Source organism: Sphingomonas sp. GW821-FHT09B04, assembly GCF_059418285.1.
Window position 1 is genome coordinate 1 of record NZ_JBWKPO010000001.1, and the last position, 115,343, is coordinate 115,343.

84 protein-coding genes, 1 tRNA gene and 1 pseudogene (1 of these 86 running past the window's edge) are annotated in these 115,343 nt (G+C 64.7%); 40 read left to right on the forward strand and 46 right to left on the reverse strand.

Features of this window, described 5'->3' with window-relative positions; translation table 11 throughout:
* From AC07NK_RS00005 to AC07NK_RS00015, 3 genes are all read right to left on the reverse strand, one after another.
* The coding region (locus tag AC07NK_RS00005; RefSeq protein ID WP_495168519.1) for a cation:dicarboxylate symporter family transporter at nt 1-347 on the reverse strand (347 nt) is incomplete at its 3' end.
* 69 nt (nt 348-416) lie between these two features.
* On the reverse strand, nt 417-1,415 hold the full coding sequence (locus AC07NK_RS00010) for a cupin-like domain-containing protein (protein ID WP_495168520.1): 999 nt from the start codon (nt 1,413-1,415) through the stop codon (nt 417-419).
* A gap of 15 nt (nt 1,416-1,430) precedes the next feature.
* A complete protein-coding gene (locus AC07NK_RS00015; RefSeq protein ID WP_495168521.1) occupies nt 1,431-3,989 on the reverse strand; it encodes a beta-N-acetylhexosaminidase in 2,559 nt (852 codons plus the stop codon).
* A 178-nt stretch (nt 3,990-4,167) separates the two neighbouring features.
* Here AC07NK_RS00015 and AC07NK_RS00020 point away from each other — a divergent pair, with 178 nt between their 5' ends.
* Together AC07NK_RS00020 and AC07NK_RS00025 are read left to right on the forward strand one after the other, a co-directional pair.
* Nucleotides 4,168-5,148 (forward strand): glycosyl hydrolase family 18 protein, encoded by a 981-nt coding sequence (locus tag AC07NK_RS00020; RefSeq protein ID WP_495168522.1) that lies wholly within the window; start codon nt 4,168-4,170, stop codon nt 5,146-5,148.
* Nucleotides 5,149-5,229: 81 nt separating this feature from the next.
* The gene (locus AC07NK_RS00025) at nt 5,230-5,967 is read left to right on the forward strand and encodes a GntR family transcriptional regulator (RefSeq protein ID WP_495168523.1); all 738 of its coding nucleotides are present in this window, start codon (nt 5,230-5,232) and stop codon (nt 5,965-5,967) included.
* 32 nt (nt 5,968-5,999) lie between these two features.
* Here AC07NK_RS00025 and AC07NK_RS00030 read toward each other — a convergent pair whose 3' ends face one another.
* The 4 genes from AC07NK_RS00030 to AC07NK_RS00045 all read right to left on the reverse strand — a co-directional run bounded on the left by AC07NK_RS00030 (nt 6,000) and on the right by AC07NK_RS00045 (nt 13,822).
* Nucleotides 6,000-7,505: a tryptophan halogenase family protein gene (locus AC07NK_RS00030; RefSeq protein WP_495168524.1), complete on the reverse strand. Its 1,506-nt coding sequence runs from the start codon at nt 7,503-7,505 to the stop codon at nt 6,000-6,002.
* The gene (locus AC07NK_RS00035) at nt 7,502-8,977 is read right to left on the reverse strand and encodes a tryptophan 7-halogenase (protein ID WP_495168525.1); all 1,476 of its coding nucleotides are present in this window, start codon (nt 8,975-8,977) and stop codon (nt 7,502-7,504) included. Before AC07NK_RS00035 ends, AC07NK_RS00030 begins: the two co-directional genes overlap by 4 nt.
* Nucleotides 8,974-10,479 (reverse strand): tryptophan halogenase family protein, encoded by a 1,506-nt coding sequence (locus tag AC07NK_RS00040; protein ID WP_495168526.1) that lies wholly within the window; start codon nt 10,477-10,479, stop codon nt 8,974-8,976. Before AC07NK_RS00040 ends, AC07NK_RS00035 begins: the two co-directional genes overlap by 4 nt.
* A gap of 64 nt (nt 10,480-10,543) precedes the next feature.
* Nucleotides 10,544-13,822: a TonB-dependent receptor gene (locus AC07NK_RS00045; RefSeq protein WP_495168527.1), complete on the reverse strand. Its 3,279-nt coding sequence runs from the start codon at nt 13,820-13,822 to the stop codon at nt 10,544-10,546.
* A 174-nt stretch (nt 13,823-13,996) separates the two neighbouring features.
* Between AC07NK_RS00045 and AC07NK_RS00050 the strand changes: the two genes are divergently transcribed.
* From AC07NK_RS00050 to AC07NK_RS00075, 6 genes are all read left to right on the forward strand, one after another.
* Nucleotides 13,997-15,079 (forward strand): acyltransferase family protein, encoded by a 1,083-nt coding sequence (locus AC07NK_RS00050; protein WP_495168528.1) that lies wholly within the window; start codon nt 13,997-13,999, stop codon nt 15,077-15,079.
* A gap of 97 nt (nt 15,080-15,176) precedes the next feature.
* Nucleotides 15,177-16,220, forward strand: coding sequence for an SIS domain-containing protein (locus tag AC07NK_RS00055; protein WP_495168529.1), 1,044 nt, complete (start codon nt 15,177-15,179; stop codon nt 16,218-16,220).
* Nucleotides 16,217-17,377, forward strand: a complete 1,161-nt coding sequence (nagA, locus tag AC07NK_RS00060) for an N-acetylglucosamine-6-phosphate deacetylase (RefSeq protein ID WP_495168530.1) — start codon at nt 16,217-16,219, stop codon at nt 17,375-17,377. The genes AC07NK_RS00055 and nagA overlap by 4 nt, the downstream gene beginning before the upstream one ends.
* Nucleotides 17,378-17,396: 19 nt before the next feature.
* Nucleotides 17,397-19,892: a phosphoenolpyruvate--protein phosphotransferase gene (ptsP, locus tag AC07NK_RS00065; RefSeq protein ID WP_495168531.1), complete on the forward strand. Its 2,496-nt coding sequence runs from the start codon at nt 17,397-17,399 to the stop codon at nt 19,890-19,892.
* Nucleotides 19,889-21,577, forward strand: a complete 1,689-nt coding sequence (nagE, locus tag AC07NK_RS00070; RefSeq protein WP_495168532.1) for an N-acetylglucosamine-specific PTS transporter subunit IIBC — start codon at nt 19,889-19,891, stop codon at nt 21,575-21,577. Before ptsP ends, nagE begins: the two co-directional genes overlap by 4 nt.
* A 1-nt stretch (nt 21,578) precedes the next feature.
* The gene (locus tag AC07NK_RS00075; RefSeq protein ID WP_495169607.1) at nt 21,579-22,604 is read left to right on the forward strand and encodes an SGNH/GDSL hydrolase family protein; all 1,026 of its coding nucleotides are present in this window, start codon (nt 21,579-21,581) and stop codon (nt 22,602-22,604) included.
* A gap of 6 nt (nt 22,605-22,610) precedes the next feature.
* Here AC07NK_RS00075 and AC07NK_RS00080 read toward each other — a convergent pair whose 3' ends face one another.
* The 5 genes from AC07NK_RS00080 to dgcN all read right to left on the reverse strand — a co-directional run bounded on the left by AC07NK_RS00080 (nt 22,611) and on the right by dgcN (nt 30,634).
* On the reverse strand, nt 22,611-24,200 hold the full coding sequence (locus tag AC07NK_RS00080) for an N-acyl-D-amino-acid deacylase family protein (RefSeq protein WP_495168533.1): 1,590 nt from the start codon (nt 24,198-24,200) through the stop codon (nt 22,611-22,613).
* A 2-nt stretch (nt 24,201-24,202) separates the two neighbouring features.
* Complete coding sequence (locus tag AC07NK_RS00085; protein ID WP_495168534.1) at nt 24,203-25,558, reverse strand: serine hydrolase domain-containing protein; 1,356 nt, start codon at nt 25,556-25,558, stop codon at nt 24,203-24,205.
* 26 nt (nt 25,559-25,584) lie between these two features.
* Nucleotides 25,585-28,407, reverse strand: coding sequence for a TonB-dependent receptor domain-containing protein (locus tag AC07NK_RS00090; protein ID WP_495168535.1), 2,823 nt, complete (start codon nt 28,405-28,407; stop codon nt 25,585-25,587).
* A gap of 257 nt (nt 28,408-28,664) precedes the next feature.
* On the reverse strand, nt 28,665-29,639 hold the full coding sequence (gene dgcA, locus AC07NK_RS00095) for an N-acetyl-D-Glu racemase DgcA (RefSeq protein ID WP_495168536.1): 975 nt from the start codon (nt 29,637-29,639) through the stop codon (nt 28,665-28,667).
* A complete protein-coding gene (dgcN, locus tag AC07NK_RS00100; protein WP_495168537.1) occupies nt 29,624-30,634 on the reverse strand; it encodes an N-acetyltransferase DgcN in 1,011 nt (336 codons plus the stop codon). The genes dgcA and dgcN overlap by 16 nt, the downstream gene beginning before the upstream one ends.
* A 285-nt stretch (nt 30,635-30,919) precedes the next feature.
* Between dgcN and AC07NK_RS00105 the strand changes: the two genes are divergently transcribed.
* The gene (locus tag AC07NK_RS00105) at nt 30,920-32,182 is read left to right on the forward strand and encodes a dicarboxylate/amino acid:cation symporter (RefSeq protein ID WP_495168538.1); all 1,263 of its coding nucleotides are present in this window, start codon (nt 30,920-30,922) and stop codon (nt 32,180-32,182) included.
* A 278-nt stretch (nt 32,183-32,460) separates the two neighbouring features.
* Here the strand turns inward: AC07NK_RS00105 and AC07NK_RS00110 are convergent, their stop codons facing one another.
* The 4 genes from AC07NK_RS00110 to AC07NK_RS00125 all read right to left on the reverse strand — a co-directional run bounded on the left by AC07NK_RS00110 (nt 32,461) and on the right by AC07NK_RS00125 (nt 39,798).
* Complete coding sequence (locus tag AC07NK_RS00110; RefSeq protein ID WP_495168539.1) at nt 32,461-33,564, reverse strand: YkvI family membrane protein; 1,104 nt, start codon at nt 33,562-33,564, stop codon at nt 32,461-32,463.
* Complete coding sequence (locus AC07NK_RS00115) at nt 33,561-35,861, reverse strand: serine hydrolase (protein WP_495168540.1); 2,301 nt, start codon at nt 35,859-35,861, stop codon at nt 33,561-33,563. Before AC07NK_RS00115 ends, AC07NK_RS00110 begins: the two co-directional genes overlap by 4 nt.
* Nucleotides 35,858-36,823, reverse strand: a complete 966-nt coding sequence (gene bla, locus AC07NK_RS00120) for a class A beta-lactamase (protein ID WP_495168541.1) — start codon at nt 36,821-36,823, stop codon at nt 35,858-35,860. Before bla ends, AC07NK_RS00115 begins: the two co-directional genes overlap by 4 nt.
* A gap of 128 nt (nt 36,824-36,951) precedes the next feature.
* Nucleotides 36,952-39,798 carry a TonB-dependent receptor domain-containing protein gene (locus tag AC07NK_RS00125; protein WP_495168542.1) on the reverse strand — a complete coding sequence of 949 codons (2,847 nt, stop codon included), beginning with the start codon at nt 39,796-39,798 and terminating at the stop codon, nt 36,952-36,954.
* A 229-nt stretch (nt 39,799-40,027) separates the two neighbouring features.
* Here AC07NK_RS00125 and AC07NK_RS00130 point away from each other — a divergent pair, with 229 nt between their 5' ends.
* From AC07NK_RS00130 to AC07NK_RS00150, 5 genes are all read left to right on the forward strand, one after another.
* Nucleotides 40,028-40,699 carry a helix-turn-helix domain-containing protein gene (locus AC07NK_RS00130; RefSeq protein WP_495168543.1) on the forward strand — a complete coding sequence of 224 codons (672 nt, stop codon included), beginning with the start codon at nt 40,028-40,030 and terminating at the stop codon, nt 40,697-40,699.
* 109 nt (nt 40,700-40,808) lie between these two features.
* Nucleotides 40,809-42,458 carry an N-acyl-D-amino-acid deacylase family protein gene (locus AC07NK_RS00135; protein WP_495168544.1) on the forward strand — a complete coding sequence of 550 codons (1,650 nt, stop codon included), beginning with the start codon at nt 40,809-40,811 and terminating at the stop codon, nt 42,456-42,458.
* Complete coding sequence (locus AC07NK_RS00140) at nt 42,455-43,465, forward strand: dipeptide epimerase (RefSeq protein ID WP_495168545.1); 1,011 nt, start codon at nt 42,455-42,457, stop codon at nt 43,463-43,465. The genes AC07NK_RS00135 and AC07NK_RS00140 overlap by 4 nt, the downstream gene beginning before the upstream one ends.
* On the forward strand, nt 43,446-44,468 hold the full coding sequence (locus AC07NK_RS00145) for an N-acetyltransferase DgcN family protein (protein WP_495168546.1): 1,023 nt from the start codon (nt 43,446-43,448) through the stop codon (nt 44,466-44,468). Before AC07NK_RS00140 ends, AC07NK_RS00145 begins: the two co-directional genes overlap by 20 nt.
* Before the next feature lie 31 nt (nt 44,469-44,499).
* On the forward strand, nt 44,500-46,257 hold the full coding sequence (locus AC07NK_RS00150; RefSeq protein WP_495168547.1) for an N-acyl-D-amino-acid deacylase family protein: 1,758 nt from the start codon (nt 44,500-44,502) through the stop codon (nt 46,255-46,257).
* 6 nt (nt 46,258-46,263) lie between these two features.
* Here AC07NK_RS00150 and AC07NK_RS00155 read toward each other — a convergent pair whose 3' ends face one another.
* The 3 genes from AC07NK_RS00155 to AC07NK_RS00165 form a co-directional block, all read right to left on the reverse strand.
* The gene (locus AC07NK_RS00155; protein ID WP_495168548.1) at nt 46,264-48,000 is read right to left on the reverse strand and encodes an amidohydrolase; all 1,737 of its coding nucleotides are present in this window, start codon (nt 47,998-48,000) and stop codon (nt 46,264-46,266) included.
* A 13-nt stretch (nt 48,001-48,013) separates the two neighbouring features.
* Nucleotides 48,014-49,456, reverse strand: coding sequence for an alginate export family protein (locus tag AC07NK_RS00160; protein WP_495168549.1), 1,443 nt, complete (start codon nt 49,454-49,456; stop codon nt 48,014-48,016).
* Between the two features lie 189 nt (nt 49,457-49,645).
* Nucleotides 49,646-49,939: a putative quinol monooxygenase gene (locus tag AC07NK_RS00165; protein WP_495168550.1), complete on the reverse strand. Its 294-nt coding sequence runs from the start codon at nt 49,937-49,939 to the stop codon at nt 49,646-49,648.
* Between the two features lie 193 nt (nt 49,940-50,132).
* On the opposite strand from AC07NK_RS00165, the gene AC07NK_RS00170 reads away from it, so the two are divergent.
* Nucleotides 50,133-51,593, forward strand: a complete 1,461-nt coding sequence (locus AC07NK_RS00170) for a phospholipase D-like domain-containing protein (RefSeq protein ID WP_495168551.1) — start codon at nt 50,133-50,135, stop codon at nt 51,591-51,593.
* A 315-nt stretch (nt 51,594-51,908) separates the two neighbouring features.
* On the forward strand, nt 51,909-54,608 hold the full coding sequence (locus tag AC07NK_RS00175) for a TonB-dependent receptor plug domain-containing protein (protein WP_495168552.1): 2,700 nt from the start codon (nt 51,909-51,911) through the stop codon (nt 54,606-54,608).
* A gap of 446 nt (nt 54,609-55,054) precedes the next feature.
* Here the strand turns inward: AC07NK_RS00175 and AC07NK_RS00180 are convergent, their stop codons facing one another.
* From AC07NK_RS00180 to AC07NK_RS00215, 8 genes are all read right to left on the reverse strand, one after another.
* Nucleotides 55,055-57,037 carry a serine hydrolase domain-containing protein gene (locus AC07NK_RS00180; protein ID WP_495168553.1) on the reverse strand — a complete coding sequence of 661 codons (1,983 nt, stop codon included), beginning with the start codon at nt 57,035-57,037 and terminating at the stop codon, nt 55,055-55,057.
* A 67-nt stretch (nt 57,038-57,104) separates the two neighbouring features.
* Nucleotides 57,105-58,394 (reverse strand): metal-dependent hydrolase family protein, encoded by a 1,290-nt coding sequence (locus AC07NK_RS00185; protein WP_495168554.1) that lies wholly within the window; start codon nt 58,392-58,394, stop codon nt 57,105-57,107.
* 34 nt (nt 58,395-58,428) lie between these two features.
* Nucleotides 58,429-59,430, reverse strand: a complete 1,002-nt coding sequence (locus AC07NK_RS00190) for a dipeptide epimerase (protein WP_495168555.1) — start codon at nt 59,428-59,430, stop codon at nt 58,429-58,431.
* 22 nt (nt 59,431-59,452) lie between these two features.
* Entirely contained in the window at nt 59,453-60,865 is a 1,413-nt protein-coding gene (locus tag AC07NK_RS00195) for a serine hydrolase domain-containing protein (RefSeq protein WP_495168556.1), read from the reverse strand.
* A 31-nt stretch (nt 60,866-60,896) separates the two neighbouring features.
* Nucleotides 60,897-62,513, reverse strand: a complete 1,617-nt coding sequence (locus tag AC07NK_RS00200) for an N-acyl-D-amino-acid deacylase family protein (protein ID WP_495168557.1) — start codon at nt 62,511-62,513, stop codon at nt 60,897-60,899.
* A gap of 46 nt (nt 62,514-62,559) precedes the next feature.
* Nucleotides 62,560-63,654 (reverse strand): alpha/beta hydrolase, encoded by a 1,095-nt coding sequence (locus AC07NK_RS00205; RefSeq protein ID WP_495168558.1) that lies wholly within the window; start codon nt 63,652-63,654, stop codon nt 62,560-62,562.
* 31 nt (nt 63,655-63,685) lie between these two features.
* Nucleotides 63,686-64,732 carry an N-acetyltransferase DgcN family protein gene (locus tag AC07NK_RS00210; protein ID WP_495168559.1) on the reverse strand — a complete coding sequence of 349 codons (1,047 nt, stop codon included), beginning with the start codon at nt 64,730-64,732 and terminating at the stop codon, nt 63,686-63,688.
* 118 nt (nt 64,733-64,850) lie between these two features.
* A complete protein-coding gene (locus tag AC07NK_RS00215; RefSeq protein ID WP_495168560.1) occupies nt 64,851-66,710 on the reverse strand; it encodes a serine hydrolase domain-containing protein in 1,860 nt (619 codons plus the stop codon).
* A 393-nt stretch (nt 66,711-67,103) separates the two neighbouring features.
* Between AC07NK_RS00215 and AC07NK_RS00220 the strand changes: the two genes are divergently transcribed.
* Together AC07NK_RS00220 and AC07NK_RS00225 are read left to right on the forward strand one after the other, a co-directional pair.
* The gene (locus AC07NK_RS00220) at nt 67,104-67,748 is read left to right on the forward strand and encodes a helix-turn-helix domain-containing protein (protein WP_495168561.1); all 645 of its coding nucleotides are present in this window, start codon (nt 67,104-67,106) and stop codon (nt 67,746-67,748) included.
* 87 nt (nt 67,749-67,835) lie between these two features.
* Nucleotides 67,836-69,038 (forward strand): alkaline phosphatase, encoded by a 1,203-nt coding sequence (locus tag AC07NK_RS00225; protein WP_495168562.1) that lies wholly within the window; start codon nt 67,836-67,838, stop codon nt 69,036-69,038.
* Nucleotides 69,039-69,068: 30 nt separating this feature from the next.
* On the opposite strand, the gene AC07NK_RS00230 is transcribed toward AC07NK_RS00225, so the two are convergent.
* Nucleotides 69,069-69,689 (reverse strand): TetR/AcrR family transcriptional regulator, encoded by a 621-nt coding sequence (locus tag AC07NK_RS00230; protein ID WP_495168563.1) that lies wholly within the window; start codon nt 69,687-69,689, stop codon nt 69,069-69,071.
* Nucleotides 69,690-69,743: 54 nt separating this feature from the next.
* On the opposite strand from AC07NK_RS00230, the gene AC07NK_RS00235 reads away from it, so the two are divergent.
* The 3 genes from AC07NK_RS00235 to AC07NK_RS00245 are packed head-to-tail and all read left to right on the forward strand — an operon-like array spanning nt 69,744 to nt 71,294.
* On the forward strand, nt 69,744-70,124 hold the full coding sequence (locus AC07NK_RS00235) for a hypothetical protein (protein WP_495168564.1): 381 nt from the start codon (nt 69,744-69,746) through the stop codon (nt 70,122-70,124).
* Nucleotides 70,125-70,135: 11 nt separating this feature from the next.
* Nucleotides 70,136-70,909: an SDR family NAD(P)-dependent oxidoreductase gene (locus AC07NK_RS00240; RefSeq protein ID WP_495168565.1), complete on the forward strand. Its 774-nt coding sequence runs from the start codon at nt 70,136-70,138 to the stop codon at nt 70,907-70,909.
* Nucleotides 70,910-70,922: 13 nt separating this feature from the next.
* A complete protein-coding gene (locus tag AC07NK_RS00245) occupies nt 70,923-71,294 on the forward strand; it encodes a VOC family protein (protein WP_495168566.1) in 372 nt (123 codons plus the stop codon).
* 9 nt (nt 71,295-71,303) lie between these two features.
* On the opposite strand, the gene AC07NK_RS00250 is transcribed toward AC07NK_RS00245, so the two are convergent.
* The 3 genes and pseudogenes from AC07NK_RS00250 to AC07NK_RS00260 form a co-directional block, all read right to left on the reverse strand.
* Entirely contained in the window at nt 71,304-72,347 is a 1,044-nt protein-coding gene (locus tag AC07NK_RS00250) for a rod shape-determining protein (RefSeq protein ID WP_495168567.1), read from the reverse strand.
* 162 nt (nt 72,348-72,509) lie between these two features.
* Entirely contained in the window at nt 72,510-74,156 is a 1,647-nt protein-coding gene (locus AC07NK_RS00255; protein WP_495168568.1) for an MFS transporter, read from the reverse strand.
* Between the two features lie 96 nt (nt 74,157-74,252).
* Nucleotides 74,253-74,378: pseudogene (locus AC07NK_RS00260) on the reverse strand (DUF1989 domain-containing protein); the annotation flags it as partial.
* Between the two features lie 636 nt (nt 74,379-75,014).
* Here AC07NK_RS00260 and AC07NK_RS00265 point away from each other — a divergent pair.
* The 6 genes from AC07NK_RS00265 (at nt 75,015) to AC07NK_RS00290 (ending at nt 82,195) form a co-directional block, all read left to right on the forward strand.
* Nucleotides 75,015-75,965 carry a DNA-methyltransferase gene (locus tag AC07NK_RS00265; protein WP_495168569.1) on the forward strand — a complete coding sequence of 317 codons (951 nt, stop codon included), beginning with the start codon at nt 75,015-75,017 and terminating at the stop codon, nt 75,963-75,965.
* A complete protein-coding gene (locus tag AC07NK_RS00270; protein WP_495168570.1) occupies nt 75,965-77,755 on the forward strand; it encodes a DGQHR domain-containing protein in 1,791 nt (596 codons plus the stop codon). The genes AC07NK_RS00265 and AC07NK_RS00270 overlap by 1 nt, the downstream gene beginning before the upstream one ends.
* 386 nt (nt 77,756-78,141) lie before the next feature.
* Complete coding sequence (locus AC07NK_RS00275) at nt 78,142-79,014, forward strand: DUF4238 domain-containing protein (protein WP_495168571.1); 873 nt, start codon at nt 78,142-78,144, stop codon at nt 79,012-79,014.
* Between the two features lie 242 nt (nt 79,015-79,256).
* Nucleotides 79,257-80,498 (forward strand): DNA (cytosine-5-)-methyltransferase, encoded by a 1,242-nt coding sequence (gene dcm, locus AC07NK_RS00280; RefSeq protein ID WP_495168572.1) that lies wholly within the window; start codon nt 79,257-79,259, stop codon nt 80,496-80,498.
* The gene (locus AC07NK_RS00285; RefSeq protein ID WP_495168573.1) at nt 80,488-80,958 is read left to right on the forward strand and encodes a very short patch repair endonuclease; all 471 of its coding nucleotides are present in this window, start codon (nt 80,488-80,490) and stop codon (nt 80,956-80,958) included. The genes dcm and AC07NK_RS00285 overlap by 11 nt, the downstream gene beginning before the upstream one ends.
* A complete protein-coding gene (locus AC07NK_RS00290; RefSeq protein ID WP_495168574.1) occupies nt 80,945-82,195 on the forward strand; it encodes a type II restriction endonuclease in 1,251 nt (416 codons plus the stop codon). Before AC07NK_RS00285 ends, AC07NK_RS00290 begins: the two co-directional genes overlap by 14 nt.
* A 13-nt stretch (nt 82,196-82,208) precedes the next feature.
* Here the strand turns inward: AC07NK_RS00290 and AC07NK_RS00295 are convergent, their stop codons facing one another.
* From AC07NK_RS00295 to traA, 5 genes are all read right to left on the reverse strand, one after another.
* Nucleotides 82,209-82,967, reverse strand: coding sequence for an HNH endonuclease (locus tag AC07NK_RS00295; RefSeq protein ID WP_495168575.1), 759 nt, complete (start codon nt 82,965-82,967; stop codon nt 82,209-82,211).
* 9 nt (nt 82,968-82,976) lie between these two features.
* Nucleotides 82,977-84,155 carry a hypothetical protein gene (locus AC07NK_RS00300; protein ID WP_495168576.1) on the reverse strand — a complete coding sequence of 393 codons (1,179 nt, stop codon included), beginning with the start codon at nt 84,153-84,155 and terminating at the stop codon, nt 82,977-82,979.
* Entirely contained in the window at nt 84,152-86,242 is a 2,091-nt protein-coding gene (locus tag AC07NK_RS00305; RefSeq protein ID WP_495168577.1) for an ATP-binding protein, read from the reverse strand. Before AC07NK_RS00305 ends, AC07NK_RS00300 begins: the two co-directional genes overlap by 4 nt.
* Nucleotides 86,243-86,419: 177 nt before the next feature.
* Nucleotides 86,420-87,004: a DUF6118 family protein gene (locus tag AC07NK_RS00310; protein WP_495168578.1), complete on the reverse strand. Its 585-nt coding sequence runs from the start codon at nt 87,002-87,004 to the stop codon at nt 86,420-86,422.
* Between the two features lie 9 nt (nt 87,005-87,013).
* Nucleotides 87,014-89,830 (reverse strand): Ti-type conjugative transfer relaxase TraA, encoded by a 2,817-nt coding sequence (traA, locus tag AC07NK_RS00315; protein WP_495168579.1) that lies wholly within the window; start codon nt 89,828-89,830, stop codon nt 87,014-87,016.
* A gap of 172 nt (nt 89,831-90,002) precedes the next feature.
* On the opposite strand from traA, the gene AC07NK_RS00320 reads away from it, so the two are divergent.
* Together AC07NK_RS00320 and AC07NK_RS00325 are read left to right on the forward strand one after the other, a co-directional pair.
* A complete protein-coding gene (locus tag AC07NK_RS00320) occupies nt 90,003-90,326 on the forward strand; it encodes a conjugal transfer protein TraD (protein ID WP_495168580.1) in 324 nt (107 codons plus the stop codon).
* The gene (locus AC07NK_RS00325; protein WP_495168581.1) at nt 90,301-90,564 is read left to right on the forward strand and encodes a conjugal transfer protein TraD; all 264 of its coding nucleotides are present in this window, start codon (nt 90,301-90,303) and stop codon (nt 90,562-90,564) included. The genes AC07NK_RS00320 and AC07NK_RS00325 overlap by 26 nt, the downstream gene beginning before the upstream one ends.
* Nucleotides 90,565-90,759: 195 nt before the next feature.
* Here AC07NK_RS00325 and AC07NK_RS00330 read toward each other — a convergent pair whose 3' ends face one another.
* Both AC07NK_RS00330 and AC07NK_RS00335 read right to left on the reverse strand, forming a co-directional pair.
* A complete protein-coding gene (locus tag AC07NK_RS00330; RefSeq protein ID WP_495168582.1) occupies nt 90,760-92,982 on the reverse strand; it encodes a KAP family P-loop NTPase fold protein in 2,223 nt (740 codons plus the stop codon).
* A gap of 67 nt (nt 92,983-93,049) precedes the next feature.
* Nucleotides 93,050-93,838, reverse strand: a complete 789-nt coding sequence (locus AC07NK_RS00335; protein ID WP_495168583.1) for a hypothetical protein — start codon at nt 93,836-93,838, stop codon at nt 93,050-93,052.
* A gap of 773 nt (nt 93,839-94,611) precedes the next feature.
* Between AC07NK_RS00335 and AC07NK_RS00340 the strand changes: the two genes are divergently transcribed.
* On the forward strand, nt 94,612-95,136 hold the full coding sequence (locus tag AC07NK_RS00340) for a PD-(D/E)XK nuclease domain-containing protein (RefSeq protein WP_495168584.1): 525 nt from the start codon (nt 94,612-94,614) through the stop codon (nt 95,134-95,136).
* A 521-nt stretch (nt 95,137-95,657) separates the two neighbouring features.
* On the opposite strand, the gene AC07NK_RS00345 is transcribed toward AC07NK_RS00340, so the two are convergent.
* The 3 genes from AC07NK_RS00345 to AC07NK_RS00355 form a co-directional block, all read right to left on the reverse strand.
* The gene (locus AC07NK_RS00345; RefSeq protein WP_495168585.1) at nt 95,658-96,581 is read right to left on the reverse strand and encodes a HEPN domain-containing protein; all 924 of its coding nucleotides are present in this window, start codon (nt 96,579-96,581) and stop codon (nt 95,658-95,660) included.
* Nucleotides 96,582-96,657: 76 nt separating this feature from the next.
* Nucleotides 96,658-96,891 carry a sigma factor-like helix-turn-helix DNA-binding protein gene (locus AC07NK_RS00350; RefSeq protein WP_495168586.1) on the reverse strand — a complete coding sequence of 78 codons (234 nt, stop codon included), beginning with the start codon at nt 96,889-96,891 and terminating at the stop codon, nt 96,658-96,660.
* 52 nt (nt 96,892-96,943) lie between these two features.
* Entirely contained in the window at nt 96,944-97,597 is a 654-nt protein-coding gene (locus tag AC07NK_RS00355; RefSeq protein ID WP_495168587.1) for a ParB/RepB/Spo0J family partition protein, read from the reverse strand.
* Between the two features lie 744 nt (nt 97,598-98,341).
* Here AC07NK_RS00355 and AC07NK_RS00360 point away from each other — a divergent pair.
* The gene (locus AC07NK_RS00360) at nt 98,342-98,557 is read left to right on the forward strand and encodes a helix-turn-helix transcriptional regulator (RefSeq protein WP_495168588.1); all 216 of its coding nucleotides are present in this window, start codon (nt 98,342-98,344) and stop codon (nt 98,555-98,557) included.
* Nucleotides 98,558-98,568: 11 nt separating this feature from the next.
* Here the strand turns inward: AC07NK_RS00360 and AC07NK_RS00365 are convergent, their stop codons facing one another.
* The 3 genes from AC07NK_RS00365 to AC07NK_RS00375 all read right to left on the reverse strand — a co-directional run bounded on the left by AC07NK_RS00365 (nt 98,569) and on the right by AC07NK_RS00375 (nt 102,194).
* Complete coding sequence (locus AC07NK_RS00365) at nt 98,569-100,527, reverse strand: hypothetical protein (protein WP_495169608.1); 1,959 nt, start codon at nt 100,525-100,527, stop codon at nt 98,569-98,571.
* Nucleotides 100,528-100,639: 112 nt separating this feature from the next.
* Nucleotides 100,640-101,881: a tyrosine-type recombinase/integrase gene (locus tag AC07NK_RS00370; protein WP_495168589.1), complete on the reverse strand. Its 1,242-nt coding sequence runs from the start codon at nt 101,879-101,881 to the stop codon at nt 100,640-100,642.
* Between the two features lie 226 nt (nt 101,882-102,107).
* Nucleotides 102,108-102,194: transfer RNA gene (locus AC07NK_RS00375), tRNA-Leu, on the reverse strand.
* A gap of 136 nt (nt 102,195-102,330) precedes the next feature.
* Here AC07NK_RS00375 and AC07NK_RS00380 point away from each other — a divergent pair.
* The 8 genes from AC07NK_RS00380 (at nt 102,331) to AC07NK_RS00415 (ending at nt 112,920) form a co-directional block, all read left to right on the forward strand.
* Nucleotides 102,331-103,263, forward strand: a complete 933-nt coding sequence (locus tag AC07NK_RS00380) for a complex I NDUFA9 subunit family protein (RefSeq protein ID WP_495168590.1) — start codon at nt 102,331-102,333, stop codon at nt 103,261-103,263.
* 58 nt (nt 103,264-103,321) lie between these two features.
* The gene (locus AC07NK_RS00385; RefSeq protein ID WP_495168591.1) at nt 103,322-104,122 is read left to right on the forward strand and encodes an undecaprenyl-diphosphate phosphatase; all 801 of its coding nucleotides are present in this window, start codon (nt 103,322-103,324) and stop codon (nt 104,120-104,122) included.
* A 141-nt stretch (nt 104,123-104,263) separates the two neighbouring features.
* Nucleotides 104,264-105,721: an NAD(P)-dependent oxidoreductase gene (locus AC07NK_RS00390; protein WP_495168592.1), complete on the forward strand. Its 1,458-nt coding sequence runs from the start codon at nt 104,264-104,266 to the stop codon at nt 105,719-105,721.
* Nucleotides 105,718-106,452 carry a DUF2059 domain-containing protein gene (locus tag AC07NK_RS00395; RefSeq protein ID WP_495168593.1) on the forward strand — a complete coding sequence of 245 codons (735 nt, stop codon included), beginning with the start codon at nt 105,718-105,720 and terminating at the stop codon, nt 106,450-106,452. Before AC07NK_RS00390 ends, AC07NK_RS00395 begins: the two co-directional genes overlap by 4 nt.
* Nucleotides 106,449-110,987: a glutamate synthase large subunit gene (gltB, locus tag AC07NK_RS00400; protein ID WP_495168594.1), complete on the forward strand. Its 4,539-nt coding sequence runs from the start codon at nt 106,449-106,451 to the stop codon at nt 110,985-110,987. Before AC07NK_RS00395 ends, gltB begins: the two co-directional genes overlap by 4 nt.
* 59 nt (nt 110,988-111,046) lie before the next feature.
* Nucleotides 111,047-111,349, forward strand: a complete 303-nt coding sequence (locus AC07NK_RS00405) for a hypothetical protein (protein ID WP_495168595.1) — start codon at nt 111,047-111,049, stop codon at nt 111,347-111,349.
* Nucleotides 111,350-111,402: 53 nt separating this feature from the next.
* A complete protein-coding gene (locus tag AC07NK_RS00410; protein ID WP_495168596.1) occupies nt 111,403-112,197 on the forward strand; it encodes a protein phosphatase 2C domain-containing protein in 795 nt (264 codons plus the stop codon).
* Nucleotides 112,198-112,251: 54 nt separating this feature from the next.
* The gene (locus AC07NK_RS00415) at nt 112,252-112,920 is read left to right on the forward strand and encodes a glutathione S-transferase family protein (RefSeq protein WP_495168597.1); all 669 of its coding nucleotides are present in this window, start codon (nt 112,252-112,254) and stop codon (nt 112,918-112,920) included.
* A gap of 50 nt (nt 112,921-112,970) precedes the next feature.
* Here the strand turns inward: AC07NK_RS00415 and AC07NK_RS00420 are convergent, their stop codons facing one another.
* The gene (locus tag AC07NK_RS00420; protein ID WP_495168598.1) at nt 112,971-113,522 is read right to left on the reverse strand and encodes a DUF4136 domain-containing protein; all 552 of its coding nucleotides are present in this window, start codon (nt 113,520-113,522) and stop codon (nt 112,971-112,973) included.
* 123 nt (nt 113,523-113,645) lie between these two features.
* On the opposite strand from AC07NK_RS00420, the gene AC07NK_RS00425 reads away from it, so the two are divergent.
* The gene (locus AC07NK_RS00425; RefSeq protein WP_495168599.1) at nt 113,646-114,539 is read left to right on the forward strand and encodes a bifunctional helix-turn-helix transcriptional regulator/GNAT family N-acetyltransferase; all 894 of its coding nucleotides are present in this window, start codon (nt 113,646-113,648) and stop codon (nt 114,537-114,539) included.
* Here AC07NK_RS00425 and AC07NK_RS00430 read toward each other — a convergent pair.
* Nucleotides 114,536-115,343, reverse strand: partial view of a transglycosylase domain-containing protein gene (locus AC07NK_RS00430; RefSeq protein ID WP_495169609.1) — the end only. The gene runs 1,271 nt beyond the window's last position; only the last 808 of its 2,079 coding nucleotides appear in the window; its start codon lies beyond the right edge, outside the window; it ends in the stop codon at nt 114,536-114,538. The genes AC07NK_RS00425 and AC07NK_RS00430 overlap by 4 nt on opposite strands.

The window sequence follows — 115,343 nt, forward strand, 5'->3', positions numbered from 1 at the left end:
CCGGCGCCCGGCTGGATCGTGTTGGCGACGATCAGCCCGACGATCAGCGCCAGCGTCGAGAAGAACAGGAAATAGGCGAACGCCTTGCCCGCCACCCGGCCGACCGAACGCAGCTCGGTCATGCCGGCAATGCCCGTCACCAGCGTCAGGAAGATCACCGGCGCGATGATCATCTTCACCAGCTTGATGAATGCATCGCCCAACGGCTTGAGCGACGCGCCAACATCCGGCCAGAAATACCCGATCCCCACACCCGCCGCGATCGCGATCAGCACCTGAATATAGAGCTGCCCGTACCAGCGCGTGCGCTGCCGCGGCTCCGCTGCATATTCCAGTGCAATCGCCATTCAGTCCCCCGCTGGTTTCCGCGCTTATGCGGCGCGTTCAGCGCAAGGGCCAGCGCTTCGTGCGCTCCGTCAGCGCGCGCTGCCGCGGATCATACCCGCGACATAGCTGGTCATCATCGCATCGCGCGCGGGCGATGGCGGACCGAGCACGCCGCGAGCGTGCGATGGCAGATGCGCCGCCGCGTCATGCGCCGCGTCACCGAACACATAATGGTCGAACCATGCGCGCCATGCCCGCCGCTCCGGTTCGGGCAAGTCACGGATCGAATGGATCGCGAGCATCAGTGCGGCAAAGGGGAAACGATCCGCCGGCTGAGCGAACCAATAATTGACCAGCACGTTGAGCGCGCCCTCAGCGCGGACATGGTGCCACCACATCGGCGGGATGTAGATCGCATCCCCCAGACCGAGTTCAGCGACCTGCGCATGGCGCTGCGCTTCAGCGAAGCGCGGGAAACGATCGAGATCGGGGTTGTCCGGATCGACCATGCTGGTCGGCTGCCCCGCGACGGTCCGCTCGACCGGGCCGACATAGAGGTTGGCGATCTGCCCGGGCGGGAACAGGGTGAAGCGTCGCTTGCCTGCCACCACGACGGCGACGTTCGCCGCGACATCGTAATGGGGTGCGATCCGGCTGGCATTGCCGACCCAGATGCGCGGATCGACACCCTGCGTATCCACGGGCAGCGGATTCTCCGTCGCGAAGCTGGCGATACTTTCGGGAGTCGGCGTCGATCCGGCATAGAGGCCGGGCGCTTCCGCCTGCTCCCGCATGCCAAGCAGCCGCTCGAGCAGCGCGCGCATCGGCATCTTCTGCGTAGCGAAATTGAAGCCGCGCACCGCGTCGTCGTAGAAATAACGCCCCCCGACCTCGGGGGGTGCAACCAGCACGTTGAGCGCGCGGCCATTGTCGCGCGCCGAGAGATAGGCCGCGATGGCCTCATCTCCCTCCCACGCAGCCGCGACCGCGGGCCAGGCGGCGGCAAGCCCGCGGATCGCCACCGGCCGCTCCGCCGCGGCGATGGCGGCGGCGATGCCCTCGCGATCGCCGCCGTCCAGTTCCTTCATGCGTAGTCCCGTCCTCTAGTGCGCCGGCCCGACCCGAACCGTCCGGCTGGCGCGCTTGCCGTCGGCCGAGCGGCTGCGGACTTCGACCGCACCCGTCACTGCCACCGGCCCGTTATAGCGCGTCCAGGCGCCGCCGTTCGCACGATATTCGATCGCGGCGCCCGGGAAGACGTTGTTCGCCTCGAGCTTGCCGCCCGCAATGCGCGCGCCCGGAGGCGACACGCGATAGGCGATCCCCGCACGCTCCAGCAGCGGGAACTGCGCCGAGACACGACCGGCGAAGTTCTTCCATTCGACGCCCAGCTTCGCCTGATCGACGCGCTTATCCTGCCACTGATAGCTCACGCCCGGCTGATAGGCAGGCGCCCAGGTCGCCGGGGTCCAGGCGCGTTCGGCCAGCGCGAGCAGGCGCGGGAACAGCATATATTCGACATTGGCGTCGGTACGGATCGTCTCGCTCCACAGCTGCGCCTGAATACCGGCGATGCCGCGGCCCGGCTCGCGCACCGGCTTGTCGTCGATCGACTTTTCCTGCGCCTGAATGTTGCGCACCAGCGCCGCGTTGGCCGGCAGATTGTCGGTCATGAAGCCGAACACCTGATAGGGATCGACCCCGCGTGACGCCCAGTCATAGCCGCCCTCATCCGGGTGCGGGGCATAGGGCATGTCGAAATAGCCGAGGTCGGGGATCGACAGCACCACCTGCCAGCCGCGGTTGAGCTGATCGTGCGCCTCACGGATCGCGCCGCTGTGCAGCACGCCCCAGATGTTGGTCTGGACGTCCTTGGGCATCTTCGCCGGGTCGGTATGGCCCATGCCGTCGCTCCACCCGCCGGTGCGGATGCCCTTGGCGGCGACGTTCGCCGTCACCTTCTCGATGAAGCGCGAGGTGAGTTTGGTCGCGTCGCCGCCATTCTCCGCGATCATCGTCGCGCAGGCGGGCGACTTGACCCAGGCACCCGCGGTCTCGTCGGCGCCGAGATGGAAGGTCTTGAGCGGCACACCAGCCTGACGATGCATGTCCGCCAGCGCGTCCACCACCGTGTCCATGAAACGATAGGTCGACGGCAGACACACGTTCAACGTGTTGTCGTCATAATGCTGGACGCTGCGATACTTGGTCTGGTCCGCCGGATCGATCAGGCGATAGGCTTCCGCCTCGGCCTGCTTGCCCTCAGCCGCGAGGCGGCGGTAGCGCGCTTCCATCGCAGTCACCGCCGCGCGCGAATGCCCCGGTGTGTCGATCGACGGGATCACTTCGATCCCGCGCGCCGCTGCTTCCTTGACGATCGTCACATAGTCGGCGGTGGTAAGGTAGCCGTTGACGTCGCTGGTCCCGTCCGGCCCCGCGCCAAGCTGGGGCAGCAGGCAGGTATTCTCTTCGGGATCGTGGCAGCGCTTGCCGCCGATCTGCGCGAGCTCGGGCAGCGCCGGGATCTCGATCCGCCAGCCTTCATCCTCGGCAAGGTGGAGGTGCAGCTTGTTGAGCTTGAACGCCGCCATGGCGTCGACCAGCTTCAGGATTTCCGCGCGATCATGGAAGTTGCGACCGACATCGAGATGCAGCCCGCGATACCCGTAGCGCGGCGCATCCTCGACGCGCAGCGGCTTCATCGCACCCTTCTCGAACGCCGCCTGCTGGGCAAGCGAGCGCAGCGCGTGGCTGGCGCCCGCAGCGTCGGCGGCGGTGACGGTGATGCCAGCCGGCTTGACGTCGAGCACATAGGCTTCGGCCGTCAGCTTCGCCGCGGGATCGACGCGGACCGACAGCGGCAGCTTGCCGCCTTCCTTGACGCCCACCCGGGTGAGCGCAGCCAATGCCGGTGCCACCGATGCCTGATTGAGGCCCTCCAGCGTCACCGCGACGCCATTGCGCAGATCGACCGTTCCGCTGCCCTGAACCGCCAGCACCGGCTTGGGCAGGATCACCACGCCCGAGGCCACGGGAGCGGTCCGCCCGGCCTGAAGGTCGAAGGCACGCTCGGCGGTCAGCCAGCGCGTGCGATCGGTGCCACCCTTGTTGGCCAGCTTCGCCTCATTGGTCATCGGCGCGACAAACGGCAGGACTTCGAGCCCGGTCTCGGGATCGATCTTCGCGCGCGATGCCGCGATCGTGCGTGCCTTAAGCCCGTCCGCCGTGAGATAGGCGTTGGGCATCGGAAATGCCTTGGAGAAGAATTTGCCGGTGCCCCACAGTTTGACGACATGCGTCGAGCCGGGCTTCAGCACCACGCCGCGCTTGAGCTTCAGCCGCTGAAGGTCGCCATTGACGAATTCGAGATCGAAGACGTTGCTTTCGATCATCGGCAGCAGCGTCGGGAAGCTGAAGTAGAGCGACAGACCCTTATCCGACAGGCCGGCGGGCAGCGCCTCCGGGACCGTCAGCGTGATGGTCGACAGAAAACAGGCCGGCGACTGAGCCGGGCAAGTCGGCTGGTTGTCGACGACTTCGAACCGGTAGCCGAGCGAATCCGCGAGCGTGTCGAGCGCGGCCTGCCCCGGTGCTTCCGCGCGCGCCGCTGCAGGCGCCGCAACCATCAAAGCCGACATCAATGCCCAGCCCGCCTTACGCATCATTCTCTCCCACTCGACAATTTGTATTCAATTTGTCATGCTCGTTACGCAGGGTCAACGCTCTTTCGAAGAGCGGCATTTCAGGGGGGATGTCAGGGGCATGAGACAGATCACGCTGGCACAATGGCTGTGCGGATTGGTAATTGGTTTCATATTAGTCCTATCACCCTTTCCGGCCATGGCTTCCGCAAAGCCCGTGACCGTCGGCTATGTCGCGATCTTCAAGGGACTCGACCTGTCGATCGACCGGACACACCTCCCGAGCTTCACCCATTTCAACCTGTCCTTCGCCAATCCCGACGCGGACGGCGCGTTCGTCCGCGACGGCAATTTGACGTGCATGATCGGTGCGTTCGGGTCGCCGGTGACGGTCGATTCGCTGCGGCCCGGTATCGCCCGGCTCAAGGCGGGCGGCGCGAAGGTGCTGATCGCTGTCGGCGGCGGCATCATCCCGGACTGTTCGGGCGACTGGAAGGCGCTGCTCGCCCCCGACAAGCGCGACGCGACCGCGGCGGCATTGGTCGCGCTGGCGGATCGGCTCGGGCTCGACGGAGTCGACATCGATCTTGAGGGGAAGTTGCTCACCGAGATCGACCAGGCGGGCAATTATGTCCCCTTCATTGAAACGCTGTCCAGGGCACTCAAGGCGCGCGGCAAGCTGCTCACCTGTGCCACCGGATCCTATGAGGGCGGGATGATCCCGGTCGGATCGATCCCCTATTTCGATCTGGTCAACGTCATGTCCTATGACGCAATCGGGCCGTTCTGGGGATCGGCGGGCGCGGAACATTCGCCGCTGGCGATGGCGCAACGCGATCTCGACCTGTGGCTGGCCCGCGGCGTTGCGCCCGAACGGCTGGTGCTGGGCGTTCCTTTCTACGGCTATGGGTTCGGCGGTGAGAGGGCTAATTGGTCTTATCGCGACATCGCGACGGCCCATCCCTATGCCGCGAAGGGCGATGTGATCGGCAAGGCGTGCGGCGGTTGCCGTTACATCACCTATAACGGCCCGCCGACAATCGAGGCCAAGGCGCGATTGGCGAGGACGAAGGCCGGCGGGGTCATGGTCTGGGAATTGTCGCAGGATTCCCCCGATCACGCGCTCACCCAAGCCATCCATCGCGGGCTTTCGGCATCCGATGTGCGCGCTAACGATTGACGCTGCGATACCAATGAAACACATGGTGGCATCGCACTGGTATTATCACCGGTGCCGCCGCAGAAGCTGGAGCACGAACCTTTGTCGCTGATCGAACGTACAGGTCCGCTCCAGAAGGAAGACCCGACCCCGCTCTACCTCCAGCTCCAGAAGATCCTGCGCGACGCGATCGAGGGGCAAATCGTCAAGGCCGAGGAGGCGATCCCCACCGAACGCGACCTGGCCGAGGAGTTCGACGTGTCGCGCATCACCGTGCGCAAGGCGATCGACGGGCTGGTCTCCGACGGCATCGTCGCGCGGCGCCGCGGTGCGGGCACCTTCGTCACTCGTCCTCGCGTCGAGAAGAGCTTCTCGAAGCTCACCTCCTTCTCGCAGGACATGATCTCACGCGGGCGGCGGCCACACAGCAAATGGGTGAGCAAGACCGCCGGTGCGGTGACGCCCGAGGAAGCGCTGTCGCTGGGCCTCTCGCCCGGATCGCTCGTCTACCGCTTTCACCGCATCCGCTATGCCGACGACACGTCGATGGCGCTCGAATATGCGACGATCCCGGCCTATTGCCTCCCCTCGGTCGAGACCGTGGGCGCGTCGCTCTACGAGGCGCTCGAGGCAGCGGGGCACCTTCCCGTGCGCGCGCTCCAGCGGCTGCGTGCGGTTGCCTTCACCGAAGAGCAGGCCGAAGTGCTCGGCGTCGAGCCGGGCGCGCCGGGATTGTTCATCGAGCGCCGCGGCTTCCTGTCCGATGGGCGCACCGCCGAGTTCACGCAGAGCTATTATCGTGGTGACGCCTATGACGTCGTCGCCGAGCTGAACGGCTGACGCGAACGCTCCGTTCGCGCTGCGCGAGCGGGTCAGGCGGACAGCCGCCGCAGGAATTCGACGTGCGGGGGCAGCTCGGCGAGTTGCTCGGCCACCCGGCCCTTGAGCGTTGCAAGCCGGACGGCAAGCTCGGCTGAAGGCAGACCGTCGGCGACCGGGTGCCAGCTGCGCGGCCACAAGCCCTGCCCCGTCATCACGCAATACCAGTTGGTCGGGCCGAACAGGTCGCCCGGTTCGAACAGGATGTTGCCGGTGGCGCGAAACGCCTCGATCCGCTCGGCCAGTGTATCGGGTATCCCGGCCGCGGCGACATCGCGCCAGAATGGCGTGTCGTCGCGGCCCGCCAGTGCATAATGCGCGATCACGAAATCGCGGATCGTCTGATATTCGTGCAGTGCGTCGCGATTGAAGCGCGAAACGACATTCGGGTCGATCCCGTCGCGCGGCAGCAGCGCGAGCAGCCGGATGATCGTCGTCTGGATCAGGTGGATCGACGTCGATTCGAGTGGCTCGAGGAACCCACCCGCCAAGCCGATCGCGACGCAGTTGCGGTTCCAGATCTTGCGCCGGTGCCCCGCGGTGAAGCGCAGCTGGTTGGGCTCGGCCTGCGCCGCGCCGGGCAGGCGTTCGGTCAGCAGCCGCGCCGCATCGTCATGCGCGAGATGGGCGCTCGAATAGACATAGCCATTGCCGTCGCGATGCTGGAGCGGGATGCGCCATTGCCAGCCCGCCTCGTGCGCGGTGGAGCGAGTGAAGGGGGACGGATCGCCCGCGCTTGCCGAGGGCAGAGCCACCGCGCTGTCGCACGGCAGCCAGTGGCTCCACGATTCATAGCCGGTCTCGAGCGCGCCTTCGATCAGCAGCCCGCGAAAGCCCGAGCAGTCGACGAACAGATCGCCTTCGATCTCGCGCCCGTCGTCGAGCGTCAGTGCCTCGATATAGCCGTCGTCAGGATCGAGCCGCACCTGCGCGACCTTCCCCTCGACGCGCACCACACGCGACGCCTCGGCAAGGCCGCGCAGGAAGCGTGCATAGAGCGAGGCGTCGAAATGCACGGCATGGTTGACCGGCCCGTGGCGCGTCATCCGCGCGAACCGGCCGGCGTGCGCCGCCATCGTCTCGATATTATGGGCAGCGGGATCCCGGCTTCCGCCTTCAGCGATGTGGCGCAGCCAGAAATGGTGGAAATGGATTCCCGACATCTCGATGCCGAAATGGCCGAACGGGTGGAAATAGCGATTGTCGGCGCCGCCCCAGCCGTCGAACTGGATGCCGAGTTTGATCGAACCGTTGGTCTCGCGAAGGAATTCGTCGGGATCGATGCGCAGATAGCGGTTGAAGTCGAGGATCGGCGGCACGGTCGCCTCACCGACACCAACCGTTCCGATCGCCTCGGATTCGACCAGAGTGATGCTGTGGCTTTGCCCCGCGAGGGTACGGCCCAGCGTCGCGGCGGTCATCCACCCGGCGCTGCCGCCGCCGACGATGACGATGCGGCGTACCGGCCGCGTTCTTGCACTGGTGGCGCGGGCGCTCAACGCCCGCCGCTCCGGATTCGTGCCAGCGCCTGTGCGTGCGTCTCCATGCTCCGCACGTCGGCGGCGATTGCGCGAAGCTGGCGCTGGAACTCGACCATCAGGGCCTGGTCTTCCGCCAGCATCGCCTGCGGATCGAAACTGCGCGGCACGACGCCGTGCCCGGCCATGCACAGCGCCCAGCTATCTTCATTGTGCGCTTCATGATTGCCATGCGCAAACATCCCCCGCCCCGCGAACAGGTCGATCTTCGACGCCAGCTCCGGAGAGACCGGAGCGGCGCGGGCACCGTCCCAAAAGGGTTCGCCGTGGCGGGCGTTGAGGCGGAAATGCTGCGCGGCGAAGTCACCCACACGCGCCCGCGACCCGCTCAATTCCTCGTTGTAGATATCCGCTTCCGGCATGTCCGCACGATCGATCGGCCAGAGCAGAACCAGTTGAGCCACGGCAAGCTGGAGCAACAGAAGTTCGGCGCCGTCCAGCAGGGGTGCGTTCCCCGCCGCGCTCCCGATCGCGACGCAGTTGGCGACCCAGGCGCGCGCGCGCCGGGTTGCGGAAAGCGTCTCGGCTTCGCCGGTTTCGACCGGTCGTCCCGCGATCTGTGCGAGCAGCACCCGCGCTTCGGCGTCGGACAGATGGCTGCTGTCATAAGCGATCTCGCCCGCCAGCCGATCGCCGAGCGGCGTGAGGGTCGCCCAGCCCGCGGAATGCGCGGCTACCCGGCTGTAGAGCGGAAGCGGGTCAAGCGCCGTTGCGGAACCGCGGATCAGCCGGTCGCAAGGGATCACCTCCTCCACCGATCCTACCGGATCCACACACTCGATCAGCGCACCATCCGCATCGACGAACAGGTCCGCCGTCACGGTTTGGCCGTCAGCAAGCTCGAGCCGGTGCAGCCTTCCGCCGTTCGCGAAGGGCTGTGCATCCGCTCCCGGCAGGATCTTCACCCCGGCACCCTCGCAGGCCGCGCGCAGCAGCCCGGCATAACCCGCCGCGTCGAGGTGCCAGCCATGTTTGACCGCTTGCCGAGTCGCGGGATCCCGCGCCTCGCCAACCCGCCCTTCCTTCGCGGCCACCGCGGCGAGACAGAAATCCTCAAGCGCGACACGAAGCCCAGCCTGCCGTGCGCGCGTCCAGTGCTGAACGAAGGGAAGCATCGCGAAGGGCGTCCCGGCGTCGCCATAGGCATGGAGGAATGCCCCTTCGCTGCCCGACCAGCCGGCAAACTGCTGGCCCGTGTTGAACGTCGCCGATGCGCCCTCGATCAACGCCACATCGTCGATGCCGAGCAGTCGGTGGAACGATGCAAGGTCGGGTAATCCGACCAGCGCGGCATGCGGAGACGGCACCTCGCCCGTGTCGATCCAGCTGACCTGTGTTCCCAGCCGCCCGAAGGCGCGCGCGATGGCGAGTGCCGCCATCGGCGCGGCAACCCCGCCGCCATAGACGACAACGCGCTCGACCGGAGCGCTCACAGAGGGGGTGCCGGACAGTAGCGCGCGACAAACTCGGCGTGGCTCGGCGCCGAGGCCGCACCGCGCGCGATCGTCGCGGCAAGCGCATCAAGGCGCTGCCTCAGGAGGTCAGCGGGCAATGCGTCGGCGAGGCGGTCGGCGGCCTGCGGTTCGATCCCCTGCCCCACGAACACCGCCTGCCAGCTCGGCGGACCGAACAGGCCGTCGCGATAGGCCTGGACATGGCCGCGATGACGGAAACGGTCGATCTTGTCGGCAAGCGTGCCCGGCACGTCCATCGTCGTCACATGCTCCCACAACGGTGCATCGGCATCGTTGGCGAGATAGTGAAGGATCAGGAAGTCGCGGATCCGGTCATATTCGACATCCATCACGCGGTTGAACTCGGCGGGCAGCGCAGGGTCGATGCCCTCACTCGACGGCAGCAGCGTCAGCAAATGCATGATCGCCATCTGGACGAGATAGATGCTGGTCGATTCGAGCGGCTCGAGAAACCCGCCCGCCAGCCCCATGCCGATGCAATTATGGCTCCACGCCAGCCGTCGCTTGCCCGCTCTGAAGCGCAGCACCCGCGGCTCCGCCAGCGCCTCGCCATCGAGATTGGCGAGCAAGGTCGCCGCAGCCTCATCGTCCGAGATATGCGCGCTCGAATAGACATAGCCGTTGCCGGTGCGATGCTGGAGCGGGATGCGCCACTGCCAGCCCGCCTTGCGCCGCGTCGAGCGGGTATAGGGCGTGAAGTCCGTCGAACGTGCGCACGGCACCGCCTGCGCACTGTCGCAAGGCAGCCAGTGCCCCCAATCCTCCAGCTCGACGCCCAGCTGCGATCCGAGCAGCAGCGAGCGGAAGCCCGAGCAATCGACGAAAAAGTCGCCCGCCACGCGCTCACCCGAAGCGAGCTTCACCGCCGCGATCGCGCCACGCTCGCCATCGCGCTCGACCTCGACGATCCGCCCCTCGACCCGCTCGATCCCGCGCGCCTCGGCCCAACGGCGCAGATAGCGCGCGTAGAGAAACGCATCGAGGTGATAGGCGTAGGTGAAGGCGTTGCGCACATCGTCCGGATCGCCGTTCGGCAGCATGAAGCGGTTCTGCCATGCCGTGACGATCGGAAAGCAATAGTCGTCGAGTGGCGCGGCGAAACCAGCCTGCCGCGCACGCACCCAGTAGCTGAAGAAATCGGCCTCCCCGATCGGCCGGCCATAGGTACCGAAGGGATGGATGTAGCGATGGCCTTCGTGACCCCAGTTCACGAATTCGATGCCGAGCTTGAAGCTCGCCTGCGTCGCAGCCATGAACTCGACCTCGTCGAGTCCGATGAAGTCGTTAAAGTCCTTCATCTGCGGCAGCGTCGCTTCGCCGACGCCGACGGTACCGATCTCTTCGGATTCGACCAGACGCACGCGAACGCCGGCCGGAACGAGCTTGGCGGCGCAGGCCGCAGCACACATCCAGCCGGCGGTTCCGCCGCCGATAATTACCAGTTCAAGCGGTCGCACCATCGTCATGAACCTTACCGCACAAGGTTGCCGACGCCAGTCCCCCCGGACCGGCGCCGGCGCAGGGTCAGAAGGTCAGCCGCGCCCCGATCTGGAAGCGGCGATCGTTCTTGAACCAGGCATTGTCCTTGAGCAGTCCGGCCGCGTTCACCTGCTGCTTGAGCACGGTATCGGTGCCGAGCAGATTGGTGCCTTCGAGGACGAACTCGACATTCTTGGTGGCGCGGAAGCGGATCGACGCGTCCATATAGCCGGCGGCTTCCTGCCAGACCGGCAAGGCGACGCAACAGTCGATCGCGGTAACCAGGAACTTCGAGCGCCAGTTGTAGGCGAGACGCGCCGACAATTTGCCCTTTTCGTACATGCCGACGACGTTGAAGGCGTGTTCGGAGACCCCCTCCAGTGCCTTCGCCCTCACCGCCGTGGTGCTATACTGGAGACCGCCGCCCGCGATGCCGCCCGCAGTCTCATTGGTCAGCGCGACGGTCTCGATCCCGTCATTCTTCACATAGGTGTAGTTGGCCTGCACCCCAAAGCCGTCGAACGGCGCCGGCAGGAAATCGAAGAAGGTCTGGAACGACGCTTCAGCGCCATAGATGCCCGCGCCTTTACCGTTGACCGGACCGGTAACCCGGATCGGCTCAGTGACCCCATTGTTGGTCACCGTGAGATCGAACGACCCTTGCTGAATATAGTCATAGAACTTCTTGTAGAAGCCAGTGAGCGTCAGCGACCCGGCCGACGACATATAATATTCGAACGTCAGGTCGAACTGGTCCGCCGTAATCGGCTTCAGCCTCGGATTGCCCATTTGACCGGTATAATCCCAGTCATAGGCAATGGGCTTTCCAGAGGGGTCGCGCGTCACCCTAGGATTATTGAAATCGTTGACGTTGGGCGAAACCCGGCTGACCGTCAGGAAGTTGCGGAGCAAGCCGAAATCCGGCCGCGACATCGCCCGCGAATAGGCAAAGCGCGACACCAGCTTATCGGTCAGATCGAACTTGATGTTGAAGCTCGGCAATGCGTGGAAGTGGTTGACATCGGTCGTGCCCGCCACCGTCGCACCATTGTTGAATGCGAGCTCGGACACTCCGATGACGCAGCCGGAGGTTGCTGTGGGCCGCCCCGTATCTCCATCGAATCCCGGGGTACAAATCCGATCCGCCGCGGTGAAGGGATTGGCGAAGGTCGCTGCACCCTGAGTTGTGTTATTGGTCCAGACTAGGCGAACGCCGACATTGCCCGAGACCCGAACACCACCGATCGTCAGACCGTCGCCGCCGAACTTGGCCATCGCATAGGCAGCGATCGTGCGTTCGCTGACCTTGTGGACCTCACTCGGCAGATAGCAGCCGAACTTGTCCTTGACCGTCTCGCCCGCGCGATAGCCGGCGTTCGAGCAGACCGGCATATAGTCGCCGACACCGATCGCAGGCCGACCCAGCGCTTTGGCCAGTTCCTCGCGATTCGCCAGCTTGTCCATGTTGAAGAACACGAACGAGTTGTGATTCAGCTGATTGCCGGCGAAGAAATCGCTGCTGAAGCTGTGGGTTGCGTAGTTGCCCGCCGGATAGACCGGCTTGTCCAGGTTGAAATAGGACGCCTGGCTATTGGTCCATGTGTTCGAGATATTTGCCCAGTTGTACGCGCCCCAGCGCACCGTCTGGTCGCGATCGGCGTAACGCGCGCCAACCTTGATCGCATCGAGCCAGCCCGAATCCACATCATATTCCGCGTCCATGCGTAACGCGAATTCCTGGCCGTCACTGTCTTCGGTGTGATCAGTGATCGCATAGTAATGATAGTTGTTCGGATTGACGAGACCGCCGGGTGACAGGTTGATATTGGTGGCAACGTTCGGCTTGAACTCCAGCCGGGGATATTTTCCAGTCAGATCGACGAACGTGTCGGCATAGCTTCGCGTCGTTACCGACGCATTATAGTTGCCCACACTGGCATCGACATACTGGCCGTCGAACGACAGGCGCAGCCGATCCGTGACATCCCAGCGGAAGTTCAGGCCGAAGTCCTGAGTAATCTGCTTGTTGCGCAGCGCGTTGGACTGCGTATCGACCGACGGCGCACGCCGCAACGTCGCGCCGGCACATCCGGCCCAACCATAGCATCGGTTATAGAATGGCTGCCCGGCAGAGTTCAGACCAAGCCCCAGATAGGCATTGTCCCCTGGAGCGCCCAGATAGGCGCGTGGCGGAGACCACCAGCCGCTCAGGAAATCACCATCGTCATCGAACTTGAACGATGTTCCATCAAGCGGAAAGACCTCGGCAAGATCGTCCGGGGTGGGCGGCGGGCCAATTGTAGAATCGGATGGCCGTTCAAAAAGATCAAGTACGTTGGAGAATACCGAATACTCACGCCAGCTATTGTTATACTGCGATCTGTTATACTGACCGGTCAGCTGCATCGACTCATCGTTCGACTTCCACTGGAACGCAGCCGACACGCCATAGCGCTTTCGGTCATATTCGTTCTCGCGAAGGTAGATGCCACTCGGGATATATTTGAGATACTGCGTCCCCGCCGGGTCCGTCGGCTTCAGTTCGCCAAATGCGTTCCGGAAGACGCCCATGCGACCAAACTGGACACCGTGACTCGCGGTAATCGCGTGTGCATAGGCGCCATTGACCATCAAGCCGATCTCACCGATCCCGGTTTCCCAGCGGTCTGAGATGATGCCCGAGATTTCCGGCGTCGTCTTCATGGCGATGTCGCCATTGGTGAGCTTGACCGAAAGCGAAATCAGGCGCCCGGTGCTGTCGAACGGCAAGCGCGTGCGCAGGTTGACCGTTCCGGCGATGCCGCCCTCGATCAGATCGGCGGTCTGGTTCTTGTAGGTGTCAATCCCGCCAAGCAGTTCGGGCGAGATGTCCTGCCAGCTCAACCCGCGCGAGGAGTTCGCGCTGAACGTATCGCGGCCGTTGAATTCCGAGCGGACCTGGTTGAGGCCGCGGATGATGACGCCCGACGGCTCGGCCGAGAAGTGCGACGTGTCGTCGGTACCGGAGAAGCGGTTGACGGTGATGCCGGGCACGCGCTGCAGCGCCTCCGCCACCGACTTGTCCGGGAAGGAGCCGATATCCTCGGCGGTGATCGAATCGACCACCGTATCGGCGTGGCGCTTGCGGTTCTGCGCCGATTCGAGATTCCGGCGGGCGCCGGTGATGACCACATCCTCGGTCACCGTCTCATCGCTGGCGGCCGCAGCCTGCGCGGCGACTTCCTGCGCCGAAGCCGGCATCGCGATCGCGCTGGCAAGCGCGGCAACGCAAATCCCATGAAACAGATTGTGGCGAGCCCCCGCCTTGATCGTCGATCCGACCATCCCCCAGTTCCCCTTCCCGTAATGCCCCCGGCTGTTTGCCAGCCTTTTATGAGACCAATTGCACAATTGGACTATTACCAATAGACTACAAATTGGAAGGTCTGTCCATTGCAAATTTATACGGACGTAATGAAGTTGCTCCGCAGCACTGGATGACGGAATGGGGGAAATGTCATGCGCCTGATTTCACTGGATGTGTTGCGCGGATTGACGGTGGCGGGGATGATCCTTGTCAACGCGGCGGCAGGAATGAAATATGGAGCCCAAGCGGACGTCGCGCCGATCCTGCTGCATAAATCCTGGGAAGGACTAACCCTCGCGGATCTGGTGTTTCCGGCGTTCCTGACGATGGTCGGGATCGCCATCCCCTTCTCGCTGCGGCAGCGCGCGGACGGGGCCATCCCCACCGGCCCGATCCTCAGCCGCACCGCGCGGCTGGTACTGCTCGGCTTCCTTCTCTCCAACCTCTACTGGTTCGCCGATTTCGGCGTGCGCGACTGGCGCCTGTTCGGCGTGCTCCAGCGGATCGGACTGGTCTATGGCGCATGTGCGCTGCTGTTCCTGTTCGCGGGTCCGCGCGTGCGGCTTGCGCTGATCGCGGTGCTGCTGATCGGATATTGGCCGCTCACCCTGCTCCCGGCGCTGGACGGACTGCCCAACGACCTCTGGCAGCGCGGGCACAATTTCGTCGCCTCGGTCGATCGCGCCCTGCTGGGCAACCATCTCTATGTGAAGGGGCCGGAGGGCTATGACCCCGAAGGCATTCTCGGCACGCTGCCCGCGATCGCACAGGGCCTGATCGGCATCGCGATCGGCGAGCAACTGCTGAAGCGCGAAGGGCCGCGTACAGGCTTGCTGCTGGCCGCCGGCGCCGCGATGCTGGCGGCAGGGATCGCGTGGAGCTTCGCCTTCCCGATCGTCAAGGATATCTGGTCGAGCTCGTTCGTGCTGGTGACCGCAGGAATCACCGTGCTGACGCTGGCGGTGCTTCACCATGTCCTCGACCGCGAGGGCCGCGCGCCGGGAATCGCCGCAACCGCGATGCTCGCGTTCGGCGCCAACGCCATCGCCGCCTACACGCTGCATCAGGTGACCTCGAGCGTGGTCACCTGGGATCTGCTGCTCGTCCCCTTCCACGCCACCCGCGCGGCGATCGGCGATCCGCTCGCGTCGCTGCTGCCGGTACTGATCTATCTCACCCTGATCTGGGCGGCGATGGAGTGGCTGCGGCGCAAGGGATGGATCATCAAAATCTGATCCGCCCGAACATACATCTTGATGAGACCAATATAACCTATATAGTACCAACTTAAGCGCTGGTCGTACCGGCCGGCAGATTTGGAGAGATGTGGGAATGGTGCCGAACGCGGCCGAAGCGAGTTTGGGTACGCTGATGGAGCGTGAGGCGGCCGAAGCCGGCGCCGCGGTGTCGCGGATGCTGGCAGCGAATCGCGACTCCATCGCGCAGGTCGCCGCGCGGCTGCGCGCATCGCCACCCGCGGCGGTCGTCACCTGCGCTCGTGGCTCGTCGGATCATGCCGCGACCTATGCCAAATATCTGATCGAGACGCTGACCGGCGTCCCGACCGCCTCCGCGGCGCTTTCCGTTGCATCGCTCTATGATGCGCCGGTGGCGCCGGGGAACCGGCTGTGCATCGCGATCTCGCAATCGGGCAAAAGCCCCGACCTCCTCGCCACGATCGAGCATCAGCGCAAAGCGGGTGCGTTCATCGTCGCGATGGTCAATGCCGAGGATTCGCCGCTCGCCGCGCTCGCGGATGTCGTGATCCCGCTTAAGGCCGGCCCGGAGCGCTCGGTTGCCGCGACCAAATCCTATATCTGCTCGCTCGCGGCCATCGCTGCGCTGGTCGCGGAATGGGCCGAAGACACCGAACTGCAGGCAGCAGTCGCCGATCTTCCCGCGCAGCTCGAGCGCGCGTTCGAGCTCGACTGGTCGCCGGCAGTGGCGGCACTCACCGACGCGTCGAGCCTGTTCGTGCTCGGCCGCGGCTATGGCCTGGGCATCGCGCAGGAAGCCGCGCTGAAGTTCAAGGAAACCTGCGCGCTGCACGCCGAGTGCTTCAGCGCAGCCGAAGTGCGGCACGGTCCGATGGCGATCGTCGACGACGCGTTCCACGTGCTTGCCTTTGCGAGCAGCGACCGTGCGGGCGACAGCGTCCGCGAAACCGCAGCCGAGTTCCGCAGCCGCGGGGCCGAGGTGCTGCTCGCCGATCCGGCCGCACCGGACGCCGGTCTGCCTGCACTCGCCGCGCACCCGGCGATCGAACCGATCCTGATCGTCCAGACTTTCTACAAAATGGCCAACGCGCTGTCGCTGGCCCGGGGCTGCAATCCCGATTCGCCGCCCCATCTCAACAAGGTTACAGAGACACTATGAGGATTCGACTGGAAAACGGCCGGATCGTCACGCCGCAAGGGGTGTTCGACGGCGCGGACGTGACCGTCGTCAACGGGACGATCGCGACACTCGCCCCCGTCGGCGGGGGCAAGACCGACAGCGCTATCAATCTCGACGGCGGCTGGCTGTTGCCCGGGTTCATCGATACCCAGGTCAATGGCGGCGGCGGCGTGCTGTTCAACGATGACGTCGATGTCGACACCATCGCCGCGATCGGGGCGGCGCATGCCCGTTTCGGCACCACCGCATTCCTGCCCACGCTGATCAGCGATACGCCTGACCAGATCGCCGCGGCGCTGGCGGCAGTCGATGCTGCGATCGATCACGGCGTGCCCGGCGTCGTCGGCATCCATGTCGAGGGGCCGTTCATCAACGAAGTGAAGCGCGGCATCCACGAGGCGCGGCGCATCCGCCGGCTCGATGCCGACACGCTGGCCCTGCTCACCGCGCCGCGCCGCGGCCGGGTGATGCTGACGCTGGCGCCCGAATTGTGCGACGAATCGGATATCCGCACGCTGGTGAAACATGGGGTGATCGTCAGCGCAGGCCACACCAACGCGACCTATGACGAGGCGCAGCTTGCGATCGCTGCGGGGCTGACCGGGTTCACCCATCTGTTCAACGCGATGTCGCCGCTGCACCATCGCAAGCCCGGCGCGGTCGGCGCTGCATTTGATTCGGATACCTATTGCGGGATGATCGTCGATGACGCGCATCTCCACCCGGCAGTCGTCCGCCTTGCGGTTCGTGCCAAGGGGATCGAGCGGCTGATGCTCGTCACCGACGCGATGCCGAGCGTCGGCACCGACGACACCGAATTCATGCTTCAGGGCAAGCGCATCATGGTGCGCGACGGCGTGTGCCTGTTCGAGGACGGCACGCTCGCCGGGACGCATCTCGACATGGCATCGGCATTGCGCAACACCATCGCGGAAACCGGGCTTGAGGTTGCCGAGGCGGCGGTGATGGCAAGTGCCACACCGGCACGCTTCCTGTCGCTCGATACACATGGCGAACTCGCGCCGGGCAAGCGCGCCGACTGGGTCTGGCTGGACGACAAGCTCCAGCCGCTTGGGACCTGGATCGGTGGCGAACGACTGACTGACACAGAAGAATTCGCCCGCGCGGCGCAATAAAAATAGAGCCGGGGGAAGGATGGCACTGATTATCACGTCGCCGCTGCGAGGCTGGGCTGCGCCCCTCGACAGCGTTCCGGATCCGGTCTTCGCACAGCGAATGATGGGCGATGGGGTCGCGATTCAGCCACTGGGCGACACGGTGTGTGCGCCGTTCGACGGCGAGGTCGTGACGCTCCATGAATCGGGGCATGCGGTCTCACTGCGCAGCGCCGAGGGCGCCGAAGTGCTGATCCATGTCGGCCTCGACACGGTTGCGCTGAAGGGCCGGGGCTTCACCCCGCTCGTCGCGGCAGGCGCCAGCGTCGCACGCGGCGATCCGCTGATCCGGTTCGACATGGACGCCGTCGCACTGGGCGCGACCAGCCTGATCACGCCGATCATCGTCACCAACGCCGAGGCGTTCACGATCACGCGCCGGGTGACCGGGCGCGCGGTCGGCGCGCATGAGGAACTGATGGCGCTTGCCCCGGCACGCGCCGAAGTGCGCCGCTGGTCCGACGATGGCACGGTGATCGAGGAACGCGTCACCCTCGTCCTTCCGCATGGCATCCACGCGCGACCCGCCGCACGGCTGGGCGAATGCGCGCGCCAGTTCGAGGCGGAAATCCATCTGTTCAACGGCGACAAGCGCGGTGACGCGCGCAGCACCGTCGGGCTGCTCGCGCTCGGCACGCGGCTGGGCGACGAAATCCGGGTACAGGCGCGCGGCAGCGATGCCGAGGCCGCGCTGGCCGCGATCGTCGCGCTGCTTGGATCGGATATGGGCGAAGGTGCAGCGGCTGCGCCTACTCCGGTTGCTGCCACTCCCGCGGTGCCGGCACTTGAGGCCGGACAAATTGGCGGCGTGATCGCTTCCCCCGGGCTTGCGATGGGGACCGCTGCACGATTGAACCAGACGGCGATCGCCGTCGAACGCGAAGGCAAGGGGACGACCGCCGAGCGCGCCGCGCTCGAAACGGCGCGAAACGAAGTACGCGCGCAGATCGGCGTGCGAGCCGCAAGCGAGGACGCCAGCGTTGCCTCCGTGATGCGTGCACATCTCGCGCTGCTCGACGATCCCGAACTCATCGCGGGCGCCGAAGCACGCATCACCATGGGCAACAGCGCGGGCTTTGCCTGGCGCGGTTCGGTGCACGACCAGATCGCGGCGCTCAAGGCGACCGGCAACGCGCATCTGATCGAGCGGATCGACGATCTGATCGATATTGAGCGGCAGGTGCTGCGTGCGCTGACCGGCGTGCCTGCGGAAACCGATGCGGTCCCGGCGGGCGCGATCCTTGTCGCCGACGATCTCCTGCCCTCGCAGCTCGTGGCGATCGCCGCGAGCAAGCCGGCAGGTATCTGTTTGACGCGCGGCGGACCGACTTCGCATGTCGCGATCCTGTGTGCGGGGATGGGTCTGCCCGCGCTGGTGGCGATGGGCAACGCGCTCGACGCGATTGGCGACGGCACGATGTTGTTGCTCGACGCCGAGGCGGGGCATGTCACGCCCAACCCCAATCAGGCCGATAGCGAAGCCTTTGCGGTTCGCCTCGCCAAGCGGGACGCGCGGCGCGAGGCCGCACGCGCCGCCGCCGCCGATATCTGCCGCACCGCCGACGGCGTACGGATCGAGCTGTTCGCCAATCTCGGCACCGTCGCGGACGCGAAGGTCGCCGCTGCGCAGGGCGCCGAAGGATCAGGGCTGGTTCGCAGCGAGTTCCTGTTCCTCGAGCGCGACGATGCGCCGACCGAGGACGAGCAGCACGCCGCCTATCAGGGCATCGCCGACGCGCTGTCCGGCAAGCCAGTGATCGTCCGTCTGCTCGACGTCGGCGGCGACAAGCCCGCGGCGTACATCCCGTTCGACGCGGAAGAGAATCCGGCGCTCGGTCTGCGCGGCATCCGCGTCGGCCTTGCGCATCGCGACCTGCTCGAGACGCAGGTCCGAGCGATCCTGCGCGTCCAGCCCGTGGGCCAGTGCCGCATCATGCTGCCGATGGTAGCAAGCGTCGCCGAGGTGCGCGCGGTACGTGAAGTCGTGGAACGGCTGCGTGGCGAGATGGCTATCGCGACCCCGGTTGAGGTCGGCGTGATGGTCGAAACCCCTGCCGCAGCGATCACGGCCGATTTGCTCGCGGCCGAGGCCGATTTCCTGTCGATCGGCACCAACGACCTTACCCAATATGTGCTGGCGATGGACCGCGGCAATCCGGCGGTCGCCGCCGGCGTAGATGCGATGCACCCTGCGGTGCTGCGTCTGATCGGCGAGACGTGCAGCCGCGCTGCCGCCAAGGGGCGCTGGGTTGGCGTGTGCGGCGGCCTCGCCTCCGATCCCGCGGCAGTGCCGATCCTTGTGGGTCTTGGCGCGACCGAGCTTTCGACCGTTCCCGGCTTCGTCGCCGAAGCCAAGGCGATCGTGCGCGGCCTGACGCTCGCAGACGCGCGGGCGCACGCCGAACAGGCCCTGCAATGCGCCTCCGCTGCCGAAGTCCGCGCGCTGGCTCGCGCGTTCGAGGAGAAGACACGATGAGAAAGATCCTCGAGACGCTCCAGCCGCTCGGCCGCGCATTGATGCTGCCGATCGCGGTGCTGCCGATCGCGGGCCTGTTGCTGCGCATCGGCCAGCCCGATTTGCTCGACATCGCCTTTGTTTCCGCCGCTGGCACGGCGATCTTCGGCAATCTTGGCATCCTCTTCGCGATTGGCGTGGCGGTCGGCTTTGCGCGCGATGGCAACGGCGCAGCGGCACTGGCCGGTGTCACTTGCTACCTCGTCACCACCACTGGCGCACAGACCTTCCTGATTGCGCCGCCAGAGGTGCTTACGGGCCTTCCCGACGCCGCCACCAAGGTTGCCGCACAGGCATGGGCGATCGGGCAGGTCGACCGGCTCCAAGTACCGATCGGCATCCTTTCCGGCCTGATCGGCGGTAAATTCTACAACCGGTTCGCGACCATCGCGCTCCCCGAGTATCTCGCTTTTTTCGGCGGACGCCGCTTTGTGCCGATCGCGGCCGGTATCGCCGGGCTGCTGCTCGCGGGCGTGATCGGCTATGGCTACGCGCATATCAGTTCCGCGCTCGACGCGGCGAGCCACGCCGTAGTTGAATCGGGCGGCGCCGGCATGTTCGTCTATGGCGTGCTCAACCGGCTGCTCCTCGTCACCGGTCTTCACCACCTGCTCAACAACGTCGCCTGGTTCCTGGTCGGCGATTTCGGCGGGGCGACCGGCGACCTCGGGCGTTTCTTCGCGGGCGATCCCAAAGCGGGCGCGTTCATGTCCGGCTTCTTCCCGGTCATGATGTTCGGCCTGCCCGCCGCATGCCTCGCCATGTACCACGAGGCGCGGCCCGAGCGGCGCAAGGCGGTCGGCGGCATGTTGTTCAGCCTTGCCTTCACCAGCTTCCTGACCGGCGTGACCGAGCCGATCGAATTCACCTTCATGTTCCTTGCGCCGTTCCTCTACGCGATCCACGCGGTGCTGACCGGCATCTCGATGGCTCTGATGGACATGCTGGGCATCAAGCTGGGCTTCGGCTTCTCGGCAGGGCTGTTCGACTATGTGCTGAACTTCAAGCTCTCGTCCAAGCCGTTGATGCTGCTGCCGGTCGGAGCAGCCTATGCGCTGATCTATTACGGCCTGTTCCGCTTCTTCATCCGCAAGCTCGACCTGGCGACGCCGGGGCGTGAGAAGGGTGAGGTCGCCGCAGCGGCGCCAGCCGGCGATGCGGCGGCTGGAAATGCGCGCGGCGAGGCCTTTGTCCGGGCGCTGGGTGGTGCAGCAAACCTGACCAGCGTCGACGCCTGCACCACCCGGCTGCGGCTTATCGTCGCCGATCAGAATGCGGTCGACGATGCGGCGTTGACTGCGCTGGGCGCGCGCGGGATCATCCGTCCGTCCGCCAATGCGACACAGGTAGTGCTCGGTCCGATCGCGGATCTGGTCGCCGAAGAGATCCGCAACGCACTGGGCGGCGGCGCGGCTCCCGTCGCGCAGTCCGTGCCCGCACCGGTTCCGCTGACGGACGACGCGCTCCCGGCCGCGGTCCTCGCGGCGCTCGGCGGCGGTGACAATATCCGCTCGCTGCGCGCGCTGCACGGCCGCTTCCGAATCGAGGTTGCCGAGGCTGGCCTGGCCAATGAGGCTGGGCTGCTCGCCGCCGCACACGGCGTGGTCTCGCCGCGGCCCGGCATCTATCACATCCTGCGTGACTGAGATGCTGGCGCTTCTTGCCGCCGGGCTGCTGCTTGGCGGTGGCGAACCCTCCGCACCGCTTCCGGTCTATACCGGGGGCCGTACCGTCGCCGCTGCGGATGGGAGCCAAAGCTTCGGCTGGCCCGGAGTCTATTTCGAGGCGCGTTTCCGCGGGACGGCGGTGCGGGTACGCTTCGATGCGCCAGCCGACCATCTGCGCCTGTCGATCGACGGCAAGGAGCATCAGGTGTTTCGCGCACCGGGTTCGGTGGACGTCACGATCACCGGGCTTTCGCCGGGCGAACACAGGGTCCGCCTCGAAAAGCTGACCGAGAGCCAGTCCGGCTCGAGCCGGTTCGTCGGTTTCGAAGCGTCAGGCGGCACCCCACTTCCGCCCCAGCCACGCAAACGCCAGATCGAGTTCATCGGCGACAGCTTCACCGTCGGATATGGCAACACTTCCCCGGGCGTCACCTGCACGCCGCAACAGGTGCACGCGCTGACCGATACGTCGCAGGCGTTCGGGCCGCTGGTCGCATCGGCGGTGGGGGCCGACTATCGAATCCACGCCTATTCGGGCTACGGCATGGTCCGAAACTATGACGGCAATGTGCAGGGCCAGAGCCTGCCTTTGCTCTATCCCCGCGCCATTCCGGGCGATGCAGAGCCCGCCGCCGCACCGGATCCGGCGTGGAAGCCGGGCGTGATCGCGATTGGTCTGGGCGGCAACGACTTCTCGACCCCGGTCAAGCCGGGCGAAGCGTGGCGCGACGCGGATGCGCTGCGCACCGCCTATCGCGACCGCTATGTGGCGTTCGTCGCCGAGCTGGCGGTACGCCAGCCGCAGGCGCGCTTCCTGCTGCTGACATCGGACCTGTTCCATGCCGAGGTGGCTGCGGTGGTCGCGCAGCTCGAACCCCGCCTTCGCGCCCGCGTCCGGACGCTGCATATCACCGGCTTTGAGCTCACCAGCTGTCAGGGGCATCCCTCGCTGGCCGATCACCGGCTGGCGGCGAAGCTGATCGGCGAGGCGCTCGCCGATCAGTGAAGTGCGTCAGCGCGGGCAGGTCCCCGCCGTCGCGCGGTGGCGGATCGCCTTGCCCCCCGCCTTGCCGGTAAGCTGACCGCCTTCGATCACCGCAGTCCCGTTGACGATCAGCGTGCGGACGCCCTCGCTGTTCAGCGCCGGCTCCAGATAGGTCGCGCGCGGGCGGTAGGTCCCGGGGTCGAACACGACGATGTCGGCGAAATAGCCCGGCTTCAGATGCCCGCGTCGGTCGAGCTTGTAGAAGTCCGCGGTGCGCCCGGTGCTCGAGTTGATGAAGGTCGCAAGGTCGATCGCCTTCTCGGCAACGACGTATTTGGCGTACTTCGTCGGGAAGGTGCCGTACATGCGCGGATGCCCGGACGATCCGTCCGATCCGGTCATCACCCAAGACTGCTGCATCAGCAGCTTGATATCCGGCTCGATCATGTTGAACGACACGATCGGCGATCCGCGGCCCTTGTCGGCGAGGATGATGCGGACCGCCGCCTCGACCGGATCGACCTTCCACTCACGGGCGACGTCATCGAGCCGCTTGCCGGCCCAGGGCTGGCCCTCGCCGCGCAGCAGCACTGCGTTGGGTCCGCCGCGACGGACGAGGTTGGGCGCCATCTCCGCGACGATGCGGGCACGATCGGCAGGGGTTTCCAGCCGCTTGACCAGCGCCGCGGCGCCGCCGTCCTGCGCCCAGCGCGGAACCAGCGCGGCGACGAGACCCGATCCCGATGCCTCATAGGGATATTGGTCGGCGGTGACGTTCTGCCCCCTGGCGCGTGCAGCCTCGACCGCGGCGACGATCTCCCCCGCCTTGCCGTGGACGTCCGCACCCAGCGCCTTGATGTGCGCGAAATGGACGGGCAGCCCCGCGGCGCGTCCGATCTCGATCGCTTCGGCGACCGAGTTCATCAGGCCGATCGAATAGGAGGATTCGTCGCGCTGATGGGTGTCGTAAATGCCTCCGCGCTTCGCCGCCTCGCGCGCCAAAGCAATCACCTCAGGCGTCTTGGAAAAACTCTGCGGGGCGTAGAAGAGCCCCGACGACAGGCCGAACGCGCCCTCGCACATCCCTTGTGCGGTGATCGCCTTCATCTGGTCCAGCTCGGCAGCAGTTGGTTCGCGGTCGTCGTTCTTGAGTACCTTCACACGCACCGCGCCGAAGCCGACGAACGTCGCGACATTCGGACCGACCCCGCCGGTATCGGCATGGTCGAGCAACGCCTTCACGGTGCCGCTTCCCTGGCCATAGCCGTCGACGCCGGTGAAGATCGTCGTCACGCCCTGTGTCAGCCACGGCTCGACCAGCCGCTCCTGTGGAGTCTTGCCCCAGATGAAGGCATCCGAATGGGTGTGCGGATCGATGAAGCCGGGGGAAACGACCAGCCCCCTGGCATCGATCCGCTTCGCGCCGGGAAACTTCTTTCCCGCGCCCGGCCCCACAGAGACGATCTTGTCGCCGATAACGACGACATCACCGGTGACGGGCGTGGTGGAATTGCCGTCATAGATGGTGCCGCCGGCGATCACGGTCGCCTGAGGCGCGGGCGCCGCCGTAGCACCGGGAAGCGCGGCCACGGCGGCAAGGAGAATGGCTTTGTGCATGATCAGTTGGTCCGGCTGAAGTGAAGCGTGACGCGCGGAATTTCGAGCGTGAAGCCGCGCGCGTCATCGTCGGGGTTGAGCGTGAACATGTCGCCCTTGAACGTCCCCTCGGGGCCACGCTTGAGCGTCTTGGCCGGAAGCCGCGTCCCGTCGGCGCGCTGGATCGCCAGCGACAGCGTGTCGCCTTTGGCCTCGACCCAATAGGTCGCCGCGACATTGGGATTGCGATAGGCGCCGTTGAGCGCACTGCCGTCCGCGCTTGGCTCACCGATCGCGGGGAGGCCTTCATTGAGCGCCGCGATCACCTTGTCCGCGTGCGGCGCCGGATCGACCGCGCCATTGTTGCAGAGCAAGGCGATGCCCATCCGCTTCTCGCGAAGATGGCCGTAGAGCGTCTTGAACCCCACCGCGCCGCCGGTGTGGTGGAACCAGTGATTTCCGACCAGCAGCGCATTGCCATAGGCAATGCCGCGTCCGGCGCGGATCGCGGGCGCGCCGTTCAGGAACTTGCCCGGCTCGGCCATCCATTTGCTGATCTGCGGGGTCCAGACCTTGTGCCCGGCATCGATATCATAATCCCATTTGGCGAGGTCATTGACCGTGGTGATCAAGCCGCCCGATCCGCCGAACAGCGGATATTCGTCGGCATCGGCGACCTTGCCGTCCTTGACGACATAGCCTTTGGCGACATTGGCGTCGGTAGTGCGGCTGCCCAGCATCATGAAGCTGCGCGTCATTCCAGCCGGCTTGAGCACCTTGTCGTTGACGTAGCTCTCGAACGTCCGTCCGGCGACGCGCTCGACGATCTCCGAAAGCAGCAGATAGCCGCCATTGCTATAGTCGTACTGCGTGCCGGGTTCGAACTTGGCGTCCTGTTGCCGGTACACGCCCGCCAGCGCCTGTTTGCGGTCGGGTCCGGAGATGCGTTCATAGCCCTCAAGCGCCAGCAGCGAGAGCGAATCGCGCACGCCGCCGGTCATGTTGAGCAGCATCTGCACCGTCACCTTGTCGGCGTACGGCGCAAGCTCGGGGATATACTTCCGGACGCTGTCACCCAGCCCGACCTTACCCGCCGCTACCTGCTGTAGCACCGCGACCGCGGTAAACTGCTTGGAGACCGATGCCGCGTAGAATTGCGTATCGGTCCCGATCGCGCGGCCGGTGGCGACGTCGGCGAGCCCCGCATTGACCAGCTCGGCCGGCTTGCCGTTGCGGAAGATGCCGACCGCGCACCCCGGCTGCGCCCCGTCCGGCACCCCAAGCGCAGCGCGGATACGGGCGGGCGCAGCCGGGTCGGTGGCGCTTGCGGGCGATGCCGCGAGCGCCACCAGGGGGATCATCGCCAAACGAACCTTCATGCTCTCTCTCCCCTATTCTGCCCTGATCAGAAGTTCAGCCGGACCCCACCGACAAACTGGCGACCGATCGTGTCGAACAGACCGCGCGTGGTGCCATAGCCCCCCGCACCGGTGATCGGCGGATCGGTATCGAGCAGGTTCTGCACCGCCGCGAACAGCGCGACCTTGCTGCCCTCTCCCTTCGGCTTGAATACAGTGAGCTCGCCCGAAATGTCGAAATAGACGCGGCCCTTGACCGTCAGCTTGTCGAGGTCCTTCGCCGTCATCGTGCGGTCGATATAACCGCCGCCGACATAGCGCGCGGTGCCGCTGAAGCGGAAATCCTCGGCGATGTAGCTGGCGTTGAAATTCGCCTTCCAGCGCGGGTTACCGCCCAGCGCGGCCACGGTCGGCTGCGCCATGCTGCTGTCGAGCCGCGTCTTGACGATACCGTCATCCAGCTCGGTCTTGATCAGGTAGTTGACCAGCGTCTGGAAGCTGATGCGGTCGCTCCCGACCGGCAGCGAATATTGCAGCTCCATATCGATGCCGCGGGTCATCGCGCTGGCGAGGTTCACCGGGCCACTGAACACATGGGTGATCATGCCGTCACCGCGGCGCGTGATGAAGGCACAGGCGGCAGGGTTGGTGGTGTAGCATTGCTCAACCGTCGCCGCGGGCGTGATCTGGATGATCGCGTCCTTGATCCGGATGTCGTAATAATCGACCGAAAGACGCAGTCCAGGGATCGCGCCGGGCGTCACCACCACGCCGCCGGTGAAGGTATCCGCGATCTCCGGCTTCAGGTTCGGATTGCCCGCGGTCAGCGCGATTACGAGATAGCTTTGCCCCGCAAAGCGTGGATCCTTGTCGGTCACGTTGAGGTTCGAGCTGCCGCTGCGCTGGAACAATTCCGCCAACGAGGGCGCGCGGATGTCACGCGATCGCGTGGCACGCAGGCGGATCGAGTCATTGAGCGAATAGTCGAGGCCGGCCTTCCAGGTCTTAACCGTGCCAGAGGTGCTGTAGTCGGTGATGCGGCCCGCCAGATCGAGGCTCAGCCGCTTGCCGAGCGACGAATCCTTGAGCAGCGGTACCATCAGCTCGCCGAACAGCTCCTTGACGTGAACCTGCCCCGAATAGGGCAGGCTGGGCGCGCCGAAGGCGCCGGCCTGCGAGCGCACGTCATAATCGACCGCCAGATCCTGATCGCGATATTCGGCACCGACGGCGAAGGCGACCGGTCCGGCCCAGGTCGAGAAGGGCTTGCCGCGCACCATCGCCGCGATCGTGTTCTGGCGAATGTCGCTCGTAAAGCGTTGGAAACCGTTCACATAGAGCAGTGCCGGATCATTGGCGTTGACGATACCGAGAATGTCGAGCGGCACGCAGCCATTACCCGGATTGGTGATCGTCGAACGGCAGATCGGATCGACGATGCCGGGCGTACGCGGATCGTCGATCGCATCGAGCGCAAGCGTATAGGCGCTGGTGACGCGAACGTTGCGCCCAATATTCTCGGTATAGTTGCGGCCATAGCCGTAATAGGCATCGATCTTCCAGCCCGGCGCGAACTCGCCGCTGAAGCCGACAGTCGTTTGGAACGTGTCGGTATCGAACTTGGTACGGACGCGGGAATGGTCGAGGTTGTTCTTGCCGACGGTGATCGTCGCGACGTTGTTGTTGAGCATTGTCTGGCGGAGCGCCGCGGGCAGAAACACATAGTCGGAGCGGAGCGAATACTGGAAGCTGGACGGGATATTATCCTGCTCCGAATTGAACTTGTGATAGGACATTTCGGCGAACAGCTCGAAGTTGCTGCCCACCTCCCATGTCAGACGCCCAAAACCGCTATAGCGGGTGATCGGGGTTGCTCCGACCTGCTCGCCGACGCCGTTGAGGCCGTCGCCGCCCAGCATCGAGCCTGAAGTGACCTGGGTTCCGAAGTTGAACGGGACCGCCGACCCGTCATTCGCGAACTGGATGCCCTTGAGATAGGCGGGCAGGTTGACGATGCTGTTGATCGCCGAGCCATTACCGGGAGTGAAGGTGGCGCCGGAGATGACACCGCCATAGGTCACGTTGCTGCTGCGCACGCCACATTCGGTGACGAAGAAGCGCGGCTGTTCGGGCGTGCCGCTACCGTTGACGCCGCCCACATTGGGGTTGGCTAGCAGACCGGGGCCGCACGCGCTCCAGTCGCGATCGAACAGCCGCCCGATGCCATTATTGTCGGAGAACTCACCGCCAACGACGAGGTGGAGGCGATCCGTGACCTTGGTTCCTGCGGCGACCGAGGCGAGGATCTGGCGATAGTCGCCCTCCTCCGCCGCACCGCCCTGAAGCGTGGCGCGCACCCCCTGCATCTTCGAGTTGATGCGCAGATTGACCACGCCCGCCACGGCGTCTGCGCCATAGGCTGCCGAGGCGCCGCCGGTGACGATGTCAACGCGGTCGATCAGCGCCTGCGGGATATTGTTGATGCTGACCGCGCCGGTCGGGTTGGTCGGCACGTAGCGGCGACCGTCAAGCAGCACCATCGTGCGCGCATAGCCCAAGCCGCGCAGGTCGAGGAAATTGCCGCCGGTCTGGGTGTTGCCGCCCGCATTGGTCGCGCTGGTCGGCGTAAGCGAGGGGCGTACCGACGGCATCTGATTGATGACGTCCGCGATGCTGGGGGCGGCGACACGCTCGATCGCGTCCATGCCGATTACGGTCACCGGCGTCGGCGTGTCGAAACCGCTACGTTCGACCAGCGAACCGGTGACGACGACTTCCTCCGCCTCGGCAGCTTCCGGCGCGGGATCGCTCTGCGCAAAGGCGGGCTGGGCCGCGACGGAAAAGACGCTGGCGAGGAGCAGAAACCGCAAGCGACGCGCGACGCTTCCCCGGATGTGTTGCGTGGCAAGCGTCATGTTCTGTCCCCCGATTATGTCGCGACGCAACATCCATGTGATACGTGTCACAAATCTAGAACAAATCTTTCACCTCGCTATAGCCCAAGGTTATGGTAGATTTCCGGGCAGACGGGCAAAATCCGCCAGCGCGCCGAACCATCGCCGCGAACGAAAATTGCGAGCGAAATCGCGCCGCAATGCAGCACGTTTTCGCTCGCAATGCATGGGCCTCAGCTGCCCCAGAATCCCGGCTCTGGCGGATACATCAGTCCGTGCTCGCCCATATGGATGCCGCCGGGGCGATCCTCGGCAAGCCACAACGGCCCGTCGAGATCGGCGCAGTCCGCCTGCACCGCGACACGGAACGCAGCCGCAATCGCGAGCGAGGTCGAGATCATGCAGCCGACCATCACCCCCAGGCCGCGGGCACGGGCACCCGCCAGCAGGTCGAGTGCCTCGGTCAGCCCGCCGGTCTTGTCGAGCTTGATGTTGACCATCTGGTAGCGCGACGCGAGCCGCTCGAGATCCGCCGTGACATGGCAGGATTCATCGGCACAGGTCGGCACCAGCCCACGAAACCCCTCAAGTGCGGCGTCCTGTGCGGCGGGCAAGGGCTGTTCGAGAAACTCGACCTCAAGCTCGGCCAGCATCGGCTGGAGTGCCTCGACCTGAGCCATCGTCCACGCCTCATTGGCATCGACCACCAGCCGCGACCCCGGCACTTCGGACCGGATCGCGCGCAGGCATGCTTCCGGTTCGTTGCCGTCGACCTTGACTTTGACGATCGCCGCACCACGGATCTTCCGCGCGGCAGCGGCCATCGCTTCGGGCGTGTCGATGCCGAGAGTCAATGCCGTGTGCACAGGCCGGATCGCAATTGGCGGTGCGGCGGTGCCAAGCTTCGCTTCAAGATCCCAAAGCGCGCAGTCCACCGCGTTGCGCGCCGATCCGGGTGGCATCAGCGCGCGAAGATCGTTCCGGCCGGCGCCCTGCGCGATTGCGTTTTCGATCGCGCGAAGCTGTTCGCTAACGCTCTCGACGCTCTCGCCATAACGCGCGGTCACCGATCCTTCGCCGCGGCCGATGACACCCGCCTCGCCGATCGTCACGACCGCGAGATCAATCGCGGTGCGCGATCCGCGCGAAATGCGGAAGGGCGTGTGGAGCGCCCGCTGCTCGATGCTGGCCGTTACAGCTCGAAGCATTGGCCGAGCCGATCGATGATCCGCGCTACGCCATGCCGCACCGGGTCGCCGCAGGGCAGGCCCAGCGCATCCTCGGCTGCTTTGCACGCCGCGATGGCGGCCGCATCGTCGAGCCCTTGGGTATTGAGCGCGATGCCCACCGCGATCACATCGGGATTGGTGAGGCGAGCCGCCTCCATATTACGATCGAGGCACAATTTGAGATCGGGCACCGCATGCGTCTTCATGTGGCGCATGATCGTGCGGCCCGCCTCATGGCACAGCACCAGCGCATCGGCCTGCGCGCCATGCAGCAGCCCCAGCGATACCCCCGCATAGGAGGGGTGGAACAGCGACCCCTGCCCCTCGATCACATCCCAACCGCCATCCGCGCGCGCGGGCGAAAGCTGCTCGACCGAGCCCGAGATGAAGTCCGCGACCACCGCGTCGACGGGCATGCCCGAACCGGCAATCAGGATACCAGTTTGCCCGGTGCCGCGGAAATCGGCGGCAATCCCGCGGCTGCGCATCTCACGCTCGAGCGCCAGCGTCGTGTACATTTTCCCGACCGAGCAATCGGTGCCGACGGTGAGCAGCCGCTTGCCCGCGCGCGGCGCGCCGGTGCCGACCTTGAGATCGGCGGGCGGCTCGCGCACGTCCCACAGCGCCCGGCCAAGCTCGGCGGCACGCGCAGCGATCTCGGGCTGATCGGACAGACGCTCGTGCAGTCCGCTCGCGATATCGAGGCCCGCCTCCATCGCGGCGAGCACATCGGCCACTGTCGCGGGCGCCATCACGCCACCGGCATTGGCGACGCCGATCACCATCGTGCGCGCACCCGCAGCCACCGCTTCGGCAAACCCGAGATCGGGAACGCCAAGATCGATCGGCGAGCCAGGCGAACGTACCTGGCCCACCGCCCATTCGGGCCGCCACACCGCGATGCCGCGCGCCGTCTTGGCGGAAATCGGATCGGTCGCCTGGGCGATGTAAAGCAGATAGGGCGGCTTGCTCATAGGTGATTGGGTTCCCCGAAAGATGAACGGGTTGAACGGGAAACCGCCGGTTTCGCCAATAGAAAATTCGGGGTCGGGCCATAGCCCCGGGCTATGCCAGCCAGCCAAATATGTGCACGCGTCGCGCCGGGCGCCCCTTGCCTCGTGCCGGTCACTTCGTTCTACTGAAGCAACGTTCCGGTCGCGTCGCGAAGGACGCGGCACCCGCCGCCGGACGTCAACGACGAACCAGACAGAGGGGCCCCACATGATGCAGATCCACTTGAACCACGCGATGCGCGGCGCATGAACCTGGTACGGGGGTGGTTCGCCATTGCGCTGTGGAAGCGCGTGATCCTGGGGATGGTGTGCGGGCTGCTGCTCGCGCTGATATGGCCCGCCGCCGCGCCCAAGGTCGCGATCCTCGGCGAACTGTTCGTGCGGCTGATCCGGATGCTGGTGGTGCCGATCGTCTTCATCAGCATCGCATCGGGCATCACCGCGCTGGGCGATACCAGAAAGCTGGGATCGGTCGGGCTACGCACCGTCGGCCTGTTCGCGCTCACCACGGCAGCCGCGGTCGCGATCGGGATGACCATCGGCATCCTGCTCGAACCCGGGATCGGGGCCAATGTCGGCGGGGCCGCCCCTCGTGAACTGGGCGTCGCCAAGACCGTCTATGAGCAACTCGTCGGGATCATCCCGCTCAACATCCTGCAGGCGATGGTCGAGGGCGATATGCTCGCGATCCTGTTCGCCGCCACGCTGCTCGGCGCGGGTGTGATCGCCGCAGGTGATGCGGGCAAGCCGGTCGCCGGCTTCCTCCAGTCGCTGTCGGCGGTGCTGTTCCAGGTCATCCGTATGGTGATGGAGGTGACACCGTTCGGCGTGTTCGCGCTGATCGCGGGTGCGGTCGCCGCCAACGGTCTCGCCGTGTTCACCCATATCGGCCTGCTCGCCGCCGCGGTGGCGATCGCTTCGCTGCTTCAGATCATATTGGTGCACGCGCCGCTGATCCGCTGGGGCGCGGGCATGTCGGTGCCGCGCTTCTTCCGCAGCATTGCCGACGCGCTCGCAGTCGCGTTCTCGACCGCCTCCTCCTCGGCAACGCTCCCAGTCGCGCTGCGGGTCGCGTGCGACCGGCTGCGGATCGACCGCGCGATCGCTTCCACGACGCTGCCGCTCGGCGCCAGCATCGGCAAGGACGGGACGGCGATGTATGTCGGCCTGCTCAGCGTCTTCGCGCTACAGGCGTTCGGCGTGCATATCGACGCAGGCGTGTTCCTGACATTGTTGTTCGTCGGCGCGCTCACCGCGTTCGGCACCGCCCCGATCCCCTCGGCATCGCTGTTCATGCTGACCGCGGTACTGCCGACGGTGGGCGTGACGCCCGAGCAGACCGCGTTGCTCGTAGGCTTCATCCTGCCGTTCGACCGGCTGCTCGACATGACGCGCACCGTGCCCAGCGCCTGCGCCAACCTGACCGTCTGCACGATCGTCGCGCGGATGGAGGGTGCGGTCGGGAGCGAACCGCAACCAACGGCGGAACCCTCAAAAACCGCGACCTGACCTAAGGGAGAAAGCCCATGCCGCCGAAGCGGAGGCAGCGGACCTGCTGATCCGTGGCGGCACGGTCTATACCGGATCAGCCGCGCCGTTCACCGGCGACATCGCCATCCGCGGCGACCGCATTGTCGATGTCGGCCCCAAGGCACTGATCGGCGGAGGCGAAGGGGTTGGTGCTCCCGTTCCTGATGCAGGAGGGACAGGCAATGACGATCGAAACCACGCAATAAGGCCGCGCGCAGCGATGCTGCACGCGGCCGGTTGCGCGCGATGAAGTGGGGTCAGGCTTGGGCGGCGTCGCGTCCGCGCCACAACCGCCAGACGCCGATCGTCATCAGCGGAAGCACGAACACGATCAGCGTCGCGATCGCCATGGCGCGATAACCGTTGGCGATCAGCGCGACGAGACCGATGGCGCTCGCGATGAACACCGATCCGACGGTGATCGCCGCCGGCACGGCGATACGCACTGATTGCGGCATCGCCCTACCGCGGCGCTGATACGCAGCATCGATCCGCGCGTTGAAGGCCTGGACGAAGCCTACGCTGCATTCGAGTAGTGCAGCGAATACCATTGCCTGGAAGGCGAAGTGGAAGAGCGGGCTGCCGAGTGCGTCGAGGATGTAATTCGACGGCAGTTCTTCATTGACGATGCCGGGATAGAAGGGGACCAGACAGACGAAGAAGGCGAGCGCCGGGATCATCGCCAGCGGTCCCGCGAGCAGCCCCGACACCACCGCGTCGCGCCCGCTGCTCAGGTGCCGCAACACCGGCAGGATCAGCACCGCGCCGATGACGTTGTACGAGGCATAGGTGACTCCGCCCATGAACCAGCCCGTCGTCGGCACCGCCATCGAAAAGCCTTCGCGGATCTGCGGCGTGAACTGCCACAACACCATCACGAGGAAGATTGCATAGACGCCGTAAAGCAGGATCGAGACGTACTTGAACACCGCCTCAGCCGCGCTCTGCCCGGCCGCGCACACGACCAGCACCGACACGACCAAAGCGAGCGTCCCGACGATGTGCGGCAGCCCGAACATCGCCGCCCCGATCGATCCCGCCGCCGATCCGAACACCGACAGGACGAGGATCAGGAAGCCGAAATAAATGATCTCGAACGCCACATCGAAGCGGCCGAGCAACGGGCGGAAGAAGCCCTGATAGTCGGTCGCGCGGACCGCATAGGCGAAGCGGAAGGTGATCGCGCAGATCACGCTCCACATCACCATCGCGAGCAGCATGCCCCACAGCCCGCCAACGGGGCCCGCAGGCATGAAGAATTCGACGAGTTCGCGCCCGGTGGCATAGCCGCCACCGATCACGACCGCCTTGAAGGCGAATCCGGGGAGCAGGTAACGGTTGATCGTGGAAACGGCACTCACTTTTCAAGCTCCTCAAAACTGCGATTGCCGATCGGATATTGCTGCCACCCATCCCGGTCGAAATGCCACCATTCCTGCGGGTATACGGTGAAGCCGTCGGCTTCCATCGCCCGGCGCAGCACCTCGCGCAGCCAGCGCTGCTCGTCGCTGCCGCCGACATAGTTGGTATAGGACCGGCTCGACATCTCGTCGTAACGGCCGGTGGTGATCATCGGCGTGCCGGTGGCAAGATCGACCATGGTGAGATCGACCGCCGCGCCGCGATTGTGACGCGACCCCTTGCTGGGATCGGCGACGAAGATGCGGCTGGCCGGTGGGGTCGCGTCCCAGAACATCTTGGTGACGTACCAGGGGCGATAGGCGTCATGGACGAGCAGGCCGAAACCCTGCGGCGCGAGCGCCTTGTTGATCCGGGCCATCGCTTCCGCCGCCGGACGCTGAAGAAACGCGCCCGACCGCTCATAGATCTGCTGGCCGAGGAAGTTGTTGGTCCCGGCATAGCGGACATCGAGCCGGATCGCCGGATCGAACGACTGCACCGCGACCAGATCGGACTTGACCTTCGGCTCGGCCTCAACCGGTGGCGTCGCGGCGCGCGCGCCTGCGCGCACCGTGTCGATCCCCCCGGTCGCCATCACCTTACGGATCGCCGCCTCACCCTCCGCACCGAAGTCGCGGCGGGGAAAGCGGATCGCGCCGAGGTTGGCAGCGATGACCTTGCCCGCGGCATCGCGCTCAAAGGTCAGCGCCTCGAGCGGGTAGAGGCCGTGATCCTTGGGAAAAGCGTAATGATCGGCGGCGACCCGTGTGAGTGGGAGCCAGTCGACCCATTCGACGCGGACATAGGGCTTGCCGTCGCGCTCGTAGATGCGCAGCACGTTATAGTCCCAGCCATATTCGCCGATCAGCCCGGCGAGTTCGGCGGCGGGCGGCGGCGGGCGGCGCCATTGCGCGCGCGCGTAGCGGCGGCCGTCGAGTTCGACCCAGCTCGCATCGGGCGCGACGACGACGCCTTCGCGCCACATCTGGGCGTCATCGAGCACATAGCGGTCGCCGATCCGGCGCAACTCAGCCGCCAGCTCGGGCCCGTCGAGCACCAGCCGGCCATCGAACACGCGCAGATTGAGGCTGTCGCCGCCATTCTCGAACCGGCCGCTGAGGCGAATAGCCTCGTCGCCGGCGATCGCGGTGCTGCGTTGCCAGCCGGGCAGCGCCCGGCCCTCGCGCGCGGCGAGCCAGCTGCGCAACGCGTGCGCGCCGATCCGCTGTGCGGCGGTTCCGGAATCGACCGTCGCGAAGACGACCACGCCGATCCCGGCATCGGGCATCAATTGCAGGCTGGTGACATGACCATAGACCGCGCCGCCATGCCCGACGGTGCGCTGACCATCGAGCGTGCCCAGCGCAAAGCCGAGCCCGAAGCTGCGCTGGCCGGTCTTGCCATATTGTTCGCGCCACATCTCGGTCAGGCTTGCGGGCTTGAGCACAGCGCTGCCGCCATTGAGCATCGCGCGGGCAAAGGCGCCGAGATCGGCGGTGTCGGTGTAGAGACTGCCTGCAGCGGGCGTGCCGAGTTCGAGCGGCGGCGCGGCCCAGCGCCCGCCGTCGAAGCTGACCATCTGCGAATACGCAACCGGGCTCTTCAGCGCACTGCGCGCAAACCCGCTCGAACCCATGCCGAGCGGGCGCAACACCAGATCGGTCACCGCCTGCGCATAGGGCTTGCCCGAAACGCTCGCGACGACCTCGCCGACCACGGCGATGCCGGCGTTGGAATATTTGGTGATGGCGCCGGGCGCCGCGACCAGCCGGGTCGAGTTGAGGCTGGCGACGGCGTCGGCCTGGCCCTTGGCATGGTCATCGAAATAATGGCCGCGCGGCGCTTCGCGCACCAGCCCGCTGCGGTGCGTCATCAACTGGCGCAGCGTGATCGCACCGCCGAACGGGTTCTGTGGCCGGAAATCGGGAAGATAGCGCGTCACCGGCGCGTCGAGATCGAGCTTGCCCTGCTCGACCAGCCGCATCACCGCGACATCGGTGAACAGCTTGCTGACCGATCCGGCGCGATACAGCGTCGCCGGGGTCGCTGCGACCTTGCCGTCCGCGTCCGCCTTGCCCCAGGCGCGCGACCAGACGACGCCGCTGCGGTCGACCAATGCGACCGCGATCGACGGAATTTCCTTGTCCGCCAACTCGGCCTGCGCCGCGGCCTCGACCGACGCGGTGACGGGCGCGGGGAGTTGCGCGACGGCGGGCGCGGTGCAGACCAGCACCGCCCCGAGCACGGAGCGGATCACTGGCCGCCCAGCAGATAATGGTCGTAGGCGGTTCGCGCGATCTCAGCGATCACGCGTTCCTGCGTATCAACGCCCTTGGTGTCGCCCTTCACGAACACCGCGATCGCGAACTTGCTGCCGTCGGGCATCGTGACGATGCCGACATCGTTGGCGATGCTCATCAGCGTGCCGGTCTTGTGCGCGACGACGGTGCCCAAAGGCAGCAGGCCCTTGAGCCGCTTCTCGCCGGTGATGCAGCGTTCCATGATCTCGATCAGCACCCTGGTGCCCGACGCGCTCAGCGCCTTGCCCGACTGGATGACGGCGAGCAGCTGGACCATCGCCTCCGGCGTCGAAGCGTCGCGCGGATCATTGTTGAAGGGCGTATTGGGCGTGCGCTTCTGGTCCATGTCGCGCTTCGACGGGTCGGCGGCGAAGGCGCGCTCGATATTGTCCTTGAAGCTGCCCGGCCCCGGCGTGATGTCGAGCGCGCGGTAGATCAGCCGCGCGGTATCGGCGTCGACGCGCTGGCCGCTGGCGACGCCGACCTTGCGCAGCCATGCGGTGACCGCAGCGGGGCCGCCCGCCTGGGTGACCATCACATCGGTCGCGGTATTGTCGCTGCGCGTCAGCATCAGTTCGAGCAGATTGTGGACCGACAACGCGACCCCGGGATGCTTCATCTGCTCGGTGATTCCGGCCGACTGGACCCACACTGCCGGATCGACGGTGACCATCGTGTCGAGCTTCAATTCGCCCTTGTCGATCCGGTTCAGCACCGCGCCCGCGACGGCAATCTTGAAGGTGCTGGCCATCGGGAAGGTCTGGCCGGCGTTGAGCGTGTACACCGGCCCGCCACCGATCCGCTGCACTGCCACCCCGACGGTGCCGTCGGTCTGTTTGGCGAGCGCCGCAATCGCGGATTCGAGCTTCGTCTGTGCCGCCGGCGCCTGTGAGGTCCGAGCGCCGGCGGCGGGGATCAACGGTGACGTGACGAGGCACAACACCGAAAGGGGAAACAATACACGGCCCTTCAGCAAGCTTGCACGCACACCCTGTCTCCCCATTCGGTTTTGTCGTTATCGTCGTTGTCGTCGTTATCGTCGTTCGGTCAGAAGCTGAAGCGGACCCCCGCGGTGAACTGCCGCCCGATCACATCGTACAGATGCCGCGCGGTCGCCCAGTCATAGCCCAGGATCGGCGGATCGGTGTTGAGCAGGTTGAGGATCGAGCCATAGGCCGCGACCTTGCTCTTGCCGCCGGTGGGGCGGAACAAGGTCACTTCACCCGACAGGTCGAGATAGAAGCGGCCCTTGCCGTTCATCTTGTCGCTGATCGGGGTGCCGAAGGGCTTGGTAATGTTGGTATCCCGCGTGATGAGACCACCGCCGACCCAGCGGCCGGTGAGGTTCAGGCGATAGCCGTCGGTGCTGTAGCTCGCCGAGCTGGTGACGCGCAGATTGGGCGAGCCGTTCACACCATCGACAAAGGTTTGCGACAGCGTTCCCGCGAGGATCGTCTTGGTGCCGCCATCGCCCACAAGCTCGAGCTTGTTGATGTAGTTGGCGAGCACGCGCAGATCGAGGCTGCCGTTCCACAGATCGGTGCGGTACGAGGCCTCGAAATCGATGCCCGCGGTCATGATCGACTGGAAGTTGGCGGGCGCCAGACGAAGGCCGGTGATCAGACCGGGGACGCCCCCCGCCGTCGGATCGCGCGACACCAGCGCGCAGGTCGCGGTATCGCCATTATTGCAGCGGGTGATGATCTGCTGCGCGCTCAGGGCGGCGATCGCGCCCTCGATCTTGATGTCGTAATAGTCGATCGAGAAGCGCAGATCGCGGGTCGGCGACACGATCATGCCCAATGTCAGCGTGTCGGCCTTTTCGGGCTTGAGGAACGGGTTTCCGCCCTGCGTGGCCGAGACCGTGTAATTCTCATCCCCGCGCGCGCTGTCGGTGATGGGGTAGATCAGCGTCTGCCCGGCCGCGAACAGTTCCTGCACGTTCGGTGCGCGAATGTCGCGCGAGCGCGTGGCGCGGAAGCGCAGGAAATCGGTCATCGCATAGTTGATGCCGACCTTCCACGTCTCGACCCGGCCAGAGGTTTCATAGTCGGTGACGCGGCCGGCGAGGTTGAGTTCGAGATTCTTGGCATATTCCTTGTCGGCAAGGACCGGGATCAGCAGCTCGCCGAACGCTTCCTTGACCTCTTCGGCGCCCGAGAAGGGCAAGGTGTTGCCGACGCGATAGACGGTCGCGCCGCCCGGACGGCTTGCCGAGATCGGATCGGACAATACGTCGACCTCGAACTTGCGCCAGTGGACGCCGCCCGCGAAGCTCACCGTGCCGGCGGGAAGCGAGAACAAATTGCCGCGCACGATCAGGTCCGCAGTCTGCTGCTTCATCTGCCAGTCGCGGATCGAATCGCCGGTGATGTAATCGAGCGCCGCGGTCTGCGTGCCCGGCGCGACCACACCGAACAGGTTGAGCGGGACGCAGCCATTGCCGGGGTTGGTGATGGTCGAGCGGCAGATCGGATCGACCACGCCCGGGGTCGCGGGATTATCGACCGCGTCAAGCGCGTTGCGCCAGTTGGCGGTGATCCGCGCGCCGGCGAAGTTGGTGTAATCGCGCGCCCTGCCGTAGGTGTAGGAGACGTCGTAGCTCCACGACCCGCCGATCTTGCCGCGCAGCCCTGCCACCGCCTGCCAGTTCCAGCTCATCTTGTTGATATAGCCGCGCGCATAGTCGTTGATCGCGCGACCCATCACGAAGCTGGTGATGTCCGGATTGGCATTGAGGGTCGTGCGGATCGAGGCGGGCAGGAAGACATTGTCGCGCTGGATCGTGATCTGATCATTGGCGGTGATCGACGGCGCATTCTCGATGTCCGAACGCGCATAGCCGAAGCTGGCGTAGAGCGTGGCGTTGTTGTTGAACTCGAACTCGCTCGCGCCATAAGCGGCCCAGCGCTTGTAGGGCTGCTTGAGCACCGCGTCGCAGATGCCGCAGACGCCGTCGCCGCCCTGATGCGCATTGGCGGTCTGGTTGGTACCGTAGTTGAACGGGCCGGTCTGGCCGTTGCCGAGGAACTGGATACCGCGCAGCAGCGCGGTGCCGTTGGCGCCGGTCGCGCTGTTGATCAGGCCGCCATAGGAGGCGTTCGACACGCGCGGCTGGTTGACCAGAATATAGGTCGGCGCGGTGTTGGTCGGCGTGCTGGCGGGGTTGGAGATGACCGAATAGTCGCCCCATTCGCGCGCGCCATAGTTGAGGATGCCCTTGCTGCCCGCGATCTCGCCGCCGACGATGATGTGGCCGCGGCCCTGCGCGAATTTGGTGCCCGCCGCGATCGAGGCGAGGTAGCTCTTGTTGTCGCCATAGTCGCTGATGCCGTATTGCGCGTTGCCGCGCACGCCCTGCAACTTATGGTCGATCTTGAAGTTGACGACGCCCGCGACCGCGTCCGAGCCATAGGCGGCCGAGGCGCCGCCGGTCACCACTTCAGCGCCCGAAATCACCGCCTGGGGGATGTTGTTGACGTTGACCACGCCCTCCGGCGAGGACGGCGTCGGGCGCTTGCCGTCGAGCAGCGTGAGCGTGCGCAGATAGGTGAGGCCGCGCAGATCGAGATAATTGCCCGACGACAGCTTGGAGAGGTTGGTCGACGCCTCAGGCGTGACGCTGGGCTTGAGCGCGGGATATTGGTTGAGCGCATCGGCGATGTTCGGCGCGGCGACGCGGTCGAGGTCGGCGATGCCGACGACCGTCACCGGGGTCGGGGTGTCGAAGCCGGTACGCGCGATCTGCGATCCGGTGACGATGACTTCCTGCGGCTCTTCTTCGGGTGCATCCTGCGCCCAGGCGAAGCTCGGAAGAACCAGCGGAAGGCCAAGTGCCGCGCCCGCCATGATCCGGCGCTTCATGCTGCGCCGCATACCCGTCAACTTCGCCATCGCGTGTCCCCTAATTTTCGATTCGTGAAAACCGTGCCCCTGAGCGGCAATGGAGTCGCTTGATCTGCGACTCTCTATCTTTCTGGGATGGCAGTTGTTCTCTTATTGGAGAATGTCGTCAAGACAGAAAATGACATGCCGAACTGGGAAGGTTGAAACTTCCGATCCTGAGGCGGTTGCTCGCCAGAACCGATTTCAAATCCGCAAATCTGTGATAAATAGCCGACAAATGAGCCCAAGCCTTGGAACCATCGTAAAACGCCTGCGCCAGGAGCGCGGATGGAAATTGTCGGATATGAGCAATGCTGTCGGCATTCCGCTCTCGACGCTTTCCAAGATCGAGAACGACAAGCTGACGCTGAGCTACGACAAGCTTCAGCAGTTCGCGCGCTCGCTCAATATTCCGCTGACGGCCTTGTTCGCCGAGCCCGCACCCAAGAAGGGCGCGCCGGTGGTGACTGGGCGGCGTAGTCTCGCGACGCTCGATCGCGCGATCCACATCACGACCCCCAACTACGAATATAGCTATTTCGCCGGCGAACTTCGTCACCGCCGGATGATCCCGATCCATGCGCGCGTAACCTCCAAGACGCTGGAGGAGTTCGGCGAGTTGGTGCGGCACAGTGGCGAGGAATTCTCCTATGTGGTCAAGGGTGCAGCCATCCTCCACACCGAGTTTTACGAACCGGTGACGCTCCACGAAGGCGAAGGCGTCTATATCGACAGCACCATGGGTCACGCCTATCTGGTCGCGCCCGGCCATGACGAGGCGGTCATGCTGGTCGTGTGTGCATCGGGCGACGAGCATCTGCAGGACGAACTGATCGCTGAGGCCGCGGCACGGCAGGGCGAAGACCCGGCAGCTGACTCCGGCGCACCCCGCTGGTCGCGGCCGGAATAGGCCAAACCAGTTTTCCTTGAGTAGAATACTTTCCAGAATGAAAATCAGCCGCTAGCACTAGTCCGATAGCGATTCGAGATCCTGCGAATCGCGAACAGGGGAGTGGTGCATGAAGCTGCACATTTTCGCCGCGACCGCCGCGGCCAGCCTGGTGATCGCACCGGTGCAGGGCCAGGAACCTGCGCCCGAATATGACATCGTCATCCGTGGCGGCCGCGTCCTCGACGGCGCGGGCAACCCCTGGGTGTCGGCAGACGTCGCGATCAGGGACGGCCGCATCGCGCGGATCGGCAAGGTCGTCGGCAAGGGCAAGCAGGAAGTCGACGCGCGTGGCCGGTACGTCACCCCCGGCTGGATCGACGTGATGGACCAGTCGGGCCGCGTGCTGCGCACCAACGGCATCGCCGAGAACAAGCTGCGCACTGGCGTGACCACGCTGATCGCCGGCGAAGGCGGCACGCCCGTTCCGGCCGACGAGATCACCGCCTATTTCAAGGAGCTGGAGACCAAGGGGATCGCGGTCAATTTCGGCACCTATTATTCGCCTACGCAAGCACGCCGCGAGATCATGGGCGACGCTGCAGGCACGCCGACGCCCGCACAGATGACTCAGATCAAGGCCAAGGTGCGCACCGCGATGAACGCCGGCACGCTCGGCCTTGCCACCGCCCTCATCTATCCGCCGGGCAGCTTCCAGACCACCGACGAGCTGGTCGAAATCGTCAGCACCGCAGCGCCATGCAACGCGGTCTATGCAACGCATATGCGCGACGAGAGCGAAGGGCTGCTCGACGGCATCAAGGAAGCGATCGCGATCGGCGAGCGTGCCGGCGTGAAGGTCGAGATCTTCCACCTCAAGGCGGCCTGGGCGCCCAAGTTCGGCCAGCTGATGCCGCAGGCAGTGAAGCTGATCAACGACGCGCGCGCCCGCGGCGTCGACGTCGCAGCGGACATGTATCTCTATCCCTTCGCGGGCACCGGCCTTGAGATCATCGCGCCCAACTGGGTGTACGAAAAGGGCTTTGCCGAGGCGGTGAAGCTGCTCAACGACCCGGCGCAGCGCGCGAAGATGAAGCGTGACATCGCCGCCGGACCGCAGCCGGGCTGGACCAACATGGTTGTTTCGGCCGGGGGCTGGGACAAGATCATGCTCGGCAACGCGCACAATCCGCGCTGGGACAAATACCGCTTCAAGTCGCTGGCGGAGATTGCCAAGGCCGAGAACGCCGATCCCGCCGACATCGCATGGGACATCACGCTCGCCGCGCTCCCCAAGCGCGCGGTCGCGCTCTATTTCATGATGGACGAGCGCGATATCGAAACCGCGCTCAAACAGCCCTGGGTCTCGATCGGCAGCGACGCCGGGGCGGCGGAAGTGTTCGGGCAGATCGACGGGCTCGGCCTTCCCCACCCGCGCGCCTATGGCAACGCCGCGCGCACCATCGCCGAATATGTGAAGCGCCGTCCGGTGCTGACGCTCGAGGATGCGGTACGCAAAATGACCTCATGGCCCGCGCACCGCATGGGCCTGACCGATCGCGGCGTGCTGCGCGAAGGGCTTCGCGCCGATGTGACGATCTTCGATTACGACAAGCTCGACGATCGCGCTGCGTTCAACCAGCCGACCGTCTCGCCGGTCGGAATCGATGATGTGATCGTCAACGGCCAGCTGGTGCTGGCGGGTGGCAAGGTGACCGGCGCCCGGCCGGGTTCGGTTCTGAAGGGCGCCTGCGCGGCGCCGGGAGCGCAACTCAAGTGACCAGATTGAAACTGACGACAAGGCTGGAGGAATGGGCGACGCACAGCCCGTTCCGCATCACCGGCAAGGTATGGACGAGCGTGCCGCTGCTGATCGTCGAGCTTTCCGACGGCACGCATGTCGGCCGCGGCGAAGGCGCCGGCGTCTATTATCGCGACGATACGCCCGCAAAGATGATCCATGAGGTCGAGGCGGTGCGCGACGCGATCGAGGCCGGGATCACCCGCGCCGAGCTCCTGACGCTCCTCCCGCCCGGCGGCGCACGCAACGCTGTCGACTGCGCCCTGTGGGAGCTCGAGGCGCGGCAGCGCGACACGACGGTGATGGCGCTGGCCGGCGTCCACGATCCGCGCCCGCTGGTGACCGTCTGCACCGTCGGCGCGGACACGCCCGAGGCGATGGCGCAGCAGGCGCTGGCCTATGGTCCGGTGCCCGCGCTCAAGCTCAAGCTGACCGAAGATCCGTCGAATGCGGACCGCGTGCGCGCAGTCCGCGCCGCCTGCCCCAAGGCGTGGATCGGGGTCGACGCCAATCAGGGCCTTAACCGCACAACGACTGAACAGCTGTTGCCGGTGCTGCTCGAGATGAACGTCGCGCTGCTCGAACAGCCGGTGCCGGTGGGACTCGACGCGACGCTCGACGGTCTCAAGTCGCGCATCCCGCTCGCCGCGGACGAGAGCGCACAGAGCCTTGTCGACCTGCCGTCGCTGATCGGGCGCTATCAGGTCGTGAACATCAAGCTCGACAAGTGCGGCGGGCTGACCGAGGCGCTGGAGATTGCAAAGCAGGCGTCGGTGCTGGGCCTCAAGGTGATGGTCGGCAACATGCTCGGCACCTCGTGGTCGATGGCCCCGGCCTATGTCGTCGGGCAATATTGCGACGTCGTCGACCTCGATGGTCCGCTGCTGCTCGGCCGCGACCGCGATGTCGCCGCGCAATATCGCGATGGCCGCATCGAGATTTCACCACTGGTGTGGGGAGGCAATGATGCCGCTGCCTTCGCTTGAACTGCCTGCCCCGTATCTGATCTTCCTCGGCGATCTGGCCGAGCCGGGCTATGCCAAGACCGGGCTTGGTCTTGCCGAATGGGCGCGCGACCGCTGCGTGGGTGAGCTGGCCTTTGCCGGGACCGTAGTCACCGCGGGCCTGCCGCGCATGACCATGGCGGAAGCCGTCGTCGCAGGTGCGCGATCGATGGTGATCGGCGTCGCCCATCCCGGCGGCGCGATCGCCGAAAGCTGGGTCGCGCCGCTCGTCGAAGCGATGGCGGCCGGACTCGATCTGGTAAGCGGGATGCACGGCCGCCTCGCCGATCATCCCGCGATCGCGGCCGCTGCCGAACGCTATGGTGTGAAGCTTCATGACGTCCGCGTGCCGCCCGCGGGGATCCCCGTCGGCAGCGGCGACAAGCGCAGCGGCAAAAGACTGCTGACCGTCGGCACCGATTGCGCGCTGGGCAAGAAGTACACCGCGCTGGCGCTCGCCCGCAGCTTTGCCGCGCGCGGCGTGCCGAGCGATTTTCGCGCGACCGGCCAGACCGGTATCCTGATCGCAGGCGGTGGCATCCCGATCGACGCGGTCGTTTCCGACTTCGTGTCGGGCGCGGCCGAGCTGATCAGCCCGGCGGCGGCGGCGGATCACTGGGATCTGATCGAGGGACAGGGATCGCTGTTCCACCCGAGCTATGCCGCGGTGACGCTGGGCCTTGTCCATGGCAGCCAGCCCGATGTCATCGTGCTGTGCCACATGCCGGGACGCACGACGATTCTGGGGCGGCCCAATTATCCGCTCCCGACGCTCGATGTCGCGATCGACGCCTATCTGGGCGCGGCGCGGCTGACCAACCCGGATGTGCGCTGCGCCGGGATCAGCCTGAATACGGTTGCGATGGACGACACAGCGGCAGCCGCCGAGATCGCGCGCGTGCAGGATCGCTACGGTCTGCCCGCAGCTGACCCGATCCGCGGCGGCGCTGCGTTCGATGCGCTGGCGGAAGCCTGTCTGCGCTGACAAGATGAACTGAACAACGGGAGTGATGGTGATGCGGAAGCACTTCGGACTGGCACTTGTCTCACTGGCCGTGCTGGCCGGAGCTCCGGTCACCGCCACCCCCGTGCCGGCGCCGACGGCGAGCGCACCCCGCCAGTCGGCGCCGGCTTACGATATCGTACTGCGTGGCGGCACCATCTATGACGGCAGCGGCAAGCCCGGCGTGACGGGCGACGTCGCGATCCGCGGCGAGCGCATCGTCTATGTCGGGCCGAAGGCGCCAGGCAAAGCGAAGACGGTGATCGACGCCAGTGGCATGGCGATCGCCCCCGGCTTCATCAACATGCTGAGCTGGGGCATCGAATCGCTGATCGCCGACGGCCGGGGCCTGAGCGAGCTCAAGCAGGGCGTGACGCTGCAGGTGTTCGGCGAAGGCGAGAGCATGGGGCCGCTCAATCCGGCGATGAAGGCGGACATGGTCCGCCGCCAGAGCGATCTGCGGTTCGCGGTCGAATGGACCACGCTCGGCGAGTATCTCGACTGGCTGACGAAGCACGGGGTATCGCAGAACGTCGCCTCTTACGTCGGCGCAGCGACGGTGCGGACCCATGTGCTGGGCGAAGGCGATGTCGATCCGGATGCGGGCCAGCTCGCACGGATGCGCGCGCTGGTCGCAGCGGAGATGCGGCAGGGCGCGCTCGGCGTCGGCTCGTCGCTGATCTATGCCCCGGCCAGCTATGCCGAAACCCCCGAGCTAATCGCTCTGGTCGACGAGGCAGCGCGCTGCGAGGGCGGTTATATCAGCCATATGCGCTCCGAGGGCGACCGGCTGATCGAAGCGATCGACGAGCTGATCGGAATCGCCCGCGCGACCGGCGCGCGTGCCGAAATCTATCATTTCAAGCAGGCCGGGCGCGACAATTGGCACAAGATCGATGCGGCGATCGCGCGCGTGGAAGCAGCGCGGCGCGAAGGGCTGAAGATCACTGCCGACATGTATCCCTATGACATCGCCGGCACCGGACTCGACGCGGCGATGCCGACCTGGGTCCAGTCGGGCGGGCTCGAGGCGTGGATCGAGCAGCTGCGCAAGCCCGAGGTGCGCGCGCGGGTGATCGCCGAGATGAAGGTTCCCGGTGTCGGCTGGGAGAATATGTACCGTGCCGCGGGCGGCGCCGGCGGGATGATCGCGGTCGGCTTCAAGAACGAGAAACTGAAGCCCCTGTCGGGCAAGACGATCGCGGAAATCGCCGCGATGCGCGGCACCACGCCCGAGGACACGATCATCGATCTGGTGATCGAGGATGGCAGCCGCGTCGGCACGCTCTATCGCCTGATGGACGAGAAGAATGTCGCACGCGCAACGTCGCTGCCGTGGATGAGCTTCGGATCGGATGCCGGCGCGCAGGCGCCCGAGGGCGCGTTCCTGAAATCGCGGCCGCACCCGCGCGCTTATGGCAGCTTCGCGCGTGTGCTCGGCAAATATAGCCGCGACGAGGGACGTCTGCCGCTGGCGGAGGCGGTGCGGCGGATGAGCGCGCTCCCGGCGGCTAACCTCGCGCTGCGCGAGCGCGGTTCGCTCAAGGTCGGCTATTATGCCGATATCGTGGTGTTCGACCCGAAGACGATCGCTGATCGCGCGACGGTCGAGAACCCCTGGGCGCTCGCGACCGGGGTGCGCGATGTGTTCGTCAACGGCACCGCGGCGCTGCGCGGCGGCGAGGCGACCAAGGCGCGGCCGGGGCAGGTCGTGCGTGGCCCGGGCTGGACGGGCTGGCCCGGCGGCGGCGCGTGCAAGCCGGGGAAATAGGCCCGGCTAGTTCCCGAACACCTGTTGCCCTTCCTTGAAGGTGGCGCTGACGGCGATGCTGGCGAGCCGGTCGGGGTCGATGGTCATCGGATTGTCGGCGAGGATGGTGAGATCGGCGAGCTTGCCGCGCGTGAGCGAACCCTTGCGGTCGTCCTCGAAATGCTGCCACGCGGCCCATAGCGTCATCGCCCTGAGCGCGACATCCACGGGAACGCGCTGGTCCGCACCGAGAATGTCGCCCGATCGTGTACGCCGCGTGACCGTCGCCGAGAGCACGCGCATCGCATTGGGATTGGCGACCGGCGCGTCGTGGTGCGAGGTGAAGCGCATCCCGCGCCGCAGCGCCCAGCCGCAGGGCGAGATATTCTCCGCGCGGCGCGGACCCAGCACCGAATCGCGGTGCCAGTCCCCCCAGTAGAAGGTGTGCATCGGAAAGAAGGACGGGACGATGCCCAGCGCCTTGAGCTGGTCGACCTGATCCTCGCGCGTCACCTGCCCATGGATCAGCACCGGGCGGCGATCGGCGGGACCGTGGCGGCGCGTCGCTTCGCGCACCGCGGCGATCAGCAGGTCGACCGCGGCGTCGCCATTGGCATGGACCTCGATCTGCCAGCCACGCGCGAAAGCAAGGTCGACGGCGTCGATCGCCTGCTTCTCGGTGATCGCAGGATAGCCGGCATAGGCCGACGAACGCCCTGCCGGCGGGACGTAATAGGGCTGCGACATCCACGCGGTCTTGGCCTGCGGCGATCCGTCGATGGTGAGCTTGACCCCGCCGATGCGGAAACGCCCGACATAGTTGCGGCGATAGATCGGCAGCGCCATCGCATCGGTCGAGGTCAGGATGTCGGGGAAGGACAGCACGTCGATCGGCAGCCCGCCCTGCGCCGCGACCGATTCGATCAGGCGGCAGGTGTCGGTCGACGAGCGGCCGTCCTGACAGGTGGTGTAGCCGAAACTGGCATAGAATCCCGCGCCCTCCTGGAGCATCTCGCGGTTCGCCTGCGCATCCATGCGCGTGAACAACACCCCCATCATCGCGAACAGCGCGGTTTCCTCGAGCACACCGTTGGGCTCGCGCGATCCGGCCTCGCGCCGATAGATGCCCCCGTCCGGATCAGGAGTCTCCGCGGTCACGCGCGCCGCGGCGAGCGCGGGCGTGTTGACCACGCCCATATGGCTCGACTGGTGCAGGAACAGGATCGGGACGTCGCGCGAGATCGCGTCCAGCTCGGCCCGGGTCGGGTGGCGCTGCTCCTTCAGCTGGCTATCGTCATAGCCAAAGCCGATCACCAGCTGGCTCTTGCGCACCAGCGCGTCGTGGCGCCGCATCCAGTCGCGGGTGATCCGCTGGAGCGCGGGGATCGTATCGCCCTCGCCATCGGGCGCGGGCAGCAGATTGGCATAGCGTGCCTGCAGCCCGACCATCGAGACATGGCCGTGCGGGTCGAAGAAGCCGGGCAGCAAGGTTCGCCCCTGAAGATCAAAGCGCCGCGCTCCGCGCCCGGCAGCGGCGTTGGCTGTATCGAGCGTGCCGGCCGCAACGATCAGTCCGTTGCGTATCGTGATTGCTTCCACGTTCGGCGCGGTATCGTCCATCGTCAGGATCGTTCCGCCATGGAAGACCGTCGCCTGCCCGGTCTCCTGCGCCATTGCGCGTCCGCCAAGTGCGAGCAGCCCCGCGCCGATGCCCCCCTGCCGGAGCAGGGTACGGCGGTCGGGTCCCCGGTCGATCGGTGCCATGATGCTTCCCCTGTCAGTAGTTGGCGATCAGATTGATATATCCTCCAGCCCAGTTCGGCGCGTCGACCGAGCGCACGATCGAGTTGATCCCGGCGCCGGGGGTCGAGACGGAGATGCCCGCGGTCAGGTAGATATTAGGCGTCACCACCCGGCTGTATTCGAGATAGAAATCGTCCGAGAGGTGCGAGCGCGTGACGCCCGTGATCGGGTTGGCGATGCCGTCCACGAACTCAAGACGCGTCGCCTGCCCGAACTGAATCGGACTGCCCAGCTTGTTGGCGCTGATCCGCGCGATTCGTGCGGTGATCGTGTCCTGCTTGCCCGGCGCGATGCTGAAGACAAGCTGATGCGCGTTCACGTTGGAGTTGATGAACACCATCGACGATTTGGAGCCGGTCGACCAGGCGCTGGGATTGCCCTCAAAATAGAGTGGATCGAAACGCTCGAGCCGCGTGGTGGTGGGATCATCGCCTGAAAAGGTCTGGTAGATGTAAGAGATGCTCGGCCGCCAGCGGTGGCTGGCGAAGGTATATCCGGCCTGCACCCGTCCGCCCCATGCCCGCAGATCGATCCGATCGTTGCGCTCCAGCGCCAGGTCGAGGGCAAGCCAGGCATTGGCGAACGGCCCCGAATCCGGCGCGACGCGGGCATAGGCGGCCAGAAACTGCAGTCCGTCACGCGCGCCTTCGATGATCGTCGGCACGCCGATCCCGCCAAGGGGGGCCTTGGGGTAGGGCGCGCGCGAACGCACCACCTTGCCCAGCGTCACCCCCGCGAAATTACCGGCCCTGCCATCGTAGCGCAGGTCGAACCCCGCCATGCTCGTGTCGGTATCGTTATCGGGCGCTTCGTTGGGATCGAGATAGAAGGCGGTCGCCGTGAAGCCGCCCTTGCTTCCACGCGCAAGCCCCGCCACGCGCCACGCCCGCCGCGGCCCGAGCTTGAGTGCGCCGCGCGAAAACCCGCTCGACCCGCCATTGGCGAGCAGCATCCCCGTTCCCGCCTTCCACTCGCGCGCACCAAAGGAAAGGTCGACCTGCCCGGCCTTCGCTTCGCCCGATTGCAGGCCGAGATAGAGTTCCTCGACCGTGGTCTGGCCGTTGTTGCCGGCGCCGAAGGCATCGGTGCCGACCGTAACCGAGGTGGTGATCGACGCGCCGCCATAGAGAGCGGTCTTGTCGCCCGCCTGATGACGGACGGTGATTCCGGGCTTCACATAGAATTCGAACCAGCGCGCATCCGAATTGAATTCAGAGTTCCCTGCAACGGTTTGCGCGAACTCCCAGAACAGATTGTCCTCGACGACCAGATTGGCCCCGGCCTCCACGCGCGCGCGCACTTCCGTGTTCTCGGTCCGTGCGAGCACCATGACATCGTTCGATTGCGCGAACAGTGGTTCGGGAGCGCCGGCCGCCATCAGCAGCGCGAAAACCAATACACAAGCGGATCGGCGCATCGCAGACACCCCTTCCCGCCCGGCATATCAAAATCCGGAAATCGATGATAGCCACATCGGCTTCCTGAAAAGTCTAAATCTACTTGCAACAACTCTGAGCATGAGGAAATTCGTCTTCAGAATATTTTGGTTATCGCCGTGCAAACGAAATGATGCTGACCATTATTTTATCAAATCGGGTAGCCGCATTCACGAACCCGGAAACGCATCCATCAAGATGAATGTTGCTTCCTGCCGTTGATGGGCATTGATGAGGGGGACGAGCCGCGTGAAATGCTCACTGCGGCAATGTGCATCCAGAGCCGCCCGATCCGGCCATGCCTCGATGAAGACGAAATGCCCGGGATCCTTCTGATCGACGAACAAATCATAGGCGATGCAGAGCTCTTCCCGCCGGGTCTGCTCGACCAGTTCGCGGTAGAGCGGCAGGACGATCTCAACCGCCTCCGGCCTGATGAAATCCTCGGCGATGACCTTGAGCATAGGATGGCTCTCCACTTGGGCAAACGGATGGATCGAAGACCGGGGATACCAGAATTGACGGCATCTGCGGCCCGGCCGGCGCGAACCGGGCCGAACGCGATATCAGACGAAGCGATTGCTGTGCGAGTTCTGAACGGGTGTTGGCAGTTGCCCCGCCGCTTGTCTTTCGGCCTGCGTCGCTCGATGATGCGGCATGGCGTCGAAAACCAGGCCGATTGGGCAGATCGCGCGCGCGACGCAGATGAGCGTCATCGTCGATGCCGAAGATTATTTCCGCTTCGCGCATGCCGCGATGCTCAAGGCCCGCAAACGGATCATCCTTATCGGATGGGATTTCGACGCCCGGATCAAGCTGATCCCCGATCAAGCGGCACAGGGCACCCGCACGCCTTCGTCCATCGGCGATCTCGTCTACTGGCTGGTTCAGCACCGGCCTGAACTGGAAGTGTTCCTGCTACGCTGGGACCTCGGCGCACTTAAATCCCTGTTTCGCGGAAAGACCGCATTCACCGTCGCCAAATGGATGATGCACCCGCGCATCACGGTGAAACTCGACAGCCATCACCCGACCGGCGCCTCGCACCACCAGAAGATCATCGTAATCGACGATTGTTTTGCGTTTTGCGGCGGTATCGACATGACGAGTGACCGCTGGGACACGCGCGCCCATCGTGACGACCAGCCGGAGCGTGTCCAACCCAATGGGACACCCTATGGCCCCTGGCACGACGCCACGACCGCCTTGCAAGGTCCGGCGGCAGCGACCCTCGGCAAACTTGCTCGCGATCGCTGGAAACGCGCCGGGGGAAGGCCGCTCCCTGCGCTGCGGACCCGGCACGATTGCTGGCCCCCCGCACTCCCTGTCCAGTTTACCGATGTCGATGTCACGATCGCCCGCACCGCTCCCAGGATGCCGGATCAGCGGGCTGTGCTGGAGATCGAACAACTCTATCTCGAGCAGATCGCACGCGCCCGACGCTTCATCTACGTCGAGAGCCAGTATTTCGCGTCACGACGTATCGCCGAGGCTTTGGCGCGCCGCCTCGACGAAGCCGACGGACCCGAGATCGTCATCGTCAATCCGGAGCGCGCGCAAGGTTGGCTCGAGCCGCTTGCCATGGATACGGCGCGCGCACGTCTGGTGGCCACGCTGCGCCGTCGCGACCGGCATGATCGCTTGCGGCTCTATCATCCGGTTACCCGTGATCGGGTCCCGATCTATGTCCACGCCAAGATCCTGATCGTCGACGACCAGATTCTGCGCGTTGGCTCGTCCAACATGAACAACCGGTCGATGCGGCTCGACACGGAATGCGACGTGGTGATCGACTGTACGAGTCAACAAAATCGGGGCAATGCGGCGCAGATTGCGGCGATCCGCGACGACCTGCTCGCGGAACATCTCGGCGCCCCGCCCGCGACCGTTTCGCGGCGCATCGCAACGACCGGATCGCTGATCGAGACGATCGAACACCTGCGGTTCACCGGCCGCAAGAACGCGCGTAACCGGCGCCGGACCCTCGTACCGTATGAGATCCCCGATTTATCGGACGTCGAGGCGTGGCTGGCCGATAACGAGGTCCTCGATCCCGAGCAGCCCGACGATATGTTCGAGGCGCTCAGCCGGCCCGGCCTTTTGAGCAGACTGCGTTAGCGCCAACCGCGATATCCTGTGACGCGTGCGATTGACTTCGCAGGTCACAGTTCGGACTGGCCGCCCTGCCGGAAGCGTGCCGTATCACGAACTCTGCCCTGAGAGCGATCGACCGCAAGGTCCAGCGCAGCTCTCACGGCAGCTGGCTTCATCGCTCAAAATTCTCTGATTTGAAATTTTATCTCTTTTTGCTTGAATTTCTCCGATTTGTCTGCCCGTATAGAAATCGGCCGGCTGCGGTCTCATTCAGGACCATTCACAAGAAAAATGGCCTGACAAGCAGCGTTCGCCATCAGGGAAGGTGAAGAGGATTCTATGAAGGTTGTTCAACTCCGCTGGCTACTCGCCGGCACCGCGCTCACTGTCATCGCCAGCCAGGCCCCGGCCTTTGCGCAGACCGACCCGGAGGCTGGCGTCGAGAGCGCGAGAGCCGAAGACGAGATCGTCGTTACAGGTTCGCGCATCCAGCGCTCGGGTTTCGACGCACCGACCCCGACCACGGTGATCGGCGAAGCCGAACTGGCACTCGGCAACCGGCCGAGCGTGGCGCAGGTACTGAACGACGTACCCCAGTTCCGGGCAAGCTCGACTCCGACGACCACCGCCGGCAACACCAACAGCGGCGTCTCGACCGCCGATATGCGCGGGCTTGGCGGGATGCGCACGCTCACCCTGCTCAACGGCCACCGCTTCTCGGGTTCGCAGGACCTCAACACAGTACCGCAGAGCCTGGTCAAGCGCATCGACGTCGTCACCGGCGGCGCATCGGCGGCATGGGGCTCAGGCGCGGTCGCGGGCGTGGTCAACATCATCCTGGACGATGACTTCACCGGCTGGAAGCTCGGCGCCCAGGCAGGCGTATCGACGCGCGGCGACGGCGGGCGCTACGGCGCCGACATCGCCTGGGGCACAGACTTCGCGGGCGGGCGCGGCCACTTCATGGTCGCGGGCGACTATATGAAGGAAAACGGCATCCTCAGCCGCAAGGGGCGTCCCAACCTCGAGGCTGGCCTGTTCGTGCATCCGACCGAGGGCCTCAAGTTCGCGCGCGATCCCAATTCGACCCAAGTCTATAATGGCGGCTCGATCCTCAGCACCAGCGCAGCTCCCTACGGCCTGGTCTTCGGCCCCGATGGCAGCATCAACCCGTTCCCGTACGGCAGCATCACCAGCGGCACGACCACGCTCGGCGGCGGCGGCCAGAACACCTTCGACTATGTCGCGGTCAGCGCGCCCTATGAGCGCGTCAACGCCTTTGCCCGCGCCAGCTACGACGTGACCGATTCGCTGAAGGTCTGGGCGCAGTTCAGTTTCCACCGCATGACCGGCAACTACGGCCTGTTCCCCGAGACCGCGGCCGATGCGAGCACGCTGATCCGGCCCGACAATGCCTTCCTGACCGCGGCGAACCGCACCCGTCTGGCCGCAGCCGGCATCACCGGACCATTCCTGCTCGGCCGCTTCCTCGACGATATCGGTTCCGACCGTCGAATGCTGACGCTCAAGTACAACCGCCGCAATCTGGAGGGCGCGATCGGCCTCGAAGGCAGCTTCGGCAACGGCTGGAAGTACAACGCCTATTATGATCACGGCGAAACCCGGCTCGATCAGGGGATCAACAACCAGCGGATCAAAGCGCGCTTCGCCAATGGCGTCGATTCGGTGCTGGTCGGTGGCAAACCGACGTGCCGGATCAACGCCGACGCATCGACGGCCAATGACGATCCCAATTGCGTGCCGATCAATATCCTCGGCAACGGCAATATCTCCGACGCGGCGGCGAAATGGGCGTTTGGCGGTTCGCACATGATCGCCACGATCAAGCTCGACGCGGCGGGCGCCAGCCTGTCGGGCCAGCCCTTCTCGACCTGGGCCGGACCGGTCGATATCGCGCTAGGCACCGACGTCCGCTGGGAGAAGCAGGTCACCAACTATGTCGACCCGCTGTCGCTGGCCAATGCGCTGAGCGTGCTCAACTCGTCGGCGACCAACGGCGGCTTCAACGTCAAGGAAGCCTTTGTCGAAGCGAACCTGCCGCTGATCAATGCCGAGGGCGTGGCCAAGCTCGAGATCAATGGTGCCGCGCGCTACTCGGACTACAGCACCAGCGGCGGCATCTGGTCGTGGAAGACCGGCGGCACGCTGCGCCTGGTCAACGACCTGCTGCTGCGCGCAGTCTATTCGCGCGACATCCGTTCGCCCAGCATCACCGAATATTATCTGAGCCGTTCGGTAAATATCGGCGTCTTCCAGGACCCCTATCGCGGCGGTGCGGTACAGAGCAACGTCACCGTCTATGGCGGCGGCAACAAGAACCTGACGCCGGAGATCTCGCACACGCTGACGCTCGGCGGGTCGTATTCGCCGAGCTTCATCCCGGGCTTCCGCCTGTCGGTCGATTATTACGACATCAACATCGACAACGTCATCACGGTGATCCCGACGCAGACGCTGCTCACCCAGTGTTTTGCCAAGGCACCGTCCGACCCGACCTGCGGCGGCGTCATCGTCCGCAAGACGAACGGCGAAATCGACACGATGACGAACCCGTATCTCAACCTCGCCAACTACAACACGCAGGGACTTGATATCGAGGCGTCGTACCGCACGGCACTCGGCAACGGGCAACTGACCCTCCGTGCGCTGGCCAATCACGTCCTCCACCTGAAGGTCGATGGCGTCGAGGTGTCGGGCATCGTTGGCGGCGAGACCGCCTTCTCGACCCCGAAATGGCGCGGGAGCACGACGGTGGCGTTCGACAACGAGCATTTCGGCGCCAATCTGCGCGTCCGCTATGTCGGCGGCGGCACGTACAATGCGCAGAAGATCGTCGACGGCCGCAACGGCAGCCGTACCTATGTCGATATCGGGCTTCAGGCGAAGGTCGGTTCGTTCACGCTGTTCGGCAACGTCAACAACCTGTTCGACCGCGATCCGCCGCTCACCCAGTACATCACGCCGAACTACGACGTGATCGGCCGCTATGTTTCTGGTGGTGTGAAGCTCAACTTCTGACCCTCGAGCTTCATCCGCAGATCACTGGAGGCGGCGGGGTTACCCGCCGCCTCTTTTTGTTTGCGCTCGGGCGGCGACCCACGCCAACCCTCGCGACAACATTGCGCACCGCGCGCCCGCAAAGGCGCGATCGTACCCCGCCCCTCCGGAAGTGGCCGTGTGCCCCGGATGCGTGGGCGCGATGCCCCGGAGCCTTGCTCGCCGGTTTGGGAATGGTGTGAAGCGGACACCCATGGCGCTCCGGCCGTTTGCACGGAGCAGGCGATCGACCTGAACAGCAAATCGAGAGCAGGTCGATTTTGCGTCCGCCTGGACCGGATCGAGTCCACGAACGCATGCGCCAGAAACAGCTTCGCCGCGCCTGACGAAGGGAGCATCGTCTGGCGCGGCGGCACTATGGAAGCCGCGGCTCGAATGCGAACCGCAGCTTCAGGTAATGGCGTGTGTCAGTAGTTCACCGTCATCGCGATCAGACCGAAGGTCCAGGCGACATACAGTGCCAGCAGCATCGCCAGCAGCACCAGAACCGCCCAGATCGTGCGGAACCAGCCGCGCTTTTCCTGAAGGACGATGCGGAGGTTCCACACCGCAATCGCCACACCGCCGATGAAGACGATCAGCCCGGCGATCTGGAGGAACCACAGCCACGGATCGAAGGACGGGATCGCCTTGAGCGTCGACAGGCTGACCAGCCAGGCGGTGGTGATCGCAAGCACCAGCCCAGACGCGACGCGCACGCCGCGATAGGCGAGCAGCGAACGACGCACGAGCGTGAGTGGCGCCTTGTAGTTGCGGCGGATCAGCGCCGAGACCGGCCATTGCAGGAAGGTGAGCAGCAGCACGGCGATGCCGGCATAAAGCGCGGGCTTGATCCATGCCGCCGATTTCGAAGCAGGCGCGCGATCGAACACCATGAAGGGCGAGATGCCGTCCATGCTCCAGCGTACGACCTTGCCGTCGACAACCTGCGCGGCAAGTCGGCCATGGCCATTGGCGTTGTGCCAGACGAACGGCGCGGTCTCGACCCATTTCGCGGGCACGCCGTTGAGGTCGCGTGCGGCCGGAACGATCAGCTCGCCGTTCGCGCCGACGCTGATCGTGACCTGGCCGACGAGCGAGGCAAGCGCATAGAAGTTCGTTTCCGCACGGCGGCTGTTGAGCCAGTTCCCGGTCATCTGCCGCGCATGCTCGGCCGACGTCTTCGCATCGACGCGCGTGGCGGGCATCTCGTTTCCGGGCAGATAGCGGTCGGCGAATTTCTCGAACAATGCCTTGCGGACGGGGCCGGCCGCCCCTTCCGCACCGGTCGCGTTGACCGACAGATAGAGGCCGATCTTCTCGTTCATGAACAGGTGCAACGCGGTGTGGAACAGCTGGGTATCACCCAGATGCGCGATCACCTGACGACCATTGATGTTGGTTTCGAAGAAGCCCAGCTCCATCCGGTTGAGCGGAGGCAGGATGGTGAGCGGCGAGTCGTGCATCGTCCGCGCGGTTTCAGGCTTCATCAAACCCGCGCCCTGATTGAGGTGCGCGATCATGAATTTGGCCATATCGGCGCCGGTCGAAGACAGCGCCCCTGCCGGTGCCGGGCCGACGATCTCGAACTTCGAGGCCGCGTCCGAACCCTTGCGATACCCCGCCGCCATGTGCGGCTCGAAACCCTTGGGCAGCGGCTGGCGGAAGGTCGACTGGGCCATGCCGAGCGGGCGGAAGATGCGCTGCTCGATATAGTCGTCGAACGACATCTTCGATGTGCGCTCAACGATATAGCCGGCCAGCGCGGTGCCGTAGTTGGAATAGGACGGCGTCGTCCCCGCGGCGTAGATGCGCTTGGGCTGGACTTTCACATAATCGCCCAGCGAGATGTTGAACTTGAGGTCCTCGAAGATGGTGCGCTTGCCATGTTCCTCGAACCCGGCGGTGTGCGTCATCAGCTGGCGCATCGTCACCGGCTTGCCCTGATAGGGGCGAATCTCGAAATCGAGATAAGCGTTGACGTCCTTGTCGAGGTCGATCCGGCCCGCCTCGACCTCCTGCATCACCGCGGTCCAGGTGAAGAGCTTCGACACCGATCCGGGACGGAACAGCGTCTTGGCAGGATCAACCGGCGTGCGCTTGGCGACATCAGCATAGCCGAAGCCGCGCTGGGTCAGCACCTGACCGTCCCTGACCACGACGACCACGGCACCCGCCAGATCCCCGCGAGCGAGCGCATAGGGCATCAGCCCATCGAGCCAGCCGTCAATATCTTCTTTGGTCAGCGGCCTTGCGCCCGGTGCCAGGGGTGCCGCTGCCGGAGCGGCGGAGGCCGGAGCCGGCTGAACCGCCTTCGGTGCGGCCGGAACAGGCGTTTGCGCCTGCCCAGATGCGCCGACGCCCAACAGCAGGGCGAACGGCAACAAGGCTGTTTGCACGATCGATCGCATGTCTCACTCTCCCGGCGCGCCTCGCGATGCGAGGCCGCTCATTCTTGTGTTCAACGACGAGGCCGGATCACTCCCCAGCCGGACGGACGACGGCGCCGCCCTTCATCACGAAATGCACCGCTTCGAGTTGCTTGACGTCCTTGAGCGGATCGCCGCGCACCGCGACGATGTCCGCCGCCTTGCCCGCCGCGATCGAGCCGATCTCATTCTCCAGCCCGATATGCGTCGCGCCCCACACGGTCGCCGCGCGGATCGTGTCGAGCGGGGTCATTCCCGCCTTCACCATCAGCGCGAACTCGCGGGCATTCTCGCCATGTTTGGAGACGGCGGAGTCGGTGCCGAAGGCGATCTTCACACCGCCCTGATGCGCGCGACGCAACGCATCGACCATCAGCGGACCCACCGTGCGCGCCTTGACGCGGACCGGCTCGGGCATCCAGTCGGCGGTATCGGCCTGCCGTGCGACCGTGTCGCCGGCAAGCAGGGTCGGGACGAGATAGCTTCCTTTCGCCTTGAACAGCCGGATCGATTCCGGGTCCATGAACGTGCCGTGCTCGACCGAGTCCACGCCCGCGCGCAGCGCGGCGTTGACGCCGTCGGTGCCATGCGCGTGCGCGGCAACCTTGCGGCCGAGCCGATGCGCGGTCTCGACGATCGAAACCAATTCGGCGTCGCTCATCTGCTGGCCGAGACCCGCCGCGGTGTTCGACATCACCCCGCCGGTCGAGGCGGTCTTGATGATGTCGGCACCCGACTGAATTGCCTGCCGCACCGCGCGCGCGCAATCGTCGGCGCCCGAGCAGAGCGTCGGCGAACGGAACAGGTCAATGATCTCCTGACGATATCCATGGGCATCGCCATGCCCGCCATGCGCGGCGACCCCGCCCGCGGCGATGATGCGCGGGCCGACGATCTTGCCGCTGGCGGTCGCGTCGCGCAGCGCCTTGATCGCTTCCATCGACGCGCCGAGATCGACGACCGTGGTGAAGCCAGCGCGAACCGTCCGCCCGGCATAGACGACGCCGTCGAACGCCTGGTCGGTGGTCGATTTGGTCACCGCGTCGAGCCGGCTGGTCGGGCTCGATTCAAAGGTCAGGTGAACATGGCTGTCGATCAGGCCGGGCATGACGAACGCGTCGCGCAGATCGACCACCTTCCCCTCGCCGACATAGCCGTCGCGGATCTCGACGATCTTGCCGCGCTCGACGACGATCGTCTTCGCCGTCTCGACCCGGCCACTCGCCGGATCGGCAAGCAAACGGCCGGCATGGACATAGGTCCGTGCCGGCGCTTCCTGCGCGATGGCAGGCTGGACGAATGCGGCGCAGGTCAGCGCCGCCACAATGACCTTCTTCATGCCCTGTTCCTTCTCCTGTCGGTTTCGGGCGCGGTCATCCGCGTCCCCAGATTGCTTCGCTGCACCAGGCATCGCCGTCGCAATATTCGATCGAGGGCGTGCGGTCGGCGGCAAGGAAGATCGGTCCGTCGAGATCGACGATGTCGCAGAGCTGGCCGACGATGAAGGCGGGCGCCATCGCCAGGCTGGAACTGACCATGTTGCCGACCATCACGCCAAGACCCAGCTCGCGGGCGCGGCGCGCCATGGCGAGGCCCTCGGTCAGGCCGCCGCACTTGTCGAGCTTGATGTTGACGACGTCGAACCGGCCGACCAGCCCATCGATATCGGCGAGCGTCAGCACGCTTTCATCGGCGGCCAGCGGGATCGGGCTGCGATAGCCGTCGAGATCAGCCTCACGCCCGCGCGCGAGCGGCTGTTCGAGCAGCTTCACGTCCGCCGCGACCAGCGCGGCGATCAGCCGGTCCAACTCGCCGATCGCAAAGCCCTGATTAGCGTCGACGCCGATCCAGCAATCCGGGCGCGCCGCGCGCACCGCGTCGACCCGCGCGATATCGAGATCGAGGTCGCCGGTCAGCTTGAGCTTGAGCGCGCGCGCCTGAGCGAATTCGCGCGCACCCGCCGCCATCACTTCGGGATCGTCGGCACCGAGCGTGAAGGTGGTGCGCAGCGGGCGCGGTGCGGGCAGGTCCGCCAGCTCGTGCACCGGCGTATCGCTGCGCCGCGCGCCCAGTTCCCACAACGCGCAATCGATCGCGTTGCGCGCGCCGCCGGCCGGCAGCAAGTTCTGCAACCCGTCGCGCGTGATCCCGGCCTCGACCGCCGCGCGCGCGCCCTCGATCGCCGCGGTCATCGCCGGAACATCGTCGTCGAGATAATAGACCCCTGCCGCCTCGCCGCGTCCGATATGGATGCCGTCCGAAAGGGTGACGATCACGACCGGCGACTCGGTGAAGACATGGCCGGAGATGCGGAAGGGCTTGGCGAGCGGAAGCGATTCGATCGCCAGGCTGAGTGAAAGCTGGGTATTCGTCATCGAAATTTATCCTTCGGTCGGTTCACGGCGCCGTCTTGGCCGGCGCCAGCGCCGCGGCGATCCGCGACAGATATTTGTTCCAGTCGAAGCTCTGCCCCTCAGGGGTCCAGCCGAGCCGGACGATCACCGCGTCCTGCGAGGGAATCGCCGCGACGATCTGAAAACTATGCCCCCGCGCCATCACGGTATCTTCGGGCAGGTCCGGGTAGAGCTTGCGGCGCTCGCCGTTGCTTTCGGCACGGTTCAGCCAGAGCTGCGCGCCATAAACGGGCCGCGGCGAGGCCGTGGTCGGCGTCACCGCGAAATCGAGCCATTCCCTGGAGAGCAATTGCTTGCCCCCGACCTTGCCCTTGTTGAGGTGAAGCAGCCCGTAGCGCGCCCAGTCGCGCGCGGTAGCATAGGCATAGGAACTGCCGACCTGCACCCCTGCTTCGTCGGGTTCGATCAGCGCGCTGGTCATGCCGGTGGGTTCGAACAATCGCTTCTGCGCGAAGCGGGTCATGCCCTCCAGCGTCCCCCCCGTCGCCTGAAACACGATGCGCGACAGGATGTTGGTCGTCCCCGACGAATAGCTCCAGCTCGTGCCAGGCGCCTCCTTCAACGGCTTGGCCGCCGCCATCGCGCCCATGTCGCCCGCCTCGAACAGCATCCTGATCGAGTCATTGCCGGGCACATAGCTTTCGCTGAAGGCCAGTCCGCTCGACATCGTCAGAAGTTGCCGCAGCGTGATCTTGGCGCGCGCATCGCCTTCGCCCTTCCACTCGGGGACCGGTGCGGGTTCGTCGAGCTTCAGCACGCCGTCATCAACAAGCAGACCGACAAGCGTTCCCATGATGCTCTTGCTCGCCGACCAGCCGAGCATCTCGGTATTTCGGTCGAATCCCGGTGCATAATGTTCGGCGACGATCGCGCCGCCCTGAACCACAACGATCGCGCGCGTGTCGGGATAGCCGTCCTTATTCTGCTCGTCGAAGGCGGCCCTCACCGCTCTATCGAGCGCGGCGCGATCCAGCCTGGCTTCAGCGGCGGACTGAAGCTTCGTCACCGGGACATCGCCGATCGGCCAGGGCTTCGCGGCTTTCGCCCGCATCGGCTTGAGCCGCGCCGCCTGCACATCGAGCGCGGTGGTCGACACATCGCCGGTCAGCAAGGTGCACCCGGCGACCGGTCGGTAGAGCGCGATCCGCGGCGCGGTGCCCGGCGCCGACGCCGTGACGGTCCGCGCCTGGCGGTCGACCGCGAGCGTCACCGCCTTCATGAACGGTGCGAAGGGATGGATATCCTGGCGCAGCACATCGGCCTCTGGCCGCTCCGCGACGAAGATGCCGGCGCAGGCGATCTGCGCGGAAACGGCGATGCCGAGATCTTCGGGGGTCGCGACCTTCGGCCCCGCCGCCAAAGCCGGCGCCGAAGCGGCGAGCGCGAGTCCGCCCAAGCAAAGCCGGGATAGATGGCTGGCCATGGCTTTAGACCCCGCAGCTATGGCGAAGCACCTTGCCGGCCTTGGCGCCGCTATGCTTACCGTCGGCGAAGGTGACGACGCCGTTGACGATCACCGTCTCAATCCCGGTCGGCGAAGCGGTCGGCTTGTCCCAGCTCGCGACATCGTCGAGCGTGTTCAGATCGAAGACCACGATGTCGGCGCGCATCCCGTCGCGGATCAGCCCGCGATCGGTGAGCCCCATGCGCTGCGCCGGCCAGCCGGTCATCTTGCGCACAGCATCCTCGAGCGACAGCACCGGGCGGCGCTTCACATATTCAGCGATGATGCGCGGGAAGGTGCCATAGGCACGCGGGTGCGGCAGGCCGAGGTCGTCCATCTCGCCGAATTTCTCCGACGCCGCAGCATCGCTGCCGATGCTCACCCAGGGCTGTTTGAGCGCGGTCTCGATATCCTTCTCGTTCATCATGAAATAGAGCGCGACCGAACGGTTGGGCAGACCTTCGAGCAGGATGTCCCATGCGACATCAGCCGGGTCGCGCTTCAGCGCGGCGCCGATCTCGGCGAGGCTCTTGCCGTGGTACGGCCGGTATTTGTCGCTGAAGCTGTTGGCGAGGCGGACGTTCTGGAACCCGCCCGAAGCATGGACGAGGTTCGACCAGCCGGGCATCGATCCCGCGGCAACTTCCTTCTTCATCCGCTCACGCAGCTTGGGATCGCGAAGCCGTTCGATGCCCTTCTCGACGCCGTCGGCCCAGACCCAGCTCGGCGCGATGATCTCAAGCCCGGTGCCGCCGGCGGTGTAGGGGTAGAGGTCCGCCGCGACATCGACCCCGCGCGCCCGCGCCGCGTTGATCGTCGCCAGCGCCTGCGGCATCAGCTTGCCCCAGCCGGGGGCATAGGCGCCCTTGAGGTGGAAGATCTCGACCTTCACCCCGCCCTTCTCGCCGATCTCGATCGCTTCCTCGACCGCCTTGACCAGCCCTTCGCTCTCGTCACGCATATGGGTGGCGTAGAAGCCGTCGCATTGCGCGGCGACCTTGGCCAGCGTGACGAGATCCGACGTCGTCTGGAAGCTGCTCGGCGGGTAGATCAGCGCGCTGGTGATGCCGAACGCGCCATTCTGCATCGCGAGTTTGACCTCGCGCCCCATCTCTTCGAGCTGCGCAGCGGTCGGCGATCCGGCGCCATCACCCATCACCTTCATCCGCGCCTGCGTGGCGGAGTAGTAGGTTCCGAAGTTGATCGAGATACCCTGCTGCTCGAGCTTACCGAAATAGGCCGGGATTTCGGCGGCGGGCACCGGGGTCCCGCCCTCGCCCGCGATCACCGTGGTCACGCCCATGCGCAGCTTGTTCTCGGCCGCACCGCTCTTGAGCAAGACGCCGCCCGACTGGTCCATCATGTCGATGAAGCCGGGCGAGACATAGCGGTCGCGCGCGTCGATTTCCTTGGCGCCTTTGCCCGAGACCTTGCCGATACGGACCACGCGACCGTCCTTCACCGCGACATCGGCGCGAACCCAAGGGCTGCCCGCGCCGTCGAGGACGCGGCCGTTCCGAATTACGATGTCATATTCGGGCGCGGGCGCGTTCGCGACCAGCAGCAACGACAGGGCACCGAACAGGATCTTACGCTTCATCATTCCGTCTCCCGGTCGGCGGCCCGCGAGCCGACGACTTTTGCTGTTATTTCCTTGCGGCTGCCTGCGCATCGGCGCGCACCGTATCGACGACTTCACGCACCGCGGCGATCACGACTTCGGGGCGATCGACCTGGATATAATGGGTGGCGTCGGGCACGAGCTGCTGGCGTCCGCGGGTCGAGAAGGCCGTCTGTTCGGCATGGAGCGTCTTCCACTCCTGCTTGAACCGCTCGCCTTGCTCCGGCTTCATCCCCAGCCCCTTCAGTTGCTCGGGCTTCATAGGCGCCATCGCGGTCAGCACGATCAGCGGCCGGTTGCCGAAGCTGTGGACGGCACGCGCATCAGCCATGGTGTCGTCGAACCCGTCGAGTTCGGACGCCGACCCCCGGATCGAGGTGCTGCCATAGGCGCCCGCTATCGCGAGCGCGCCGGCGAGCTTCTTGGTTTCGGCTTCCGTCCGAAGCTGCGGAGTGTCGCTGCGCTTGATCAGGAAGCGCACGATTCCGGTCCAGGCGAGGGCTTTTGCCCCGTGCACGATCGTCGACGCCCGATTGGGATGGGCATCGATACCCGACACCTTGCCAAGCCGCGCGACCTGATCGGGATGCGACGGATCGACCATCACCAGCCCTGCGACCTGATCGCCATATTTGCCGACATAGGTGCGCGTATAGGGACCGCCGATCGAATGACCGACGAGCACCAGCGGGTCGTTGATCCCCGCGCCCTTCAGCAGCGCATGGAGATCGTCGGCGACGGCCGAAGCGTGCTGCGGCGTATCCTTGGGGTCGCTCCACATGATGCCGGCGCGGTCATAGGCACAGGTGCGCGTGAAGCCGGCGATCTGATCATGCACCAGCGTCCAGTCGGTCGTCCCGCCCGTCCCCAGACCGGATTCCAAGATGACAGTCGGCGATCCGGTGCCGCGGCAATCGATGTGCATCTTGCGCCCGCCGACATCGACGAGCTTGCCCGGCGGCGGATACTTCGCCTGCGCGTTTCGGCGCCCCAGCGCCTCATAGATCGTGCCGATGATCACGATGATCATGGCAAGGGCCAGCAGGCCGAGCAGGATGCGCTTCAGCCATCGCAGGACGCGCCGCCATCCGCCCGGCTTCTTGATCGCGGCTTCGGACATCATGCGTTCCTTTCGATGGCTGAACCCGCGATCATGCGAGGCAGGCGTCCACAAGCCGGTCAAATGCCGCGCCGCCGCGGATGGGGTCGGCGACCGGCAGGCCGAGCCGCTCGCTTTCGGCTTCCATTAGCGCCGCCGCCGCGTCCGCATCCATATGCGCAGTGTTGAACGATACGCCTGCACAGCGGATAGCCGGATTGGTCCGCGCGCCAAGGCGCAGGTTGAGCTCGATCGTCTCCTCGATGCTCGGCAGCTTATAGCCAGGCAGACCCATCACCTCGGTGCGGCCAGGTTCGTGGCAGACGATGATCGCGTCCGGCTGACTGCCATGGAGTAACCCCAGCGACACTGCGGCATAGGCCGGGTGGAAGAGCGAGCCCTGCCCCTCGATCACGTCCCAATGATCCGGTGCGGCGTCGGGGCTCACCGCTTCGGCGGCGCCCGCTTCGAAATCGGAAACCACGGCGTCCATCGGGATACCACCACCGGCGATCATGATGCCGGTCTGACCGGTCGCGCGGAAATCGGCATCGACCCCTCGTGCGGCAAAGGCCCGAGCGATCGCGAGCGCGGTGTACTTCTTGCCCAGCGCGCAGTCGGTTCCGACGGTGAGCAGGCGCTTGCCGGTCCGCTTGCGGCCCGAGCCGACGGGCAAGCCTTCGGGCGGATGACGCACATCGATCAGCTGCCGGCCGAGACGCTGTGCCCGTTCGGCGAGGCCCGGCACATTTGCCAGCCGCATGTGCATGCCGCTGACAATATCGAGCCCGGCGTCGAGCGCTTCGACCAGCGCCGGTATCCAGCTCGCGGCGATGACGCCGCCGCTGTTCGCAACACCGATCAGCAGCGAACGCGCGCCCCGCGCATGCGCCTGCGCCGGAGTCAGTTGCTCGAGGCCAGCGCTGACCGTCGCGTTCGCCAGCGCATATTCGCCGACGCATTTTTCAGGCGCCCAGTCGCGTAGCCCGAACGCGGTTTTGGCATAGCCGCGCTCGGTCGTGTCACCGAGGAAGAGCAGATAGGGCTGCGGCAGGACCAACGACCCGGCGCCCGTATCGAAAGAGGTTTGGATGTTCACGTACTCACCCTGCTAAAATCAGAAGCCGGACATTCGAGGCGATTGCACGCCGCACGCCTCGATGACCTGATCCGACAGTAATTCTCTATTTGGAAAATACAACATAATTCGCTGCCCATCAGAACGCGGTGCCCCAGCCGATGAGGTGGAAGACAATGGCGATCCACAGCAACACGGCCGCGCTGATCACCAGCACCACGCTCCAGAAGCGGCTGAACTTGCCCGGCGCGCCCTTCCAGACCAGCCAGAGATGCCAAGCCGCAGCGCCAAGCAGCGCGAAGAGGACCAGCGGCGTCGCGATGCGCAACGCGATCAGCATCCCATCGAGTTCACCGTTCATCGACGAGAAGTCCGACAGGAGCGACGTCGCGAACACCAGCCACGCGACCATCACCGCCACCGCAATCCCGGCAAGTGCGCGGGTAAGGCGATAGGCCCGCCATTCCGCAACGCTGCGCGCCGGACGCGCGCCATAATGCCGCCGGACCAGTGCGGTAATCGGCCAGAAGAACGCGGTCAGCAGCAATGCGCCAAGGCTGGCGAACAGTGCGGGGAGCAGCCAGGCGCTGGAGCTGTACCAGGGAACGGGCTCGAAGAGCATGTAAGGAGACGCGGAATCGATTCCGAAGCGGACGACGCGGCCATTTTCCACCTTGGCCGCCAGCCGCATCTTTCCGCCGACCTCGCGCCAGACAAAGGGGGCGATCTCGACCCATTTGCGAGGCGCGCCGCCCACCTCCTGTGCCGCGCTGAAGACAAGGCCACCGTCGGCGTCGAGCGAGACCGTATACTGACCGGAGAGTTCAAGCGCCTTCAGGAAGCTCGCCTCGATCCGCCGGGTCTTGTTGTAGGTCCCGACCATCATCCGCGCATGCTCGCGCGCCGTCGCGGCGTCGACGCGGCCGTCACGCTGGGATGCGGGGAAGTAGCGATCGGCGAACCCTTCGAACAACTGGCTGCGGATCGCACCCGATACCTTGTTCGAACCCGCCGCGTTCATCGACATGTAGATGCCGACCTTCTCGCCCAGAAACAGCCACATCTGGCTGTGGAACTCGAGTGAATCGCCGGCGTGCGAAATCACCCTGCGCCCATTGATATTCTGCTCGTAGAAGCCCAGCGCCATGCCATTGAGCGGCGGGATCATGCGGGTGATGCTGTCATGCATCAGATGCGCGGTTTCCGGCTTCATCAGCGGGCCGCCATTGTCGAGATGCGCGATCATGAAGCGGCCAAGATCGGCGCCCGATGCGGCCATGCCGCCAGCCGGCGCGAAGCTGTTGAGTTCGGGCCGGCCCGGCTTGCCCGAACCCAGAATATAGCCCTTGGCGAGCAGCGGCTCGAGCCGTGCCGGCAGTTTCGCGCGCAGGGTCGAATGCGCCATCCCGGCGGGCGCGAAGATCCGCTGCTCGACATAGTCGTCAAAGGGCAGGCCCGAGACCCGCTCGACGATATAGGCCGCCAGCGCGGTGCCATAGTTGGAATAGGCAGGCGTGCTGCCCGGCGCATAGATCCGCGCCGGAACCTGCCGCTTCATCGCCACGGCGAGGGTCGGGATATCCTTGATATCGTAGCTGTTGAGGCCGCGCTGAACCTCATCGAAGCCCGCGGTATGCGTCATCAGGTTGCGCATCGTAACGGGCTTGCCGTCATAGGGCGGAATCTTGAAATCGAGATAGGCGTTGATGTCCTTGTCGAGGTCGATCTTGCCCGCCTCGACCATCTGCATGACCGCGGTCCAGGTCATGGTCTTCGAAACCGACGCCTGTTTAAACAGCGTTGTTTCGGGATCGACCGGGCGCCGCTTCTCGATATCGGCGAACCCGAAACCCCTTTGGGTAATCGGCTTCCCGTCCTTAACGACGACGACGACAGCGCCCGCCGCGTTCCCGCGCTCGAGCGCATAGGGCATGAAGCCATCGAGCCACGCATCAACGTCCGCCTTGTTCAGATCGGACGCCGGAAGCGCCTCAGCCATAGCTTCAACAGGCGGAGCAGCAGGGGGTGGGTTCGAAGAAGCAGTGCCCGCCAATGCCATAAGTGCGAGCGCGCCCGCCATTTTGACCGATTTGATCAACCGCATCCTGCTTCCCGCCTGCCTGTTGCCGCGTATTTCCAACCGGAAGCCGCCGGCTTTTCTCAAAATTGAAACTTTTCTCATTTTGAGACAAAACATTCGGAACTGAGTTTGTCAATGCCGCAAGGGCACCCCGCGCGACAGTTCGCCCCGCTCACAAAGAAGGTTCAGGACGCCCGTTATTGCGCTGTGCGGGCGGCGCTCATATACCCTGATCGGGCTCCACTCCGATTGCGACAAGATGATCCTGGACCGAAACACACTCGATCGACATTCATCAACGCGTGACATCGCATGAGGGACGGCCAGCCCACGCTCGGCAAATTGTTGCGCGGACTGCGCGATCGTAATCGCTGGACTCTAAAGGAGATGAGCGAGCAGACCGGAATCCCGGTCTCTACACTCTCCAAGATCGAGCACGACCGTCTGACCCTCTCCTACGACAAGCTTCTCCAGCTCAGCCGCCGGCTGAATATCCGCATGTCCGAGCTGTTCGCAGAGAATGAAGGCAGCGAAACACAAGTCACGGCACGGCGCAGTGTCGGCGACCTGAGCCGCGCCGTTCGAGTGAAGACGTCGAACTACGACTATTTCTATCTGTGCACGGAATTGCGGCAAAAGCGGATGCTGCCGATCATGACGCGTATCCGTGCCAAGACCCCCGAAGAGTTTGGCGAACTCGTGCGCCATCCCGGCGAGGAATTCGTCTTCGTCGTGTCGGGCAGGATCGTCGTGCATACCGAATTTTACGACCCGGTCGCGCTGGACGAGGGCGAGTCCATCTATATCGATTCGAACATGGGTCACGCCTATATCACCGGCGAAGATTGCAATGAGGCGGTGGTGATCGCCGTGTGTTCGAGCGCCGAGAGTGATCTGATGGGTTCGCTGATGAACCTCCATGGCGAGGATGCCGAGACGGAACGCGTCAACGAGTGAGGGTAGCCGCTACCGCCTGATGACGCTGACCGGCCGCACGTACCGATTCGATCTTCAACATCGATTCTGATCACGGGAACCCAGTTCATGAAAACCGCATTTCCCGGTTTCCTCTGCCTGCTCGCAGCCGGCGTCGCCGTACCCGCAGCCGCGCAGGACCGGGCCCCGGATCGGGCGAAGCCGCAAGCCCAGTCCGGCGAACCTGCCGTTCCACCGAAACCCGGGCGGAAGGCGAAGAACGTCATCCTGTTCCTCGCCGATGCCGGCGGCGTGCCGGTGCTGCACGGCGCCAGCCTGCTGGGCTATGGCGAACCGCGCCGGCTGGGGATCCAGCGCTGGCCGTATCTGGGCCTGAGCGAGACCTCCCCCGTCGACGCGTTCGTCTCGGACTCGGCCAACGGCATGAGTGCGATCGTCACGGGCGTGAAGACGCGCAACGGCGTGATCAGCCAGACGGCGGACGCAACGCGCGGCGCGCAGGACGGCGCGCCGACCAAGACCGTGCTGGAATATGCCGAGCAGCGCGGACTGCTGACCGGCGTGGTCACCACCCAGTCAATCGCCGACGCCACCCCGGCGGCGACCTATGCCCATTCGAACGACCGCAAGAAATGGGGGGAGATTTTTCTGCAGGCCTTTGCGCCGCGCTTCGGCGACGGGGTCGACGTGCTGTTCGGTGCCGGGCGCCGCAAGATCGGCGAGCAATTGACCGAAGCGGGCACCAGCTTCGCGGCGCTGGGCACGACGCATGGCCGGACGATCCATTCGACGCTTGACGAGATCCGCGCCGGCGAGAAGCGGCCCGTCGTCGTCGGCGACGCGATCGACGCGCGTGCGGCGACGCTCAAAGCGCTCGATATCCTGCAGCAATCGCCCAAAGGCTATCTGCTGGTCGTGGAATGGGACGCGCATACCGACGATCCGCGCAAGGGCCTGCAGAATGTCGTCGATTTCGACAAGCTGATCGCCGAGGTTCAGTCGCGGGTCGATCTCGACGACACGCTGCTGCTATTCACCGCCGATCACAGCTTTGGCCTGCAGGTCGATGGCGGCCGCCGCGGCGAGGAACTGCTTGCCGGCTATGATGCGTGGAAGGCCGCGGCGGGCAAGGAAGATATCGTCCGGCTCAAGAACGTGCTGGTCAACCGCACCCACACCGGAGAGGAAGTTGCCGCGCTGGCGATCGGCGCGGGCGCCGAGCGGGTCCGCGGTTACTTCCCCAACACCTATCTGTTCGACGTGATGATGAAGGCGTGGGGCTGGAAGCCGGATACCGCTCCGGGCAAATAGCATCGGGGGAGGGATCGACCCGCGCGGACGTCAGCGGTCGGCGCGGGGCTCGCCCGACAGGATCCTGTCGCACAGGGGCAGCAGCAGGACGCACACCGCCTCGCCGTCCCGCTGCTCGCCGCGCAAGGCGGCGAAGGTCGCGAAACTCGTGAGCATGAACAGCAGGTCGACGCGATCGGCCTTCGCCTGCGCATGGCCCTGACGATCGACCAATATTCCCAACAGGACGCGCCGCCGCTCGTTGCGCGCGGCGAGCGCGCTGGCCAGTTCGGCATCGCTCGCCGCTGCGGCGAAGATGCCGCTAAGCCCATCGTGCGACGCCCAGAAATCGCAGAAAATCCTGACCACAGCGGCAAGCGCAGCGCGCGGCTCGGGCAGTGCCATCGCCGCAGCCAGGCGAGTCAGATTGCCTTGCCCGGCGAGCGCATCGAATGCGGCCTCGAGCAATCCGTTGCGCGCGCCGAACTGGTTGTAGACCGTCAGCCGCGTGACCCCCGCCGCCTTCGCCACGGCATCGAGCGACAGCATCTGTCCGTCGCCATCGCCGAGCATGTCGAGCGCGGCGGCGATCAGACGCGCGCGCGTCTCCGCCGCCTTCGCCTCGCGCTTTTCGTTCGAATAGGGCCTTGACGCCTTGCCGGGAATAATCACTATACAGCCTGTATATCTAATATAAGTCAGGTCTGTCGACCCGGAGCTTCGCCGATGCAAATCTTGCTGATCATCCTCCTCGCTGTCCATGTCCTGTCGTCGATCTTCTGGGCGGGGTCGACCTTCGTTCTCGCGCGAAACGGAGGAGAGGGCGCCAGCGCCCTGTTCCGCCCGCAAATCGGTGCCGCGAGCGTCTCGGCGCTGTCGGGATTGTCGCTCTGGCATCTGCTGCATCCGGGAAGCTTCCAGCGCACCGAACAGATCCTTGCGACCGGGGCCGCGGCTGCGATCCTCGCCTTGCTCGTCCAGATCGTCGTGCTGCGGCCGGGGCTGCGGTCGGGCGAACCCTCGCCGCGCGTCGCCGCCGGCTATCGCGCATCCGCCGCGCTGCTCGTCGTCACGATCATCTGCATGGCCACGGCGCGTTACATCTGAGGAAAATCACAATGCCCGACATTCCCCTGTTTCCGGACCTCGCCGGCAAGACCGCGCTGATCACCGGCGGGTCCGGCGGGATCGGCGCCGAGACCGCGCGCTGGCTCGCGCATAACGGCGTTCGGGTGACGATCGCCGGACGCGACCGGACGCGGCTGGATCAGGTCCATGCGTCACTCGCCGCGATTTCGGCCGGCCACGCGGCGATCGAGCTCGACTGCACCAGCGCCGACCAGCTCGAGGCCGCGCGCGGCGCGCTGATCGAACGGCAGGGCGGCCTCGACCTCCTGATCGCCTTTGCCGGCGGCGGCACGAGCCGGCCCGCGCCGATCGAGCAGGTGACCGAGCGCGACTGGCGTTCCAGTCTGGACAATAACGTCACCGCGACCTTCCTGACGCTGCGCACCTTTGTGCCCGACCTCAGGAAGAGCGGCCATGGCGCCGCGGTGACCATGGCCTCGACCGCGGGCCGGGCGCCATCGTCAGCTCCGCTTGGCTATGGTGTCGCGAAAGCCGGGATCATCCTGCTCACCCAACAGCTTGCACAGGATCTGGGGCCCGATGGCGTTCGCGTGAACTGCATCGCCCCGTCTGCAGTGCTGACCGGGCGCACCGCGGAGCATATGCCGCCCGCGGTGCGGCAGCAGATCGCCGACCTCCACCCGCTGCGCCGGCTGGGAACACCGGCAGACATCGCTGCGGCGACCTTGTTCCTGGCGTCGGAAAGCGCCGGATGGCTGACCGGCGCGACGCTCGACATCGCCGGTGGCCGGTTGATGCACTGAGGGACATCACACCATGGATCTCGAACTCAATCACGCCATCGTCCGCTGCACCGACAAGAGGACAGCGGCACATTTCTTTGCCGACCTCATCGACGCAGCACCTGTGCACGCCGCGGGACCGTTCGCGGCGGTGCGGGTCAACAGCCGGCTCACGCTCGACTTCTATGACGAGGGCGCCTTTGTATTCGGCCATTTCGCCTTCCTGACCACCAATCGCGATTTCGATGCGATCCTGGATCGCGTCACGGTGCGTGACCTGCCATTCGGTTCGGGGCCGTTCGCCCGGGACCGGGCGATCAATCGCCTGCATGGCGGGCGCGGGCTCTATGTCTGGGACGGCGATGGCAACAGCTACGAGTTCTTCACCACCGTGCCGCCAAGATGAAGGCGAGATTCAGACGTCCAACATCACGCCGCGATATTCCGGATCTTCCAGAGCACGTCCCGCGCCATTTGCCACGCACATCAGGGCATTCTCCGCCACGATGACCGGCAGACCGGTTGCCTTGGAGAGCACGTCATCCAGATGCCCGAGCAGGCTGCCGCCCCCGGTCATCACAATCCCCTGATCATAGATGTCGGAGGCCAGTTCGGGTTCGGTCTTCTCCAGCGCGGAAAGCGTCGCTTCCACAATCTGGGCGACAAGGTCGGCGAGCGAATGGGCAATCTCGCCCTGACTGACTTCGACTTCGGCGGGCATGCCCTTGACGAGATCGCGCCCCCTCACCTTCATCACCGCGCCGATCCCATCCGCCGGCATCTGCGCGGTACCGATCTCGACCTTGATCCGTTCAGCCGTGGCTTCGCCGATCATCAGATTGTGCTTGCGCCGAATGCCCGAGGCGATGGCTTCGTCCATCCGGTCTCCACCGACGCGGACCGACGCGCTGTACGCCAGCCCGCGCAGCGAGAGGATCGCGACCTCAGTCGTGCCGCCCCCGATGTCCACGACCATGGCGCCCAGCGGTTCCGTGACGCGCAAGCCGGCGCCGATCGCGGCCGCCATGGATTCTTCGATCAGATACACCTTGCGTGCACCTGCATTCGAAGCCGCCTGCTGAATCGCGCGCCGCTCCACCTGCGTCGCGCTGCTGGGGATACTGATCGCGATTTCAGGACTGCGCCCCAGCTTTCGCGACCCGCCCATCGCCTTGCCGATGAAGTATTTGATCATCTGCTCGGCGACATCGACGTCGGCGATCACGCCGTCGCGCATCGGGCGGATCGTGCTGACATTGTCGGGGGTCTTGCCGAGCATCAGCTTTGCCTCGGCACCGATCGCGCGCACGCGGGAAACCCCGTTGAGCGTTTCGAGCGCGACCACCGAGGGCTCGTTGAGGACGATCCCCCGGTTGCGCAGGTAGACAACCGTATTCACCGTGCCGAGATCGATTGCGAGGTCGTAGGAAGCGCCGGGAAATAAGCGAGGAAATCGCATCGAGTTCAATCAATTGGCGTCGACAGCGCAAGCAAGCGGGCAGCACAGCGATCACGTGGAACGGTGCGGGTGGCCCCGCAGTGGGGCCCGGTCAAGCAGTTTAGCGGCTATCCGAGCCGCGCGGACGACCATTTGATCGGATTCCGATCCCCGGCGCGACGATCAGCTTGACCGGGTGGGATCGGTAACCGGATCGAGCTCGCGCGCATCGGGCGCACGCGCAAAGGGAAGCGAGCCGGTCTGGCGCTCGATTCGGCGATGCACCACCGGCTCTTTGCCGTCGATCTGCAAAGCTCGAAGCGCGACGCTGTTGGGATCGTCGGCGCGGGTGCGGCGCTGATTGTGGCGCACATAATCCACCCAGGTCGCGACATGATAGCGTTCGATCCAGAGCTCGGGCTCCTCAAGGTCGCGCAGCAAGCTCCAATGCCGCGCGCCGTCGCGCAGGCGAATGCGCCGCCGCTCGCTCATCACGCTCAGGAACCGCCCGATATCGCCTTCGGCAATCCGGTGCTCGATCGTAATGACGATCGGCCCGCTGCGCGGTTCGATGGCGACTTTGGTTTGCGGCTCGCTCCAGCTGTCGCGCGGATCGAGATCGAGCTGATTGATCTCCGGCACGGCAAAGAACAGACCTGCAAGGATGCCAAGAAGCTGAACGCCTCCGGCGGCGAGCAGCGCGGTCGACAGGCCCTGTCGTTCGGCCATCAGTCCGAACATCCAGCTCCCGCTGGCCATGCCGCCGAACGCCGCCATCTGATACAGCGCGAGCGCACGCGCGACCACCCAACGGGGCGAGGCCATCTGGACGCTGACGTTGAAGGTCGAAAGCGCACTGACCCAGCCTGCGCCGGCCAGAACCAGCGCGAGCAGGCTCAGCGGCAGACCAAGGTCGAGCGCGACCAGTCCGGCACCCAGCGCCACCGCGAGCGAGGAAAGCCGGACCAGTGCTTCGGTCGACAGCGCAAGCCGCAGCCGCCGCGCGCCCACCGCACCGATGACCGCGCCGGTCCCGAACCCGCCGAGCAGCAGCCCATAGGTGAGCGGCCCGCCGCCGACGAGGTCCCGCGCGATGAGGGGCATCAGCGCCGGCAGGGCGCTCGCCGCGAACCCGAACAAGGCCGCGCGCGCAAGCACCACGCGGATGCTGGGCGAGAGGCGGACATAGCGGATGCCGGCGGCCATCGCGACGCCGAGCCGCTCGCGCGGCAGACGGCGTTCGGGAAGATCGGGTTTCCAGCGCAACAGGACAACGATGAGGCCGATATAGCTCACGGCATTGGCAAGAAACGCCGCCGCGGCGCCCGCAATCGCGACGAGCACGCCGCCGAGTGCCGGGCCGGTGCTGCGCGCGAGGTTGAAGCCCATGCTGTTATAAGCAACCGCGTCGGGCAATATCGCGCGCGGAATCATGTCGCCGACCGAAGCCTGCCAGGCAGGCCCGTTGATCGCGGTGCCGCAACCGATCAGGAAGGTGAAGACGAGCAGCGACCAGGGCGTAATCCATCCGAGCCAGCTACCGAGCGCCAGCGCCGCCGAGACGATCAGCATGAAGCCCTGCGCAGTGAGCATCACCCGGCGGCGGTCGAGATTGTCGGCCACGGCGCCCGCCCAGAGCGCAAGCAGCATGATCGGCAGGCTGGTCGAGGCCTGAACGAGCGCGATCATCTGGGGCGAGGCGCCCATTCCGGTCATCATCCACGACGCACCGACCGCTTGGATCAGCCCGCCAAAGTTCGACACCAGGCTCGCCAGCCACACGGCGCGGAACAGGGGTACGGCAAAGGGACTGGAGGGGACTTGCGGCATATTGCCCCCTCAATGCCGGAGATCACGAACCGATCCAATGCCCGTGACGACCGGATGGGTACATTGCCGCCACTCGCCGGTCCGTCTTACGCAACCTCAATCGCCGGCTTCGTCGATCCGGTATTCGATCGGCTTGAAGCTGCCGTTGTTCGAAGCATAAGCCGAACAGGCCGTGAGTCCGACGACCAGATCCTGCTCGGCACGAAAGACGATCCGGTCGCCGGGCGATCACAACAAAAAAGCGGCAGAAATCTGCCGCATTTTTGTTGTCGCATGCTCCAGGGGAGCAAATGGTGCCCAGAAGAGAACTCGATGAGTTTAAATAACTATTTGAATAGACTAAACTATCAATAATAAAAAACTTCGCAATACCCATCAAATGGCCAGCACATTTCCACTATGCTTTACCCATAGATGATTTGATTACGCTTATTCTCAGTTTGTGTCAAATTGTCTTGCTACATCTTTTATGGCTCTGGGCAGTGAGTCACTAGGCTGCGAGGATATCTTCAACGCGCACCCGCCAGGCCTGAGCCTCGGCATTGCGGAGCGACCCGACATCAACGCTGAATGACACATGTTGGGCCATCAGCTGCCAGGCGAATTTCGGGAGGCAACCCTGCGTAAGCGGACGTGAGGCCGCAAAAATTCGGGCTTTGGAATATCGCGTCGGACGAGCGTTCTTGCCGGCTCGTGCGCGACGCAGGTCAGTAATTACATCCCCATGGCAGGCGAAACGTCATGCAACTTAGGTTTGAGCGCCCGGCGCCTCGCTGGAAATAATGCCGAACCGGCGATACGCGCTGTGGAAACCGCGAATTGTTGCTGATATCCGATCTTCAGGATTGGGGGTTCGCTTTGGCCGACGCGGAAATACCGGAGATTGTGGACGAGGGCCTTCGGCTCATCCAGGCAGATGTTTCAGACGCGCTAGACCGTATCGACGACGGGTCGGTGCAACTTGTCCTCACGTCGCCGCCCTATAACCTTCGCAAGATATACGAACGGGACAAGGCCATGTCCCTCGACGAGTATGTCGCCTGGCTGACCCCGGTCGTCGAGAAGATCTGCTCCAAGGTTGCGGCGGGCGGCAGCGTCTGCTGGCAAGTCGGCAATTTTGTGCGCGATGGTGAGGTAGTACCGCTCGACTATCATTTTTACGGCATGTTCGTCAGCCATGGGTTCAAGCTGCGAAATAGAATCATCTGGAAGTTCAATTTCGGCCTTCACGCGAACAAGCGGCTTTCAGGTCGGTATGAGACGTTGTTGTGGTTCACCAAGTCCGACGACTATGTGTTCAATCTCGACCCAATCCGAGTGCCGCAGCTTTATCCCGGAAAGCGTCATTCGGCGAAGAAGGGCGAAGCAAAGGCCGGCAAGCCGAGCGGCAATCCGCTGGGCAAAAACCCGTCGGATTTCTGGACCTTTTCCGCCGACGACTGCTTCAACGAGAATCCGGTCTGGGAAATTCCAAACGTCAAGGCGAAGCATCCGGAACAGACGATCCATCCCTGTCAATTTCCCCACGAACTCGCGGAACGCTGCGTTCTCGCCTTCTCCCGACCGGGTGACGTTGTGCTGGACCCGTTTGTCGGGGCCGGCACCAGCGCTATCGCCGCGCTCAAGGCGGGGCGCAGCGCGATCGGCATCGACCGCAGTGCCGAATATATCGCGCTGTCTCATGAGCGGGTGCGGGCCTTACTCGCCGGTGCACTGGAATTGCGGCAGTCCGCCAAGGCGGTCCGGCGACCGCGCGCGGGAGAGAAGGTCGCCGAAGTACCCGAAGAATGGTCCGAGGCGGCTGAGTGATGGCGGAGCGGGCATCCACAGTGCCAGCCACCGCGTCCAAGGCCGGCAGGAAGACGCGGAAATCGAAGCGAAAGGCACCGCTTTCGGCATTGGAGAAAGCGGCCAACAAGCTCAAGAATGACCACCGCGTAGCGATCCGGGCCTCGTTCGCGCGCGCAGGATTTCACCGCGTCACCGGCGTCAGCGACCGCGAGTTCACCTACGACAACCAGAAGTCGGATCTCGACGACATTTTCGTCTATGAGAATGTCATCATCCTCGCGGAATATACCTGTGCGCAAGCCTCAGGCGTTGGCGAGCACCTCAAGAACAAGAAGCATATTTACGACAAGATCTTGGCAGACCCGGAGGCTTTTCTTACCTTCCTGGCCGAGAAATTTCCATCGAGCGCATATCAGCTTGCGGAAAATTATCATGTCCAACAGCGGATCGTGAAAATCGTCTATTGTTCGCGCTTCGACTTCGACGAGCGGCACAAGGCTAACGTTCCCGCCCCGATCTATATGGACTATCCGGCAGTCCGGTATTTTGCGGCTGTTTCGGACGCGGTTCGTAAGTCCTCACGATTCGAACTACTCCTTTTCTTGGGCATCGAGGACGCGAAGGTTGGCGTTAACGGCAAGATCGAAGTCGGCAGCCGTTCGAAGGATTATTCGGGCTCGCTGCTTCCCGAAGCCCATTCACACTTTGACCGGGGCTTCAAGATCGTCACGTTCTATGCTGATCCAGACGCACTGCTTCGCACTGCCTATGTATTGCGCAAGGATGGCTGGCGTGATTCCCTGAATCTGTATCAGCGGATGATCTCGAAGCCGAAGGTCGAAGCCATCCGCACCTATCTGAAGCGCCAGAAGCGCGTCTTCATCAACAATATCATCGTCACTCTGCCGCCGCAGGTACAGCCGCTCAACGAGAAGCTTGAGACAATCGACTCCGCGAAGCTGAAAGAGACCGCACCGGTCACCATCAAGCTGCCCGACCAGCCGAACAGCATCGGCATCATCGACGGGCAGCACCGGGTTTTTGCCTATCACGAAACGACAAATGACGACCCTGAGATCGCCGCGCTGCGCGTGCAGCAGAACCTGCTGGTGACGGGCATCATTTATCCTTCGGGCCTGTCCGATATCGAACGTGAGAAATTTGAAGCGCGGCTGTTCTTGGAGATCAATTCAACCCAGACCAACGCCAAGTCTCAGCTTAAACAAGCTATCGGATTGGTCCTCGAGCCTTTTGCGAGCGAGTCGATCGCTGCGCGCGTTCTTACCCAGCTTGCCAAGCGCGGGCCGCTGCAAGGCGTTGTCGAGCAGTATTTTTTCGATACTGACAAGCTCAAGACTGCGTCGATCGTGAGTTTCGGATTACGACCGCTCGTTAAGACCAGCGGAACGGATTCGCTGTTTTCAATCTGGACCCATGACGCGCGCGACGACGTCGCCGAAGGGCGTAATGACGTAGCGCTCGCGGAATATGTGGAGTTCTGCGTCGAAACGATCAACTTGCTCTTAGTTGCTATCAGGAAGAATCTGACGGCAGGCCGCTGGACGACCGACAAGAAGGTTGAGAAGCGCGTCTTGGCGACGACATATGTGAACAGCTTCCTGATCACGCTGAGATTGCTGATCAAGCATGGCAAATCGATTAACGCCGCGGCTCTCGACAAGGCTTTTGCCGGGATCGACGATTTCGATTTTCGCAAGTATCATTCCAGCCAATATGGTCGCATGGCCGAAGAGATCGCCGAAGCGCATTTCGGCATTCACTCCGAACCGTCCGTGCCAAACGCGTAGACATCTCGCTGCCGGGCGGATCATCCGTTAACCAGGGCGCATAGCAATTGCCGCCATCGATCCTTTGCCCCGTCGCGGCCAGAAGGCGCATCGGGTCAGGTTGCAGGTTTGACGATGGCATCGCTGCCACATCATGCGCCGAGTTCGGTGCACCATTGCGATTTGTGCACCCCAGCTTAGGCAACGTGTTCTGTTGCCGGTCAGCAGATTGACTGTCCCCGCACAGCTAGCTGTCATCCGTGACTTGCAGACGGCTGCTTTTGGGATCGATGCCACACAATTTGAATGACTGAAATGAGGGCATAATTGTCATGCCTGCAGTGTCATGAGAATGGACAGCTACAACCCACCGTACTTCTCTCCTTCCGGCCCAGCCTGAGACCAGCATGACGACGAAATCCAATCCGCCGCGGCGACATCATTTCATCCCGCAGATGATGCTGCGTCACTTCACCGATACGAATGGGCAGCTTTGGTTCTGGCGCCGAGACTTCGCCAAGGGCAAGGCGCGGACCAACGCCGCGCAAAACCTTTTCGTCATTCGGGATCTCTATACGCTGGTTCACCCCGACGGCACCGAGGACATGACGCTAGAGAACTTCTTCGCAGACATGGAGGGTACGGGTGCGAAGTTCATTGATGACCTCGCCGCCGTCGTCCGGGGCGGTGACACGCGGAAGCTCGACAAGGGCGCGTGGCATTTCTGGGACCATTTCTTCTACTATCAGCTGAAGCGCACTCCAGGCGCGATCGCCGCGTTCGCCGAGCAGATGAACTTTGACGGCAAGATCGCGGAAACGGTCGAGAAGATTCGCGCAGCCCGGGCGGAGAATGGCCGCGACCCAGACGAGGCCGGGCTTGCCGCGCGCATAGCCAAGAACGCCATAATCCTGGCTCAGGCGGCGCGACCGTCAGAAGAAGTGCTGGCCCAGTTTGCGCAGATGGGCGTCGCCATTTACAGGATCACCGATCCTGCGCGCAGCTTCATCGTCGGCGATGTGCCCGGTGCCATGGCCCGTTTTCGGCAACCGGGCGGAGGCTGGACACACAAGACCATGTTCCTTCCGCTGACTTGGGACATCGCGGTGGGGCAGCTTGCGCGCGCCCGGGCCGTTGAGATCATCGATATCGACATGGAGCAGGTCCGCCGCATGAACGAGGCCAGCACTACACGATCAACGGTCATCGCCGGCCGGTCAGAAGCGCTGATCCAATCTCTCTCCCGTAATATCGGCTATGCTGGGATTGAGCCGCTCTAGGCGGTTCTTTGCCGATAGGGGCTAAATCAACAATCGGCTCGAACCTTGGCTTCGTTCAGCCTCATCCCAAACGGCTTCACGCAGAATGCGAACGCTGCCGCCTCGCAAAGTCGAGAAACCGAGCGAAAGCTACGCGTCTGATGGAAAATTCGCCTTTTGTTCTTGCATGATGGGAATCAATGCGACAAAATGGCACAAATCTTCCCAGAGGTGCTCATATGCCGCAAGCGACAGAATTCTCCATGCTCCGTGCCCGCGCTGGTATCAGCATCGAGAATTTTGCCGACACGGCGGGGTTCTCCCGCCGCACAGTCTATCGCTGGGAAACCGGCGACGCGAAGCCGCGGCTGGCTGCGGTCCGGCTGCTCAAGTCGATGGCACGCCGCAAGCCAAGCGGCCTGGCCAATGACTCCACCAGCTTCACCTTCATCGACCTGTTTGCCGGCATCGGAGGACTGCGACGCGGTTTCGAGGATATCGGCGGACGCTGCATTTTCACCAGCGAATGGGACAAGCATTCGCAGCAGACCTACCTCGCCAATTTCGATTGCGAGCATGAAGTCGTAGGCGATATCACCAAGATTGCGCTCACGGATATTCCAGCCCACGACCTGCTGCTTGCAGGTTTTCCGTGCCAGCCATTCTCGATCGCGGGGGTGTCGAAAAAGAATGCACTCAATCGCCCGCACGGCTTCGCCGACGAGACGCAGGGCACGCTGTTCTTCAATGTGGCGCAGATCATCAAGCATCACCGGCCGCGGGCGTTCCTGCTCGAGAACGTCAAGAATCTGGTCAACCACGATAAGGGACGCACTTTCGAGGTCATCCATCGTACGCTGACCGCCGAACTGGGCTATCAGGTCCACTGGAAGGTCATCAACTCCAAGTCGTTTGTGCCGCAGCAGCGTGAACGCATCTTCATCGTGGGATTCCGCGACGCGAACGACTTCACATTCGATGATCTGGTGCTGCCTAATCCGCTCAACGGTCCGAAGTTGGGCACAATCCTGCATCCTGAGGACGGGACCGAGGAGATCGATGCGCCCTATACGCGGGGCAACATCGGCTCTGTAGCGGAGAAGTACACGCTTACCGACCATCTCTGGGGCTATCTCCAGAAATACGCCGAGAAGCACCGTTCAGCCGGCAACGGCTTCGGGTTCGGACTTGTCGGGCGCGAAAGCGTCGCGCGGACGCTTTCCGCCCGCTATTACAAGGATGGCTCGGAAATCCTTGTAGCGCAGGAAGGCCGCAACCCCCGTCGCCTGACGCCCCGTGAATGCGCGCGGCTGATGGGTTTCGACGAGCCCGGACGGAAGGATTTCGTCATTCCGGTGTCGGACACCCAAGCCTATCGGCAATTCGGTAACTCGGTTGTTGTGCCCGTGGTCCGCGCCGTCGCCGAACACATGCTGCCTTGGCTGGTTGATCCCGCCGAACTCGAGCCCGAACACCTCCAGCGGAAGCTCGCGCTTGTCGGGTGACGTTGTCGATCCCGCAACCCGCAGCCGGATGATGGCCGGGATAAAGGCAAAGAACACCAAACCGGAGATGGTGGTGCGCCGGGGCCTTCATGCGCTCGGTTTCCGGTTCCGGTTGCATGACCGTTCGCTGCCGGGGCAGCCGGACCTCGTATTGCCACGCTGGCGCGCGGTCGTCCTTGTCCATGGGTGCTTCTGGCACGGTCACGCCTGTCCGTTATTCCACTGGCCAGGATCGCGACAGGAATTCTGGCGAACCAAGATCGGCCGCAACCGCGAGCGCGACCGTGAGGTGGACGCTGGGCTTGACCAGAAAGGATGGCGCGTGCTCACCATCTGGGAATGCGCGCTGAAGGGACCCGGGCGTATCGGCGCGGACGCTGTCGTTTCGGCGGCGGCCATGTGGCTGCGGAGCAGGGAACGGACCGGAGAGATCAGGGGGACAGAAAGTGCCGGTAGGTGATCTTGTCGAGTGGCTGGACGAATATGGCGGGCCCGAGTTCATCTGGTACGTGAAGCGCCTGTCGGCCAACGACACGCTCGCGAACCAGAGCCACCAAGCTGGCCCCTATATTCCGCGTGACTTCCTGTTCCGTATCTTCCCGGCACTCAATCACCGCGAGATCAAGAACCCGGATGTCCATTTCGACCTCTATTTGGACTCCCATGCCGATTATCGCGAGGTGCGGGCGATCTGGTACAATAACCGCTACCATGACACGTCTGCCACGCGCGGACGGGACGAGACACGAGTTACGGGTTTCGGCGGTGGTGCCTCCGCGCTGCTCGACCCCGAGAGCACCGGGGCCCTGACGATCTTCGCGTTCCGGACGGTCAAGCCACCGGAAACAGCCGACTGCCACGTCTGGGTATGCCGACATGAAACCGAGGAAGATGTGGTCGAGGATCGTGTCGGACCGGTCGAGCCCGGGAAATGGCTGTTGTGGCCACCCGCAGACGGCGGCCTGCTCACCCTGCTGCAATCTGCACCGCCGGTGCGAACCAGCTGCTGGCTTTCGCCCGACGAGATTCCGGTCGCATGGCGGACACGTTTTCCGTCAGGCGCCGACATCATCCGCCGCGCCGTCGAGCTCCGCCCTGACGCCAGCCTCAATCCTGACAGGCGGCTGCTGCGTCGCCGCGAATGCGAGTTCGAAATCTTTCGCAGCGTCGAGCAGGCAGTCGAGCTGCCACATATCGAGGCCGGATTCGCAAGTGTCGATGCGTTCATCGCGCGGGCACAAACCATCCTCCAGCGACGAAAGGCGCGGTCGGGGCATTCGCTTGAGCTTCACACCCGCGCGATCTTCATCGAGGAAGGACTCGTCGAGAACACGCATTTCGCGCACCAGCCCGAGTCCGAAACTGGCAAGCGGCCCGATTTTCTCTTCCCCTCAATTTCAGCCTATCGCGACGCGTCCTTTCCCGCCGGTCGGCTGCGTATGCTGGCGGTCAAGACCACCTGCAGGGACCGGTGGCGTCAGATCCTCAACGAGGCCGATCGCATTTCCGCCAAGCATCTACTCACTCTGCAGGAGGGCGTGTCCGAAACCCAGTTTCGCGAAATGACACAGGCGGGTGTCCAGCTGGTGGTGCCGGCGGGACTCTCCGACAAGTTTCCGGCGTCGGTCCAGCCGCACCTTCAGACGCTGGAAAGCTTCATCGCCGATATACGTCTGCTGCCGGTTGCAGCCCCCTGATCCGGGAGCATCCCTACACCACCGGCTTTGCCGCGATATGGGTCGCCAGCGTCGCACGTTTCCGCAAGCGCTTTGCACCGAAATGCAGTTCGCGGTGGCAGGCAGGACAAAGAGCTGCTGCATTGACCAGACTGTCGTCCCCGCCTTCGGCGAGGGGAGTGATGTGGTGGACCTCGAGGAACGTGGTGCCGTCACCCCGCTTGAACAGGACGTGCGTGCAGCCCGGCAGCTCGCAGGCACCGGCGGCGCGCAGCAAGGCGGCTGCGATCACATAGGGGTCGCGGGCAAAATCTTGGATCGTGCGACTCCGGCGCGCGGGCCTGCCTGAAGCCCGTCCCGCTCTCGCAAATATCCGCTTCCTGCTCCCGCGACGGGCGAGAGTGCGTCCCAGTTCGGAGGCCTCCGCAGGGACGGCGCCCATACGAGCTGCCATCACCCGGCCGCCGCGGTTACCGATCACGATCTCGTCCCCGACATTTACCCAGTGGATCAGCCCCTGACCCATGCGGGCTTCCGGCGTCCGTCCGGACCCCTCCCTCAGCGAGTTGTAATAGCTGGCAGTGACCGAACCTGTCGTCGAATCAAACAGGATGTCGATATTGATCGTCGCCTTTGTCTCTCCTTCGGAAGGCGAATGGCCTGCCGCGAGTAGCGCGTCCCTTTGCGCCTCGTTGAGGACATAGGCGCTCTTGTTCTTGTCGGTCTGTGTGACGCGCTTGATACCGAAATTGTCGAAGATCGTTGACCAGTCGAATGCCATCGGACGGATCACCACCACCTGTCACGCACCCGCAGGCGCATCGCCGGCAGCGGCGTTTTCAGGTGCTGCGGCGGCCGGCTGCGGCACGAGATGCCTGATCCGGTCGGTGTTCAGTAATGGCAGCCCCACCGCTCCGAACAGCTTCGCGAAGGAGGACTGCAGTGCCTCGGCGAACGGGGTGTCGAGCGCTGCGATCCGCGTCCAGGTTTTCCCGATATCATCGTAGAGAACCGCCTCGGTCTGCATCAGGTCGCAATAGAGGTCCGGCACATCAAGAAAACCCGGCAGGAAACAATAACGCTCTTCCGGGAGGCCGACATCGCGCGCGGGAATCGCGCTTCGCGACCGGAGCTTGCCCGCCGGATTGCCGCCCCAAGCTTTGTCCGCAAGCAGCTCGACCGCCCGCACCGTCTTGAGTGTCAGCAGATAATCCGCCTTCGGTCTGTCCTTGTTCGGCTGGATCACCAGATGGCAGTGCGGCGTCAGCACGATGCGGAAGGTGCCGTCCTCATTGTGACGAAGGATTTCCCCGAGACGGAGATGCGAGCCGATCGGCGGCATGATGTAATAGTCGCAAGGATCGGCGTCCTGCCGCTCCTCCGGCATCCCCTCTTGGTCCGTAAGCCGTGCCAGCTGGAACGCCGCGCGTCGCCGGACCACCCGCTCGAGCGCAACCTCGTCGAACCCGTTCGGATCGGCCTTCAGCCGTTCCCAGTTCTTCTCAAGAAATCCCCATAGATAGGATCCGGCGTGGCGGTCGAGTTCCTCGTGAAGCTTGCGCGCGATTCCGGGAATGCCTGTCTCCACCATCGAGGCGAGCGTTTGCTCGAGATTCTCGGTGAACTTTGCCGATCCCTTGTCCAGCGTCGCAACAAAGGGATGCCCCATGAACTCTTCAGGAAGCTGACCATCTGTTATCAGGATCACCGGACATGCACGGAGTCCGCGGATCTGCTCCAGCAACGCCCGCGCCTTGATGTCGGCGTCAGCCGGCGTCTTGTGCTTCGAATCCCGCGCAACATAGATGTCCGAGATCAGGATATCGTATCGGTGCCGGCCCAGCAGGCCAACAGCATGATCGAAGTCAGTCTCGAACTGATATGAGACTATCGTTGCCCCGATCGCTTCCGGCAGCAGCGCCTTCAGTTGCCGGATAACGTCTTCGTCATCATCGACCACGAGTATTTCGAGGTTGCTCACCGCCCTACCCCCTTCTCGAAGCTTGCCTCGAAACACGCGCCGGGCAGTGGCCCGTCGTCGCGATAGATGATCCGTCCGTACGGCTCGGTCACAAGCCGGGCGATATAGAGTCCTAGGCCGATACCGTTGGTCTTCTGCGAAAAATACGGCTCGAAGATCACCTCGCGATCAGCCTCGGCCACACCATTTCCATTATCCGATACCCGCACCACAAAGCCGTCGGGTATCGGTTCGACACTGACGATGATCTTGCCACCGCCACCGGCGTTGCCGCGTGCCGCAACGGTCCAGTAGGTCGCATTGTCCACGAGATTCGCAACGACCTGCGAGAGCACCGCCTGTGGCATTCGAACCTGCAGCGGCTCATCAGGAAGCTGGAAATCGATCGTGATGCCATGTTTTGCGAGGATGGCATCGTGCAGCCCGACCGTCGAACGGACCTCGGCGACCGCGTCGAATTTCGTGGTCCGCTGCCGGCGCGATCCGGACTGCGGATCGAGACGCTGGCGAAGCGCCTGGATCTGGTCCAGCCAGGTGCGCATCGCATCGAAATTCTCGCCAACCCAGTCTCGGAAAAAAGTCCCGTTCTTCTTTTCGAGGATCTTCTCTGTGATCGTGAGCTCGCGCGAGATCTTGCCGACCGGCGCGCCGATTTCGTGAATGACGATATCGATCATGTGGCCGAGACCGGCTGACATGAGTAGGCGGGATAGAACGTCCTGCACCCGCTCCACCCCCTCATCGACCTTGCGGGCCGCGTCCTGGACAATGCGCGTCACAGGGTGATTTGCACCCAGCTGCCGGACGACCTCGTCGACCGAGGACTGAAGATCGAACGTCTCGAACAGCTGGTCCTGCGACTTCGGCTCCTCGCGCCGGGGGCGGGCGCGATAGCGCTGCTCCTCGAGGAGCACGAGGACGCGCTTGAACCATTCCTCCAGCGCGGCGTGCGCCGGGTTCCGGATCATGCCCTCGCGGGTGCTTCGGTCCTGCAGTCCGACGTTGTGATCGCGCGATATGCGGATCGCGGCGATCAACTGATTGTTCGCGAGATTGCGAACCGGATTCTGCCGGCTGCGCAGGTCAAGGTTCAGCCAGTCGTTACCGCTTTCGCCATAGGGATGGACGCGAAAACCGTCGCGGTAAATGCTGACACCGCTATAGGTGTTCAGTGTCTGCCGGATCTGCGTGACGGTCATGTTCTCTCGCAGCGCGATGGGATCGAGGCCTTCCCGATCCCGATCCCAAGCCCGGATCTCGACTTCGAATGGCCCGCAATCCGGTCGATCGCCCCGGGAAAGATCCCGAGTAACGCTCGTCTCCTCGCCATCGATGATCAGCGCCCCGGTGAAGGTACCCCCCTCGTCGAGCGTACCGCGAAGGAGATAGCGTGGCCGAAGAACAAGCTGGGGAGGCTGGACGCGACCGGACAGTTGCCGGGCACCGGGAATCTCAAGCCAGATGTCGAAATCGTCGACATCGTCAAACGGCGAGATCAGCCTGCTGAGGCGGGCATGCAGGCGCTGGTAGCCCTCCATGTCCCAAGCCTCGGATCGCAAGCCTTCGATCTGGAGGGCAGTTCCATGCGGCACGTCGGTTGCGACGACCACCTCATACTCGACCTTGATGTCTTCAAGATAGCTGTCGTCGTCAAAGCGCCCCCATTCCAGAAGCACGCTGACCTGCCGGTCTTGCTCGCGCAGCTTGGTTTCCATCAGCAGCGTGCTGCCGAGGCGCGCGGACGCGAATCTGCCAATGCCCTTGGCGCCTTGATATGGGCGCCCGCCAGGCGAGCGATCGGCGCGCTTCTTGAGAATTGTGCCGGGCTCAAGCCAAGCATTGAGGACGGTTTCCAGCGACATGCCGACGCCGTCATCCCGCACGAGGATCGAAGACGGGGCTGCAGGATCATCGCCGGCGAACCGAACCTCGACGCGAGAAGCATCAGCGTCGAAGGCATTCTTGACCAGTTCGACGAGCGCCACTGGCTCATCGCTGATGAGCTCCTCCCCGATGAGAGAGATCAGGCGCGCTCGTGGTTTGATGCGGGCAACGCCCGTCTCCGCAATCGGCAAGCTGTCCGACATCGTCCCTCCCCGAACAACTCTAGCAGTAGCCGTGACTTAACCCAAGCATGTCAGTTGAGCGGCAGATTCGAGCTGGTTCATGAGAGTTACTTGTTGTCCTGACTGCCCCTCGCCGAGCTCGACGGTGGCTGCTTAGAAGCTGCTATTTGGCGGACTGAACCACCGCTACTCGGGCGCTTACCTGCCATGGGCGGCGGGCTTCGGGCGCGCTGTCGCGATCATTCTTTCGCCAGCCTCGCGCTGATCGAGTCCAATCGACCGGGCAGCCATCCATTCCGGTACATGCCAGCTCGCCGGAAGGGACCTGGCGACAGCACCCGGCAAAACGGCCATCAACAGCATCGCTCCTGCCGCGGCACCAACACCGGTCGAGACAAGTGCTCGGCACTGATGATGTGCCGCCCGGCCGTGATCGACCATCGTGTCGATCCGACCAATGGCCCGGAGCATCTCATCACGGACTTCATGCATCTGCTTTTGGTCCGCCGCACGCGCAGCCTCGCTGACCTTCACAATCTCGGCGGCCATTGCGGCCGGTGACAGGCTGATGGCAGGGCTGCGCTCGATCCGGCTGAGGCGAGTGCCGGCATCCTTTTGCACTGCGAGCATCTCGCCGAGCGTGTCGCTGTAATCGGGGATGCGCTCGCGCGCGGCGGTCAGACCCTCTATCGCAGCGCGCGTAAGGCTGACGGCTCTGCGCAGTTCCTCGAATGCGATGACGGGATCCTCTGCGGGAGCAGTTTGAGTGGTTTCGTCGGTCATGGGGTGAGCCTAACGGCTCAATCCGCGCCCACGCGAGAGGCCGGGACTATTCAGGAGTTCATAGGAAATCGATGACCCGCTGAGCTTGCCGATTCCGAGGTCCTTCACCCGATTCCGCAGCAGCGACTCGAGTTGAGGATCGCGGTGCAGGCTCTTCGCCATGTCGGTGAGATTGCTCCTGACCCGATCGCCGGCATCATAGTCTCCGCTGCGATCATGAGCGTGGAGCTGGCGCACATTGTGCTGCCAGGCAGCGACGAACTGATCGGCGCGCCGGGTACCATCGATCCGCAGCTCGGCTTCCAGCGCCATCGCGAGGATGGCTGCTGCGGTCTTGCCGTTCGCTGTCTGATCGATGAGCCCGTGATCCGCATTGAATGCGCTGCGCAGATCGCGTGCCGCATCCGGCCGGATCGCGTCGAGTTCCCTGCCTGCCCGGGAGAAGGCGGTTCGCTGGTGCGGAAGCGCCTCCATGCCGCGGGTGCGCATGCGCAGGATGTCCGCGGCGGCGCGGGCATAGCGTTCGACCGCCTCGTCGAGCGGTGTCGCCCGTGGTTCGGATGCAGGTGCACGCCCGAGCTTCAAGCCAGCGAACGGATTGCGCGGCGGCGATGGCACATGCGCCGGTTCCGGCACCCGCTGATAGTCCGAGGCCATATCCTTGCCGCGCTCGCGCGACAGCGCACGCACCAGCTTGCCCGGTTCAGCGAAATCGTCCCGTCCATAGTGGACCTCAACCGCGTCGCGATGCCGCGACAGCGCGACATAGGCCGCATGCCGGTCAAGCCCGGGCGTGGCGAGCACATGGACGCGATCAACGGTCACGCCCTGCGCCTTGTGCACCGTCGTGGCGTAGCCGTGATCGATGCTGGCATAGTCCTTCACGTCGAACGCGACCGCGCGACCATCGTCGAGCATCACCGCCATCCGCGCCTGCGTGATGGACTCCACCTTGCCGAGCGTGCCGTTCTTCACGCCGAGACCCCGCTCGTTGCGCAGGAACATGATCCGGTCGCCGGTCGCGAATGCTCGCTCGCCGCGCTCGGTGCGGATCGCGACATCCTCGCCCAGCCCGCCGGCTGATCGCAGCCGCTCGCGTGCCGCGATATTGAGCGCGCGAACTTCGTCATTGATATGCGTCAGGATGATGCGGGTGGAACCCGGCGAGGCGCGGCGATCTCGATCCCAACGCTCGATCAGCTCACCTCTCGCCTGATCGCGGGTGTCGACTGCGTGAACGTGCCCGCGCTCCTCGTACGCTGCGATCGCTTCCGCCGTTCGACCGGTCGCGAGCTGTCGCGTTGCATCGCACTGCCAGTCCTCGCGCTGGCGGCGGATCTGGGTGATCTCGACGCTGCCGTGACGCTCCGCCGTGGCACGGAATGCCGCGCCCGCTTCGATCGCCTGGAGCTGCTCGGGATCGCCGACCAGCACGACCTTGGCGCCGCACTTCTGCGCTTCCGAGATGACGCGCTCCATCTGACGGGTACCTATCATCCCGGCTTCATCGATGACGAGCACGTCGCGGTCGGTCAGCAGCTCGCGGCCTTGCGCCCACTGATGTTCCATGCTCGCGATCGTGCGCGACGCAATACCTGATCCGCTCTCGAGGTTTTCCGCGGCAATGCCGGACAGCGCAGCGCCCCGGACCGAATAGCCGCCGCTCTCCCATGCCTCGCGCGCAACGCCGAGCATCGCCGATTTGCCGGTGCCAGCGTAGCCAATCACGACGCTAAGACCCTTCGCTTCGGTGACATGCTCGAGTGCCGAGCGTTGCTCGGGTGACAGGATCATTCCCCGCGCTTCGGTGCGGGCCAGCGCGGCCTCGCGATGACGATCCAGCACCGCGTGATGATCGCGGTTGGTCATGACGGCAGTCGCGCGCTCGAGCCGTTGCTCGGTCTCGATCATCTGCGAACAAGTGAAACGCTGCTCGCCGCTTCCGTCCTTGCCAAGCACCACCAGCTCGGGCGCGGCTTTCACCGCCGCCATAACGCGATCGAACTGTTCCTTACCTTCAGTATGGCGGTGCACGAACATCGCCAGATCGCGCGTGGTAAAGGTCGCCTGGCTATGGGTGATCGTGTCGAGCGCCAGTGCCGGGTTCGCCAGCAGCTTTTCGCCATTGGCGCGAGCGATGGCGTGATGCTCTTCGAGACGCTCCGACGCCAGACCCTGCGCCGCCATGCGCGAAGCAGCCGGGCCGATCTTGTGCTGCGGTTCAAGGTCGATTCCCTGAGCCTCAAGCGAGCGGTGATCGATGCGCGCATCGATATCGAGTTCGGCAAGCCGCTGGTTGACATGCTCGGCCCAGCGCTTGCGCCATTTCTCCAGCAGGTCGGTCCGATTCCAGTCGCGGTTCTTCTTGCCGAACCCATCCTCGCCGACTTCGCGCAACGTCAGCATCACATGCGCGTGCGGCTTCGCCAGCCCATCCGCGCCGACATCCCAATGCACATTGAGATCGGCGATCATCCCGCGATCGACGAACTCGCGCCGAACAAACTCGCGGGCGAGGTCAATCCCCATTTCTGGGGATAGCTCGCGCGGGATCGCGAACTCGACCTCGCGCGAGAGCTGCGCATCCCTGCGCAGCTCGGCCGCCTCGACCGCATTCCAGAGCTGCTCGCGATCGGAGAGATGTTCGGGCGCGCCATCGGGCAGCAGCACCTCGGAGTGAATGACACCGGCCTTGTTCGAGAAGTCGTGGTGGCGATCGAGCCGCTCGTCATAGAGCCGCGACGCCGAGCGATAGGCGGCTGACGCCAGCGCAGACGATCCGTTACAGCGGGAGATGATCTTGGCTGAGAAGTGGTAGATCGCCATGGCGATCACGCCATCTACACGTTAAGCAGCACGTCGGCACGACGTATAAGCGCGCCCTCGAAAGAATTCATCTTTCTCGGGACTGATGAATCCCACTGCGTTTCAAGGGATTTACGCCAATCGAGCGCACCGATAACTGAACCGTCCTCAATGCTCAACGGAGGACGGACGTATGCGTAATCTTCGCGATTATGACGCGGAGCTCAAGGCGCTTGATAGCAAGGCCAAGCGTCTCAAGGCCCGTAAGGTCCAGCAACTCGGCGAGCTGGTGATCGCGTGCGGCGGCGACGCAATCCCACTCGATCAGTTAGCCGGCGCATTGCTCACCGCAGCGTCGAGCACTGACCCCGCGACGAAGGAGAATTGGCGCAAGCGCGGCGCCGCGTTCTTTCGCGGAACGCGCAACGAGGGCGACGGCAATCGCCGCAACACTCGTAGCGCTGCGGCGCGCGCAAGCGGCGCGCAGCCGGATGCAACTGATCCGGGCGCGGCATGACGCGCGAGCCTGGGCTGTGAAGCGCCGGGAGCGAACGCGTCAGCTGATCGAGCTTGGCGGCCTCGTCGCCAAAGCAAATCTGGTCGAGCTAACAGACGACGATCGGGCAGTGCTGCTCGGACTCATGATTGAAGCCGCTGCAACGCTGCGTAGCGAACATCGCGAACCGGCAATTGCACTATGGCGACGGCGCGGGAAACGCGCATTTGGGGAACCAGCCGTCGATAAAAAATGGTGATTCCTGCGGCAACTACGCGCCCGATTTTCGGTCATTCAAGGGTGCCATTGCAAATCCTAGAAGCTGCCGCTCGCGCAACCTCATGAGCCGACTATCCTGGCGCATCTGGATCAAGCTTGAAGAACGCAATGATAGTCACGCGGTAGAGCCTGGTAGCGCAGATGCGCGATGCGGCAAGCACGACGTTGATCCGGATTAGAACTCCCGAGCGGCCTCCGCAGCATCGAGTAGGCTAAGCGCATGGGTGGCAAGGTCCGGCCGATCGGAGTCGGCGGCAAGCGTCTTCAACCGGGCCAGAGATGTCTGCACATCGAGAAACGGCTTCAGATTTTCGGGCTTTAGCGTCTTGAAGCGCCCGTCGCTAGTGGTGACGGTCGAGCGCAGCGCATCGAGAACGCGCAGGAAGTAACGATCATCGGCCACCGCTTCGGCTAGGAATGCCGCGACATGTTCGCGTTCGGCATCGTCCCCGCCCTGGACCCAGGCGAACAGGATATCGATCGGCGAGATCGAACCCAGAATCTCCTCGAGCGACAAGGCGCGGTATCGTGCCAGCATCACCGCCGCGATCCGGTCGAGTTCGGCCGCGCTGAAATACCGCTCTTCCTCGGGCTTCGAGCGGCCGCCATAGCGGCCATGCGCAAAGGTTTCGTGCCGGAACAGGTTGGTCAGCCAGGACAGGGCGCGGCCGCTGAACATCGCATCGAGGGTGGCGGCGCGCAGCGGTTCGTCGAGCCGGGCGAGCAACGGCTTGATCAGCCGCTCGGCGCGATCCCAGGGGCCGGTCACCCAGAAGCGATCGAACGGCCGCGCGCGGTAGAGATCGTCGAGCCCATCGGCGAAGCCGCGCAAGATATTGGCGCAGTGAATGGGCTCGAGCCGGGTGGTATCGCCGCCGCGGATCCGCTCGAGCAACATATCGACCTGGCTGAGCAACCGTCCCGAGGGCCGCACCTGCATCGCGACCAGCAATTGCGACACGGCGTCGGGGCCGTCACCCGCCGCCGCCCAGAAGCCATCGAAATCGGCTCGCTTGAGGGCATGAGTCGGGGCGGCCAGCGCGAAATAGAGCCGGTAATGGTCGGGGCTCGCCAGCCGCCGACCGGCAATGGCGAGGTCGCGTTCGCGCTCGCTGACGTTGCCATGGAGCCTGAACCGCGGTTCGTCCTTGCCATAATTGAGTTCGAGCCCGGGCAGCTGCTCGGCAAAATAATGGTCGTAATGCAGTGAAGCGAACCAGTCCTTGCCGGCGCAATCAAGCAACCGCGCAAGCTCGACGGACCGCTCCTCATCCTCGACCCGCGCGGTGCCGAGCGCGAGTTCCGCGGCGGTCGCGCAATATTCCTCGATCCAGCGATAAAGGGCGGGATTGCCTTCCTTGATCAGCAGCAGCCAGACCAGGTCGGCCAGATCGGCGCCGGCCTTGTCGAGCGTCGGCCACAGGAACCGGACCGCGTCGAGCACGCGGATCACGGCGCGCGGCGTGGTGAGACGCCGCCCGCCTTCGATATCGACGATCGTCTTGAGCCGGCCAGCGCCCTCTTCATCGCGCGCCACCGAGAACCCGGCGAGGGTGACCTCGAACCAGTGGCGCAGCTGGAAGGTTTCCGGGAGCGGCACCGGGATGGTGAGCTGGATGATCTTTTCGAGATAGGCCTGGCCATTCTCGACCTGCGCCGCCTGCCGCACGCCATGCGCGAGGATCGCACCGTCATAGCAGAGCAGATAGACGATGTTGGGGAGATCGCCTACCGAGCGGACTAGGCGGAGCACCTCGAGCATCTCGGCCGGCTCGAGCCGGTCGATATCGTCGATCGTGACGATGATCCGGTGATCGAGCGCCTTGAGCGCCTTGACCAGCCGCTCACGCAACGCGTCGAGCGATTTCGCCGCCGGCTCGCGCCCGAGCCACTCCCCGACCCAGGCAATGCCCTTGCCTGCCAATTTGGCCGGCCCAAATCCAGCCGCATCGCCGGCCAGCTCGACAGCGCTGCCGGCGCGCTTCACTCCCGCGGCAAAACCACGCAGCGCCTTGCCCGCATGCCGCGCCTGCAACATGGTGACGCGCGTCGTGTCGCCGCCCGCAGCCTCGATCTCGGCGATCGCGCGTTCGAGGTCGGCGAACAGCTGGCCGAGCAGCGCGTCGCGATTGCCGACCAGCCATGGCCGGAAATGCACCAGGCTATGCGGACGTGCCGCCGGCATGCGGTCAAGCGCGCGCTCCACCTCGGCGAGCAGGCTCGACTTGCCTGACCCCCAGCGCCCCTCGATGCCGATGACCAGGCTGGCATCGGTGCGCAGGCCCGCCAGCGCTTCGGCAACGCTGGCGGCGACCTCGCGCAGCCCGATCGCGTCGAGCGCATCGGCCTGCAACGGCGCATCGCCAAGCAGTTGCGCGGGATCCGCCGGCCCGGTCATGCCGCCGCTCCGCGCGCGCCATCGCGCCACACGAAAATGCGGCGCGACCAGCTCCGCGCGGTACCGCTCATGCGACCGCCCGCGCCAGCGGATCGGCGATCAGGATCGCGTCGGTCGCCACCGCCTGCGGCCCGGCCTCGAGCCGCGCGACCTTCTCGCGCAAAACCGGGAGATAGGCGTCGGGACATAGGAGATAGAGGGTCGTGCCGAAGCCGTAGATACTGCCCCAGGTCACCGGCAGCGTCGCCCAGCCCCATTTGTCTTCCCAGGCGCGCTGGTCGGGCAGCGTGGCGGCATCGTCGCGATACGGCTCGGTCGAGAGGATATGGACGCGCGCTTCGGGATCGTACCAGCCATGGTCATGGTCGGCGATCGGCGGGCGGTTGTACCAGCTGCCCTTGGGATAGATGCGTTTGGCGCGCGAGGGCTTGAGGCCAGTCGCATCGATGAACTGCAACGCCCGCCCGATCTTGCCAAGATCGATACGGGTTTCCTCCAGATCGCGCATGAAGCCGTCGCTGACCAGCACGTCCGGCGCGGTGATCTCGCAGTCGCCGAGATATTCGACGAGCTGGTACGGGCGCAGCAGCGCCTCGAGCGGTGAGGCCAGCGCGACGCTGAACGTCGCATCGCCCCAGCGCCGCGGTTCGCGCTCGCGCCAGCGCTGCCGCAATTCGACAGCGCAACGAGGGGATGCGTCGCCATCGGGCAGCAGCCGCAAGGCATGGGCATAGTTCTGAAACCCGCCACGCACGGCGGCGACATCATGGGCGTGCTGGCGCGGCAACCCTTCAGCCAGGGCAATACAGCGCGCGCGGTTCTTGAGATCGGCAAGCTTCAAATAAAGATAGGACATCGCAGGTCTCCGTCGGGCCTGGACTAACGTCGCCTGCTACCGTCACTCCGACCCACGAAACCATGCGGGAACGTTTGATTCGAGCAGTACCACGAAGGCTTCGCTGATGCAGGCGGCAGGCCACTGCGACTGACCTTGCAGCAAAGGTCCTCCCAATTGCCGCGCCTGTCAATCGCATGCGCAAGCAGAGCGATACAATAATCGTGGATAACTCATAGCGCCCGGTCACAGACATCTTCCAGCGACCGATCAGATCAAGACCAGATCCGACGCAAGCAAGGTTTGAGCACCGCAGCGTCAATGCTATACAATGCGCTCAACTGTCCCGGGGATGATGCTGCTCGACGCAATAGCCATACTGCGCGCCACAGGCCGGTTGCGCCGGTCCCGCATACCGCAAGCCGGACGACGCTGATGGCGACCCCCGCCAAACAGTTCGAACCTGTGCCGGCGATCCGCATCGGTGTCGAGCTGCCGCCCGAGGCGGATGCGATCTTCCTGCCGACCGACCGGTACGGCACCCCCGGTGAGCTCAACAGCGAGATCCAGCGGCAGCTCGGCAGCCGAAATGAACTCCCCTCGGCATCGCGACCGGTATCGCCGCGGCAGGCGATACCGACGGCCTCGGCGCCGAGCGGCGCAAATGGCTTCTCGACATCGCTAACGAGAATGCGGAGCCCAATGCCTGGTCGAACCGGGCGAGGCAGCTGGCCGCCGATCTGCTCGACGGCGCGGGGCGGCTGCGTGCCGATCCACAAAGCTCGGCCGATGCAATGGCGAGCGACCTGGTGCTCCGCCAGTATTGGCCGGGTGCCTTCGCCACGGTTCCACCGATTGCAGCGGAACGGCGCCAGGATCTGATGGCGGCGTTGCTCTCTTCCGCCAATCCGGCACAGGGCGAACTCGAACGTGCGGTGATCTGGCTGGCGGCGCTCGACCTGCTGGTCAGGCGGATGTCCGCCGAGCTGGTGCCGGACTATAGCAGCCTGGTCGCGATGCTGGAGGCGACGCAATCCGCCTTTCGGCGCTGGGTCTGGGATGCGAAGCCCAATCGCAGCGGCGTCGGGCCGGCACGCTGGCTGATAGATTCCGAGGCGCATGTTCAGGCATTTCTCTGGGCTGTGCTGGAGCCACGCTTCGGCGAGCATCTTGTCGATGAGCAATATCTCCCCGGCTTCGGGCAGAAGCAGCCCCGGTTCGATTTCGGCATCCGCGGCCTCAAGACCATCGTCGAGGTGAAGATCGCCCGCAGCCCCGGCGACTTTTCCCGCATCGAGGAAGAAGTCGCCGGCGCCTAGGCCTCTATTTCACCGATCTCCAGAACTGGGACCGCATGGTCGTCTACATCTATGACGACAGCAATGTGCCTCATGCGGAACGCTATGATACGCTGCGATCAGCGCTCATGGCGCGTGATAAACGGATTAGGGACATCGTCTTCGTCCAGCGACCCGGCATGATTCCACCGCGCAACCAGCGATATCCTTGGTCGCCGGACAGCGCTGCCGCAGGCGCAGCATAGCGCTCGCCCGGCTGAGCGCGACGCGATTAGGTACAGCAATCGAGAAGTCGCATGACAGCTATGCCGGCGACGGCTTACTCGACTGTAAGTGCGCCCGGAGTCAGCTTGAGAATTATGCTGCCTGCAACCCCAACGGACCGCTGCCGGACGAATCCCCGACCCTTGGTGTAACGAGAAGCTCTACGTCGAACGTCCGCTTCAGCCACAACTTCTCCCGCAAGCTGCTAGTCTTCAACCGGCCCAGCAGCGGTCATCGCGCGGCAAATCGCGATTTGACGAAAGCCAGAGCTAGTTGGTCTAAGCGGCGGCGCTGCGCTCAAGCGCGGCAATACGCTCTTCGCAGATCACCTGAACCACGCGCCCAAGCTCCTCCACGCGCTCACTCAGCCAAGCGAGCTCTTCATTGTCGATCCGATAGTGCGTCGAGTAACGCGCCTTCACATAGGCTTCCTTGAGCTTCTCAAAGCGAGACCGATCTTGCCGAACCCAGCGTGGCCAGACCTCAAATAGTCGGCGATCAATTCGCTCCGCCTGCGTGCGCAGGAAGCCCAGATTATGCACGTGCGGCGTGTAGAACGTGCATACCAGCAGCACGCAATGGTAGAGCCGCTCGGTGGCCTGATGAAGATCGAAGGCCGCCTTCTTGAAACGGCCTCGAGCTTGGGCATCGCGACAACCCTGCAGGAAGTCTTCGGCGCTCGGAAGCCATTCCTGATAATACTCCCGCGCCATTCCCAGCGCCTGCTTCGGCGTCTTTGGCTTGGGCTGATGCAGCTTGCTGTCATCGCTCTGGTAGAGCGCGATGCCGTCGCGAGCGACGTCCATGAAGAAATAGCGCCCGTGCGCGAGGCCGTCGTTCACTTCCTGCAGCGTGTGGACGATGAAGTTGACTGGGGTGCGCAGCGTCTTAGTGATCGCCAGTTCGCGGTTGAGCCGGTCCTCTGCCGTCGACCAGAACTCGACCCGGTCGGTGAGCTTGTCGTGATTGACGATCACGAGCAGGTCGAAGTCGGACTGATAGCCCTTGGCGGTGTGCGGCTCATCGACCCAGCCGCCGCGCGCATAGCTGCCGTAGAGGATGACCTTGAGGATGCGCGCCTGCTTCTTCCACTCCGAGGTGGCGATCGCGGTCGCATCGCGGAACTCCTCGAAGAGGATCTGCACGACGCGCTCCAGTTCGCGCTGCTTAGCCGAGGGAAGATGATCAAGGTCGGTACGCATGTGCGATGATCCTATCGAAGCATTTCGGCAAAGCACAGTCTCGCGGAGGATAGCCCCGCGAGACTGATGCGTTCGGTCACCAGAACCGCCACCAACTGCGCGGGCGATCGACACGGCGCGAGATATTGAACAACGCCTCCGCAAGCAGCTGCTCGACCTCTTGGACGGTCAGCCCGGTTCGCTCGGCAATGTCGACGTAGCTCAGGTCGTGAAACCGCACCGCGCAGAAAACTTCGCGCTGGCGCCGCGGCAGCTTGCGGATCGCCCGCTCGATCCGCTTCAAGGTAGCGGGATCAACATCATCGGTCATGGAAGCCTCCGATATCGAGAGGTCCGGCGGCACGGTGGCCGCCGGACACGGTTCAGGCGGCCTGCCGCAGCGGCTCGGGCTGCGGCGCGGAGAGGATGCTGAGGTCAGCGAGGCGGGCGGCGCGGCTGACGGTCCCCACGCCACCGCGTTCGGTGTAAGCGGCGGGCGGGAGCGCCATCCATTTCGGCACCCAGCCTTCGACCTTCGCCCGCCCATTCTCGCCGGTCAGGCAGTCGCGGATGATCTTGCGCTTGACCTTGCCGGACTCCGCCTCGTTAGCGGTGGCGACCTGCGCGCCCGCCACATCGGCGAGCACATGGCCCGGCACATCGCGGTCCTTGATCAGGTCGAGCAGCGCGTCATCGGCCTGCCAGACCTTCGCCATGTCGGTGCCGACCAGCGGCCCGAGCAGCTCGATCAGGACGCTTCCCGCTTCGAGCGTCTCGGCCATGACGACAGCGAGGATATCGAGCACCGCAGAATCCTCCCCGCTCTCCGCTGCGACGGTCAGCGCCGCATGGTAGCGCCGCTTGCCCGCCACGATCTCGAACCGGTCCTCGTCACCCGTAGGCCGTACGATCAGCGGCACGAGCACGCCCCGCGCCCGGATCGACGGCAGGATGTGCGACAGGTCTGCCTTGCCCCTCGACCGCATGTTCGCAGCCGAGACGCGGAGCTTGGCGATATCGATGTGCTTGAGTTCCATCTTGCTTACTCCTCAAACCACCGCAACCGGCGCCGGAATGGCGGGGTGGGCGGCAGGAGCGAACCGGAAGTCCCGCCGGCAGAAGCGGGCTGCACCCGACGGGCCGAAACGAAGAGAAGGAGCTGCGCGCAGCGCAGCTTGCAGCACGCCGCGGCGGGACTAGAGGGCAGCGACGCCCACCCCGCCAGATCGAAGCCGGAGGCCAACGCCGCCGCGCCCGGCGCGGCGACCGCAACTGCGTGCCAGCGCACCTGCTCCGCCAGGAGTCAACAAAGCAGCACTCTCGAAGCCGGCCGGCCGTCGTGGCGGCGTGCGCGCGGACCTGGGCGCCAGCCGCCGCCGCGCCCTCCGCCCGGATCGAGTGTGCCACGCTGAAAGCAAAGGCGCTGCGGCCTCTGGCGGCTGTGCAGCAGCCCGTCAGTGTACGCTCAATCGATATCGCGTTCTGCTGCCCGGCATCGCCGGCTCCGCGTCAGTGATCGTCACCCGCATGAGCCGAGACGCGGAGACGACTCGGCGACGCGATTCGCGGCGTAGAGCGCGGTCACGCGCAGCGTGAGACGCTATGGGACTTCGGCCTTCCGATCTCGGCAACCCACCCGAGGTACCTTTCTGCCGCACCTCACCGCACGGCACCGCAAAGTACCGCCGTGGCACCAGAGAGCACCTTGTCGGGCGAGGTCCTCGATCACATCCTTGGCTCGGGGCGCACCACTAACCCGCACATGATGCAAGGTGATGCCAATGCAGACCGACACTCCCGACCAGATCCTTCGGATCAAAACCGTCCTCAAGCGCACCGGCCTCAGCCGCTCGACCATGTACCGGAAAATGGAGAACGGCACATTTCCCAGAAATGTGCAGATCAGCACCCGGTGCGTCGGATGGCGCGAATCTGCCATCGGCGCCTGGCTGCGCAATCCGATGTTCTATCAGGTGGAGGACCATAAGAACGGCTGACTCCTCCCACTTCAGCCCGTCTCCCACACCTGATTGAGGATACGCGCAGCGAGGGCCGCTTTGTCCTGAGGAAAGAAACGTCCGTAGTGGTTTGCAACCATGTCAGGCGTGTCCTGAATGGCGTAGCTCGCTTGCTCATACGAGCCGGTCTGCTTGAGGATATGGGTCGCCAGCACGTCGCGGACATTATGCGGCCCGTGCGGGAGCAGGCCCTTGATGGCACCGCGCTCCGTGTAGGGATTGTAGATCCCGTAACGCTGGATCAGCAGTCGCCACGCTTCATAGAAGGTCGATCGATTGTAGGCCGCATCCGAACTGCTCCGCTTGACCGTCTTGATGAAGAAGGTGCCAGGATCGGTTGCATCGCCCAACAGCAACGGGCGGTGCCGGGTGATATAGGTTTCGAGATGACCATAGAGGCCGTCTAGGTCGGGCAACAGCAGCCGGAACGGTCGCTTGTTGAAGAATGACGAGTTCGCGTTCTTGAACGCAACCGACGGTATCAGCACCTCCCAGGCCTGTTCACGCGTGCTCCAGCGCAGCTCGCCGCGACGCAAGCTTTCCAGCTGCCGTTCCGTGCGATGCGCCAAGCCGCGCGGACAAATCAGCAGCTGCCGCAGGTTCTTCTGACGCACCCCCAGGTGAAGACCGAGGCGCAGCATGAGGAACCCCCGCACAGCTTCCGCGGACGCGCGGGGATAGCGGTGCATGTCCGGCATCTGCCGGATGATCTCCGCGGTGATCTTGCGATAGGCACCGACAGGGCTTTCGTCCTCAAGGATCGGGAGTATCGGCTCGAACGGATCGCGATGGACCCGGGCTATGCGAACGATCTCCTTGGAGCGCGCCCGCACATGGACGTGAGCGGCTTCACAGACGCTGTCCCAGTCCGCTTGCGCACGCTCGACGTCCGCTGTGTCAATGAGACCAGCGATCGGCTGCAAGCGCCGCGCAAGCTCCGGGTGCTGGCGCATCCAGCCGGTGTCGCGCCGGGTCATCGCGCCGGCCAGTTCCAACATGCTTACTTCCCAAACGGTGTAAAAGCCGCGGCGCGACTCCCGCCATTGCAGGTACCAGTCCCAGACGGCGGGGAACGCCAACAAGCCCATACATAGATTGTCGCGCGGCACGCCCATCCCATTCAGCGGCGGTCCGGGCTGCGCCGACAGCGCGCCAAACATCAAGGCCAGATGCTCGATCTTCTGGTCGACGGTCTCCTCATTCCAGACTCCGGTTCGCTTCACGCCAATCCGGGTGAGCGTCGCGGTCTTGAAGGCGATCAGTTCTCCGACCTCGGAAACTAGGTCCGACGGTGCCCGAAGCGTCTGTTCAAGCGCCCCTTCCTCGTCATCCGATCGCGGCACCGTGCAAAACCCGAACCCCGCCAGCGCGGGAAAGCGAAGGCCGTAAAGAACCTTTGACGCCTCGGCCTGATACCGCCGATAGTCGGTCGAGCCCGCAATAATGGCCGTGCGAACCCAATGAAGGATTTCAGCCCGCTCGCCACTGGAACGGCTGTCGAAGTCATCTGGCAGGTGCCAAGCCAACCGGCGCCGCTCGGACGGCGAAGCGGCCAGCCGTTCATGCCCTGACGCGGCGCGGCCAGATCGGGGCAGCTTTGCCCGGAAGTAGCCGCTCGGCAGACGATAACGATGCTCTACCCGCGCCAGCATATCGAAGGATCTAACCGTGCTCGGTTGCTTCGCGCCGATCGCCCATTGCCGGAACGTGGAACGTTCAAAGGTCTCGCCTGGCCGGAGCAACGCGCGCTGGAGATGTGCGTAGTTGTCCCCATGCCGCCGGAGTTGCAGTGCGAACGCTTCCGCGAACGAGGGCGGATCAATCCAATCCGTCGTCAGCGGTTCGGGAAACTCGACGATGGGACGCGAGGTTCGCGCCTGCTTCTCCGAAGACGAACTGCTCAGACCATCGGGTGGGGCAACTGAAACGACGTGGGCAAGCGAAGACACTTTACGCAAAATGGACTCCTGAGCTGTGAATGTTGCTCAGGCCATGACGCTGTTCGCTCCCTCACCCCGTGGCCTATGAAACCGGACGGGAGAATTTTCCTGTGAGCGGTTTCTATCTCCGGTCGCGATCACGGCACGGTGCCGGTGTCCAGCTAGGATCCTTTCCCTCTGGACCATCGCGCAACAGGTCGAGATAGTCGCTCCACCACTGATGCATTGCGACCCGCTCGTCCCAATAGGCGCCGCGGTTGTAGGTGCCGCGCACTGCATCCTTGTCGGCGTGTGCCAGCGACCGCTCGATCGCGTCTGGGCTCCACTTCCCACTCTCATTGAGCAACGTGGAAGCGGTGGTTCGCAATCCATGCGCAGTCACTTCGCCGACCAAATAACCCATGCGGCGGAAGGCCTGATTGACCGTGTTCTCGCTGAGCGGTCGTCGTGATGTGTGAAATGCCGGAAGCATAAATCCGTCCGGACCCGTCAGCTCGTGCAGCTCAAGCAGATACGTCTTCACTTGCCGCGATAGCGGGATGGAATGCGGCCTCCGCATTTTCATTCTGGTGGCCGGGATCCGCCAGACGGAATTGTCGAAATCAATCTCGGGCCACAGCGCCTGTCGAATTTCGCCCGGGCGGGCCATGACGTGAGGGGATATCTGACAAGCAAGGCGAGTGATCCGATGGCCGGGATAGGCTTCGATCGCGCGTAACAATGCACCGAAGGCTGCGGGCTCGAGGATTGCCGCGTGGTGTGTAGTCTTGGGAGTGATCAACGCGCCCCGGAGCAGCGAGGTCGGGTCGCTTTCGGCTCGGCCGGTTGCCACACCATAACGAAACACACGGCCGGCAAACGACCTGCAGCGCCGTGCAGTCTCAAGTTTACCTTTCGCTTCGAGCCTCTTCAGCGCAGCGAGAACGTCAATCGGCTTGAGATCGGCGAGTGGTTGTCCGCAAAGTGGCCGTAGCTGCTCCAGCAGCCAATCAGCTTTGGAGGTCGTCGAAGCCGCACGCCCTTCCGCGATCATCTTCTCGATATATTCACGGGCCACATCGCCAAAGGTATTCGCAGCTTTATAGTGGGCCATGAGCTTCGCGCGCTTGCGTTCAGCGAGCGGATCGACACCGTCACGCAGCTTCTGCCGTGCCTCCTCCCGCTTCTGCCTCGCCTCCGCCAGCGTGACCTCCGGGTAGCGACCTAAGGCTAGGCGCTTGTCCTTGCCGAGGTAGGCATACTTGAAGCGCCATAGCTTGGAGCCGCTCGGATGCACCTCGATATAGAGGCCGCGCTCGTCAGCCTTCTTGTAGATGCGATCCCTCGGCTGAAGGGTACGAATTTCTAGATCTTTCAAAGCCATAACCCAAACTCCCGATTTGATCGGTTCTGTTCGGATGGCGCCCATTTTTCCGGTCGATATGGCCCACCGGGCCATCATTTTCCGGGGCCATTTTATGCCCCGACCGTGGCCCATATGGCCCTGGGATCGACTGAAACCTGCTCGGACATTTTCGCACAAAACCGAGCAAAAGTGGCAGATTTCTGCCGCTTTTGTCGATGTGCTGGGATGCCCTGAGACAGGGAAATGGTGCCCAGAAGAGGACTCGAACCTCCACGGCCTTGCGACCGCCAGCACCTGAAGCTGGTGCGTCTACCAATTCCGCCATCTGGGCACGGGGTAGGGGCGCGCCTCTAAGGGACGGTCGGGGGGCGTGTCAACCGCTTCTCGCAACTCATCTCCACAAGGTTGCCCTTTGCTGCGGCGCGCGGCATGGGGGGCGCATTGGAACAGACTTTTTCGAGGGCGTGATGAAGGACAGGCTGGTGACGTTGATCGGCGGCGGCGGCTTCGTCGGACGCTATGTCGCGCAGGCGCTGCTCAAGACGGGCGCGCGCGTCCGCATCGTCCAGCGCGACCCGCGCTCGGCCTGGTTCCTGAAGCCGCTCGGCGGGCTTGGCCAGACCCAGTTCGTCGCCGGCGATGTCCGCAAACCCGATTCGCTCGCCCGCGCGCTCGCCGGATCGGATGCCGTGGTGAACCTTGCCGGGGCGTTCGGGCGTGAAGCGGACGCGGTGAACGCGATCGGCGCGGAGAACGCGGCCAAGGCCGCGGCGGCTGCGGGCGCGACGGCGTTCGTCCAGATTTCCGCAATCGGTGCGGATGCCGAAGCGCAGTCGGATTATGGCCGCTCCAAGGGTGAGGGTGAGTCGCTGGTCCGCGCCGCCTTCCCTGCAGCAACGATCCTGCGCCCCTCCTTCATCTTCGGGCGCGAGGACAAGTTCGTGAATCGCTTCGCCGGACTGATCGCGCATGCGCCAGTCGTCCCGGTGCTGCGCGGCGCGATGCGCATGCAGCCAGTCTATGTCGCCGATGTCGCGGCTTCGGTGGTCAAGGCCGTTGCCGATCCGGCGGAGTTCGGCGGCAAGACGCTTGAGCTGGGCGGGCCCGAGGTGATCACCTTCACCCAGTTCCATCAGCGCCTTGCCGATGCGATCGGGCGCCATCCGCCGCTGATTGAACTGCCCGACTTCGCGGGCGCAGGGATCGCGACCCTGGGCTTCCTGCCCGGGATGCCGATCACCTGGGACCAGTGGCTGATGCTCCAGACCGATAATGTCGTGGCAGAGGACGGGCTGGCGCAGCTCGGCATCGCGCCGACGCTGCTCGGCGCGGTAGCGCCCGGCTGGCTGGTCCAGTTTCGGCGACACGGCCGCTTCGCCGGCGGGCATCAAACCGCCTGAACCCAGATTTTCCGGCACATTCAAGACCGGGTGACCCCCGGCAGGGGAGCCATCCGGCATGAGTGATACGCTGACCTATATCCTGCTCGGGATCATCGAGGGGCTAACCGAATTCCTGCCCGTCTCGTCGACCGGGCATCTGATCCTCGCGGGCGAACTGTTCGGGTTCAACGACAGTAGTTCGATCACCTTCAAGATCGCGATCCAGTTCGGCGCGATCCTGGCGGTGCTGGTCGCCTATTGGCGTACTTTCTGGGACCGCGGGACCGGTCTGTTGCGCGGCGAACCGCAATCGGTGGCGTTCGTGCGCAACATCCTGATCGGCTTCGCCCCCGCGCTGGCAATCGGCGTGGTCGCCTATGACGCGATTCGCGCGGCGATGCAGACCCCGGTAATCGTCGCGGTCGCGCTGATCGTCGGCGGCTTCCTGATCCTGCTGATCGAGCGAATGGTGAAGACCGCCCGCTACAACAGCGTCGAAGCGATTCCGACCGGCACCGCGGTGTCGATCGGGGTCGTCCAGTGCCTTGCGATGCTGCCCGGCATCAGCCGCTCGGGCGCGACGATCATGGGGTCGCTGCTGATGGGGGTCGAGCGCAAGACCGCCGCCGAGTTCAGCTTCTTTCTCGCGGTGCCGACGATGCTCGCGGCGACCACCTATTCGCTGTGGAAGGACCGCGCCCTGCTCAGCATCGACGATCTGAGCGCAATCGCAATCGGGTTCGGGGCGGCATTCGTCGTGGCGCTGCTGGTGGTGCGGGCCTTTGTGAAAATTGTCGGGCGCTACGGCTTCGCGCCCTTTGCCTGGTACCGAATCATCGTCGGAAGCGCAGCGTTGATCTGGCTGCTGGCCAGATAAGTCCGTAACGGCCATTATTGTTGAGAGCGTATCGCAACTAGAGGTGGAATCCTGATCGATTGTTGCTAAATAGGTCAGCATTACTTACTTAAATGCTGGTTTTCGCGTGACTCGCCTTTCGCGAGCTGTCACGGCGCGGGCATGGCAAACGAAGTCATGCTCAAATTCGTCGACCGTGCGCAGGCGTTTCCGCCGAAGCGTGAGGCCCAGCTGCGTGCGCAGGATTTCCGCGAGATCGCGGAGCGTTATGCTCCGCCGTCCGCAGAGGAACAGGCCGGGCGCTGCTCGCAATGCGGCGTGCCGTATTGCTCGGTTCACTGTCCGCTACACAATCACATCCCCGACTGGCTGCGCCTGACCGCCGAGGGGCGGCTGCGCGAAGCCTATGAGCTGTCCAACAGCACCTCGACCATGCCTGAGATCTGCGGCCGCATTTGTCCGCAGGACCGGTTGTGCGAGGGCAATTGCGTCATCGAATTCTCGCAGCACGGCTCGGTCACGATCGGGTCGGTCGAGAAGTTCATCACCGACACTGCGTGGGAAGAGGGCTGGGTCGAGCCGCTCGTCCCCGGTCCCGCGCGCGGGCAGTCGGTCGCCGTGATCGGCGCCGGCCCCGCAGGCCTCACCGCGGCGGAGTATCTGCGTAAGCTGGGCTATGACGTGCATGTCTATGACCGGCATGACCGGCCGGGCGGACTGCTGACCTATGGCATTCCCGGCTTCAAGCTGGAGAAGGAAGTCGTGATGCGTCGCACCGACCGGCTGGCGGAGGGCGGCATCGTCTTCCACCAGAGCTTCGAAGTCGGGCGCGATGCGACGCTCGAACAGTTGCGCACGAAGCACGACGCGGTGCTGATCGCGACGGGCGTGTACAAGGCGCGCGCGATCAAGGCGCCGGGCGTCGGCGCCGACGGCGTGGTCGAGGCGCTCGACTATCTGATCGCATCGAACCGCAAGAGCTTTGGCGACGCGGTCCCCGCATTCGACGACGGCAGCCTGAATGCGCAAGGCAAAGATGTCGTGGTGATCGGCGGCGGCGATACTGCGATGGACTGCGTCCGCACCGCGGTGCGGCAGGGTGCAGCGAGCGTGAAGTGCCTCTATCGCCGCGACCGCGCCAATATGCCCGGATCGCAGCGCGAGACCGCCAATGCCGAAGAGGAAGGCGTCGAGTTCGTCTGGCTCTCTGCCCCCGAAGCCTTCGAGGGCGGCGACACGGTGACCGCCGTCAAGGCCGTCGGCATGCGCCTCGGCGCGCCAGACGCCAGCGGCCGCCGTGCGCCCGAACCCGATCCCGGAGCGCAGTTCGACGTGCCCGCCGATCTCGTGATCAAGGCGCTCGGTTTCGATGCCGAAGACCTGCCCGTGCTGTTCGGGACGCCGGAACTGGGTGTTACGCGCTGGGGAACGGTCCGCACCGACGCGCGCACGATGATGTCGAACCTCGACGGCGTGTTCGCCGCGGGCGACATCGTCAAGGGCGCAAGCCTGGTGGTTCAGGCGATCCGCGACGGGCGCGATGTGAGCGAGCGGATGCACAACTGGCTGAAGAGTCAGAAGGCGAACCCCGCACAGGCACGGATGGAGGCAGCGGCGTGATCGGTATCGCGCTTGCGACATCGCTTGCGCTCGCCGCACCTGCCGTCGCGCAGCAATCCCCCGCCGTATCCACGGTTTCGCCCGCGGTTTCCGAACGCGCACTCAAGCTCGCCGAGATCCTCAACAGCGACGCCATCATCATCGGCAGTACAAGCGATGCCGAGGCACTCGACATGCTCCGGCAGCTCTGGGGCTCACGTGAGGAGCTGGTAGAGATGGAGAAGGCGACCCCGGGCATCACCCTGGCGTTCGCACGTGAGCTCCTGCCGATCGTCGATCGTTCGTCGCGCGAGCGGCTTCCGGAGCTGCACCGGCGCCAGGCCGCGCTCTATGGCTCTAATTTCACCGCGGCCGAGCTGGATACGCTGATCGCTTTCTACAGTTCACCGACGGGGACCAAGCTGATCGCGGCGATGCAGGCCGCGATCAAGCCCAAGGCGATCATCGCCGAGGCAAGCAAGTCCGAAGATTTCAAGTTCGGCGCGCAATCCGTGCTGACCGACATCCGCGCCACGGTACCGGACATTATGAAAACGATGGACGCGAGCGACAAGGCGGCGCTGGTCCAATTCGCGCAATCGGGTGTGGCGCCCAGGATGCGCGCGCTTAGCTCGAAGACTCAGCAGCTCGCGATCGACTGGATGAACGAGGAAACGCCCTGGGAAGGCGCAGAGATGGATAAGGCGATCGAGCGCGTGGTCGCCCGCTTCGCCAAGGGGAAGACGGAATGACGATCAGCACGCCCATGCCCAACGCAGCTCATATGGCCCTGGAGCGCGAACGCCTCGCCCGTGAAGGCATGTACCGCCCCGAGTTCGAAGGCGATGCCTGCGGCGTCGGCATGGTCGCGGCGATCGACGGCCAGCCTTCGCGCCGCGTGGTGCAGAGCGCGATCGACGCGCTGAAGGCAGTGTGGCACCGCGGCGCGGTTGATGCCGACGGCAAGACCGGCGACGGCGCGGGCATCCATGTCGATCTGCCACTGCGCTTCTTCGACGACGCGGTGCTGGCATCGGGCCACCGGGTGCTGCCCAACCGGCTCGCGGTCGGCATGATCTTCATGCCGCGCGTCGACCTCGGCGCGCAGGAAGCCTGCCGCACGATCGTCGAAAGCGTGATCATCGAAGCGGGCTACACCATCTATGGCTGGCGCCAGGTTCCGGTCGACGTCTCGGTCATCGGCCAGAAAGCGCAGGCAACCCGGCCCGAAATCGAGCAGATCATGATCGCCGGGCCGCTGCCCGACGCAGTGTCGCAGGAGGAATTCGAGAAGAACCTCTATCTCGTTCGCCGCCGGATCGAGAAGCGGATCATCGCGGCGCAGATCAGCGGTTTCTACATCTGTTCGCTGAGCTGTCGTTCGGTGATCTACAAGGGGCTGTTCCTCGCGGAATCGCTGAGCGAATTCTATCCCGACCTTAAGGACGAGCGTTTCGTCAGCCGCGTCGCGATCTTCCATCAGCGCTATTCGACCAACACCTTCCCGCAATGGTGGCTGGCACAGCCGTTCCGTTGCCTCGCGCACAATGGTGAGATCAACACGATCCGCGGCAACAAGAACTGGATGCTCAGCCACGAGATCAAGATGGCGAGCCTTGCCTTTGGCGAGCATTCGGAAGACATCAAGCCGGTGATCCCGGCGGGCGCATCCGACACTGCGGCGCTCGACGCGGTGTTCGAGGCAATCTGCCGCTCGGGCCGCGATGCGCCGACGGCCAAGCTGATGCTGGTGCCCGAAGCGATGGGGCCGGAGACGCCCGCCAATCATCTGGCGATGTACAAATATCTCGCCTCGGTGATGGAGCCGTGGGACGGCCCAGCCGCGCTTGCGATGACCGATGGTCGCTGGGCGGTCGCAGGCGTCGACCGCAACGCGCTGCGCCCGCTGCGCTATACCCGCACCTCCGACGGCTTGCTGGTGGTCGGATCCGAGACCGGCATGGTCCAGTTGCCTGAATCGACCATCGTCGCCAAGGGCCGGCTAGGACCGGGCGAGATGATCGCCGTCGATCTGGACGAAGGCCGCTTCTACCAAGACGATGAGGTCAAGGACCGGATCGCCGACGAGTATGACTATGCCGGGATGATCGGCGAGTTCGTGACGGTCGAGGATCTTCCGGTGGTGGACGAAGCCGAACCGCGCTTCGACCGCGCCGAACTGACGCGCCGTCAGGTCGCGGCCGGGCAGACACTTGAAGATATGGAGCTGATCCTCTCGCCGATGGTGACCGACGCCAAGGAAGCGGTCGGGTCGATGGGCGACGACACCCCGCTTGCCGTCATCAGCGACAAGCCGCGCCTGATCAGCCAGTTCTTCCGCCAGAACTTCTCGCAGGTCACCAACCCGCCGATCGACAGCCTGCGCGAACGGCATGTGATGTCGCTCAAGACGCGCTTCGGCAACCTCGCCAACATCCTCGATACCGGGGAAACCGCGAATAAGGTGCTGGTGCTCGAAAGCCCTGTGCTGACCAACGGTGACTGGGCACGTTTGAAGGGTCATTTCGGCGACCTCGCCGCCGAGATCGACTGCACCTTCCCCGCCGGCGGCGGCCCGGAGACGCTGCGCGCGGCGATCACCGATATCCGCTTCAAGGCGGAACAGGCAGTGCGCGCGGGCGCGACCGAGCTGTTCCTGACCGACGAGCATGTCGGACCCGAGCGTATCGCCATCGCGGGCGTACTCGCGGCTGCGGCGGTGCACACCCATCTCGTGCGCAAGGGGCTGCGCAGCTATGCCAGCGTCAACGTGCGCTCGGCCGAATGCCTCGACACGCATTATTACGCAGTGCTGATCGGTGTCGGTGCGACCACCGTGAACGCCTATCTCGCCGAGGCGTCGATCGCGGATCGTCACGCGCGCGGGCTGTTCGGCGACATGCCGTTCGAGCAGGCGCTCAGGAACCACCGCAAGGCGATCGACGAGGGTCTGCTCAAGATCATGTCGAAGATGGGGATCGCGGTGATTTCCTCATACCGCGGCGGCTATAATTTCGAAGCGGTCGGGCTCTCCCGTGCGCTGGTCAACGACTTCTTCCCCGGAATGCCCGCGAAGATCTCGGGCGAGGGCTATGCCTCGCTGCACCTCAACGCCAAGCTGCGCCACGACGCCGCCTTCGACACCGGCGTCGCGACGCTGCCGATCGGCGGCTTCTATCGCCAGCGCCATGGCGGCGAGACGCATGCCTATTCGGCGCAGCTGATGCACACGCTGCAGACCGCGGTCGCGACCGACAGCTATTCGACCTATCTGCAATTCTCCCGCGGGGTGCGCGACCTGCCGCCGGTTTACCTCCGCGACCTGCTTGAGTTCAATTTCCCCAACGAAGGCGTGGGCATCGACCAAGTCGAGGCGATCACCGAGATCCGCAAGCGTTTCGTGACCCCGGGCATGTCGCTCGGTGCTCTGAGCCCCGAGGCGCACGAGACGCTGGCGATCGCGATGAACCGGATCGGCGCCAAGGCGGTGTCGGGCGAGGGCGGCGAGGATTCGATCCGCTACAAGCCCTATGCCAATGGCGACAACGCCAACTCGACGATCAAGCAGATCGCGTCGGGCCGTTTCGGCGTCACCGCCGAATATCTCGGCGCGTGCGACGAGGTCGAGATCAAGGTCGCGCAGGGCGCCAAGCCCGGCGAGGGCGGCCAGCTGCCCGGCTTCAAGGTCACCGAGTTCATCGCCCGGCTGCGCCATGCGACGCCCGGCGTGACGCTGATCAGCCCGCCGCCGCACCATGACATCTACTCGATCGAGGATCTCGCGCAGCTCATCTACGATCTCAAGCAGATCAATCCGCGTGCACGGGTTTGCGTGAAGCTCGTGTCCTCGGCCGGCATCGGCACCGTTGCGGCGGGCGTCGCGAAGGCGCATGCAGACGTCATTCTCATCGCCGGCCATGTCGGTGGTACCGGCGCCTCACCGCAGACGTCGGTCAAATACGCCGGCACGCCATGGGAGATGGGCCTGAGCGAGGTCAACCAGACGCTCACGCTCAACGGGCTGCGCGGCCGCGTGAAGCTGCGTACTGATGGTGGTCTGAAGACTGGTCGCGACATCGTCATCGCCGCGATCCTCGGCGCCGAGGAATATGGCATCGGCACGCTCAGCCTCGTCGCGATGGGCTGCATCATGGTGCGCCAGTGCCATTCGAACACCTGCCCGGTCGGCATCTGCACCCAGGACGACCGCCTGCGCGCAAAATTCACCGGATCGCCGGAGAAGGTCATCAACCTGATGACCTTCATCGCCGAGGAAGTACGTGAGATACTCGCCCGGCTGGGGGTGAAGAGTCTCGACGAGGTGATCGGGCGGACCGAGCTGCTCCGTCAGGTCAGCCGCGGCGCCGAGCATCTCGACGACCTCGACCTGAACCCGATCCTCGCCAAGGTCGATGCCGAGGAAAGCGAGCGCCGCTTCAGCCTCGACACCTGGCGCAACGCGGTGCCCGACAGCCTCGACGCGCAGATCATCGCCGACGCAAAGGCGGTGTTCGAGCGCGGCGAGAAGATGCAACTCGCCTATAACGTCCGCAATACGCACCGCGCGGTGGGCACGCGGTTGTCGAGCGAGATCACGCGGATCTTCGGCATGTCAAAGCTCAATGACGGGCACGTTCAGGTCCGCCTGCGTGGATCGGCCGGCCAGTCGCTCGGCGCATTCCTGTGTAAGGGCGTGACACTCGAAGTGTTCGGCGATGCCAACGACTATGTCGGCAAGGGCCTGTCGGGCGGCACGATCGTGGTGCGCCCGCTGGTGAGCTCACCCTTGGCCAGCCAGAACAACACGATCATCGGCAACACTGTCCTCTATGGCGCGACCAGCGGCAAGCTGTTCGCCGCAGGCCAGGCCGGCGAGCGCTTCGCGGTCCGCAACTCGGGCGCTCAGGTCGTGGTCGAGGGCTGCGGCGCCAATGGCTGCGAGTATATGACCGGCGGCGTCGCGGTGGTGCTGGGCAGAACCGGCACCAATTTCGGCGCGGGCATGACCGGCGGCATGGCGTTCATCTATGACGAAGACGGCGTATTCGAGGCCAACGCCAACCCCGACAGCATCGTCTGGCAGCGCCTGTCGTCGATGCACTGGGAGGCGGTGCTCAAGAACCTTGTCACCGAGCATCGCGCGGCGACCGACAGTAGCTGGTCGAGCGGGCTGCTTGAGGATTGGGAGCGGGTGCGCGGCCACTTCTGGCAGGTAGTGCCGAAGGAAATGCTCGAGCGGCTGTCGTACCCGCTGGACGACAGCGTCGAGCTGGTCGCGGCGGAGTGAATTTTTGGCTGCGGCTGTCCTGGGGTGACGTCGCAGCCGCGCTCGCCATCCTTGCGATAATGGGGGCAATCGCCTGGTTCAGCTGGGTTGCCCTTCCCGACCCTGACCAGCCGGTCAACAGGGCCGAAGCGACGGTCGTTTCGATCCGATACGCGGTTCCGCAGAGTAATAGTGCAGGGCAAGCTTCGGTCCTGGTCGGGCTGCGACTGGATGACGGCACGCAGATCAGGGTCGGACGCAAAATGCGCTGTCTGCCCGCGGTCCAGCAAGGCGAGCGGGTCCGCGTGATCGGGTCAAAACGGCACGCCGGCGGCATGATCTGGAGCATCGTCGGGGAACCCTGCCCCGGCGACACCTATTGAGGCAAGCGCCAACGGCGTAGCCGTCCGGTCACAAGTGCGCGATAGCGGGCGGCATGCATTTCGACCTCATTCAGAGCATCAGCCTCGCCGGCTCTACCGGCACGCCTAACGACGACCGCTGTGGCGCCACGTCGCAGCGTGCGTGGATGATCGATGGCTCGACCGATCTTGGCCCGCCCGGCCTGATGGGCAGCCAGCCGGGGGCGGCGTGGCTGGCCGCGACCGTCTCACGCGCCTTTGCAGCCGCCGAACCCGGCACGCTCGGCGACACGCTCGACTATGTCTATGCGCAGGCCGCTGCCGCCTATGCCGCCGAGCGCGTTCGCGATCCCGTCAGCGCATGGGAACTGCCGAGCGCGGCGTTTCTCGCGATCGCGCTGACCGACGGCGCGCTCGATCTTGCGTGGCTTGCCGATTGTGTGTGCCTGACTCTACGCGGAGAGGTCATCACACGCCTCGGTCCCCAGCCGAGCGCCGATGAGACCGAACAGGCGCGGGTCCATGCGACGGGCCCTGAACGCCCTCTGGAGATGCTGCGTGCGGAGCGCATGCGGCCTGAGCGTCACATTCTGGGCGTCGACCCCGCGCACAGAGTCCATGTCGAGCATCTTCGGGTTCCGGTGGAGCCGGGCGACGAAGTCCTGCTGATGACCGACGGGATGGCCGCACTGGTCGACGACTATGGAATGGCGCTGGACTCCTTCATCGCCCTGTTACGCACCGAGGGCCTGCCCGCACTCGCTGCACGCCTCCGTGCGATCGAGACAGAGGACGGGACGCGTTCACGTTACCCGCGTTTCAAAGGCAGCGACGATGCCACCGCGCTGTGGCTGCGCGTCGCGGCCTGATCCGCGAAACCGGCGCTTGCCGCCGCCCGTATCCGCCGCCTAAAGCCTTAGGTCATGTGGCAGCTTTACCAATTCCCGCTTTGCCCCTTTTCGCGCAAAGTCCGACTCGTCCTTGGTGAGAAGGGCGTCGGCTATGAGCCGGTGCGCGAGTCGCCTTGGGCGCGGCGCGACGAGTTCCTCGACATGAACCCGGCCGGGCAAACCCCGGTGATGGCCGACGACCGCGGCGTGGTGCTGATCGACTCGGTCGCGATCTGCGAGTTTTTCGAGGAAACGGTGAGCAAGGCCGCTCTGCTCAATGGCACCGCGGCCGACCGCGCCGAGATCCGCCGCCTCGTTGCCTGGTTCGACGTCCAGTTCTTCCGCGACATCACCGGCCCGCTGCTGCACGAACGGATGCTCAAGCGCATCGTCCACCGCGCCACCCCGGATTCGACCGCGCTGCGCGAGGCGATGAAGGCAGCAGTCGCGCATCTCGACTATATCGACTTCCTGCTCGACCACCGTACCTGGCTGGGCGGCGCGACGATGAGCCTCGCCGACCTTGCCGCCGCGGCGCAGATCAGCGTCGCCGACTATTTGGGCGGGATCGACTGGAAGAGCCACGAACAGGCCAAACGCTGGTATATCGGCATGAAGAGCCGCCCGAGCTTCCGCCCGCTGCTTGCCGAGCGAATGGAGGGGATCAACCCGCCGCCCGAATATGAGAAGCTCGACCTTTAAGTTTGTTTCAGCACAGCTGAAACGTGACGGCGCCAGCCCGCGCCCCAGCGCTACGGAATCGAAAGCGCCTCGGGCTGCTGCGCCGGGAAACCGCGGATTGCAGCACTGGCGAGCTTGGGCGCGAGCGTCGCGGGCGCATCGGCTTGCGTTCCTTCGGCCTGAGCGGTGAGCGCTCGGCCGCGCCATACCGGCTGCATCCCCTCCCGCAGGACAAGCTCGACCTCCAATTCGGTAACGATCAACCCACGCAGTTGCTGTTTGTTCGAAGGCAAGGTGACGGCGATCGCGCCACCCCAATTGCCCACAGCGGCACCCGGCCCGGGCGCCTTCCCTTTGGAGGTCACCGCACCGCGCGTGGTCCGGGTCACCTTGACCCGAGCGATGTAGCGGCTGCGACTGGTCACGGGCAGCGCCATGAAACGTGCATCAGACAATGCCCGTTCGACGGCGTCGGCGAAGGTCTGCCGGGCCGAAGCCGGAATGGCCGGATCGGCAACAGGCTCAATCGCGACGGTTCCGGGCCGCAATACTTCGGGCTCGGCCTGCGCCGCCTGGGGCGCAGCGGCCAGCAATATTGACGCAATCATCGCACTGGCTGTCATCTACGCAACTCCGCTTTAACGGCTGCTCCCGCTGGCCGGTCCACTGACATAACGGACTCGGCCACGCCGGCCAGTAGATTGTAGCGCTTGACCCAGACAATTTACCTGACCAAAGTCAGATAAATGATCGCCAATCCCGTCAGCCGCTTCCGCCGCTTCGCCCGCGCCGTGACCCGCGAGGTCGGGGCGCTCGACACCTCATTCCTCGGCCGCGGCCGCCCGCTCGGGGCTGCGCGCGTGATCAATGCGATCGGTTCGGGGCGGTCGGACCTTGCCGAGCTGCGCGCCTATCTCGGCCTCGATTCCGGGTTGATGAGCCGGCTGCTGCGTAGCCTTGAGGAGGAAGGCCTGATCCGCACGACGCCGCATCCCGACGATGCCCGGCGCCGGATCGCTGCGCTGACCACGGCGGGCATGACCGAGTTCCGCGCTTATGAAGCGCTCTCGGATACGCAGGCGGCGTCATTCCTCGATCGCGCATCGAACCGCGACGCGTTGCTCGATGCGATGGACCTGATCGCCGCCGCGTTCGGCCGCGACGGCGTCGCCATCGAAGAAGTCGATCCCGCCAGCGACGCCGCACGCTACTGCCTCGGTCGCTATTACGCCGAGCTCGACGCCCGCTTTCCCGGCGGGTTCGAGGTTGCGCGATCCTGCGACCCCGATGCCGAGGCCATGATCCGTCCGCGCGGCGCTTTCCTGATCGCAATGTCGGACGGGCTGCCGGTGGGCTGCGTGGCGTTGAAGGGCGAAAGCGGCCGCACCGCCGAGATCAAGCGGCTATGGGTCGATCGCGGTGCGCGCGGGCTTGGGCTTGCCCGGCGGCTGATGGCGAGTGCGGAAGGTGCTGCCAGGGCGTTGGCGATCGATACGTTGCGGCTCGACACCAACAGCGCCCTGCCCGAAGCCGAACGCTTCTATCGTACCGCGGGCTGGACGCAGATCGGGCGGTACAACGACAACCCTTATGCGGAGGTCTTCTTCGAGAAATCCGTCGCGCCCGACGGCGTGCGTTAAAGACCTTCGTCGGGCGCCGGTTCGCGGCGGCGGCGGTCCCGCTCGGAAGGTGGCGGTTCGGTCTGCGGTTCGCCGGGCCGGGTCATCTCGAGGCTTCCGTCACGATTGACGCGAACGCCTACGGACTGACCGCCAAAACTGCCCTCGATCTCAATCGGTTCGTCGATGACGTTCTCGCCCTCGTCCACCAGCACGTCGGACAGATTCTCGACCACCGGTTCGGGCCTGGATTGCACCGCGACGCCCAGCGCCTGCGCCATGAAGTCGCGCCACACCCGTGCCGGCGCGCCGCCACCCGCAAGGCCGGGATTGGGTTTGTTGTCATCATTGCCCATCCACACCGCGGTGACGATGCCGTCGGCATAGCCGATGAACAGCGCGTCGCGATTGTCCTGGGTCGTGCCCGTCTTGCCAAAGGTCTCGACCGAGAGCGCCGCGCCGCGGCCCGTGCCTTCGCTCACGGACGCCGCGAGCAGCTCGCGCATTCCGGCCAGCTCACGCTTTCCGATGGGACGCTGCGAACCGGTCAGGCGATCGAGCCAGCCCGGCTCATCGGCATCCGACAGGCCGCGCGCACGCACCGGTGCCTCGCCATTGGCGATCGCGGCATAGGCGGCGGTCAGCTCGAGCAGCGAGACGGTCGACGTGCCGAGCGCGATCGAGGCTTCCTCCGCGATCGGGGTCGAGATACCGAGATCGCGTGCGGCACGGATTACCGCGGCCGGGCCGACATCCTTGGTGAGACGCGCCGCCGCGACATTGCTCGACCGCGCGAACGCCTGACGCAGCGTAATCTCGCCCCGG

What these genes read in the sequence shown, in the direction of transcription:
- AC07NK_RS00010 (WP_495168520.1), bottom strand. Translation starts at nt 1,415, where the DNA reads ATGAAGGAACTGGACGGCGGCGATCGCGAGGGCATCGCCGCCGCCATC.
- AC07NK_RS00015 (WP_495168521.1), bottom strand. Translation starts at nt 3,989, where the DNA reads ATGCGTAAGGCGGGCTGGGCATTGATGTCGGCTTTGATGGTTGCGGCG.
- AC07NK_RS00020 (WP_495168522.1), top strand. Translation starts at nt 4,168, where the DNA reads ATGGCTTCCGCAAAGCCCGTGACCGTCGGCTATGTCGCGATCTTCAAG.
- AC07NK_RS00040 (WP_495168526.1), bottom strand. Translation starts at nt 10,479, where the DNA reads ATGGTGCGACCGCTTGAACTGGTAATTATCGGCGGCGGAACCGCCGGC.
- AC07NK_RS00045 (WP_495168527.1), bottom strand. Translation starts at nt 13,822, where the DNA reads ATGGTCGGATCGACGATCAAGGCGGGGGCTCGCCACAATCTGTTTCAT.
- AC07NK_RS00050 (WP_495168528.1), top strand. Translation starts at nt 13,997, where the DNA reads ATGCGCCTGATTTCACTGGATGTGTTGCGCGGATTGACGGTGGCGGGG.
- AC07NK_RS00055 (WP_495168529.1), top strand. Translation starts at nt 15,177, where the DNA reads ATGGTGCCGAACGCGGCCGAAGCGAGTTTGGGTACGCTGATGGAGCGT.
- nagA (WP_495168530.1), top strand. Translation starts at nt 16,217, where the DNA reads ATGAGGATTCGACTGGAAAACGGCCGGATCGTCACGCCGCAAGGGGTG.
- ptsP (WP_495168531.1), top strand. Translation starts at nt 17,397, where the DNA reads ATGGCACTGATTATCACGTCGCCGCTGCGAGGCTGGGCTGCGCCCCTC.
- nagE (WP_495168532.1), top strand. Translation starts at nt 19,889, where the DNA reads ATGAGAAAGATCCTCGAGACGCTCCAGCCGCTCGGCCGCGCATTGATG.
- AC07NK_RS00075 (WP_495169607.1), top strand. Translation starts at nt 21,579, where the DNA reads ATGCTGGCGCTTCTTGCCGCCGGGCTGCTGCTTGGCGGTGGCGAACCC.
- AC07NK_RS00080 (WP_495168533.1), bottom strand. Translation starts at nt 24,200, where the DNA reads ATGCACAAAGCCATTCTCCTTGCCGCCGTGGCCGCGCTTCCCGGTGCT.
- AC07NK_RS00085 (WP_495168534.1), bottom strand. Translation starts at nt 25,558, where the DNA reads ATGAAGGTTCGTTTGGCGATGATCCCCCTGGTGGCGCTCGCGGCATCG.
- dgcA (WP_495168536.1), bottom strand. Translation starts at nt 29,639, where the DNA reads ATGCTTCGAGCTGTAACGGCCAGCATCGAGCAGCGGGCGCTCCACACG.
- dgcN (WP_495168537.1), bottom strand. Translation starts at nt 30,634, where the DNA reads ATGAGCAAGCCGCCCTATCTGCTTTACATCGCCCAGGCGACCGATCCG.
- AC07NK_RS00105 (WP_495168538.1), top strand. Translation starts at nt 30,920, where the DNA reads ATGAACCTGGTACGGGGGTGGTTCGCCATTGCGCTGTGGAAGCGCGTG.
- AC07NK_RS00125 (WP_495168542.1), bottom strand. Translation starts at nt 39,798, where the DNA reads ATGGCGAAGTTGACGGGTATGCGGCGCAGCATGAAGCGCCGGATCATG.
- AC07NK_RS00130 (WP_495168543.1), top strand. Translation starts at nt 40,028, where the DNA reads ATGAGCCCAAGCCTTGGAACCATCGTAAAACGCCTGCGCCAGGAGCGC.
- AC07NK_RS00135 (WP_495168544.1), top strand. Translation starts at nt 40,809, where the DNA reads ATGAAGCTGCACATTTTCGCCGCGACCGCCGCGGCCAGCCTGGTGATC.
- AC07NK_RS00145 (WP_495168546.1), top strand. Translation starts at nt 43,446, where the DNA reads ATGCCGCTGCCTTCGCTTGAACTGCCTGCCCCGTATCTGATCTTCCTC.
- AC07NK_RS00150 (WP_495168547.1), top strand. Translation starts at nt 44,500, where the DNA reads ATGCGGAAGCACTTCGGACTGGCACTTGTCTCACTGGCCGTGCTGGCC.
- AC07NK_RS00155 (WP_495168548.1), bottom strand. Translation starts at nt 48,000, where the DNA reads ATGGCACCGATCGACCGGGGACCCGACCGCCGTACCCTGCTCCGGCAG.
- AC07NK_RS00160 (WP_495168549.1), bottom strand. Translation starts at nt 49,456, where the DNA reads ATGCGCCGATCCGCTTGTGTATTGGTTTTCGCGCTGCTGATGGCGGCC.
- AC07NK_RS00165 (WP_495168550.1), bottom strand. Translation starts at nt 49,939, where the DNA reads ATGCTCAAGGTCATCGCCGAGGATTTCATCAGGCCGGAGGCGGTTGAG.
- AC07NK_RS00170 (WP_495168551.1), top strand. Translation starts at nt 50,133, where the DNA reads ATGGCGTCGAAAACCAGGCCGATTGGGCAGATCGCGCGCGCGACGCAG.
- AC07NK_RS00175 (WP_495168552.1), top strand. Translation starts at nt 51,909, where the DNA reads ATGAAGGTTGTTCAACTCCGCTGGCTACTCGCCGGCACCGCGCTCACT.
- AC07NK_RS00180 (WP_495168553.1), bottom strand. Translation starts at nt 57,037, where the DNA reads ATGCGATCGATCGTGCAAACAGCCTTGTTGCCGTTCGCCCTGCTGTTG.
- AC07NK_RS00185 (WP_495168554.1), bottom strand. Translation starts at nt 58,394, where the DNA reads ATGAAGAAGGTCATTGTGGCGGCGCTGACCTGCGCCGCATTCGTCCAG.
- AC07NK_RS00190 (WP_495168555.1), bottom strand. Translation starts at nt 59,430, where the DNA reads ATGACGAATACCCAGCTTTCACTCAGCCTGGCGATCGAATCGCTTCCG.
- AC07NK_RS00200 (WP_495168557.1), bottom strand. Translation starts at nt 62,513, where the DNA reads ATGAAGCGTAAGATCCTGTTCGGTGCCCTGTCGTTGCTGCTGGTCGCG.
- AC07NK_RS00205 (WP_495168558.1), bottom strand. Translation starts at nt 63,654, where the DNA reads ATGTCCGAAGCCGCGATCAAGAAGCCGGGCGGATGGCGGCGCGTCCTG.
- AC07NK_RS00215 (WP_495168560.1), bottom strand. Translation starts at nt 66,710, where the DNA reads ATGGCTGAGGCGCTTCCGGCGTCCGATCTGAACAAGGCGGACGTTGAT.
- AC07NK_RS00220 (WP_495168561.1), top strand. Translation starts at nt 67,104, where the DNA reads ATGAGGGACGGCCAGCCCACGCTCGGCAAATTGTTGCGCGGACTGCGC.
- AC07NK_RS00225 (WP_495168562.1), top strand. Translation starts at nt 67,836, where the DNA reads ATGAAAACCGCATTTCCCGGTTTCCTCTGCCTGCTCGCAGCCGGCGTC.
- AC07NK_RS00235 (WP_495168564.1), top strand. Translation starts at nt 69,744, where the DNA reads ATGCAAATCTTGCTGATCATCCTCCTCGCTGTCCATGTCCTGTCGTCG.
- AC07NK_RS00240 (WP_495168565.1), top strand. Translation starts at nt 70,136, where the DNA reads ATGCCCGACATTCCCCTGTTTCCGGACCTCGCCGGCAAGACCGCGCTG.
- AC07NK_RS00245 (WP_495168566.1), top strand. Translation starts at nt 70,923, where the DNA reads ATGGATCTCGAACTCAATCACGCCATCGTCCGCTGCACCGACAAGAGG.
- AC07NK_RS00250 (WP_495168567.1), bottom strand. Translation starts at nt 72,347, where the DNA reads ATGCGATTTCCTCGCTTATTTCCCGGCGCTTCCTACGACCTCGCAATC.
- AC07NK_RS00255 (WP_495168568.1), bottom strand. Translation starts at nt 74,156, where the DNA reads ATGCCGCAAGTCCCCTCCAGTCCCTTTGCCGTACCCCTGTTCCGCGCC.
- AC07NK_RS00270 (WP_495168570.1), top strand. Translation starts at nt 75,965, where the DNA reads ATGGCGGAGCGGGCATCCACAGTGCCAGCCACCGCGTCCAAGGCCGGC.
- AC07NK_RS00275 (WP_495168571.1), top strand. Translation starts at nt 78,142, where the DNA reads ATGACGACGAAATCCAATCCGCCGCGGCGACATCATTTCATCCCGCAG.
- dcm (WP_495168572.1), top strand. Translation starts at nt 79,257, where the DNA reads ATGCTCCGTGCCCGCGCTGGTATCAGCATCGAGAATTTTGCCGACACG.
- AC07NK_RS00305 (WP_495168577.1), bottom strand. Translation starts at nt 86,242, where the DNA reads ATGTCGGACAGCTTGCCGATTGCGGAGACGGGCGTTGCCCGCATCAAA.
- AC07NK_RS00310 (WP_495168578.1), bottom strand. Translation starts at nt 87,004, where the DNA reads ATGACCGACGAAACCACTCAAACTGCTCCCGCAGAGGATCCCGTCATC.
- traA (WP_495168579.1), bottom strand. Translation starts at nt 89,830, where the DNA reads ATGGCGATCTACCACTTCTCAGCCAAGATCATCTCCCGCTGTAACGGA.
- AC07NK_RS00320 (WP_495168580.1), top strand. Translation starts at nt 90,003, where the DNA reads ATGCGTAATCTTCGCGATTATGACGCGGAGCTCAAGGCGCTTGATAGC.
- AC07NK_RS00325 (WP_495168581.1), top strand. Translation starts at nt 90,301, where the DNA reads ATGCAACTGATCCGGGCGCGGCATGACGCGCGAGCCTGGGCTGTGAAG.
- AC07NK_RS00330 (WP_495168582.1), bottom strand. Translation starts at nt 92,982, where the DNA reads ATGACCGGGCCGGCGGATCCCGCGCAACTGCTTGGCGATGCGCCGTTG.
- AC07NK_RS00335 (WP_495168583.1), bottom strand. Translation starts at nt 93,838, where the DNA reads ATGTCCTATCTTTATTTGAAGCTTGCCGATCTCAAGAACCGCGCGCGC.
- AC07NK_RS00340 (WP_495168584.1), top strand. Translation starts at nt 94,612, where the DNA reads ATGGCGAGCGACCTGGTGCTCCGCCAGTATTGGCCGGGTGCCTTCGCC.
- AC07NK_RS00345 (WP_495168585.1), bottom strand. Translation starts at nt 96,581, where the DNA reads ATGCGTACCGACCTTGATCATCTTCCCTCGGCTAAGCAGCGCGAACTG.
- AC07NK_RS00350 (WP_495168586.1), bottom strand. Translation starts at nt 96,891, where the DNA reads ATGACCGATGATGTTGATCCCGCTACCTTGAAGCGGATCGAGCGGGCG.
- AC07NK_RS00355 (WP_495168587.1), bottom strand. Translation starts at nt 97,597, where the DNA reads ATGGAACTCAAGCACATCGATATCGCCAAGCTCCGCGTCTCGGCTGCG.
- AC07NK_RS00360 (WP_495168588.1), top strand. Translation starts at nt 98,342, where the DNA reads ATGCAGACCGACACTCCCGACCAGATCCTTCGGATCAAAACCGTCCTC.
- AC07NK_RS00370 (WP_495168589.1), bottom strand. Translation starts at nt 101,881, where the DNA reads ATGGCTTTGAAAGATCTAGAAATTCGTACCCTTCAGCCGAGGGATCGC.
- AC07NK_RS00380 (WP_495168590.1), top strand. Translation starts at nt 102,331, where the DNA reads ATGAAGGACAGGCTGGTGACGTTGATCGGCGGCGGCGGCTTCGTCGGA.
- AC07NK_RS00385 (WP_495168591.1), top strand. Translation starts at nt 103,322, where the DNA reads ATGAGTGATACGCTGACCTATATCCTGCTCGGGATCATCGAGGGGCTA.
- AC07NK_RS00390 (WP_495168592.1), top strand. Translation starts at nt 104,264, where the DNA reads ATGGCAAACGAAGTCATGCTCAAATTCGTCGACCGTGCGCAGGCGTTT.
- gltB (WP_495168594.1), top strand. Translation starts at nt 106,449, where the DNA reads ATGACGATCAGCACGCCCATGCCCAACGCAGCTCATATGGCCCTGGAG.
- AC07NK_RS00405 (WP_495168595.1), top strand. Translation starts at nt 111,047, where the DNA reads ATGGGGGCAATCGCCTGGTTCAGCTGGGTTGCCCTTCCCGACCCTGAC.
- AC07NK_RS00410 (WP_495168596.1), top strand. Translation starts at nt 111,403, where the DNA reads ATGCATTTCGACCTCATTCAGAGCATCAGCCTCGCCGGCTCTACCGGC.
- AC07NK_RS00415 (WP_495168597.1), top strand. Translation starts at nt 112,252, where the DNA reads ATGTGGCAGCTTTACCAATTCCCGCTTTGCCCCTTTTCGCGCAAAGTC.
- AC07NK_RS00420 (WP_495168598.1), bottom strand. Translation starts at nt 113,522, where the DNA reads ATGACAGCCAGTGCGATGATTGCGTCAATATTGCTGGCCGCTGCGCCC.
- AC07NK_RS00425 (WP_495168599.1), top strand. Translation starts at nt 113,646, where the DNA reads ATGATCGCCAATCCCGTCAGCCGCTTCCGCCGCTTCGCCCGCGCCGTG.